Origin of the sequence: Agromyces mariniharenae (genome assembly GCF_008122505.1) — a bacterium.
In the GTDB taxonomy this organism is placed as follows: domain Bacteria; phylum Actinomycetota; class Actinomycetes; order Actinomycetales; family Microbacteriaceae; genus Agromyces; species Agromyces mariniharenae.
The window spans coordinates 1,366,231-1,480,106 of record NZ_VSSB01000001.1 but is presented as its reverse complement, the minus strand read 5'-3'; the positions used below and the strand labels follow the sequence as shown (position 1 = coordinate 1,480,106).

Annotated in this window: 100 protein-coding genes and 2 tRNA genes (1 of these 102 running past the window's edge); 51 read left to right on the top strand and 51 right to left on the bottom strand. The window is 71.3% G+C overall.

Annotation, left to right across the window (positions count from 1 at the left end):
• On the bottom strand, positions 1 to 270 hold the 5' portion of the coding sequence (locus FYC51_RS06720) for a TetR/AcrR family transcriptional regulator (RefSeq protein WP_148732837.1). Its footprint begins 342 nt before the window's first position; 270 of the gene's 612 nt are visible here — the first part of the coding sequence; its start codon is at positions 268 to 270; its stop codon lies off the left edge, out of view.
• A gap of 96 nt (positions 271 to 366) precedes the next feature.
• On the opposite strand from FYC51_RS06720, the gene FYC51_RS06715 reads away from it, so the two are divergent.
• Together FYC51_RS06715 and FYC51_RS06710 are read left to right on the top strand one after the other, a co-directional pair.
• Positions 367 to 864 carry a pyridoxamine 5'-phosphate oxidase family protein gene (locus tag FYC51_RS06715; protein WP_238476352.1) on the top strand — a complete coding sequence of 166 codons (498 nt, stop codon included), beginning with the start codon at positions 367 to 369 and terminating at the stop codon, positions 862 to 864.
• A 33-nt stretch (positions 865 to 897) separates the two neighbouring features.
• Positions 898 to 1,491, top strand: a complete 594-nt coding sequence (locus FYC51_RS06710; RefSeq protein ID WP_148732835.1) for a hypothetical protein — start codon at positions 898 to 900, stop codon at positions 1,489 to 1,491.
• Between the two features lie 12 nt (positions 1,492 to 1,503).
• Here the strand turns inward: FYC51_RS06710 and FYC51_RS06705 are convergent, their stop codons facing one another.
• The 7 genes from FYC51_RS06705 to FYC51_RS06675 all read right to left on the bottom strand — a co-directional run bounded on the left by FYC51_RS06705 (position 1,504) and on the right by FYC51_RS06675 (position 11,578).
• Complete coding sequence (locus tag FYC51_RS06705) at positions 1,504 to 2,934, bottom strand: rhamnulokinase (protein WP_148732834.1); 1,431 nt, start codon at positions 2,932 to 2,934, stop codon at positions 1,504 to 1,506.
• Positions 2,935 to 3,049: 115 nt separating this feature from the next.
• Positions 3,050 to 5,086: a bifunctional aldolase/short-chain dehydrogenase gene (locus FYC51_RS06700; RefSeq protein ID WP_148732833.1), complete on the bottom strand. Its 2,037-nt coding sequence runs from the start codon at positions 5,084 to 5,086 to the stop codon at positions 3,050 to 3,052.
• On the bottom strand, positions 5,083 to 6,024 hold the full coding sequence (locus FYC51_RS06695; protein WP_148732832.1) for an alpha/beta hydrolase: 942 nt from the start codon (positions 6,022 to 6,024) through the stop codon (positions 5,083 to 5,085). The genes FYC51_RS06700 and FYC51_RS06695 overlap by 4 nt, the downstream gene beginning before the upstream one ends.
• A gap of 4 nt (positions 6,025 to 6,028) precedes the next feature.
• Entirely contained in the window at positions 6,029 to 7,195 is a 1,167-nt protein-coding gene (rhaI, locus tag FYC51_RS06690) for an L-rhamnose isomerase (RefSeq protein WP_148732831.1), read from the bottom strand.
• A 36-nt stretch (positions 7,196 to 7,231) separates the two neighbouring features.
• Positions 7,232 to 7,612: an L-rhamnose mutarotase gene (locus FYC51_RS06685; RefSeq protein WP_148732830.1), complete on the bottom strand. Its 381-nt coding sequence runs from the start codon at positions 7,610 to 7,612 to the stop codon at positions 7,232 to 7,234.
• 194 nt (positions 7,613 to 7,806) lie between these two features.
• On the bottom strand, positions 7,807 to 10,473 hold the full coding sequence (locus FYC51_RS06680; protein WP_148732829.1) for a family 78 glycoside hydrolase catalytic domain: 2,667 nt from the start codon (positions 10,471 to 10,473) through the stop codon (positions 7,807 to 7,809).
• A 73-nt stretch (positions 10,474 to 10,546) separates the two neighbouring features.
• On the bottom strand, positions 10,547 to 11,578 hold the full coding sequence (locus FYC51_RS06675; RefSeq protein ID WP_148732828.1) for a LacI family DNA-binding transcriptional regulator: 1,032 nt from the start codon (positions 11,576 to 11,578) through the stop codon (positions 10,547 to 10,549).
• Between the two features lie 239 nt (positions 11,579 to 11,817).
• Here FYC51_RS06675 and FYC51_RS06670 point away from each other — a divergent pair, with 239 nt between their 5' ends.
• The 5 genes from FYC51_RS06670 (at position 11,818) to FYC51_RS06650 (ending at position 18,229) form a co-directional block, all read left to right on the top strand.
• Positions 11,818 to 13,140 carry an ABC transporter substrate-binding protein gene (locus FYC51_RS06670; RefSeq protein WP_148732827.1) on the top strand — a complete coding sequence of 441 codons (1,323 nt, stop codon included), beginning with the start codon at positions 11,818 to 11,820 and terminating at the stop codon, positions 13,138 to 13,140.
• A gap of 149 nt (positions 13,141 to 13,289) precedes the next feature.
• Positions 13,290 to 14,144 carry a carbohydrate ABC transporter permease gene (locus FYC51_RS06665; protein WP_238476247.1) on the top strand — a complete coding sequence of 285 codons (855 nt, stop codon included), beginning with the start codon at positions 13,290 to 13,292 and terminating at the stop codon, positions 14,142 to 14,144.
• Complete coding sequence (locus tag FYC51_RS06660; RefSeq protein WP_148732825.1) at positions 14,141 to 14,971, top strand: carbohydrate ABC transporter permease; 831 nt, start codon at positions 14,141 to 14,143, stop codon at positions 14,969 to 14,971. Before FYC51_RS06665 ends, FYC51_RS06660 begins: the two co-directional genes overlap by 4 nt.
• The gene (locus tag FYC51_RS06655) at positions 14,968 to 17,118 is read left to right on the top strand and encodes an alpha-L-rhamnosidase-related protein (RefSeq protein WP_148732824.1); all 2,151 of its coding nucleotides are present in this window, start codon (positions 14,968 to 14,970) and stop codon (positions 17,116 to 17,118) included. Before FYC51_RS06660 ends, FYC51_RS06655 begins: the two co-directional genes overlap by 4 nt.
• A gap of 97 nt (positions 17,119 to 17,215) precedes the next feature.
• Entirely contained in the window at positions 17,216 to 18,229 is a 1,014-nt protein-coding gene (locus tag FYC51_RS06650; protein ID WP_148732823.1) for a LacI family DNA-binding transcriptional regulator, read from the top strand.
• A 280-nt stretch (positions 18,230 to 18,509) separates the two neighbouring features.
• Here FYC51_RS06650 and FYC51_RS06645 read toward each other — a convergent pair whose 3' ends face one another.
• The gene (locus FYC51_RS06645; RefSeq protein ID WP_148732822.1) at positions 18,510 to 19,766 is read right to left on the bottom strand and encodes an FAD-binding protein; all 1,257 of its coding nucleotides are present in this window, start codon (positions 19,764 to 19,766) and stop codon (positions 18,510 to 18,512) included.
• Positions 19,767 to 19,983: 217 nt separating this feature from the next.
• A complete protein-coding gene (locus tag FYC51_RS06640) occupies positions 19,984 to 21,624 on the bottom strand; it encodes a M20/M25/M40 family metallo-hydrolase (RefSeq protein WP_222863213.1) in 1,641 nt (546 codons plus the stop codon).
• Between the two features lie 154 nt (positions 21,625 to 21,778).
• Here FYC51_RS06640 and FYC51_RS06635 point away from each other — a divergent pair, with 154 nt between their 5' ends.
• Positions 21,779 to 23,026: an RNA polymerase sigma factor gene (locus FYC51_RS06635; RefSeq protein WP_148732820.1), complete on the top strand. Its 1,248-nt coding sequence runs from the start codon at positions 21,779 to 21,781 to the stop codon at positions 23,024 to 23,026.
• On the opposite strand, the gene FYC51_RS06630 is transcribed toward FYC51_RS06635, so the two are convergent.
• A complete protein-coding gene (locus FYC51_RS06630) occupies positions 22,976 to 24,484 on the bottom strand; it encodes an MFS transporter (protein WP_148732819.1) in 1,509 nt (502 codons plus the stop codon). The two genes, FYC51_RS06635 and FYC51_RS06630, sit on opposite strands and share 51 nt — an antisense overlap.
• Positions 24,485 to 24,489: 5 nt before the next feature.
• Positions 24,490 to 24,912 carry a MarR family winged helix-turn-helix transcriptional regulator gene (locus FYC51_RS06625; RefSeq protein WP_148732818.1) on the bottom strand — a complete coding sequence of 141 codons (423 nt, stop codon included), beginning with the start codon at positions 24,910 to 24,912 and terminating at the stop codon, positions 24,490 to 24,492.
• 113 nt (positions 24,913 to 25,025) lie between these two features.
• Between FYC51_RS06625 and FYC51_RS06620 the strand changes: the two genes are divergently transcribed.
• From FYC51_RS06620 to FYC51_RS06610, 3 genes are read left to right on the top strand one after another with little or no spacing between them, the layout of a single operon-like run.
• Positions 25,026 to 26,855, top strand: coding sequence for a circularly permuted type 2 ATP-grasp protein (locus FYC51_RS06620; RefSeq protein ID WP_148732817.1), 1,830 nt, complete (start codon positions 25,026 to 25,028; stop codon positions 26,853 to 26,855).
• Entirely contained in the window at positions 26,849 to 27,778 is a 930-nt protein-coding gene (locus FYC51_RS06615) for an alpha-E domain-containing protein (RefSeq protein ID WP_148732816.1), read from the top strand. The genes FYC51_RS06620 and FYC51_RS06615 overlap by 7 nt, the downstream gene beginning before the upstream one ends.
• The gene (locus FYC51_RS06610; protein WP_148732815.1) at positions 27,775 to 28,620 is read left to right on the top strand and encodes a transglutaminase family protein; all 846 of its coding nucleotides are present in this window, start codon (positions 27,775 to 27,777) and stop codon (positions 28,618 to 28,620) included. Before FYC51_RS06615 ends, FYC51_RS06610 begins: the two co-directional genes overlap by 4 nt.
• Before the next feature lie 77 nt (positions 28,621 to 28,697).
• On the opposite strand, the gene FYC51_RS06605 is transcribed toward FYC51_RS06610, so the two are convergent.
• Entirely contained in the window at positions 28,698 to 32,522 is a 3,825-nt protein-coding gene (locus FYC51_RS06605; RefSeq protein WP_222863212.1) for an NPCBM/NEW2 domain-containing protein, read from the bottom strand.
• Between the two features lie 203 nt (positions 32,523 to 32,725).
• Between FYC51_RS06605 and FYC51_RS06600 the strand changes: the two genes are divergently transcribed.
• Positions 32,726 to 33,574 (top strand): alpha/beta fold hydrolase, encoded by an 849-nt coding sequence (locus FYC51_RS06600; protein WP_148732814.1) that lies wholly within the window; start codon positions 32,726 to 32,728, stop codon positions 33,572 to 33,574.
• A gap of 12 nt (positions 33,575 to 33,586) precedes the next feature.
• Here the strand turns inward: FYC51_RS06600 and FYC51_RS06595 are convergent, their stop codons facing one another.
• The gene (locus tag FYC51_RS06595) at positions 33,587 to 34,228 is read right to left on the bottom strand and encodes a histidine phosphatase family protein (RefSeq protein ID WP_148732813.1); all 642 of its coding nucleotides are present in this window, start codon (positions 34,226 to 34,228) and stop codon (positions 33,587 to 33,589) included.
• Positions 34,229 to 34,327: 99 nt separating this feature from the next.
• On the opposite strand from FYC51_RS06595, the gene FYC51_RS06590 reads away from it, so the two are divergent.
• Positions 34,328 to 35,377 (top strand): lipoate-protein ligase LplAB, encoded by a 1,050-nt coding sequence (locus FYC51_RS06590; RefSeq protein WP_148732812.1) that lies wholly within the window; start codon positions 34,328 to 34,330, stop codon positions 35,375 to 35,377.
• Between the two features lie 138 nt (positions 35,378 to 35,515).
• The gene (locus FYC51_RS06585; protein ID WP_148732811.1) at positions 35,516 to 35,839 is read left to right on the top strand and encodes a hypothetical protein; all 324 of its coding nucleotides are present in this window, start codon (positions 35,516 to 35,518) and stop codon (positions 35,837 to 35,839) included.
• A gap of 9 nt (positions 35,840 to 35,848) precedes the next feature.
• Here FYC51_RS06585 and FYC51_RS06580 read toward each other — a convergent pair whose 3' ends face one another.
• Together FYC51_RS06580 and FYC51_RS06575 are read right to left on the bottom strand one after the other, a co-directional pair.
• Positions 35,849 to 36,328: a flavodoxin family protein gene (locus FYC51_RS06580; RefSeq protein WP_238476246.1), complete on the bottom strand. Its 480-nt coding sequence runs from the start codon at positions 36,326 to 36,328 to the stop codon at positions 35,849 to 35,851.
• A 74-nt stretch (positions 36,329 to 36,402) separates the two neighbouring features.
• Positions 36,403 to 37,005, bottom strand: coding sequence for a TetR/AcrR family transcriptional regulator (locus FYC51_RS06575; protein ID WP_148732810.1), 603 nt, complete (start codon positions 37,003 to 37,005; stop codon positions 36,403 to 36,405).
• A 91-nt stretch (positions 37,006 to 37,096) separates the two neighbouring features.
• On the opposite strand from FYC51_RS06575, the gene FYC51_RS06570 reads away from it, so the two are divergent.
• The 3 genes from FYC51_RS06570 (at position 37,097) to FYC51_RS06560 (ending at position 41,297) form a co-directional block, all read left to right on the top strand.
• A complete protein-coding gene (locus FYC51_RS06570; protein WP_238476245.1) occupies positions 37,097 to 38,593 on the top strand; it encodes an APC family permease in 1,497 nt (498 codons plus the stop codon).
• Positions 38,590 to 40,314 (top strand): amidohydrolase, encoded by a 1,725-nt coding sequence (locus FYC51_RS06565; protein WP_222863211.1) that lies wholly within the window; start codon positions 38,590 to 38,592, stop codon positions 40,312 to 40,314. Before FYC51_RS06570 ends, FYC51_RS06565 begins: the two co-directional genes overlap by 4 nt.
• 89 nt (positions 40,315 to 40,403) lie before the next feature.
• Positions 40,404 to 41,297 carry a DNA-methyltransferase gene (locus FYC51_RS06560; RefSeq protein WP_420797218.1) on the top strand — a complete coding sequence of 298 codons (894 nt, stop codon included), beginning with the start codon at positions 40,404 to 40,406 and terminating at the stop codon, positions 41,295 to 41,297.
• Positions 41,298 to 41,302: 5 nt separating this feature from the next.
• Here the strand turns inward: FYC51_RS06560 and FYC51_RS06555 are convergent, their stop codons facing one another.
• The 5 genes from FYC51_RS06555 to FYC51_RS06535 form a co-directional block, all read right to left on the bottom strand.
• Positions 41,303 to 42,328: a LacI family DNA-binding transcriptional regulator gene (locus FYC51_RS06555; protein ID WP_148732808.1), complete on the bottom strand. Its 1,026-nt coding sequence runs from the start codon at positions 42,326 to 42,328 to the stop codon at positions 41,303 to 41,305.
• A gap of 80 nt (positions 42,329 to 42,408) precedes the next feature.
• On the bottom strand, positions 42,409 to 43,881 hold the full coding sequence (locus tag FYC51_RS06550; RefSeq protein WP_148732807.1) for a GH1 family beta-glucosidase: 1,473 nt from the start codon (positions 43,879 to 43,881) through the stop codon (positions 42,409 to 42,411).
• Positions 43,878 to 44,789, bottom strand: coding sequence for a carbohydrate ABC transporter permease (locus tag FYC51_RS06545; RefSeq protein ID WP_148732806.1), 912 nt, complete (start codon positions 44,787 to 44,789; stop codon positions 43,878 to 43,880). The genes FYC51_RS06550 and FYC51_RS06545 overlap by 4 nt, the downstream gene beginning before the upstream one ends.
• The gene (locus tag FYC51_RS06540; protein ID WP_187432519.1) at positions 44,786 to 45,922 is read right to left on the bottom strand and encodes a carbohydrate ABC transporter permease; all 1,137 of its coding nucleotides are present in this window, start codon (positions 45,920 to 45,922) and stop codon (positions 44,786 to 44,788) included. The genes FYC51_RS06545 and FYC51_RS06540 overlap by 4 nt, the downstream gene beginning before the upstream one ends.
• 84 nt (positions 45,923 to 46,006) lie before the next feature.
• Positions 46,007 to 47,287, bottom strand: coding sequence for an ABC transporter substrate-binding protein (locus tag FYC51_RS06535; RefSeq protein WP_420797217.1), 1,281 nt, complete (start codon positions 47,285 to 47,287; stop codon positions 46,007 to 46,009).
• 295 nt (positions 47,288 to 47,582) lie between these two features.
• On the opposite strand from FYC51_RS06535, the gene FYC51_RS06530 reads away from it, so the two are divergent.
• The 3 genes from FYC51_RS06530 (at position 47,583) to FYC51_RS06520 (ending at position 51,852) form a co-directional block, all read left to right on the top strand.
• Positions 47,583 to 48,395 (top strand): M15 family metallopeptidase, encoded by an 813-nt coding sequence (locus FYC51_RS06530; RefSeq protein ID WP_238476243.1) that lies wholly within the window; start codon positions 47,583 to 47,585, stop codon positions 48,393 to 48,395.
• A 4-nt stretch (positions 48,396 to 48,399) separates the two neighbouring features.
• Entirely contained in the window at positions 48,400 to 49,848 is a 1,449-nt protein-coding gene (locus FYC51_RS06525) for an MFS transporter (RefSeq protein ID WP_148732804.1), read from the top strand.
• A gap of 600 nt (positions 49,849 to 50,448) precedes the next feature.
• Positions 50,449 to 51,852: an amidase domain-containing protein gene (locus tag FYC51_RS06520; RefSeq protein WP_148732803.1), complete on the top strand. Its 1,404-nt coding sequence runs from the start codon at positions 50,449 to 50,451 to the stop codon at positions 51,850 to 51,852.
• A 146-nt stretch (positions 51,853 to 51,998) separates the two neighbouring features.
• Here FYC51_RS06520 and treZ read toward each other — a convergent pair whose 3' ends face one another.
• The 12 genes from treZ to FYC51_RS06460 all read right to left on the bottom strand — a co-directional run bounded on the left by treZ (position 51,999) and on the right by FYC51_RS06460 (position 73,098).
• Positions 51,999 to 53,849, bottom strand: coding sequence for a malto-oligosyltrehalose trehalohydrolase (gene treZ, locus FYC51_RS06515; RefSeq protein ID WP_148732802.1), 1,851 nt, complete (start codon positions 53,847 to 53,849; stop codon positions 51,999 to 52,001).
• Positions 53,846 to 56,326 carry a malto-oligosyltrehalose synthase gene (locus FYC51_RS06510; RefSeq protein WP_148732801.1) on the bottom strand — a complete coding sequence of 827 codons (2,481 nt, stop codon included), beginning with the start codon at positions 56,324 to 56,326 and terminating at the stop codon, positions 53,846 to 53,848. Before FYC51_RS06510 ends, treZ begins: the two co-directional genes overlap by 4 nt.
• A 3-nt stretch (positions 56,327 to 56,329) precedes the next feature.
• On the bottom strand, positions 56,330 to 58,561 hold the full coding sequence (gene glgX / locus FYC51_RS06505) for a glycogen debranching protein GlgX (RefSeq protein ID WP_148732800.1): 2,232 nt from the start codon (positions 58,559 to 58,561) through the stop codon (positions 56,330 to 56,332).
• A 75-nt stretch (positions 58,562 to 58,636) separates the two neighbouring features.
• A complete protein-coding gene (pgm, locus tag FYC51_RS06500; RefSeq protein WP_148732799.1) occupies positions 58,637 to 60,262 on the bottom strand; it encodes a phosphoglucomutase (alpha-D-glucose-1,6-bisphosphate-dependent) in 1,626 nt (541 codons plus the stop codon).
• 87 nt (positions 60,263 to 60,349) lie between these two features.
• On the bottom strand, positions 60,350 to 61,570 hold the full coding sequence (locus FYC51_RS06495) for a nitrate/nitrite transporter (RefSeq protein ID WP_148732798.1): 1,221 nt from the start codon (positions 61,568 to 61,570) through the stop codon (positions 60,350 to 60,352).
• Complete coding sequence (gene narI, locus FYC51_RS06490) at positions 61,567 to 62,394, bottom strand: respiratory nitrate reductase subunit gamma (RefSeq protein WP_148732797.1); 828 nt, start codon at positions 62,392 to 62,394, stop codon at positions 61,567 to 61,569. Before narI ends, FYC51_RS06495 begins: the two co-directional genes overlap by 4 nt.
• On the bottom strand, positions 62,391 to 63,017 hold the full coding sequence (narJ, locus tag FYC51_RS06485) for a nitrate reductase molybdenum cofactor assembly chaperone (protein ID WP_148732796.1): 627 nt from the start codon (positions 63,015 to 63,017) through the stop codon (positions 62,391 to 62,393). The genes narI and narJ overlap by 4 nt, the downstream gene beginning before the upstream one ends.
• Positions 63,014 to 64,765, bottom strand: a complete 1,752-nt coding sequence (gene narH, locus FYC51_RS06480; protein WP_148732795.1) for a nitrate reductase subunit beta — start codon at positions 64,763 to 64,765, stop codon at positions 63,014 to 63,016. The genes narJ and narH overlap by 4 nt, the downstream gene beginning before the upstream one ends.
• 74 nt (positions 64,766 to 64,839) lie before the next feature.
• Positions 64,840 to 68,559, bottom strand: a complete 3,720-nt coding sequence (locus FYC51_RS06475) for a nitrate reductase subunit alpha (protein WP_148732794.1) — start codon at positions 68,557 to 68,559, stop codon at positions 64,840 to 64,842.
• A gap of 89 nt (positions 68,560 to 68,648) precedes the next feature.
• Entirely contained in the window at positions 68,649 to 69,974 is a 1,326-nt protein-coding gene (locus FYC51_RS06470; protein ID WP_222863209.1) for an FAD-binding oxidoreductase, read from the bottom strand.
• Positions 69,975 to 70,108: 134 nt separating this feature from the next.
• A complete protein-coding gene (locus FYC51_RS06465) occupies positions 70,109 to 71,719 on the bottom strand; it encodes an HD domain-containing phosphohydrolase (protein WP_148732792.1) in 1,611 nt (536 codons plus the stop codon).
• Positions 71,720 to 71,796: 77 nt separating this feature from the next.
• Positions 71,797 to 73,098, bottom strand: coding sequence for a DUF445 domain-containing protein (locus FYC51_RS06460; protein ID WP_148732791.1), 1,302 nt, complete (start codon positions 73,096 to 73,098; stop codon positions 71,797 to 71,799).
• 79 nt (positions 73,099 to 73,177) lie between these two features.
• Between FYC51_RS06460 and pheA the strand changes: the two genes are divergently transcribed.
• From pheA to FYC51_RS06445, 3 genes are all read left to right on the top strand, one after another.
• Positions 73,178 to 74,131, top strand: coding sequence for a prephenate dehydratase (pheA, locus tag FYC51_RS06455; protein WP_148732790.1), 954 nt, complete (start codon positions 73,178 to 73,180; stop codon positions 74,129 to 74,131).
• A 101-nt stretch (positions 74,132 to 74,232) separates the two neighbouring features.
• Positions 74,233 to 74,814, top strand: a complete 582-nt coding sequence (locus FYC51_RS06450) for a hypothetical protein (RefSeq protein WP_148732789.1) — start codon at positions 74,233 to 74,235, stop codon at positions 74,812 to 74,814.
• Positions 74,811 to 75,122: a hypothetical protein gene (locus tag FYC51_RS06445; RefSeq protein WP_148732788.1), complete on the top strand. Its 312-nt coding sequence runs from the start codon at positions 74,811 to 74,813 to the stop codon at positions 75,120 to 75,122. The genes FYC51_RS06450 and FYC51_RS06445 overlap by 4 nt, the downstream gene beginning before the upstream one ends.
• Positions 75,123 to 75,178: 56 nt before the next feature.
• Here the strand turns inward: FYC51_RS06445 and FYC51_RS06440 are convergent, their stop codons facing one another.
• The gene (locus tag FYC51_RS06440) at positions 75,179 to 76,198 is read right to left on the bottom strand and encodes a diacylglycerol/lipid kinase family protein (protein ID WP_238476242.1); all 1,020 of its coding nucleotides are present in this window, start codon (positions 76,196 to 76,198) and stop codon (positions 75,179 to 75,181) included.
• Positions 76,199 to 76,319: 121 nt separating this feature from the next.
• On the opposite strand from FYC51_RS06440, the gene serS reads away from it, so the two are divergent.
• The 6 genes from serS (at position 76,320) to FYC51_RS06410 (ending at position 81,691) form a co-directional block, all read left to right on the top strand.
• Complete coding sequence (serS, locus tag FYC51_RS06435) at positions 76,320 to 77,588, top strand: serine--tRNA ligase (protein WP_148732787.1); 1,269 nt, start codon at positions 76,320 to 76,322, stop codon at positions 77,586 to 77,588.
• Positions 77,589 to 77,590: 2 nt separating this feature from the next.
• Positions 77,591 to 78,415, top strand: a complete 825-nt coding sequence (locus FYC51_RS06430; protein WP_148732786.1) for an HAD family hydrolase — start codon at positions 77,591 to 77,593, stop codon at positions 78,413 to 78,415.
• Positions 78,416 to 78,534: 119 nt separating this feature from the next.
• Positions 78,535 to 79,755, top strand: coding sequence for an LCP family protein (locus tag FYC51_RS06425; protein WP_187432518.1), 1,221 nt, complete (start codon positions 78,535 to 78,537; stop codon positions 79,753 to 79,755).
• A 186-nt stretch (positions 79,756 to 79,941) separates the two neighbouring features.
• Positions 79,942 to 80,026: transfer RNA gene (locus tag FYC51_RS06420), tRNA-Ser, on the top strand.
• A gap of 37 nt (positions 80,027 to 80,063) precedes the next feature.
• Entirely contained in the window at positions 80,064 to 81,368 is a 1,305-nt protein-coding gene (locus FYC51_RS06415) for an LCP family protein (RefSeq protein WP_238476241.1), read from the top strand.
• 234 nt (positions 81,369 to 81,602) lie between these two features.
• Positions 81,603 to 81,691 (top strand) — tRNA-Ser (locus FYC51_RS06410).
• A 22-nt stretch (positions 81,692 to 81,713) separates the two neighbouring features.
• Here the strand turns inward: FYC51_RS06410 and FYC51_RS06405 are convergent.
• Positions 81,714 to 82,310, bottom strand: a complete 597-nt coding sequence (locus tag FYC51_RS06405; protein ID WP_148732783.1) for a hypothetical protein — start codon at positions 82,308 to 82,310, stop codon at positions 81,714 to 81,716.
• A 342-nt stretch (positions 82,311 to 82,652) separates the two neighbouring features.
• Between FYC51_RS06405 and FYC51_RS06400 the strand changes: the two genes are divergently transcribed.
• The 8 genes from FYC51_RS06400 to FYC51_RS06365 all read left to right on the top strand — a co-directional run bounded on the left by FYC51_RS06400 (position 82,653) and on the right by FYC51_RS06365 (position 88,871).
• The gene (locus FYC51_RS06400) at positions 82,653 to 83,342 is read left to right on the top strand and encodes a hypothetical protein (protein ID WP_148732782.1); all 690 of its coding nucleotides are present in this window, start codon (positions 82,653 to 82,655) and stop codon (positions 83,340 to 83,342) included.
• A gap of 425 nt (positions 83,343 to 83,767) precedes the next feature.
• Positions 83,768 to 84,124 carry a DUF2750 domain-containing protein gene (locus FYC51_RS06395; RefSeq protein WP_238476240.1) on the top strand — a complete coding sequence of 119 codons (357 nt, stop codon included), beginning with the start codon at positions 83,768 to 83,770 and terminating at the stop codon, positions 84,122 to 84,124.
• A gap of 172 nt (positions 84,125 to 84,296) precedes the next feature.
• Complete coding sequence (locus tag FYC51_RS06390) at positions 84,297 to 85,136, top strand: helix-turn-helix domain-containing protein (protein WP_222863208.1); 840 nt, start codon at positions 84,297 to 84,299, stop codon at positions 85,134 to 85,136.
• Between the two features lie 63 nt (positions 85,137 to 85,199).
• The gene (locus FYC51_RS06385) at positions 85,200 to 85,790 is read left to right on the top strand and encodes a dihydrofolate reductase family protein (RefSeq protein ID WP_148732779.1); all 591 of its coding nucleotides are present in this window, start codon (positions 85,200 to 85,202) and stop codon (positions 85,788 to 85,790) included.
• A gap of 49 nt (positions 85,791 to 85,839) precedes the next feature.
• Entirely contained in the window at positions 85,840 to 86,175 is a 336-nt protein-coding gene (locus FYC51_RS06380; protein ID WP_148732778.1) for a hypothetical protein, read from the top strand.
• 53 nt (positions 86,176 to 86,228) lie between these two features.
• The gene (locus FYC51_RS06375; RefSeq protein ID WP_148732777.1) at positions 86,229 to 86,867 is read left to right on the top strand and encodes a DUF1345 domain-containing protein; all 639 of its coding nucleotides are present in this window, start codon (positions 86,229 to 86,231) and stop codon (positions 86,865 to 86,867) included.
• 162 nt (positions 86,868 to 87,029) lie between these two features.
• On the top strand, positions 87,030 to 87,968 hold the full coding sequence (locus FYC51_RS06370) for an SDR family oxidoreductase (RefSeq protein ID WP_148732776.1): 939 nt from the start codon (positions 87,030 to 87,032) through the stop codon (positions 87,966 to 87,968).
• A gap of 57 nt (positions 87,969 to 88,025) precedes the next feature.
• The gene (locus tag FYC51_RS06365) at positions 88,026 to 88,871 is read left to right on the top strand and encodes a helix-turn-helix transcriptional regulator (protein WP_148732775.1); all 846 of its coding nucleotides are present in this window, start codon (positions 88,026 to 88,028) and stop codon (positions 88,869 to 88,871) included.
• Positions 88,872 to 88,881: 10 nt separating this feature from the next.
• On the opposite strand, the gene FYC51_RS06360 is transcribed toward FYC51_RS06365, so the two are convergent.
• The gene (locus FYC51_RS06360; RefSeq protein WP_148732774.1) at positions 88,882 to 89,343 is read right to left on the bottom strand and encodes a methyltransferase family protein; all 462 of its coding nucleotides are present in this window, start codon (positions 89,341 to 89,343) and stop codon (positions 88,882 to 88,884) included.
• Positions 89,344 to 89,581: 238 nt separating this feature from the next.
• Here FYC51_RS06360 and FYC51_RS06355 point away from each other — a divergent pair, with 238 nt between their 5' ends.
• The gene (locus tag FYC51_RS06355) at positions 89,582 to 90,688 is read left to right on the top strand and encodes a ThuA domain-containing protein (RefSeq protein WP_148732773.1); all 1,107 of its coding nucleotides are present in this window, start codon (positions 89,582 to 89,584) and stop codon (positions 90,686 to 90,688) included.
• A 92-nt stretch (positions 90,689 to 90,780) separates the two neighbouring features.
• Here the strand turns inward: FYC51_RS06355 and FYC51_RS06350 are convergent, their stop codons facing one another.
• Positions 90,781 to 91,119 (bottom strand): branched-chain amino acid transporter permease, encoded by a 339-nt coding sequence (locus FYC51_RS06350; protein ID WP_148732772.1) that lies wholly within the window; start codon positions 91,117 to 91,119, stop codon positions 90,781 to 90,783.
• Complete coding sequence (locus tag FYC51_RS06345; RefSeq protein ID WP_274379479.1) at positions 91,112 to 91,921, bottom strand: AzlC family ABC transporter permease; 810 nt, start codon at positions 91,919 to 91,921, stop codon at positions 91,112 to 91,114. The genes FYC51_RS06350 and FYC51_RS06345 overlap by 8 nt, the downstream gene beginning before the upstream one ends.
• Before the next feature lie 80 nt (positions 91,922 to 92,001).
• Here FYC51_RS06345 and FYC51_RS06340 point away from each other — a divergent pair, with 80 nt between their 5' ends.
• Entirely contained in the window at positions 92,002 to 92,460 is a 459-nt protein-coding gene (locus FYC51_RS06340) for an Lrp/AsnC family transcriptional regulator (RefSeq protein WP_148732771.1), read from the top strand.
• Here the strand turns inward: FYC51_RS06340 and FYC51_RS06335 are convergent.
• Positions 92,457 to 93,188: a TetR/AcrR family transcriptional regulator gene (locus tag FYC51_RS06335; RefSeq protein WP_238476239.1), complete on the bottom strand. Its 732-nt coding sequence runs from the start codon at positions 93,186 to 93,188 to the stop codon at positions 92,457 to 92,459. The genes FYC51_RS06340 and FYC51_RS06335 overlap by 4 nt on opposite strands.
• A gap of 191 nt (positions 93,189 to 93,379) precedes the next feature.
• Between FYC51_RS06335 and FYC51_RS06330 the strand changes: the two genes are divergently transcribed.
• The 5 genes from FYC51_RS06330 (at position 93,380) to FYC51_RS06310 (ending at position 100,296) form a co-directional block, all read left to right on the top strand.
• Positions 93,380 to 95,035: an amidohydrolase gene (locus FYC51_RS06330; protein WP_148732769.1), complete on the top strand. Its 1,656-nt coding sequence runs from the start codon at positions 93,380 to 93,382 to the stop codon at positions 95,033 to 95,035.
• A gap of 15 nt (positions 95,036 to 95,050) precedes the next feature.
• Entirely contained in the window at positions 95,051 to 96,703 is a 1,653-nt protein-coding gene (locus FYC51_RS06325) for an ABC transporter substrate-binding protein (protein WP_148732768.1), read from the top strand.
• Positions 96,704 to 96,767: 64 nt separating this feature from the next.
• Complete coding sequence (locus FYC51_RS06320; protein ID WP_238476350.1) at positions 96,768 to 97,706, top strand: ABC transporter permease; 939 nt, start codon at positions 96,768 to 96,770, stop codon at positions 97,704 to 97,706.
• Complete coding sequence (locus tag FYC51_RS06315) at positions 97,703 to 98,560, top strand: ABC transporter permease (protein ID WP_148732766.1); 858 nt, start codon at positions 97,703 to 97,705, stop codon at positions 98,558 to 98,560. Before FYC51_RS06320 ends, FYC51_RS06315 begins: the two co-directional genes overlap by 4 nt.
• Entirely contained in the window at positions 98,557 to 100,296 is a 1,740-nt protein-coding gene (locus tag FYC51_RS06310) for a dipeptide ABC transporter ATP-binding protein (protein WP_148732765.1), read from the top strand. Before FYC51_RS06315 ends, FYC51_RS06310 begins: the two co-directional genes overlap by 4 nt.
• A 3-nt stretch (positions 100,297 to 100,299) precedes the next feature.
• Here FYC51_RS06310 and FYC51_RS06305 read toward each other — a convergent pair whose 3' ends face one another.
• On the bottom strand, positions 100,300 to 100,662 hold the full coding sequence (locus tag FYC51_RS06305; RefSeq protein WP_148732764.1) for a hypothetical protein: 363 nt from the start codon (positions 100,660 to 100,662) through the stop codon (positions 100,300 to 100,302).
• Positions 100,663 to 100,807: 145 nt separating this feature from the next.
• Between FYC51_RS06305 and FYC51_RS06300 the strand changes: the two genes are divergently transcribed.
• Positions 100,808 to 101,239, top strand: coding sequence for a hypothetical protein (locus FYC51_RS06300; RefSeq protein ID WP_148732763.1), 432 nt, complete (start codon positions 100,808 to 100,810; stop codon positions 101,237 to 101,239).
• Positions 101,240 to 101,317: 78 nt separating this feature from the next.
• Here the strand turns inward: FYC51_RS06300 and ku are convergent, their stop codons facing one another.
• Positions 101,318 to 102,268, bottom strand: a complete 951-nt coding sequence (ku, locus tag FYC51_RS06295; RefSeq protein ID WP_148732762.1) for a non-homologous end joining protein Ku — start codon at positions 102,266 to 102,268, stop codon at positions 101,318 to 101,320.
• Between the two features lie 82 nt (positions 102,269 to 102,350).
• Here ku and FYC51_RS06290 point away from each other — a divergent pair, with 82 nt between their 5' ends.
• Positions 102,351 to 104,900, top strand: coding sequence for an ATP-dependent DNA ligase (locus FYC51_RS06290; protein WP_274379478.1), 2,550 nt, complete (start codon positions 102,351 to 102,353; stop codon positions 104,898 to 104,900).
• Between the two features lie 33 nt (positions 104,901 to 104,933).
• Positions 104,934 to 105,275: a DUF7882 family protein gene (locus tag FYC51_RS06285; protein WP_148732761.1), complete on the top strand. Its 342-nt coding sequence runs from the start codon at positions 104,934 to 104,936 to the stop codon at positions 105,273 to 105,275.
• A 75-nt stretch (positions 105,276 to 105,350) separates the two neighbouring features.
• Here the strand turns inward: FYC51_RS06285 and FYC51_RS06280 are convergent, their stop codons facing one another.
• The 3 genes from FYC51_RS06280 to FYC51_RS06270 are packed head-to-tail and all read right to left on the bottom strand — an operon-like array spanning position 105,351 to position 107,522.
• Positions 105,351 to 106,328, bottom strand: coding sequence for a DNA topoisomerase IB (locus FYC51_RS06280; protein WP_148732760.1), 978 nt, complete (start codon positions 106,326 to 106,328; stop codon positions 105,351 to 105,353).
• 7 nt (positions 106,329 to 106,335) lie between these two features.
• Positions 106,336 to 106,602 carry a DUF7218 family protein gene (locus FYC51_RS06275; protein WP_148732759.1) on the bottom strand — a complete coding sequence of 89 codons (267 nt, stop codon included), beginning with the start codon at positions 106,600 to 106,602 and terminating at the stop codon, positions 106,336 to 106,338.
• A 38-nt stretch (positions 106,603 to 106,640) separates the two neighbouring features.
• The gene (locus FYC51_RS06270) at positions 106,641 to 107,522 is read right to left on the bottom strand and encodes an SDR family oxidoreductase (protein ID WP_187432517.1); all 882 of its coding nucleotides are present in this window, start codon (positions 107,520 to 107,522) and stop codon (positions 106,641 to 106,643) included.
• A 267-nt stretch (positions 107,523 to 107,789) separates the two neighbouring features.
• Here FYC51_RS06270 and FYC51_RS19165 point away from each other — a divergent pair, with 267 nt between their 5' ends.
• Both FYC51_RS19165 and FYC51_RS06265 read left to right on the top strand, forming a co-directional pair.
• On the top strand, positions 107,790 to 107,954 hold the full coding sequence (locus FYC51_RS19165) for a hypothetical protein (protein ID WP_187432516.1): 165 nt from the start codon (positions 107,790 to 107,792) through the stop codon (positions 107,952 to 107,954).
• 143 nt (positions 107,955 to 108,097) lie between these two features.
• Complete coding sequence (locus FYC51_RS06265; protein WP_238476238.1) at positions 108,098 to 108,490, top strand: DUF7882 family protein; 393 nt, start codon at positions 108,098 to 108,100, stop codon at positions 108,488 to 108,490.
• Between the two features lie 46 nt (positions 108,491 to 108,536).
• Here FYC51_RS06265 and FYC51_RS06260 read toward each other — a convergent pair whose 3' ends face one another.
• Positions 108,537 to 109,022 carry an SRPBCC family protein gene (locus FYC51_RS06260; RefSeq protein ID WP_148732757.1) on the bottom strand — a complete coding sequence of 162 codons (486 nt, stop codon included), beginning with the start codon at positions 109,020 to 109,022 and terminating at the stop codon, positions 108,537 to 108,539.
• Positions 109,023 to 109,155: 133 nt separating this feature from the next.
• On the opposite strand from FYC51_RS06260, the gene FYC51_RS06255 reads away from it, so the two are divergent.
• Complete coding sequence (locus FYC51_RS06255) at positions 109,156 to 109,371, top strand: hypothetical protein (RefSeq protein WP_148732756.1); 216 nt, start codon at positions 109,156 to 109,158, stop codon at positions 109,369 to 109,371.
• 47 nt (positions 109,372 to 109,418) lie between these two features.
• Here FYC51_RS06255 and FYC51_RS06250 read toward each other — a convergent pair whose 3' ends face one another.
• The 6 genes from FYC51_RS06250 to FYC51_RS06225 all read right to left on the bottom strand — a co-directional run bounded on the left by FYC51_RS06250 (position 109,419) and on the right by FYC51_RS06225 (position 112,722).
• Positions 109,419 to 109,742 (bottom strand): DUF7882 family protein, encoded by a 324-nt coding sequence (locus tag FYC51_RS06250; protein ID WP_148732755.1) that lies wholly within the window; start codon positions 109,740 to 109,742, stop codon positions 109,419 to 109,421.
• Between the two features lie 138 nt (positions 109,743 to 109,880).
• Positions 109,881 to 110,153, bottom strand: a complete 273-nt coding sequence (locus tag FYC51_RS06245) for a hypothetical protein (RefSeq protein WP_148732754.1) — start codon at positions 110,151 to 110,153, stop codon at positions 109,881 to 109,883.
• A 116-nt stretch (positions 110,154 to 110,269) separates the two neighbouring features.
• On the bottom strand, positions 110,270 to 110,620 hold the full coding sequence (locus FYC51_RS06240) for a PRC-barrel domain containing protein (RefSeq protein ID WP_148732753.1): 351 nt from the start codon (positions 110,618 to 110,620) through the stop codon (positions 110,270 to 110,272).
• The gene (locus FYC51_RS06235; RefSeq protein ID WP_148732752.1) at positions 110,607 to 111,023 is read right to left on the bottom strand and encodes a hypothetical protein; all 417 of its coding nucleotides are present in this window, start codon (positions 111,021 to 111,023) and stop codon (positions 110,607 to 110,609) included. The genes FYC51_RS06240 and FYC51_RS06235 overlap by 14 nt, the downstream gene beginning before the upstream one ends.
• A complete protein-coding gene (locus tag FYC51_RS06230; protein ID WP_148732751.1) occupies positions 111,020 to 112,249 on the bottom strand; it encodes an Nramp family divalent metal transporter in 1,230 nt (409 codons plus the stop codon). The genes FYC51_RS06235 and FYC51_RS06230 overlap by 4 nt, the downstream gene beginning before the upstream one ends.
• The gene (locus tag FYC51_RS06225) at positions 112,246 to 112,722 is read right to left on the bottom strand and encodes a hypothetical protein (protein WP_148732750.1); all 477 of its coding nucleotides are present in this window, start codon (positions 112,720 to 112,722) and stop codon (positions 112,246 to 112,248) included. Before FYC51_RS06225 ends, FYC51_RS06230 begins: the two co-directional genes overlap by 4 nt.
• A 102-nt stretch (positions 112,723 to 112,824) precedes the next feature.
• On the opposite strand from FYC51_RS06225, the gene FYC51_RS06220 reads away from it, so the two are divergent.
• Positions 112,825 to 113,832, top strand: coding sequence for a LacI family DNA-binding transcriptional regulator (locus FYC51_RS06220; protein WP_148732749.1), 1,008 nt, complete (start codon positions 112,825 to 112,827; stop codon positions 113,830 to 113,832).
• Positions 113,833 to 113,876: the final 44 nt, after the last annotated feature.

Below are 113,876 nucleotides of genomic sequence, written 5' to 3'. Positions count from 1 at the left end.
GATGAGGCGCTCGCGACCGGGCAGGTGCGCGGCGCGTTCCTGGGCGCTGCCCAGCTCCTCCATGAGCAGGTCGAGGCCCTCGAGCGCGAGGGCTCGGATCATCCCCTCGCGGCTGCCGAAGAAGTGGGTCGGCGCCGCATGCGAGAGCCCGGCGCGGCGTGCGACCTCGCGGAGCCCGACGTTGCTCACGCCCTGCTCCCGGGCGAGCTCCTCCAGGGCTCGAAGCAGCGCCGAACGTCCCGATGCCCCGGTGGTCGCCGTATCCGTCATCCGATGTCCTCTCGCGAAGCCCTTGACATTGTCAAGTTGAGCGTCGTACTCTACTTGACATCGTAAAGCCTTGACAATGTAAAGCGGGTGATCGGAATGGTCGACATCACGAGCGAGGCCGTCTGGGACGCCATCGCCGGTGAGAACTTCATGGTGATCGGCATGGTCTCGGCGCGCGGCGAGGCGCGCACGGCCGGCGTCATGCACCACGTGCACGAGGGGCGGCTGTGGTTCACGACGAACGACCGCGAGTGGAAGGCGCGGCACATCGCCGCGAATCCGTCGGTGTCGGTGACCGTGCCGATCGCGAAGCGGGTCCCGTTCATGCCGTGGATCAAGATCCCGGCGGCGACCATCACGTTCTGCGGCGACGCCGAGACCGTGCCCGCCGCCGACCTGCCGCCCGACGTGAGCGAGGCGCTCCTGCACGGGCTCGAGGTGACCGACGGCGGCGAGCGGGGAGCCCTCGTCGGGGTCGGGGTGCGTCCGCGCGGCGACTTCGTGACCTACGGCGTGGGCGTCTCGGTGCTCGGGATGCGCGACACCGAGCAGGCGCGCGGGCGAGCGCCCGCCGCGGCATCCGTCATGGCCTGATCGGCGGGTGGGCCTGGTGCTACCGTGGCCGCCATGGACGAGGCCGCAGCAGCCGACGACCGAGGCGAACGCGCGCGAGCGCGTCGCGGGCGCGGGCCGGGCGGTCCACCGGGCCTTCCGCCGGATCGCCCCGACCGGCCGACCGAGGAGCGGGCCGAGGCGCTGAAGGAGCGCGTCTACGCGACCTTCACCGGCCTCGCGATCGTGCTCGTGCAGATCAACAACGTCGAGCACATCACGGCGACCCGCGCGACGCTCACCCTGCTCGTCGGCATCGTCGCGATCTCGGCGGCGGGCTTCGTGGCCGAGGTCATCGCGCACCTCGCCGTGCACCAGGCGTTCCCCGATGGCGGCCAGCTCGGCCGCATGGCCCGCGTCTCGGGGTCGGCGATCGCGTCGGCGGGCGTGCCGCTCATCCTGCTCGTGCTCGCGGTGCTCGGGGTGTTCCAGCTCGAGGGGGCGCTGCGCGCGGCCTCCATCGTCTACCTCGTGACGCTCGGCCTCATCGGCTGGTTCGCCGTGCGCCGCACGCACGTCTCGTGGTGGAAGCAGGTCGTCGCGCTCGGGATCCTGCTCGCGCTCGGTGCCGGCGTGATCGGGCTGCAGCAGCTCGCGCACGGGCACTGATCGCGGCACCGATCAGCGAGCCGACGGCTCGTAGCGGACGGGCTGGAACGACGCGGCCACGAGCGCCCGCAGCGACTCGAGGTCGGCCCCGGCGAAGCCGGCCGCCCGGGCCTGCACGAGCACGTTGCCGATGGCGGTCGCCTCGACCGGCCCCGCGAGCACGGGGATGCCCGCCCGGTCGGCCGTGCGCCGGCAGAGCAGCTCGTTGAGCGCGCCGCCGCCCACGACGTGGATCGTCTCGACGTCGACGCCCGAGAGGATCGACGCCGTACGCACCGCCCCCGCGAACGCCTCGGCGAGGCTCTCGATGATCGAGCGGGCGAACTCCGCTCGGCTCTGCGGCGCGGGCACGCCGCGATCGGCGCACCACTCCGCGATCCGCCCGGGCAGGTCGCCCGGGGCGAGGAACGACGAGTCGTTCGCGTCGAACACGGCGACCTCGGTCGTGACCGCGGCCGCCTGCGCGAGCAGCTCGGGCAGGTCGATCGTCGATCCGTCACGCTCCCACCAGCGCACCGACTCCGACAGCAGCCAGAGCCCCATCACGTTGTGCAGGAAGCGGACGCGTCCGTCGACGCCGCCCTCGTTCGTGAAGTTGGCCTCGCGCGCGGCATCCGTCGTCACCGGCTGCTCGAGCTCGACGCCGACGAGGCCCCACGTGCCGCACGAGATGTACGCGGCCGACTCGGGGTGCATCGGCACGGCGACGACCGCCGAGGCGGTGTCGTGCGACCCGACCGCGACCACCTCGACGCCCGCGGGGGCGCCCAGGTCGGCCGCCACGCCGGGCCGCAGGTCGCCGAGCGACGCGCCCGGCGAGACGAGGCGGGGCAGCACGGATGCCTCGAGCCCGAGCCGCTCCATGAGCTCGTAGTCCCACTCGCCCGTCTCCACCCCGACGAGGCCGGTCGTCGACGCATTCGTCAGCTCGGCGACCCGCGTGCCCGTGAGCTGGAAGCCGACCAGGTCGGGGATCAGGAGCATCGAGTCGGCGAGGCCGAGCAGTCCGCCCGACTGCTCGGCCGCGAGCTGGTACACGGAGTTGAACGGCAGGAACTGCAGGCCGTTCCGGCGGTAGAGCTCGTCGAACGGCACGACCGCGTGGACCCGCTCGACCGCGCGCTCGTTGCGCTCGTCGCGGTAGTGGAACGGCTCGCCGAGCAGCCGGTCGCCGCGGAGCAGGCCGTAGTCGACCGCCCAGGAGTCGACGCCGATCGAGGCGACGCCGGGCTCGCGGCGGAACGCGTCGGCGAGCCCGCGCGTGAGGTCGCGGTAGAGGCCGGTGAGGTCCCAGTGCAGGCCCGACGCGAGCCGCACGGGCCCGTTCGGGAACCGGGCGACCTGGTCGAGCTCGAGCCGGCCGGCCGCGGCGTCGACGTGGCCGACGATGACGCGTCCGCTCGTCGCGCCGAGGTCGACCGCGGCGACCGACCCGCCGGTCATCGGGTCACCCCGGTCGTCGAGTAGCGCCGCCGAAGGCGACGCGTATCGAGACGCGGTGCCTGGGTCTCGATACGCGTCCGGCTGCGCCGGGCGCTACTCGACCACCGGTGGCCGGTCATCGCAGGAAGGCCGCGGCCACACCCGCGTCGACCGGGATGTGCAGGCCGGTGGTGTGGCTCAGCTCGGGGCCGGTGAGCACGAAGACCGCGTTCGCGACGTGCTCGGGGAGCACCTCGCGCTTGAGGATCGTGCGCTGGGCGTAGAACTTGCCGAGGTCCTCCTCCTCGATGCCGTAGGTCTTCGCGCGGTTCGCGCCCCAACCCGAGGCGAAGATGCCCGAGCCGCGCACGACGCCGTCGGGGTTGATGCCGTTGACCTTGATGCCGTACTCGCCCAGCTCGACCGCGAGCAGTCGCACCTGGTGGGCCTGGTCGGCCTTCGTCGCCGAGTAGGCGATGTTGTTCGGGCCGGCGAACACCGAGTTCTTGGACGAGATGTAGATGATGTCGCCGCCGAGGCCCTGCTCGATGAGCACCTTCGCCGCGGCCTTCGACACGAGGAACGAGCCCTTGGCCATGACGTCGTGCTGCAGGTCCCAGTCCGCCTCGGTGGTCTCGAGGAGCGGCTTCGACAGCGACAGTCCGGCGTTGTTCACCACGAGGTCGAGGCCGCCGAAGGCGAGCACCGCGTCGTCGATCGCGCGCTGGATCGCCGCGGCATCCGTCACGTTCGCCTGCACGCCGATCGCGACGTCGCTGTTGCCGAGCTCCGCCGCTGCGGCCTGCGCCTTCTCGAGGTCGAGGTCGGCGATCACGACGCAGGCGCCCTCCGCGGCGAGGCGGGTCGCGATGGCCTTGCCGATGCCGGATGCCGCGCCGGTCACGAGCGCGACGCGGGTCGCGTGCGTCTTGGGCTTCGGCATGCGCGCGAGCTTGGCCTCCTCGAGCGCCCAGTACTCGATACGGAACTTCTCCTCGTCGGAGATCGGCGCGTACGTCGACAGCGCCTCGGCGCCGCGCATCACGTTGATGGCGTTCACGTAGAACTCGCCCGCGACGCGCGCGGTCTGCTTGTTCGCGCCGTACGAGAACATACCGACGCCCGGCACGAGCACGATCGCCGGGTCGGCGCCGCGGATCGCGGGGGAGTCGGGCGTCGCGTACGCGTCGTAGTAGGCCTGGTAGTCGGCGCGGTACTGCTCGTGCAGCTCCTTCAGGCGCGCGATCGAATCCTCGATCGACGCGTCGGCCGGCAGGTCGAGCACGAGCGGCTTGACCTTGGTGCGCAGGAAGTGGTCAGGGCAGCTCGTGCCGAGCGCGGCGAGTGGGGCGAGCTGCTCGCGGCTGAGGAACTCGAGCACCACGTCGGCGTCCGTGAAGTGGCCGACCTGCGGCCGGTCGTACGACGCGAGCCCGCGGATCGTCGGCGCGAGCGCGGCGGCCTTCGCGCGACGCTCGGCCTCGGGCAGCGGCTCGTAGCCGGGCACGACGGCGCCGAACGGGTCGGCCTTGCCGTGCTCGGCGATGTACGCGGCGGCCGTGTCGATGATCCAGAGCGAGTTCGTCTCGGACTCCTCGGACGTGTCGCCCCACGCGGTGATGCCGTGGCCGCCGAGGACGCAGCCGACCGCCTGCGGGTTCTGCGCCTTGATCTCGGCGATGTCGAGGCCGAGCTGGAAGCCCGGGCGACGCCACGGCACCCACACCACCCTGTTGCCGAAGATCCTACTCGTGAGCTCCTCGCCGTCGGCCGCCGTCGCGATCGCGATGCCCGAGTCGGGGTGCAGGTGGTCGACGTGCGCCGCGTCGACGAGGCCGTGCATGGCCGTGTCGATCGACGGCGCCGCGCCGCCCTTGCCGTGCAGCGTGTAGTCGAACGCGGCGACCATCTCGTCCTCGCGCTCGACGCCCGGGTACACCTCGACGAGGTCGCGCAGCCGGTCGAGGCGCAGCACCGCGAGACCCGACTCCTGCAGGGTGCCGAGGTCGCCGCCCGAGCCCTTCACCCAGAGCAGCTCGACGGGCTCGCCCGTGACCGGATCGGTCTCGGTGCCCTTCGCCGACGTGTTCCCGCCGGCGTAGTTCGTGTTCTTCGGGTCGGCGCCGAGGCGGTTCGACCGCGCGATGAGGTCGGCAGCTGCCTGGTTCGTCATGGGGTGATTCCTTCGGTGAGTCGGAGGGTGGTCCGGTGGTGGGTCGCGAGCCACGCGATCCAGCGCACCACGCGCTCGATCGAGGCGGATGCCGCGGGCTCGTCGGGTCGGTTCAGGTGGCCGTGCTGCGTGCCGGGCTCGACGACGAGGTCGACCGGGACGCCCGCCTCCGCGAGCGTCGCGGCGAACGCCTCGCCCGAGACGCGGAGCTCGTCGGCCTCGTCGTTGACCATGAGCACCGGCGGGAAGCCGGCGAGGTCGGATGCCGCGGCGCGGCCGGGCACGGCGGGCAGCGGCGCGTCGTCGACGGGGCCACCGAGGTAGGCCTCGTACATCGCGCGCACGGCGGCGGGGAAGAAGCGGTCGGCGGCCGGGTTCGCGTCGAGGAGCGTGCGCAGCGCCGGGTCGGGCGCGGCCTGCACGGCGTGCAGGGTGGGGTAGGCGAGGAAGACGCCGGACGGCATCGTCCGTCGAGTAGGCCGCGAAGCAGCCGTATCGAGACGTGGCTCCGGGTCTCGATACGCGTCGCCTTCGGCGGCGCCACTCGACCACCGGTGGGGATCCAGCATCCGCAGCACCGCCCCCGTCACGAGGTTGGCGCCCGCGCTCGCGCCGCCGATCGTGAGCTGCGACGCGTCGAGGCCCAGCTCATCGGCGTGGTCGAGCGTCCACGTCCAGGCCGCGAGCACGTCATCGGAGCCGGCCGGATAGCGTCCGGAGCCGTCGCCGACCAGGCGGTAGTCGATCGAGACGACCGTGATGCCGCGAGCGGCGAGGGCGAACGCGACCCAGTCCGCCTCGGGCATGTCGAGGTCGCCGGCGACGAAGCCGCCGCCGTGCGCCCAGACGAGCCCGGGCACCGGACGGAGCGCCGCGGCATCCGCCGGGTACACCCGCACCAGCCCGTCGGCCGCACCGTACGGCGGCTGCTGGGTCATGAGGCTAGGCACCCCACCCGGCCTGCACGCCGCCGACGCGGTCGGCGGCGATCTGCTGCAGGTAGCCGGATGCCGCGAACGCCTGCATCGGGTCGGCGGGCAGGCCGCGGGACTCGCGCCACTCGGCGAGGGCCGGACGAACGTCGGTGTAGAACGCGTCCATGAAGATGCGGTTCGCCTCGAGCACATCGCCCGACAGCTGCGCGGCGCGCAGCGCCTCGGTGTCGACGAGCAGCGCCCGTGCGGTCATCTCCTGCACGTTGAGCACCGAGCGGATCTGGCCGGGGATCTTGTCCTCGACGTTGTGGCACTGGTCGAGCATGAACGCGACGTCGGGGTGGTTGAAGCCGCCGCCGCGGATCACCTCGAAGATGATGCGGAACAGCTGGAACGGGTCGGCCGCGCCCACGATGAGGTCGTCGTCGGCGTAGAAGCGCGAGTTGAAGTCGAACGAGCCGAGCTTGCCGAGGCGCAGCAGCTGCATGACGATGAACTCGATGTTCGTGCCGGGCGCGTGGTGGCCGGTGTCGAGGCAGACCATGGCCTTGTCGCCGAGCGCGGCGACCTGGGCGTAGCTCGTTCCCCAGTCGGGGACGTCGGTGTGGTAGAACGCCGGCTCGAAGAACTTGTACTCGAGCACGAGGCGCTGGTCGTCGCCGAGCCGCGCGTAGATCTCCTGCAGCGACTCGTGCAGGCGGTCCTGGCGGCCGCGCAGGTCGGCCTGACCCGGGTAGTTCGAGCCCTCGGCGAGCCAGATCTTCAGGTCGCGGCTGCCGGTCGCGTGCATGATGTCGATGCACTCGAAGTGGTGGTCGATGGCCTTGCGGCGCACGGCGGCATCCTCGTGCGTGAGGGCGCCGAACTTGTAGTCGTCGTCCTGGAACGTGTTCGAGTTGATGGTGCCGAGCGAGACGCCGAGGTCCTCCGCGTGCGTCCGCAGGTCGTCGTAGGAGTCGACCTTGTCCCACGGGATGTGCAGCGCGACGGTCGGCGCGAGCGCCGTGTACCGGTGCACCTGCGCGGCGTCCGCGATCTTCTCGTACGGGTCGCGGGGCGTGCCCGGGGTCGCGAAGACCTTGAAGCGGGTGCCCGAGTTGCCGAACGCCCACGAGGGGAGCTCGATCGACTGGAGCTCGAGTTCGGACAGGATGGCGGCGGGAAGGGTGCTCACTGGTCGCTGCTTTCTGTGCTGGTGGTCGGTGGGAGCTCAGCGCTCGGCGTCGGCGTCGGCGTCGAGCGCGGCGAGCTGGTCCTCGAGGTGGAAGACCTCGGGAAGTCGTGGGGCGCCCTGGTCGGGGCGGCCGTCGAGGGCGACGAAGAACGGCGCCATCTCGGCCTCCCAGGCGGCGGTGCGCGGGTCGGCCTCGAGCGCGGCCTGGGATGCCGCGTCGTCGTGAGTCTCGTAGTAGCCGATGAGCAGGCCGTCCTCGCGGAGGAAGAGCGAGTAGTTGCGGCGACCCGACGCCTCGATGGCACGGAGCATGTCGGGCCAGACGGCGGCGTGGCGCTCGCGGTACTCGTCGAGCCGGGCGGCGTCGACCTGCAGCTGGAAGCAGACCCGTTCAGCTGCTCGGGGTGCTGTGCTCATCGTCGAGCTCTCCCTCTCGTGGTCGTGCCGGGCCGGTCGGTGATCGATCCGTGTGAATCGTTTCAAGCGTAGGCGTTCGAGCGGTGGTGCGCAAGTGCGGAATGCGTTTTCCATCCTACCGCCGGCTCGACGCGCCGGCGAGTCCCCGCGCGGCCCGGGACCGGCCGAGTCGGCGGCGGCCCCGGGCCATGGCGTCACCGCGTCGGTGCGACGAGCGCGGCCGGGTCGGCGACCCGCACGGCCGTGGCGACGATCCGGTGCGAACCGGGGCCGAGCGGTGCGCCGGCGTGCGGCACGCCGTCGACCTCGACGGTCGATCCGTCGGTCAGCGGCAGGTCGAGCACCGCGTCGGCGCCGAACGGCACGACGAGCTCGAGCTCGAGGTCGGCGCCGGCGAGGTGCCAGTCGACGGATGCCGCGCCGAGCCGCGTCTCGACCGCGGCGCGTGCCCACGGGATCGCCCTCGACGGCCGAGGGGCGACCACGATCCGCCGGTAGCCCGGTCGTTCGACCGTCGGCGCGAGCCCGCCGACGTAGCGGTAGATCCAGTCGACGACCGCGCCGTAGGCGTAGTGGTTGAACGACAGCATGCCCGAGCTGTCGCCCGTGGCCATCTCACCCGAGTGGATCGAGCCGTCGGGCGCGAGCGCGTCCCACCGCTCCCACACGGTCGTCGCGCCCATCTCCACCTGGTAGAGCCACGACGGCGGCTCGAGGCGCAGCAGCATGAGGAACGCCTCATCGACGTGCCCGCTGCGCACGAGCGCGAAGAGCACGAGCGGCGTGCCGAGGAAGCCCGTGGCGATGCGGCCGCGCTCCGAGCGCACGTTGCGCGCGAGGCCCTCGGCGATGCGCTCGCGCTCGGTATCCGGTGCGATCTCGAACTCGAGGGCGACCGCGGCGCCGGTCTGCGTCTCCACGGCCTCTTCTCCCCAGCGCTCCCAGGTGTCGCGCGCGACGCGTCGTGCGAGCCGGTCGGCGGCCTCGGCGCGAGCGGGCTCGCCGACGAGCCGCTCGGCCTCCGCCAGCAGGTGCGCGCTGTGCGCGAAGAAGGCGTTCGCCACGTAGTCCGACGAGACCTTCGCCTTCCACGGCTCGTCGCCGGGGGCGTCGGGATCGAGCCAGTCGCCGAACTGGAACTCGGTCGGCAGCAGGCCGTCGCCCGCGCGCCGCTCCAGGCTCGCGACCCAGCGGCGCATGCTGACGAGCTGCCGCACGAGCACCTCGTCGCTGCCGTACGACTCGTAGACCGCCCACGGCACGATCGTCGCGGCATCCGCCCAGCCGGCGCGGCCCATGGTGATCCAGTTCCCACCCGCGATCGCGTCGTCCTGGAGGATGTTCGGCACGACGGCGGCGACCGCCCCATCCGCGTCCTGGTCGAGTTCGAGGTCGCGCAGCCATGACATCCAGAACGCCTCGACGTCGAAGAGCGTCGACGCGGTGGGTGCGAAGGCCTGCGCGTCGCCCGTCCAGCCGAGGCGCTCGTCGCGCTGGGGGCAGTCGGTCGGCAGCGACACGAAGTTGTCGCGCTGCGACCAGGCGACGTTCGAATGCAGGCGGTCGAGCCGGGGGTCGGCGCTCTCGAAGGAGGATCGCAACCGGTCGGCGCTCGAGACCGCGACGGCCGTGGCCGAGACGACCTCGCCGCCGGTCACCTCGGCGTACTGGAAGCCGTGGAAGGTGAAGGTCGGCTCGAGCGTGGTCTCGCCGTCGTGGTCGAGCACGTAGCCGTCGGCGGCCCGTGCGGTGCGCAGCGACTTCGTATGGATGGAGCCGTCGGGCTCGAGCACCTCGGCGTGCCGCACCTCGATGCGGTCGCCCGCGCGGCCCCGGACGACGAGCCGCAGCCAGCCCGCGATGTTCTGGCCGGCGTCGAGGAACACGTGGCCGTCGCGCGGCTGCAGGGCGACGTCCCACTCGCCGATCGTGCGGACGCCGGTGGTGATCCGCGGTTCGACGACGGCGGTGTCGATCGCGACGGCACGTGCAGCGGCCCAGCCCGAGTCGTCGAAGCCGGGCGCATCCCAGCCCGTGGGCTCGTCGCGGAGATCGATCTCCACGCCGTCGTAGAGGCTCGCCGAGCGGATGCCGCCCACCGAGGTCGTCCACTCGGGCGACGTCGCGACGCGTACGTTCGAGCCGTCGGCGCACTCGATGTCGAGCTGCGCGAGCGCGGCGAGCTCCGTGCCGTACTGCTCCGTCCCGTCGTCCCATCCGAGCCGTCCGCGGTACCAGCCGTCGCCGAGGAGCACGCCGAGGGCGTTCTCACCCGGGTGCAGCAGGTCCGTCACGTCCCACGTGCCGAGCACCACGCGATCCTGGTACGCCGTCCAGCCGGGGGTGAGGTGCTCCTCCGTCGCGCGGCGGCCGTTGATCCGCAACTCGCCGATTCCCCAGAACGTCGCACGGAGCCGCGCACGCACGGGCGCCGCGGGCAGCGCGACCGCGGTGCGGAGCAACATGACCGGGCCCTCGGTCGGCTGCGAGCCGCCGATCGGGCGCGCCTCGAGCGAGGCCGGGTCGACGGATGCCTCGACGACGAGGTCGTCGCTCCAGTCCGACCATCCGGCCGCGGTGGCGATGCGCACCGCGTAACGGCGCTCCTCGCCCGGTTCGAGGTCGGGACCCGGCGCGACGACGCCGATCGCGGCATCGGATGCGACCGGTTCGGCCTCCCCGGACCGCACGCCGTCCCAGCGCACCTGGTATCCGAGCTGGGCGGATGCCGCATCGGCCCGCCAGCTCAGGCGCAGGCCGGTGCGCGGCACGCCGAGCAGGCCATCGGGGTACTGGGACCGCAGCGCGATGACGTGCGCGCCGGGGTCGGCCGTCGTGGGGGCAGGGAGTTGCGTGGACATCCGCGTCCTTCCGTGGTGGTGCCCGGCACGAGCGGATCGAGGTCGTGCCGGCGGTTCGTGTGGTTCGGTTCGTTCAGCCGGTCGGTTCCGCCGGTGCGGGTCGGGTCGAGTTGCGCACCTTGAGCGACGGCTCGACGGAGAAGTGGATCGGCTCGGTCCGGCCCTCGATGCGCTCGAGCAGCAGGCGGATCGCCCGCTCGCCCATCGCCTCGCCGGCCTGGTTCACGCTGGTGAGCGAGATGGCCGGGTAGCTCGCGATGTCGACGTCGTCGTAGCCGACCACGGAGACCTCGGCGGAGGAGAGTCCGTGCTCGCTCAGCGCTCGGAGCGCGCCGAACGCCAGCTCGTCGTTGCCGACGAAGATCGCAGTGGGCACGCGCTCGTCGAGCAGGGCCAGCGTGTCGAGGCGGGCGGCCTCCTCGTCGAGCCCGGTCCGCACGACGCGGATGTCGTCGGCGAAGCCGGCCGCGCGCATGTGCGCGAGGTACTGCTCGAGGCGGATCGCGTGCGGATTGCCGGACCCCGGTCGCGTGACCTCTTCGCTGCGGGTGAGGTGCACGATGCGGCGGTGTCCGAGCTCGAAGAGGTGCTCCATGACGAGCCGCGTGCCCTCGGCGTCGTCACCCGTCACGGTGTCGTAGGCCGTCGACCGGTCGTGGCGGCCGAGCATGACCACGGGCACGCGGCCGGCGAGGCGTTCGAGCCAGTCGGGGGAGACGAGCGGCGAGATCGCGACGATGCCGTCGACCTGGCGGTCGGCCAGGGCGCCGATCGCGCGCACGCCCTCCTCGCCGTCGACGTCGGCCGGCGCGATGATGAGCTGGTAGTCGGTGCCCGCCAGCGCCGCATTGGCGCCGGCGACGATCTTCGTGAAGAACGGGTTGCCGATGTGCGGCATCTCGATGCCGAGGGTGAAGCTCGATCCGCGCATGGCCCGGGCGGCGACCCGCGGGCGGTAGTCGAGGGCCTCGATCGCGGCCGTGACACGTTCCCGCATGGCGGGGCTCACGCCGTAGGCGTTGCGGATGACCTTGGAGACCGCAGCGCGCGAGACGCCGGCCTCGCGGGCCACGTCCTCGATGGTCGCTGCTCTCGTCTGTGCCACGGTCTCCCCCTCTCGCCTTCGATGGTCGGGCGTGCCGACTGGGTGTCACGATACACCGAGCCGTCGAGCGGAATAGACCGATCTACGTCAGGGCGTGGGTTCGATCGTAAATCGTTTCAAGGAATTTGTGTAGATCGGTTGACAAACTTTCTTCGACGCTCGTAACGTGGGCCACGCCACAGCACCGAGACCATTCGGAGCACTCAACAGCGCAGTTGCTTTACATGGAGGTAAAGAACATGGTCCCCCGTACCCCGCGACGCTCGCTCGTCGCAATCGGCGCAGGCGGTCTCGCCCTGTCGCTCGCGCTCGCCGGATGCACTGCCGGCGGGTCCGACTCCGACGGAGGTGCGACCTCCCTGACGTTCCTCGTCGACAACGGCGAGGCGACCGTCGCCACCGCCCAGGCGCTCGTCGACGCGTTCGTGGCGGAGAATCCCGACATCAGCATCGAGGTGGAGACGCGTCCGCAGGGCGCCGACGGCGACAACGTCGTGAAGACGCGCCTCGCCACCGGGGAGATGGACGACATCTTCCAGTACAACTCCGGTTCGCTGATGCAGGCGCTGAGCCCCGACGACACCCTCGTCAACCTCGCCGACGAGGACTACGTCGGCAAGTTCGACGACCGGTTCGTACAGAGCGTCTCCACGGACGACGGCCTCTACGGCGTCCCGATGGGGCAGTCGATGGCCGGCGCCGTCATCTACAACAAGGACATCTACGAGCAGCTCGGCCTCGAGATCCCGACGACCTGGGACGAGTTCATCGCGAACAGCGAGGCGATCAAGCAGGCCGGCGTCGCGGCTCCGATCGTGCAGACGTACGGCGACACCTGGACCTCGCAGCTCTTCGTGCTCGGCGACTTCAACAACGTGCTGGCCGAGAACCCCGACTGGGCCGAGGAGTACACGAACAACGAGGCCAAGTACGTCGACGAGCCGGCGCTGGCCGGATTCGAGCACCTCCAGGAGGCGTTCGAGAAGGGCCTCTTCAACGAGGACTTCGCATCGGCGAAGTACGCGGACGGCGTCACCATGGTCGCGACCGGAGCCGGCGCGCAGTACCCGATCCTCACCTTCGCGGCCGGGCAGCTCATGACGACCAACCCCGAGGCGGCCGACGTGGTCGGCACCTTCCCGCTGCCGGGCCCCGACGCCTCGACCAATGGCCTCACGGTGTGGATGCCGACCAACACGGTCTACATCCCCAAGTCGACCGAGGGCGACAAGCTCGAGGCCGCCAAGAAGTTCCTCGCGTTCCTCACGACGCCCGAGAGCTGCGACATCCAGTCGGAGGCGAACGCCCCCCAGGGTCCGTTCGTGGTCGACGGCTGCGAGCTGCCCGACGACGTGCCGGCCATGGTCTCCGACCTGCAGCAGTACTTCGACGACGGCAAGACGAACCTCGCGCTCGAGTTCCTCTCGCCCATCAAGGGCCCGGCGCTCGAGCAGATCACGGTCGCCGTGGGCTCGGGCATCACGTCCGCGGCAGACGGCGCCGCCCAGTACGACGAGGATGTGAAGAAGCAGGCCCAGCAGCTCGGCATCGAGGGCTGGTAAGCCGCACTGATCGCCTGCGGGGTCGGGTCGCCAGGCCCGACCCCGCAGCCACACCCGGGAGATCCACCATGACCACCGCGACGGCCCAAGGCCGCACCTCGACGTCGCCGGAAGCGATCAGGAACGACGGGCCGACGAAGCGTCGGCCGATGAAGAGCCCGTACCCGACGTGGTTCTTCATCCCTGCCGGCGTGTTCTACCTCGTCCTCTTCCTCGTCCCCACCATCGCGTCGTTCTACTTCTCGCTCACCCGCTGGACGCTGTTCAGCGTCGAGTTCATCGGCTTCGACAACTTCGTGCGGTTCTTCCAGGAGCCGCAGCTCGTCCAGGGCTTCATCAACACCTTCATCTACGCGTTCCTGACCTCGGGTGCCAAGGTCGTGCTCGGGCTCCTGCTCGGCGTGTTCCTCAGCTCGCAGATCATCGCGCGCGGCTTCCTCCGGTCAGTCGTCTTCTTCCCGGTGCTCGTGAGCGTCATCGGCGTCGGCATCCTGTTCAAGGTGCTGATGGACCCGTTCGACGGCCCGATCAACGAGGGGCTCGCCGCGATCGGCATCGACGGACCAGGCTGGTACACCGATCCGTCGCTCGCGCTCGTCTCCGTCGCGATCGTCGACATCTGGGCGGGCGTCGGGCTCGCCACCCTCATCTACATCGCCGGCATGGTGGCCATCCCGCAGGAGTACTTCGAGGCGTCGAAGGTCGACGGCGCGAGCGCGTGGAGCACCTTCCGGCACATCACGCTGCCGCTCCTGCGGCCGGCGACGGTGACCGTGGTGCTGCTCTCGCTCATCGGCGGCCTTCGCCGGTTCGACCTGATCTGGACGATGACCGGGGGCGGTCCGGGGTTCTCGAGCGACGTCCTCGCGTCGGTCGTCTACAAGCAGTACCAGGCCGGATTCTTCGGCCTCTCCACCGCGGGCAACGTCGTGCTCTTCGTCGTCGTCGCGGCGATCATCTTCCCGCTGTCATGGTGGCTCAACCGCAAGGAGGACGAGCGATGAGGAACACCGTCTGGAGGTGGGGCGCCGGGAGCGTCGCCATCCTCGTCACGGTCGTCGTCTTCGTCGTGCCGTTCGCGTTCATCGTGTTCACCGCGGGCAAGACCCAGGCCGAGGCCGCCGCACTCCAGTTCACGTGGCCGACCGAATGGGTCATCTGGGACAACATCGTCACCGTGCTGCAGAATCGCGACTTCCTGCTGGTGCGCGCGTTCGTCAACAGCACCGTCCTCACGGTCTCCGCGGTCGCGATCATGGTCGTCCTCGGCGCGATGGTCGGCTACGTGCTGCAGCGGCGCAAGTCCAGGTGGAACCCCGTCGTCAACGCCTTCGTGCTCGCCGGGCTCATCATCCCGCCGGCGGTCGTCCCCACGATCTGGGTGCTGCAGGGCATCGAGCTCTTCAAGTCGATCCCCGGACTCATCGCGGTCCACGTCGCCTTCGGGCTGTCGTTCTGCATCCTGCTGTTCCGGGCGTTCGTGGCGACCATCCCGCGCGAGCTCGACGAGGCCGCGATCATCGACGGTGCAGGGCCGATCAAGCTGTTCTTCCGCGTGGTCTTCCCGCTGCTGCGATCGGTGATCGTCACGGTCATCGTCGTGCAGTCGGTGGCGGTGTTCAACGACTTCGCCTACGCCCTGTACTTCGCGCCCGGCGATGAGAACGCGACGGTGCAGCTGACGACGTTCAACTACATCTCGCAGGCCGTGACCGCCGACAACCTGCTCTTCGCGAACGTGCTGATCATCACCATCCCGCCGCTGATCATGTACGTCTTCTTCCAGCGGCAGATCGTCGCCGGCATGACCTCCGGCGCCGTGAAGGGGTGAACGCCGACCCCGAGCCGCCGCGCACCGCCGACGGTGTGCGGCGGTGGGTGCGGGACCGCTCGCCCCAGCCCTTCGCCGACGACGACGTGGTGCCGCCGGCGGGCGGCACCGCCTGGCTCTACGGGCCGGGCCAGTACGAGCTCGCCCTGCTGGCCCGCCTCGTCGACGAGGGCTTCGCCGCGAACCGGCACGTGCACTACCCGCGCAACCACGGGCGGGTCGCCGAACGGGTCGCGTTCACGGCGACGGCGACGGATGCCGCGACGGCCCGCCTGCGCATCGCGGGCTCGCTCGTCGCCGCGGCGCTCGACGGGCAGGTCGTCGAGGCGTCGGTGGTCGCGCCCGACGAGGACGGCGGCGGATCGGTCGTCGAGCTCGCCCTGCCGCGCCCCGGCACCGATGTGCGGATCGACGTCGCGGCGGCCGGCGGCCGGGCGCCTGCGATCGCGGTCGACCCCGGCGCACCGCTCCGGGGCTGGAGCGCGAGCGTCGACGACGGCCCGCGGGAGGAGGTCCGCCCGAGGCCCGGCGGCGAGGTGCCGCCGCACGAGGCCCCGGTGGGCACGGTCGAGGTCGTCGCCCGCGGCATCCGTGACGGGCTGCACGGCGAGGGTGCGCTCTACGACGTGGGCGCGCCCGTGCTCGGACGGCCCGTGCTGCCGCCGGGGCCGCGGCCGGTCGTGTCCAGCGGTGAGAGCATCGCGGAGGCGCTGGCCGACCCCGAGTCGCACGAGACCCGTCACGACGTGGTCGAGCTGCTCGACGGCGGGTGGACCACGCGGCATCCGCTGGGCTTCAGGTACCTCGTCGTGCGATCGGATGCCCCGCCCGAGTCGGTCGCGGTGCACGCCTCGGTGCCCGTGGTCGAGCGGCCCGGCGCGTTCGCCTGCTCCGACGAGGAGCTCACGCGCATCTGGGCGGCCGCCCAGTACACCTTGCGCCTCTGCATGCAGGGCCTCATGATCGACGGCATCAAGCGCGACCGCATGCCGTGGGCCGGCGACCAGGCGCTGAGCACGCTCGCCAACGCGTTCGCCCTCGGCGAGGGCGGCGTCGTGGCCGACGGCCTGGTCGCGCTCGGCCGGCCCGAGCACGGCTACGTCAACGGCATCGCCGACTACTCGCTCTGGCAGGTCGTGAACGCCGACCTGCGCCTGCGCTGCTTCGGCGACGAGGCGTTCGCACAGGCGGAGGCGGATCGGCTCGACCGCTTCGTCGCCGACCTCGCCGAGCACGCGGGCCACGACGGCGTGTTCCGGCCGGCCGCGCAGCGGGGCGGGTTCGTCGATTCGGGGCCGGGTTCCGTCTTCCTCGACTGGGGGCTCGCGCTCGAGCACGGTCGCGACCCGGTCGCCCTGCAGATGCTCTGGTACTGGGCGCTGCGCAGCGCTGAGCGAGTGCTCCGGCGCACGGGGCATCCGGGTGCCGATCGCTGGCGCGCCCTCGCCGACGCGCTCGAGGCGACGCTGCGGGAGCGCGCGTGGCTCGGCCGCGACGGACGATGGGCCGACTACCTCGACGCGCGCGAGTCGCGCCGCCCGGCGCGGTACGCGAACTTCCTGGCGGTGCTCGCGGGCATGCACGACGGCGTCGACGTGCCTCCCGGCGTCACGGACGCCATCCGCGTCGGCGTCGCCGGAACGCCGTTCATGACGGCGTTCCGGCTGCGCGCCCTGCTCGCCGCCGGCGAGGCGCCGGCGGTGCTCGAGCAGGTGCGCGCCACGTGGGGCGCGATGCTCGAGCGCGGACCCGGCACGTTCTGGGAGGAGGCGACGATCGACGACGAGCCGCTCGCGATGTACGGGCGCCCGTTCGGACGCAGCCTGTGCCACGCGTGGGCGTCGGGCCCGGCCGCCATCCTCCCCGAGGCGGTGCTCGGCCTGCGGCCGCTCGGCGACGGCTGGTCCCGGTTCGCCGTGCAGCCCGAGCTCGGCGACCTCCCGTGGGCGTCGGCCGTGGTGCCCGCCCCGAGCGGCGACATCGTCGTCGTGGCCGATGCGTCGACGGTGACCGTGCAGGTGCCCGCAGGCACCGTGCTCGTGCGCGAGGGCCATTCCGTCCCCGGTCCGGCCACCGTCGAGTGGGTGCGGCCGCCTTCCGCCGTCCTCGGCGGGGGAACCTCCGGCGCCGCGCAATCCGGGAGATGATGCGAACGTTTCATTCGGATCGGCTCGTCGGGGGTGGACGGGCTGCGATCATGGCTTGGGCGGGTCCGCGCGTGCGAGCCGCCAGGGGAGGCAGCAGATGGCAGTGAGTGTCCGCGACGTGGCGGCCGCGGCATCCGTGTCGGTGGGCACGGTCTCGAACGTGCTCAACCGGCCCGAGAAGGTCGCGCCCGACACCGTCGCGCGCGTCATGGCGGCGATCGACGAGCTCGGGTTCGTGCGCAACGACGCTGCACGGCAGCTGCGGGCGGGGCGCAGCCGCAGCATCGGGCTCGTGGTGCTCGACGTGCGCAACCCGTTCTTCACCGACGTCGCGCGCGGCGCCGAGGACCGGGCGGCCGAGGACAGCATGACCATCCTGCTCGGCAACAGCGACGAGAACGTCGACCGCGAGCGCGCGTACCTCGACCTCTTCGAGGAGCAGCGCGTGCACGGCGTGCTCATCTCGCCGCTCGGCGACGACGAGACGCGGCTGCAGCGACTGCGCGGCCGGGACACGCCCGTCGTGCTCGTCGACCGCGTCTCCGAGGACCGCACCCTCTCGTCCGTTTCGGTCGACGATGTCGTGGGCGGTGAGCTCGCCGTACGCCACCTCATCGAGACCGGGCGCCGGCGCATCGCGTTCGTCGGCGGGCCGATCACCATCCGCCAGGTGGCCGACCGACTCGAGGGCGCGCGTCGCGCGGTCGAGGCCGAGCCCGACGCGACGCTCGAGGTGATCGAGACCGAGTCGCTCACCGTGCTCGAGGGCCGAGCGGCCGGCGAGGCGATCCGCGAGCGGCCGGCCGGCGAGCGCCCCGACGCGGTCTTCGCGGCGAACGACCTGCTCGCCATGGGCGTGCTGCAGGCGCTCAACATGCTCGGCTCGGTGCGCGTGCCCGACGACGTCGCCCTCATCGGCTACGACGACATCGACTTCGCGTCGGCCGCCGTGGTGCCGCTGTCGTCGATCCGGCAGCCCGCGTCCCTCATCGGCTACACGGCCGTCGACCTGCTGCTCAAGGAGGCGGCGAGGGGCGAGGGGTTCACCGCGGAGCAGGTGGTGTTCCAGCCCGAGCTCGTGGTGCGCGACTCGACGCGGGTGCGCGCGTAGCCGACGTCCGCGTCGTCTGCGGTCGTCCGGCGGATCCCGACGAGGATCCATCGACGGGCGTGTCGCTCTGCGACTCCTGAAAGCAAGGACGGGCGGCCCGTCCGTGCTCCTGGAAGCAAGGACGGCGTGCACGGCGCCAGGATGTCCTTGCTTTCAGGAGCCCAAGACGTCCTTGCATCCAGGAGTCGCGGGTTGTTCAGCCGTCGTCGAGGTCCTCAAGGCGTCGTGACGCTCAGGAGTCGCGGTTCGCCTCGAGGGCGTCCGGGGCGCGGATGCCGCGTCAGCGCGCCTCCCGCACCCCCACGCGCTCGAGGTGGGCGTTCGTGAACACGCCCTCGGGATCGAGCCGCTCGAACAGCGCGCGTGCGTCGGCGAGCCGGGGGACCGTGCGCTCGAGGTCCTCGCGGTCGAGCGTGTGCACCTTGCCCCAGTGCGGGCGCACGGCGAAGTCCGCCAGCGCCGACTCGATCTCGGGCAGCACGCCGAGCACCGCCGCGGGCTGGTTGGCCCACGTGAAGTGGATCGCGAACAGGCCGCGCTCGTAGGCGCCGCTCAGCCACAGGTCGTCGGGTGCCGCCGTGCGCAGCTCGCTCACGAGCAGGTGCGGCGCGATGCGGTCGGCGAGCGTGCGCACGGCGCGCAGCGCGTCGGGCGCGTCGGCCGGCGCCACGAAGTACTCGCTCTGGATCTCGTCGCCGTTCGACGGCGTCGCGTCGAGGCGGAAGTGCGGCAGGCGCTCGAGCCACGGGCCGGGCACCCCGCCCTGCTCCGTCAGGTTGTCGGCGATCGCGTCGCCGATCGAGTTCGCCGAGGTCAGCAGCCGGCGAGCGCCGAGCACGTCGTCGACCACCGGGGCGTCGTCGCGGTCCAGGCGCGTCTTGACCCACAGCTGGCCGGCTGCATCACCGCCCCACCGAGTGAAGAGGCTCACGCTGTAGCCGGCGCCGGTCATCGCGGGGAGGTCCTCGAGCGCGGCATCCCAGCGCAGGTCGGTGTACACGTCCTGGCGCACGCGGTACGCGGGCTGCACGGCGAGCGTCAGCCGGACGATGATCCCGTAGGCGCCGAGCCCGACCGCCCGGCCCGCGAAGTCGGCCTCGCCGATCGCGACCCTGACGCGCTCGCCGGTCGCGTCGACGTACTCGATCGCGCGGATCGCCGTCGTGAGCACGCCGTTCCGGTCGCCCGAGCCGTGCGTGCCGGTGGCCGTGGCGCCGCCGACCGAGATGTGCGGCAGCGAGCCGAGGTTGTGCAGCGCCCAGCCGCGCTCGTGCAGCCAGCGGGCGAGGATGCCGTACCGCGTGCCCGCGCCCACCTCGACGGTGCGCGCCTCCTCGTCGAGCACGAACTCCGGGGCGATGCCGGTGACCGACACGAGCGTGCCGTCGGTGTCGGGGAGGTCGTTGAACGAGTGCCGGGTGCCGAGCGCTCGGATCCGCCCGCCCGCCCGCACGAGCGCCTGCACGTCCTCGATCGTGCCGGCCTGAACGATGGGCGCACGGTAGGCGTAGGTCCCCGCCCAGTTGCGTTCCGTCATGTGTCGCTCCTCCTCGTCACGCGGCGGTCGCCGGCCTGTGGGCCCGCGGCACATGCGTGCCAGCGTAACGCCGCGGATGCCGCGAGCGGCCGTGTGCGTCGCCGCATCACGCGCCGCGCCCGCGTGGCATCCGGGCTGCGCGGCATCGAGCACCGCTGCGGCACGGATCGGCCTCCCGCGCGCGGGGCGCGGGAGGCCGACCGATGGTGGGAGGGGATCAGCGCCGGAAGTGCGCGCCCATCCGCTCGCCGTGCTCCATCGCGGTCGGCGAGGCCTTCGCCGTGCCGCTCACCGAGCTCGTCGACATCGCGAACGTGAGGATCGCGTGCGCCGTGGCGTCCGCCATCTCCTCGAGTCCGGTCTGGTTGACGTTGGTGATCGTGCCGTTCCACTCGAGCGCGCCGTCGTAGGCGTCGTTCAGTGCCTCGTAGAGCTCGGCGTCGGCGCCGTCATCGATCGGGTCCATGCTGTCGCAGGCCTGGTGGTAGCACGGGTCGTACGACACCGGTGCGCCCTCGAAGGTCGAGAGACCGCCGTACAGGGCCACCTCGTCGGCCTCCTTGGCGTCCTCGGCCCCGGTGAACAGGCCGCCGGCCGGGATGCCGCGGGTGATGAACGCGTCGTAGTCCGAGCGACCGTCGAAGGCCGTCGGCTCCGAGGCGAGCTCCTGCGAGGCGAAGTACTCCTCGAAGACCCGCTCGATGTTGCCGCTGCCGGTCGGGCCCTTGATCCCGAACGCGTCGCCACTGCCGTCGTAGACGAAGCGCCCGTAGTTCGGCGAACCGATCATGTCGAAGTTGAGGTACAGCTGGATCTGCTGCGCCTGCTTCTTGCTCAGCGAGTCGACGTAGAACTGCGAGCCGACGAGGCCGGCCTCCTCGGCGCCCCACCACGCGAAGCGCACGGTGTTGCGCGGCGCGATGTCGAGCTCCGCCATCTGCAGCGCGGTCTCGAGCAGGGTGGCCGAACCCGATCCGTTGTCGTTGATGCCGGGGCCGTCTGGGACGGAGTCGAGGTGGGCGCCGGCCATCACCACGCGGTCGTCGCGACCGGTCGGCGTCTCGGCGATGAGGTTGGCGGTCGGCACGTCGAGCTCGATCTCCGTCTCGGTCTCGAGGTGGATGACCACCTCGCCCTGCTCGAGCAGCGCCGCGAGGTCGTTGCCGATGGCGAACGACGTGCCGATCACCGGCAGGTCGTCGCTGAACTGGTCGCCGAGCGTCGGGTTGAGCGTCTCCTGGCGCCCCTCCTGGCCCTCGTTGAAGATGATGACGCCCGCGGCACCGGCCTCGGCCGCGTTGTGCGCCTTCACCGAGAAGTCGCACGTGCCGCGCTGGACCAGTGCGATATTGCCGATGGTGAAGCCCGCGAAGTCCTCGGGCTCGCAGCCGCTGTTCGACGTGCTGGCGGCCGCACCGGGCGGCAGCACGAGGTCGACGGCTTCGAGCGGGGCGGTCACGTTGCCGCTGCCGGAGTACTCGGCCGTGAAGAAGTCCTCACCCTGCACGTAGTCGGTGGGATTCGGCGAGACCTGCTGGAACACGGGGTCGGACAGCTCGCGGAACGAGTTGAATTCGAAGGGCTGGACGGTCACCTCGTAGCCGACGGCCTCGAGCTGGGTCTGGATGAACTCGATGGACTCGTCGTAACCGGGGGTGCCGCTCGCCCGCGTGCCGCCGTTGGCGTCGGCGATCTGCTGGAGGCCTTCGAGCTGCTGCATGATCTCGTCGGCGTTCACGGCGTTGCGCAGCGCGCTCGTGTCGGTCGGCACGGCTGCGTACGCGGTGCCGGTTGCGGCGAGGGTGATGGCGGCCGTGGCCGACGCGATCCCCACCGCGACTCTGGTGTGCTTCTTCACGGGTTCTCCCTGCTTCGTTGCAGTACCGGGACGTGGGTGCGTTCCGGGCGGCCGGCGGAATCGTGGTACGCCGACCCGTCTACCCTGAGCATGTGTCGCCGTGCGAGTCAAGGGGGTCGCCACATCGCGGCCCGATCTCGGGCAGTCTGGGCTGATGGATTCGACGAGGGTCGAGGCGGCCATCACAAGGGTCCACCGGGAGGAGTGGGCGCGCGTCGTGGCGTCGCTGGCTCGCCGGTTCGGTGATCTCGACCTGGCCGAGGAGATGGCCGCCGAGGCCTTCGCGACCGCGGTCGAGCGGTGGCCGCGCGACGGCGTGCCGCCGAATCCCGGCGCCTGGATCACCACGACGGCCAACCACAAGGCGATCGATCGGCTGCGACGGGAGGCGCGCCGAGCCTCGAAGCAGCAGGAGGCGCTCCTGCTCCGCGACGACAGCCCGCCCGAGCCGGTCGGCGCGGTCGAGGACGACCGGCTCCGTCTGCTCTTCACCTGCTGCCACCCCTCGCTGTCGATGGAGGCACGCGTGGCGCTGACGCTGCGCATGGTCGGCGGCCTCACCGTGCCCGAGATCGCCCACGCGTTCCTGGTGCAGGAGACCACCATGGGCCAGCGCATCACCCGCGCGAAGGGCAAGATCACGGCCGCCCGGATCCCGTACCGGGTGCCCGAGGCCGAGGACCTGCCGGCCCGGGTCGCGAGCGTCCTGGCCGTGCTCTACCTCGTCTTCAACGAGGGATACCTCGCCTCGGGCGAGGCGTCCGATCCCGTGCGTCAGGACCTCACGTCCGAGGCCATCCGGATGACACGGCTGGTCCGTTCCCTGCTGCCCGACGACGGCGAGGTCGCCGGACTCCTCGCGGTCATGCTGCTCACCGAAGCGAGGGCCGCGGCGCGGGTCTCGGCGTCGGGCGAACTCGTAACGCTGGACGAGCAGGACCGAAGCACGTGGAACCGGGCCATGCTCGCCGAGGGCCTCGCCATCGTGCGCGAGCGCCTCGCCGTCGTCGCTCGGGGCGACGCGGTGCCCGGCCGCTACCAGGTGCTCGCCGCGATCAGCGCGGTGCACACGTCGGTGCCCGATGCGCGCGACACCGACTGGTCGCAGGTCGTCGCCCTCTACGACCAGCTGGCCGCGCTCGACCCGAGCCCGATCGTGACCCTGAACCGGGCGATCGCGGTCGCCGAGCTCGACGGCCCCGCGGCCGGCCTCGACGCGATCGATCGCCTCGGCGGGCCCCTCGACGGGTACCACGCCTTCCATGCAGCGCGCGGCGACCTGCTGCGGCGTCTCGAACGCACGGCCGACGCCCGCGCGGCCTACGACCGGGCGATCGAGCTGGCCGGCAACTCAGCCGAGCGGGCGTACCTCATCCGGCGCCGCGGACAGCTCGCGGAGTAGGGCCGGCGGATGCCGCGGGGCGGCGACGTGCCGCGACGGGTCGTGCTGCGACGACGCGTGGTTCGACGCCTCGCGCTCGGCGTGCGGATGCCGCGGCAGCGCGATCGGCGACGTGAGCGCCACCTGCTCGGAGAAGTCCTCGGGCACGGGCCGCGGCTCGGCGCGCACGACGTGCACGGGCCGCGTCGGGACGACCGCGATGGCCGCCGTCGGGGCATCCGCGAACTGCAGCACGGGCCGCCACCTGACCTGCGGATGCCGCGCCAGGTGCATGCCGCGGGCGAACACGAGCCAGCCCACGCCGATGAGCGCGGCGACGCCCGCGGCGATCGCGGCCACGCCGAGCGCCCAGCGCGGACCCCACTCCGCGGCGACGGCGCCCACGATGGGTGCGCCCACGGGCGTGCCGCCCACGAGGATCGCCATGTACAACGCCATGACCCGCCCACGGAGGTCGGGCTCGGTGGTCGTCTGCACGTAGCCGTTCGCGGTCGTGAGGATGGTCACCGCGCCGAAGCCGATGAGGATGGTCGAGGCGGCGAACGTCCAGAACGTGGGCATGAGCGCCGCGACCAGTGCGGCGACGCCGAAGAACCCCGACGCGAGGATGATCACGCGCATTCGCGCTCGCTCGCGCCGGGCGGCGAGCAGCGCTCCCGTGAGCGAGCCGATCGCGATGATCGAGTTGAGGAGGCCGTACTCGCCGGCGCCGCGCCCGAACTCGACCGCCATGGTCGACGAGAAGATCGGGAAGTTCATGCCGAACGCGCCGATGATGAAGACGATCACGAACACGATCACGAGGTCGGGACGGCCGGCGACGTAGCGGAACCCGGCGACGAACTGGCCAGGAGAGCTCGCCCGCGGCATCCGTCGCAGCTTCATGTCGCGCAGCAGCCGGAGTGCGACGAGCACCGCGAGGAACGTCGCGGCGTTGATGACGAAGACCCAGCCCGAGCCGACGAGCACGATGAGCAGGCCCGCGACGGCCGGGCCGATCATGCGCGCCGCGTTGAACGACGCCGAGTTGAGCGCGACCGCGTTGGACATGTCGGAGCCCGAGACGAGGTCGGCGACGAAGGTCTGGCGCGCCGGGGTGTCGACCGCGTTGACGATGCCGAGCGCGAGGGCGAAGCCGTAGAGGTGCCAGAGCTCCGCGTGGCCGAGGATGAGCAGGAGCCCGAGCGCCAGGCCGAGGAGCATGAGGCAGCTCTGGGTGACCATGAGGATCCTGCGCCGCTCGAACCGGTCGGCGATGAGGCCGGTGATGGGCACGAGCAGGAGCTGCGGGGCGAACTGCAGTGCCATGGTGATGCCCACGGCGAGCGCGTCGTTCGCGGTGAGCTCGGTGAGGACCACCCAGTTCTGGGCGGTGGCCTGCATCCAGGCGCCGATGTTGGAGACGAGTGCGCCGACGAACCAGATTCGGTAGTCGGCGCTGGCGAGGGATCGGAACATGGCACTCACAGGGTGGCGAGTCCTCCCATCAGCTCTGCGGCACGGGCGAGCACCTCGCGGTCCTCCCGGGAGAGTTCGCGGAGGCGGGTGGTGAGCCACGCGTCGCGCTTGGAGATGGTCTCCTTCACGACGACGCGGCCCGCCTCGGTGAGGGCGATGTTGACCTTGCGACGGTCGACGTCGTCGGCCACCCGGGTCAGGTGGCCGCCCTCCTCGAGGCAGTTGACGGTGCGGTTCATGGACGGCGCCGAGACGCGCTCGCGCTCGGCCAGCTGGCCGAGCGTCTGGGTGCCGTTGCGGTACAGGTTGCCGAGCACCGCGATCTGGCCGTCGGAGAGGGCCTCGTCGGACTTCTCGGCGCGGATCCTCCGGCTCAGCCGGAAGGTCGCCAGGCGCAGCTCGCTGCTCTGCTCTGCGATCGTGGCCATGGATCCTTAGCCTAGCTCATTAGCCTTGCTAATCAAAGTCGGCGGGCGAGCGGATGCCGCGCCCGTCGCGTGTCGGAAACATCCCGGTAATCGTCTGGTGGAAGCCTTCCGTCATGGGAACGCTCTTCGACGGCTACACCGCGACCCGCGCGGAACGGGCCCGGAAGCGCGCGACGCAGCCGTGGGACGAGATGTTCCCCGCCGAGGCGGCCGACGTGCGCGAGCCCTACCGCGAGCTCTACCCGGCGCTCGCCGCCATGACGCAGGAGGAGCTCCGCGGCCGCACCGAGGCCCTCGCGACCTCCTACCTCGCGCAGGGTGTCACGTTCGACTTCGCGGGCGAGGAGCGGCCCTTCCCGCTCGACGCCGTGCCGCGCGTCATCGCGGCATCCGACTGGAACATGGTCGAGGCCGGCGTCGCCCAGCGGGTGCGCGCGCTCGAGCGGTTCCTCGCCGACGTGTACGGACCGCAGCTCGCGGTGCGCGACGGCGTGATCCCGGCCGCGCTCATCAGCTCGTCGACGCACTACCACCGGCAGGCGGCCGGCATCGAGAGCGCCAACGGCGTGCGCATCCAGGTCTCGGGCATCGACGTCATCCGCGACGAACAGGGCGCGTGGCGGGTGCTCGAGGACAACGTCCGCGTGCCGAGCGGCGTGAGCTACGTCATCTCGAACCGAAGGGTCATGGCGCAGACGCTGCCCGAGCTGTTCACGTCGATGCGCGTGCGACCGGTCGGCGACTACCCGAACCGGCTGCTGCAGGCGCTGCGCGCGAGCGCGCCCGAGGGCGTCGACGACCCGACCGTGGTCGTGCTCACGCCGGGCGTCTACAACTCGGCGTACTACGAGCACACGCTGCTCGCGCGGCTCATGGGCGTCGAGCTCGTCGAGGGACGCGACCTGTTCTGCTCGGGCGGGCGTGTCTGGATGCGGACGACGGCCGGCCCGACGCGCGTCGACGTGATCTACCGCCGGGTCGACGACGAGTTCCTCGACCCGCAGCAGTTCCGTCCCGACTCGGTGCTCGGTGCGCCGGGCCTCATGCTCGCGGCGCGCCTCGGCCACGTGACCATCGCGAACGCCGTGGGCAACGGCGTCGCCGACGACAAACTCGTCTACACCTACGTGCCCGACCTCATCCGCTACTTCCTCGGCGAGGATCCCATCCTCCCGAACGTCGACACCTGGCGGCTCGAGGAGCCCGAGGCGCTCGCCGAGGTGCTCGACCGCCTCGACGAACTCGTCGTGAAGCCCGTCGACGGCTCGGGCGGCAAGGGCCTCGTCGTCGGTCCGGATGCCTCGCGCGACGAGCTCTCAGACCTGCGCGCCCGGCTCCTCGCCGACCCCCGCGGCTGGATCGCGCAGCCCGTCGTGCAGCTCTCGACGATCCCGACCCTCGTGGAGGACGGCATGCGCCCGCGGCACGCCGACCTGCGCCCGTTCGCGGTGAACGACGGCGAGGACGTGTGGGTGCTGCCAGGCGGCCTCACCCGCGTCGCGCTGCCCGAGGGGCAGCTCGTCGTGAACTCGAGCCAGGGCGGCGGCTCCAAGGACACGTGGGTGCTCGACGACACCACGATCACCGGTCCGATCGCGGGGCTCGTGCCGGCACGGCATTCGCCCGGCTCGGTCGTCGCCGACCAGGCGACGGCGACCGCCGCTCGGCCGCCGACCGGGTCGACGCCCGTCGTCGAGGCCGAGCGGGCCGCCCCGCACCGCAGTCATCGCCCCGAGGCATCCCCGCAGGACGAGGACGCCCCGGTGCGCCAACAGCAGCAACAGCAACAACAGCAACAGTCCGGTGGTCGAGTAGCGCCGACGCGCAGCGGCGACGCGTATCGAGACCCGGTGACGCGCGCTGGGTCGCCGCGTCTCGATACGCGTCCGGCTGCGCCGGGCGCTACTCGACGAGCGGAAGGGACGGAGGTGCCCCGATGCTGAGCCGCATCGCCGAATCCCTCTTCTGGATCGGCCGCTACATCGAGCGCAGCGACGGCACCGCGCGCATCCTCGACGTGCACCTGCAGCTGCTCCTCGAGGACCCGTGGATCGACGAGGACACCGCCTGCCGTTCCCTGCTCTCGGTCATGGGCTCCGAGGCCGAGCCGGGCGCGAGCCTCACGCGCGACGACGTCATCACGCTCCTCGCGGTCGACCGCACGCACCCCGCCTCGATCGCGCACTCCATCGCCGCCGCCCGCGAGAACGCCCGCCGGGCCCGCGAGATCGTCTCGACCGAGCTGTGGGAGGCCCTCAACCAGACGAACGCACGGATGCCGCGACGCGTCGCCCACGACAAGACGCACGAGTTCTTCCGCTGGGTCCGCGACCGTTCGGCGCTCGCGATCGGCGTCGTCGACTCCGCGACGAGCCGCGACGAGGCGTGGCAGTTCTTCTCGCTCGGACGCTCGATCGAGCGCGCCGACATGACCGCGCGCCTGCTCGCGACCCGATCGCTGACCGAGGCGAGCGGCCCGAGCTGGACCACGATCCTCCGCAGCTGCGGCGGCTACGAGGCGTACCTCCGGAGCTACCGCGGGGTGCCGTCGACGCAGTCGGCGGCGGAGTTCCTGCTGCTCGACCGGCTGTTCCCGCGCTCGATCATCTCGAGCGTCATCCGCGCCGAGGATTCGCTCCGCGAGATCGACCCGAGGGCAGGCCGCGTCGGCGTCACCGACCAGGCCCGGCGCCTGCTCGGCCAGATCCGGTCGGAGTTCGAGTACCGCCCGATCGCCGAGATCCTCACCGACCTGCCGGGCAACATGGAGCACGTGCAGGAGGTCGTCTCGGGCGCGAGCGAGGCGATCCGGCAGCGGTACTTCCCCGCGAGCGTCGCGCCGGTCTGGATCGGGGAGGTCTCGTGAGCCGCATCCGCATCGTGCACCGCACGGGCTTCACCTACGAGGAGCCGGCGACCGCGTCGTACAACGAGGCGCGCATGCTGCCGCACTCGGGCGGCGAGCAGTTCGTGCTGCAGGCGGGCCTCGACATCCGCCCCGGCGCGACGCAGCACTCCTACCTCGACTACTGGGGCACGCGCGTGTCGACGTTCGAGGTGCTCACGCCGCACCGCGAGCTGTCGGTCACCGCCACGAGCCTCGTCGAGGTGCGACCGTCGCCGGTGCCGCGGTCGGAGCTGTCGTGGGACGAGCTCGAGGTCGCGGCCGGATCGACCGTCGGGCTCGTCGAGGCGTCGTCGTTCTCGGATGCCACGGCCCCGCCGCCCGAGGTCGTCGAGCTCGCGCGCGACATCCGGGCGGAGGGCGCGCCCGTCGGCGAGACCGCGCTCGAGATCAGCCGCGCCGTCGGCGGCGCGATGGAGTACATGCGCGGCGTCACGGGCGTGCACTCCACCGGAGCCGAGGCGTGGGCCGAGCGCAAGGGCGTGTGCCAGGACATCGCGCACGTCGCGCTCGGCGCGCTCCGGTCGGTCGGCATCCCGGCCCGCTACGTCTCGGGCTACCTGCACCCCGACCCCGACGCCGACCTCGGGCAGACCGTGGTCGGCGAGTCGCACGCCTGGGTCGAGTGGTTCGCGGGGGAGTGGCGTGGCTACGACCCCACCAACCTCAAGGAGGTCGGCGAGCTGCACGTGCTCGTCGGCCGCGGCCGCGACTACAGCGACGTCACGCCGTTGCGGGGCGTGTACGCCGGCCCCGGGGCATCCGAGCTGTTCGTCTCGGTCGAGGTCACCCGCGTCGCCTGACCGCGAGCGCGACCCCGGGCAGACGGAGGGCCCGCCCCGCCGACGGCGGGACGGGCCCTGCGATCACCGGCGTCGGGTCACTCGCACGTGAACCGGGCGTCGCCCCAGATGCCGTGCGCGCCGTTGATGCTGCCGGGCGCCTCGACCACGAGGTCGACGTACTGCACGCCCGTCAGGTCGACGTTCACCGACTCCGGCGCGAACCCGGGAGTGAAGGTGCGCGACTGGTACCGGTTCGCCCCGTCGGCGTCGACCTTGAAGATCACGTTCCCGCCGAAGCCGGACTCGAGCCCGACCTGCGCCGTGAACGCCTGGCACTCGCCGCCGACGTAGTAGGTGATCTTCGATGCCGCGTGCACGCCCAGGCCCTTCGCGTACACCGGCGACTGGCCGGTGGCCGGGTCGGTGTAGTTGACCTTCAGCGGCAGGTCGGGCGAGTTCGCCGCGTCCTTGTTCGCGACGTCCTTGCCGATGACGCCCCAGCCGTTCGTTGCGCTGATCCACGGCAGGTCGGACGCCCAGGCGGACGCCGTCGGCGCGGGCGGCAGCGGCTGCGACACGACCTGCCAGTCGAAGAACTTCGCCCGGCCCTCGGTGGGCAGCGTCACCGACGCGAGCTCCTTCGACGGGATGAGCCGCACGAGGTTCGAGAACGCCTGGTAGTCGTACTGCGAGTACTCGTAGACGTTCGGGTTCGAGGCGCTGTTCCGTCCCTTCGAGCTGACCGCGACCTTCGCCCCGCCGAGGTTCGACGCGAACACCCAGTTCGGGAAGAACACGGGCTGCTTCGTCACGGTCCCGTCGGCGTAGGTGAGCGTGAGCTCGGGACTCACCCCGCCGCCCGCCGCCGCCGAGCCGAGGATCGCGAGGTGCGTGCCCTGGCCGCGCACGGCGATCGTCTGGGCGCCGAGCGCCACGGAGTTCGGCGCTCCGACCGGCTCGGGCCAGCGGTAGGAGACGGCGGTGTCGCCCGACCCGACCGTCACGGTGCCGCCCGGAACCACGCCCGCCTGCTCGAGCGCGGCCTTCGAGAAGGATGCCCCGCCGCCGTCGAAGTCGCCCGCGCCGGCGGTGGCGACATCCGTGATCGACACCGTGTCGAACGCGCCCTGCAGCGAGCCGAAGGCGACGTAGAGCTGGTTCGTGCCCGACACCTCGCGCTGCTGCCTCGAGCCCGACGTGTAGCCCGCGACCACGGTGACCGTCTGGGCATCGGCGGCCGCGGCATCCGTCACATCGAACACGAACTCGGCCGTGACGGACTCGCCCTTCTTCACTGTGGCGGCACGATCGCCCGCCGCCGAGACCAGGGTCCAGCCCTCGGGCGCGACCGGCGTCAGTACGACATCGTCCTTCGCCTTCGTGCCGGTGTTCGTGAAGGTCGCGGTGACCGTGGTCTGCTCCCCCTGGAACACGCGGTCTGCGAGCGCGACCTCGACGGATGCCGCGGCGGCGTCGGCGTCCTGGCCGCCCACCGCGCTCGTGTCGGTGAGCACCAGGCGTGCGGATGCCTCGGACCCGATCGAGCCCGTCGCGACGACGACCACGCCGCCGGTCGCGTCGGGGAGCCAGGCCCATCCGGCGTCGCCGTCGAGCGAGTTCGCGTCGTCGACGCGCTGGAGGGTCGTCGAGCCGAGCTTCACGGTGTTCGGCTCGGAGCCGGTGTGCACTTCCACCCGGTAGGCCCGGGCGTCGGCCTTGCCGTCGTAGTCGCCGTCGCGCTCGCCGATGCCGATCTTCACGGTGCCGGTCTTCCCGGCCTTCGGCGCCTCGACCGTGAACTCCTGCCGGCTCGACTCGCCGTCGGCGTAGCCGCGGGTGACCTCGTCGTCCTCGTAGAGCGTGAACGCCGAGTCGCCCTGCGGGTACACCGAGAGCGTGACGGGGGAGTCCTCGGGCACGAGTGACGCGTTGCGCGCGACGATGCCCTGGGGCACTACCGCGCCCGCGCGCACGAACACCGGGAGGCGGTCGAGCGGCGCGGGGTGTCCGTTCAGCACGGTGCCGCCCTCGTGCACCTGTCCGGTCCAGAAGTCGACCCACTGGTCTCCCGCGGGCAGGTAGATGCCGTTGCGCACGTCGGTGTCGCTGAAGACCGGCGCCACGAGGAAGTCCTCACCCAGCAGGAACTCGTTGTTCGCCTCGACGCTGTAGGCGCCGGGATCGGTCGGGTACTCGAGCGCAACCGATCGCATCATCGGCAGGCCCGTGCGGTGCGACTCCTCGGCGAGCGTGTAGATGTAGGGCATGAGCCGCTGCCGCAGCTGCAGGTAGGAGCGATTGATCTCGGTCGCCTCGTCGCCGTAGAGCCACGGCCGCTTGTCGGTGCGCGCCCAGCCGCTCATCGAGTACAGCGCCGGCGCGAACGCCTTCCACTGCAGGTCGCGGACGTAGCTCTCGGCGGAGCCGCCGAAGATGCCGTCGACGTCGCCGGTCGTGAACGGGAGCCCCGAGTTGCCGGCGCCCGTCAGCGCGGAGACCTGCCACCGCACGGCGTCGAGGTTGCCCGTGTGGTCGCCCGTCCACTGCATGCCGCAGCGCTGGGATCCCGCCCAGCCCTCGACCATGAGCGACGTGCCGCGCGCGTCGGAGTACTGCTCGATGCCGTCGTGGGCGGCCTCGCAGCCGGTGAGGGCCTGGCGGTAGCCGGAGCCGACCCAGGCGACGTCGAGCTTGCGCAGGCGGACGCCCGCCTCGCCGACCTCGTACTCCTGGTTCGTGAGCGAGCGCTGCGTCCAGAGGCCGACCTTCAGGCCGGTCTGCTCCTCGATCGAGTCCACGGTGGCGGGGAGCTCCTGGTACTCGCAGCCGTAGCCGTCGTTCACGAGCATCCAGCCGGCGGGCATGTCGTGCTCGACGAACTGCTTCGCGACGTTCAGCGACTGCGGCGTGCGCTGCTTCGTGTTCTCGGGGTCGCCGAAGCCCGAGGAGCTGTAGGTCGGGCTCGAGCGGTTGTAGCAGTCGGCGTCGCCGTACTCGAGGGCGTAGACCGGCGGCATCATGGGCCGACCCGTGAGCTGGGTGTAGGACTCGAGCGCCTGGCCGTAGTCGCCCACGAAGTAGTACGCGTCGAACCGCCGCTCCTCGTGCGTCGTCGTGCCCGTGGCGAAGTCGTAGCTGCCCCTGGCGAAGGTGTTGCGGAGCACGCCGTACCCGTTCGACGACATGTAGTACGGCACGGCGTTCGGGTAGCCGTCGTCATCCCAGTCGAAGTTGCGGGCGATGTTGATCGTGGCGCCCGTGTGCACCGAGCGTCCGTTCTGCATGCCGCCGCCGAGGAACTGCTCGCCGTCGCCGAGCGCGAGGTGCTGGGTCGCCGATGCCGCGCCGAACGTGATCGGGGCCGACTCGGCGAAGACGACCGAGCCGTCGGGTCGCACCGCACGGAACGCGCCGGTCGCCCGGTCGACCTCGACGGCGACCGCCTCCGTTGCGATCCGGATCGTGTCGCCCTCGGCGACGGTCACGTCGGTGCCGTCGAACGTGTCTCGCCCGACGACGATGTCCGCGGTGCGCGCGGGGTCGTCCTGCGGGGTGTTCGCCGGGTCGGTGAACGCGCCGCTCGGATCGGCCTCGATCCGGAACGTCCCGCCCTCGAGGAACGTCACGCGCGCCGCTCCGTGCTCGGCCGACAGCGTCACCTGACCGCCGTCCTGCGTCACCGCGGTGATGGCGCCGAGCGTGGCGCCCGCGGCATCCACGGGCACCTCGGGGTTCACCTTCTCGACCGGGATCGGGGTCGGCGCGGCGGTGGCCACCGCCGGCGCGGCAGTGGTCGTGCTCGTCTCGCTCGCCGCGAACGCCGGTGCGACGCCGACGCCGGTGGCCGCCAGGAGGGCGGCGAGGCCGATCCCGCAGGTCCTCGCGACGAGGCCCCTGCGGGGTGTCCGGTGATGGATCATCTTCTCTCACTTTCCACGTTGAACTGATCGAATGTGATTTGAAACCCAGCAAAACAGTCACATAGAATCAGTTTGGTTTCACCGCAGTCAAGGAATTCCGCGGATCTCGATGAGCGAATCCGTGCGAGCCCCGCGGTGTCTGCGGCGCGCCCGCGCACGTGCCCGCAGCGTCTCAGGCGTGCCGCGCCTGACATGATGTCGGCATGCCGACGTTCACCGACGCGCACGGGGTCCGGATCCACTACGAGTCCTGGCGGGTGCCCGAGGCCAACGCCGTGATCCAGCTCGCGCACGGGATCGGCGAGCACATCGGCCGCTACGGCGCGCTGATCCAGGCGCTGAACGCGGCGGGGTACTCGGTGTGGGCCGACGACCACCGCGGCCACGGGCAGACCGGCTTCGAGCAGCACGGCGGCGACCTGAGGCGCATGGGGCGGCCCGGGCCCGGCGGCATGGGCGCCGCGATCGCCGGCGTCGAGCGCTTCGGCGAGGTGATCCGCGACGCCGAGGGCGGCGACGTCCCGCTCGTGCTGCTCGGCCACTCGTGGGGATCGTTCATGTCGCAGCACGTGGTGAACCGGCATCCCGACCGCTACGACGCGGTCGTGCTCAGTGGCACCGCGTGGCTGCAGCTCGGGTTCACCAACACCGGCGACCTGAACAAGAGGTTCGCTCGTCCGGGCGGCACCCCGGTCGAGTGGCTGAGCCGCGACCCGCAGGTCGCACAGGACTTCATGCGCGACCCCTACACGACCCACCGCACGCTGCAGCAGCTCTTCGGGTGGCCGCAGTCGTTCTCGCTCATCACCCGGCCGTCGAAGCGGATCCCGAGCGAGCTGCCGCTGCTCGTCCTGGTCGGCTCCGACGACCCCGTGGCCGGGGAGCGCAGCGCGAAGGCCCTCCTGAAGGACTTCGTGCGGCGGGCGCAGCTCGTCGACGCGACGCTCATCGTCTACGAGGGCGCACGGCACGAGGTGTTCAACGAGATCAACCGCGAGGAGGTCCGCGAGGACCTCATCCGCTGGCTCGACGAGCGGTTCGCGGTCGACTGAACCCGACGCTCGTCAGTGCGCCTGCGCGGGCGGCACGTCGAACCCGAGCAGGCGAATGCGCGGGTGGTGCGTCGCCCGCGACTCGGTGGCCCACGGATACTCGATCGTCGTCAGGTGGCAGTTGCCGAGCACGGGCAGCAAGTCGCGGTATCCGTCGGGGTCCATGCCCGCGAGCTCGCAGAACAGCAGCCGGATGAGGGTCGCGTGGCCGACGATGAGCACCCGGCCGTCGGGGAACTCGCGGTGGAGGTCGTCGAACACGGGGAGCGCACGCGCGATGCCCGCACGTCCGCTCTCGCCGCCGGGCAGGGGATTCGTCGCGGGCGCCGTGCGGAACGCCGCCCAGTCCTCGGGGTGCCGTTCGGCGATCTCGTCGGGCGTGAGGCCCTCGGCCACGCCGAAGTCGATCTCGACGAGCCGCTCGTCGATGCGCAGCTCCAGGCCGGTCGTCTCGACCGCCGGGGCCGCGGATCGCTTCGCCCGGCTGAGCGGCGAGGCGACGATCGCATCGAGCTGCGCGTCGGCCGCCCAGGCGCCGAGCGCGGCGGCCTGCCCGAGCCCGTGGCGCGTCAGCGCGACATCCGAGTTGCCCGCGTAGCGATGCTCGGCGTGCCACACGGTCTCGCCGTGCCGGGCGAGGAAGAACGTGGTCATGGCGGCACGCTAGCAGTGCCGGACCCGGCCCGCGTGGGCCGCTCTCGCCGTGGGCGAAACCCGCTCGACGAACCCCGCGGCATCCGTAGGCTGTAGCCCATGCACGGTGAGTACAAGGTGCCCGGTGGCAAGCTCGTGGTCGTCGACTTCGACGTCGTCGACGGCGTCATCCGCAATCCCCGCGTGGCGGGCGACTTCTTCCTCGAGCCCGACGAGGCGCTCGCCGACATCGACGCGGCGCTCGAGGGGCTGCCCGCGGCATCCGATGCCAAGCAGCTCTCGGCCGCGATCACCGCGGGCCTTCGTCCCGGCGCGGTGATGCTCGGCTTCTCGGCCGACGCGGTCGCCGTGGCGGTGCGTCGTGCGATGACGGATGCCACGAGCTGGGCGAACTACGAGTGGGAGATCGTGCACGAGCCCGCCGTGCCGCCGCGGCTGCACCTCGCCCTCGACGAGGTGCTGGCGACGCGCGTCGGCGAGGGCCGCCGCAAGCCGACGCTGCGCTTCTGGGAGTGGGACGAGTCGGCCGTGGTGATCGGCAGCTTCCAGTCGGTGAGGAACGAGGTCGACCCCGAGGGCGCCGAGCGCTACGGCTTCGACGTCGTGCGCCGCATCTCGGGGGGCGGCGCCATGATGATGGAGCGCGGCAACGTCGTGACGTACTCGCTCTACGTGCCCTCGGAGCTCGTGCAGGGGATGAGCTTCGCCGACTCCTACGCGTTCCTCGACGACTGGGTGCTGCAGGGCCTGCGCGCGATCGGCATCGAGGCGACGTACCAGCCGCTCAACGACATCGCGAGCCCGCTCGGCAAGATCGGCGGCGCCGCGCAGAAGCGCCTCGGCTCGGGCGGCGTGCTGCATCACGTGACCATGGCGTACGACCTCGACAACGAGAAGATGCTCGAGGTGCTGCGCATCGGCCGCGAGAAGATCAGCGACAAGGGCATCGCGTCGGCGGCCAAGCGCGTCGACCCGCTGCGCTCGCAGACGGGCCTCAGCCGCGGCGCGATCATCGAGAGCCTGAAGCAGACGTTCACCGACCTCTATGGCGCGACGCGCGGGCAGGTCGCCGACGACGAGCGCGCCGAGGCCGAGGCCCTCGTCGAGTCGAAGTTCTCGACGCGGGAGTGGCTCTACCGGGTTCCCTGACCCGGCATCTGCTCCTCATCGTTTCTCAGGAGCCGGACCCCGGATTCGAGCCGTTCTCAGGAGGATTCGGAGCGTCGGCGGCCCCGCGGGTGCGGAACTCCTGAAGAGTGCTCAGCGAACGCCCGCTAGAATCGCCGGGTGGATTGGTGGATCTGGGTCGGCATCGCCCTGCTCGTCGTGGCCTTCGGCGTGCTCGCCGTGCGGCTCGGCTGGATCGACCTCTCCGACAAGACCCGCCGCGGCGGTGGCGGTGGCGGTGGCATCATGATGATCGGCGACGAGGTGTTCGCACCGCGCAAGCACGAGGCCGCGGTCGAGCTCGATCGCCAGAGCCGGCTCCCCGCGCCCGCGCCCCTGCCGGGCGACGGCGACAAGGGTATCGCGTTCGCCGCGAACGACGCCGACGACGACGATCCCGACCGGTTCCGCGGTCGCATCCGCCTCGACATCGACCACCGCTGAGCCGGCGACTCAACCTGCGAAGGCCGCCGCGAGCTCACGCCCCCAGCGCTCGGCCCGCGCCGTCTCGCCGTCGGCGAGCGGACCCGAGTAGCCGTGCACGCCGAACGTCTCGGGCTTCGCGATGGGCTGCATCCCGCGGCGCACGAGGTGCTTGATCGCCTTCTTCGCGGCCGAGCCGGGGAGTCGCGGTGACACCGTGCGAGTGTCGAACGTCGCGACGCGCGGCGGCTGCGTCGGCGTGGCGAGCCCGTCGAGCCACTCGCGGATGCCGCGGATCGGGACCTCCTCGGCCCCCTGCTCCTTCGCCGACTTGCGGGTCGCGGGCGTCGACATCGTGAACGCATGGGTCGGACCCCCGACCACGACCAGGTCGACGTCGTCGGGGATGCGGTCGGGCGCGGCATCCGTGCCCAGTACTTCGACGTCGCCGCCGATGCCCGTCGCGATCGCGCGACCGATGGCCTCGGTGTTGCCGAAGATGGATTCCACCACGATGAGCGTGCGCACAGCGACCACCCCCGCTCCGCAACCTACGCCGAGCGCGGCCCGATGGGAAGGTCCGATCAGCTGCTCGTCGGGCAGCCGAGGTCGCCCGCGACCGCGCGCATGGCCGCGGCTGCGGCGTCGACCGTCATGAGCGCGTTGCCGCCCACGATGTGCAGCCCGTACGCGTCCTCGAGGGCGACGAAGGTCATCGCGAGCTCGTCGTCCTCGAGGCGCGGTGAGAAGACGCCCGCCTCGCGGCCGGCCGCGAGGATCCCGCGGTACGTCGCGAGCTGCCGCAGGTACATGGTCTGCACGAGTTCGTCGTGCAGTGCGGAGTTGCCGGCGAGCACGTCGAACTCGTAGAGCAGGCTCATGAGCGCGTCGTCGGGTCCGCTCGGAAGTCCCGCGTCGATCGCGGCGCCCAGCCGATCGCGGGGATCGTCGATCGTGGCGACGAGCCGGTCGCGGTCGTCGCAGAACCGCTCGACGCCGGCCGAGTGCGCCTCGACGAGGAGCGCGTCGAGGTCCTCGTAGTAGTAGAGGATCGCGCCCCGCGTGAGCCCGGCCTGCTCCGCGACATCCGTGAGCGAGAGCGACCGCAGTCCGTGCGCGCGTCCTGCCGCGTACGTCGCCTCGATGAGGGCCGCGCGCCGCGCCTCCTGCCGCTTCGGTCGAGCCATGCGGTTGACACTACTGGACGCTCGTGCCAGACTCGGCGCATTCTTTGACGCAAGTGTCAAAGAATCCCCGATCACCTGGAAGAGGCCGATGATGTCCCCTCAGACCCCACCCGGCGCGGCGGCCGCCGCCCTCGACACCGCTGCCACCACCACGCACGGCGCGCACCTCTCGCGATCGCTCGGCGTGGGCGGCAACGTCCTCATCACGCTCTCGGGCATCTCGCCCGCCTCCAGCGTGTTCATCCTCGGCGGCGCCGCGCTCGCCGGCTACGGCACCGGCGTGTTCTGGGGCTTCCTGCTCGCCGGCGTCATCAGCGTCCTCATCGCGTTCTGCTACGCCGAGCTCGCGTCGCGGCATCCGATCGCCGGCGGCGACTACTCGCTCGTCAGCCGGGTGCTCGGACCCGCGGCCGGCGCGGCCGTGTTCTTCATCGGCCTCGTGAGCCTGCCGCTCATCGTCGCGATCTTCGCGCTCGGGGTCGCCGACTACCTCGGCGTCGCCATCGCGGGACTCGACCCGCTGGGGACGGCCCTCATCGTCATCGCGCTGGCCGTCGTGACCGCGTGCTTCAACATCCGCACGAACGCCTGGGTCACGGGCGCCTTCCTCTTCGTCGAGATCGCCGCGCTGGCCCTGCTCGCGCTGCTCGGCTTCGTGCACGTCGAGCGGCCGATCACCGAGCTGCTCGACCCGCAGGCGCTCGATGCCGCGACGGGTGGACTCGCGCCGCTCGGCATCGCCGGCCTCGTGCTCGCGGTCACGCAGGGGATCTTCTCGTACAACGGCTACGGCGGTGCGGTGTACTTCGCCGAGGAGACGAAGGACGCGCGCCGCGCCATCGCGAAGGCCGTGCTCTGGAGCGCGGGCATCACGGTGCTCGCCGAGCTCGTGCCGCTCACGGCGATCCTCATGGGCGCCGACTCGCTCGAGGACCTCTTCGGCGCCGCCCTGCCGGTCGAGTCGTTCCTCTCGGCGAGTGCGGGTGAAGCGGTCTCGGTCGTCGTGCTCATCGCGATCGCACTCGCCATCGTCAACGCGATCATCGCGATCGCCCTGCAGTCGGGCCGCCTCCTGTTCGCGGCGGCCCGCGACCGGGCGATGCCCGACGCGATCGCGCGTCCGCTCGCGGTGGTGTCGGCGCGCACGAAGATGCCCGTCGCCGCCACGATCGTCATGGGCGTGCTCGCGCTCGCCGCGTGCTTCATCCCGTTCGACGTGCTGCTCAACGCCACGGGCTCGACGCTCGCGTTCAGCTACGGGTTCATCGCGCTCGCCGCGTTCGCCGTGCGGCGCACGAGGGCGACGGAGGCCGCGGCATCCGCGGACGCGGTCAGCCCGACCGCCGCGGCATCCGCAGCTGCGAACGGCTACCGGATGCCGCTCTGGCCCCTGCCGCCGGCGATCGCCCTGCTCGCGATCGGGGCCATCTTCGTGATCGGCATCCTCGACCCCGCCCAGTGGCTGAGCCTCGGCATCGCGTTCGGCATCGTCGGCGCCGGATTCGCGTACTACGCGCTGTACCTGCGCCGCAGCCCCGCCGCGCTTCACCTGCTGCACGGCGACGACGACGAGGAGTTCTCTGCATGATGCTCGACACGCTGATCACCGACGCCCGCGTGCGCACGTTCGATCCCGCGGCGCCCTGGGCCGAGGCCGTCGGCATCGTCGACGACCGCATCGCCTACGTCGGGCCGTCGGCGGATGCCCCGAACGCGCGCCGCCGCATCGAGGCCGACGGCCGGCTGGTGACTCCCGGCATCATCGACAGCCACAACCACCTGCTGCTGGGCTTCGACGAGGACGCCGTGTCGCTCGAGGGCGCCCACGACCTCGCCGAGGTGCGCCGCCGCATCGCCGGGTTCGCGGCCCGGCGGCCCGACCTCGACTGGATCTGCGCCGAGAACGCCGTCTACTCGATCGTCGACGGCCGGCGTCCGAACGCGGCCGACCTCGACGGGCTCGACGCGCCCGGGCGACCGATCTTCGTCACGACGTACGACCAGCACTCGGTCTGGCTCAACCGGGCCGCCCTGCGGGCGCTCGGCGTGGCCGACGGCGGCGACCTCGCCTGGGGACGTGCCGAGCGCGACCCCGTCACGGGCGAGCCGACGGGCTGGGTGACCGACTTCTACACGAGTGCCATGACCGTCGCCGGGCTCGCGGCGCTCCAGCGCGACATCCCGATGTACTCGCCCGAGCGCCGCTACCGCAAGCTGCGCTCGAGCATGCGCATGGCGACCGCGCTCGGCATCACGACCGTCGTCGAGCCGCAGGTGCCGCTGGCCGAGCTGCCGCTCTTCGAGCGCGCGCTCGCCGAGGGCGCCCTCACGTCGCGGGTGATCACCGCGCTGTTCCATCCGGTGGGGGCGGATGCCGCGTTCCGCCGCCGGCTGCGCGACGCGGTCGACCGGGCGAACGAGGCTCCGGATGCCGCGGGGCTGCTGCGCCTCGGCCCGCTGAAGCTCTACGCCGACGACGTGATCGAGCCGCACACCGCCCTCATGCTCGAGGACTACGCGAACCGTCCCGGCGTGCGCGGACGACCGAGCTACCCCGACCGCGAGCTCGTCGGCGTCATCGGCGAGCTCGACCGGATGGGCTTCCAGACCCACACCCACGCGACGGGGGACGGCGGCATCCGCCTCGCCCTCGACGCGATCGAGCACGCCGCACGCGTCAACGGCACGCGCGACCGCCGGCACGGCATCGTGCACGTCGAGTGCCTGCACCCCGACGACCTTCCGCGGTTCCGCGCGCTCGGCGTGACCGCCGCGATGCAGCCTCGGCACTGCTCGCCCGACCTCGTGGCCGGCACGTGGATGGAGAACGTCGGCGAGGAGCGCTGGAGCCGGGCATGGCGATTCGACAGCCTGCTGCGCTCGGGCGCGACCGTCGCGTTCTCGAGCGACTGGCAGGTGGGCGAGATGGACCCGCTCGTCGGCCTCTACTCGGCGGCGACCCGCGCAGGGCTCGACGGGAGCGACGCGTGGACCGCCGACGAGCGCGTCGGCCTCGATCGTGCGCTCGAGGCGTACACCCTGCACGGCGCACGGGCGTGGCACCTGGAGGCGTCGCGTGGGTGGCTCGGGCCCGGAATGGACGCCGACCTCGTGGTGTGGTCGGACGACCTCTCCCGGCACGAGCACGATCCCGCGGGGCTGCTCGGGGAGCACGCCGAGGTCACCGTCGTGGGCGGTCGAGTCGTGCACTCGGCGGGCGCGGTCGCGGAGGCGGTCGGGGCGCCCGCGGCCGAGGATCCGGTGGCGGTCGGGGGCGGTGCCGCGGACGCGAGGGTGCACGTGCACTGAGGGGGCCGGCTCAGGGGTCTCGATACGCGTCCGACTCCGTCGGGCGCTACTCGACCACCGGAGGCGGGGTCGCTGGCAGACTGGTGGCCGTGGCATCCGACGACCCAGACCGCATCATCCACGCGGACAACCTCGCGGTGCTGCCGTCGCTGCCCGACGGGTACTTCACGCTCGTCTACCTCGATCCGCCCTTCAACACCGGCCGGTCGCAGGCGCGGCAGTCCACCCGCCACGTGCGGGTGACGGGGTCGGATGCCGCGCCGCCCGCGGCATCCGGAACCATCACCGGCTTCGCCGGCAAGCGGTACGAGCGCATCCGCGGCGACCTGCTGCGCTACGACGACCGGTTCGACGACTACTGGGGGTTCCTCGAGCCGCGGCTCGCCGAGGCGTGGCGGCTGCTCGCCGACGACGGCACGCTCTACCTGCACCTCGACTACCGCGAGGCGCACTACGCGAAGGTGCTGCTCGACGCGCTGTTCGGACGGGAGTGCTTCCTCAACGAGATCGTGTGGGCGTACGACTACGGCGCCAAGGCGAAGCGCCGCTGGCCGACGAAGCACGACACGATCCTGGTGTACGTGAAGGACCCCGACCGCTACTGGTTCGACTCGACCGCGGTCGACCGCGAGCCGTACATGGCGCCGGGGCTCGTGACGCCCGAGAAGGCCGAGCTCGGCAAGCTGCCCACCGACGTGTGGTGGCACACGATCGTGTCGCCGACCGGCAGGGAGAAGACGGGCTACCCGACGCAGAAGCCCGAGGGGATCCTGCGGCGCATCGTGCAGGCCTCGACTCGCGAGGGCGACTGGGTGCTCGACTTCTTCGCCGGATCGGGCACGACGGGCGCGGTCGCCGCGACCCTCGGCCGACGCTTCGTGCTCGTCGACGAGAACCCCGAGGCGATCGACGTCATGCGCGCGCGCTTCGCGGGCATCGCGGGCGTGCGCTTCGAGGTGGGCGTGCCCGCCTCGGCCGGCTGAGCGAGCTACGCGGACGCGCGCTTCACGAGGTGCGTCGGCATGATGTTGCGGTGCGGCACGTCGGGGTCGCCCGCGAGGTGCCGCAGCAGCAGGTCGGCCATCTCGAAGCCCATCTGCTCCGACGGCTGGTGCACGGTCGTCAGAGGCATCGGGCCCGAGAGCGCCGCCGGGCTGTCGTCGAAGCCGACCACCGCGATGTCGTCGGGCACCGAGCGGCCGCGCTCGGCGATTGCGGCGAACGCGCCCGTCGCCATGAGGTCGCTCGCGACGAAGAGGCCGTCGAGGTCGGGGAACCGATCGAGCAGGCGACGGGTCGCCTCCATCGCGCCGGCCGCGGTGAAGTCGGCCACCTCGTACGCATCCGACGGCATGCCCGCGGCATCCATCGCCCGACGGTAGCCCTCGAGCCGGTCGACGCCTGCGGGCATGTCGAGCGGACCCGAGACCGTGCCGATGCGTCGCCGGCCGATGTCGACGAGGTGCGACGTGCCGGTCGCCCCGCCCTCGACGTTGTCGACGTCGACGAAGATGTGGTCGCCCGCCTGCGACGGGCGTCCGCCGAACACGAGGGGCAGCGCCAGCCCGGCCTCCCGCTGCAGGTCGTCGCCCTCGTGGTGGGAGATGACGAGCGCGCCGTCGACGACGCCTGAGCGCAGGTAGCGCAGCGTCTTGTGGCTCGGATCCGTCGACGCGACGAGCAGGTTGAGCAGGAACTCGCTCTCGTCGAGCCGCCGCGTGATGCCCTGCACGATCGCCGCGAAGTACGGGTCGCCGAAGAACATGGTGGTGTCCTCGGGCACGATCAGCGCGATCGCCCCCGACGTGCGGCTCGCGAGCGAGCGCGCAGCCCGGTTGGGCACGTAGTTGAGCTTCGCGATCGCCGCGTTCACGGCGGTGACGACGTCGGGGCTGACCTTGGGGGAGCCGTTCACGACCCGGCTGACGGTCGCACGGGAGACATTGGCCTCGCGCGCGACCTCTTCGAGGGTCGGCGCGGTGGGTCGCGTCTTGATGCCACCACCCCCCTGCATGTCACTCAGTCTATTTCCGTGGTGCGGCTTCCGCGCCGGGCTTGCGACGCGGGTCGCAGTCGATTCGGGCGGATGCCGCGTCAGCGACCCGGCAGCGCCCGGTCGCGGATGATCGCCGAGTACGCCAGCCCGCTGTCCTTCACCGTGCGCACCTGCGTGTCGTAGTCGACCCGCACCAGCCCGAATCGCTTGTCGTAGCCCCAGGCCCACTCGAAGTTGTCGAGCAGCGACCAGTAGAAGTAGCCGTGCACGGGGGCGCCCTCCTCGATCGCGTCGAGGATCGCCCCGAGGTGGCCGCGCAGGAACTCCGCGCGCTCCTCGTCGTGCACCGCGCCGTCGGCCGCGACGACGTCGTCGTAGGCGGCGCCGTTCTCGGTGACGTAGAGCTTCACGCCCGCGGCATCCGCGTACTCGCGATGCACGCGCACGAGCAGCTCGCGCAGGCCGTCGGGCTCGACCTCCCAGTCCATCGCCGTGGTCGGCAGGCCCTGGGGGTGCCAGTGCACGCCGTCGGCGGCCGGGAACGGCGAGCGGGTCGGCCGGTCGGTCGGCGCGCTGCCCTGCAGCTCGATGGGTGCGGGACGGGCGCTGACGTGCTCGCCGTGGTAGTAGTTCACGCCCAGCGTGTCGATCGGCGTCGAGATGACCTCGAGGTCGCCCGGACGCACGACGGCGTCGAGTCCGAGCGGGCCGACGTCGGCGAGCAGGTCGTCGGCGTACGCCCCGCGGAAGATCGGGTCGAGGAAGAAGCGGTTGAACTGCCCGTCGATGCGCCGGGCCGCGTCGACGTCGCCGGCATCCGACGGGTCCACCGGATGCACCGGGGCGAGGTTGAGCGTGATGCCGAGCTCGAGGCCGGGGTCGCGCTCGCGCAGCGCCTGCACCGCGAGCCCGTGGGCGAGCAGCAGGTGGTGGCCCGCCGCGAGGCCGGCCGCGACATCCTGCCGGCCCGGTGCGTGCGCGCCGCCCGTGTAGCTGAGGAACGACGAGCACCAGGGCTCGTTGAGCGTGGTCCACACGTCGACCCGGTCGCCGAGTGCGTCGTGCATCGAGAGCGCGTAGTCGCGGAACAGCTCCGCGGTGTCGCGGTTCGCCCAGCCGCCGCGCTCCTCGAGCGCCTGCGGAAGGTCCCAGTGGTAGAGCGTGAGCCACGGCTTGATGCCCGCGCCGAGCAGCTCGTCGACGAGGCGCGAGTAGAAGTCGACGCCAGTCGGGTTCACCGGTCCGCCGTCGGGCCGCACCCGCGCCCACGAGGTCGAGAACCGGTACGTCTGCAGGCCGAGGTCCCGCATCAGGGCGACGTCCTGCGGCATCCGGTGGTAGTGGTCGCACGCGACGTCGCCGGTGTCGCCGTCGATCACGGCACCCGGCACGCGGCAGAACGCGTCCCAGATCGACGCCGTGCGACCGCCCTCGAAGGCGGCGCCCTCGATCTGGAAGGCCGCGGTCGCGGCGCCGAACAGGAAGTCGGCCGGGAAGGGTCGTGCGGGGGCGATGGTGGAGGTGGCCAGGTCGGTCACGTGGGTGCGGTCCTCTCGGAGGTCGATGGTCATCCCTTCACGGCTCCCGCCATGATGCCGCTCACGAGCTGCTTGCCCGCGAACACGAACAGGATGAGGAGGGGGATGGTCGACAGCAGCACGCCGGCGAGCACGATCGAGTAGTCGACGAAGTAGTTCGACTGCAGGAGCGAGAGCGCGACGGGCAGGGTCGGGTCGTTGCGGTCGAGCACGATGAACGGCCAGAAGAAGTTGTTCCAGGCCGAGACGAACGTGAACAGCCCGAGCATCGCGGCGGCGGGCCGCGCGGCGGGCAGGCCCACCGTGAGGAACGTGCGGAACGAGCTCGCGCCGTCGACGCGCGCCGCCTCGATGAGCTCGTCGGGCACCGCCTGCTGCAGGTACTGGGTCATCCAGAACACGCCGAACGCACTGGTCAGCGCCGGGATGATGATCGCCCCGATGTTCCCCGTCCAACCGAGGTCGCTGAACAGGATGTACAGCGGCACGACGCCGAGCTGCGTCGGCACGGCCATCGTGGCGACCACGAAGACGAGCAGCCACTTCGAGCCGCGGAAGCGGAGCTTCGCGAACGCCCAGCCGGCGAGCGTCGAGAAGAAGACGACGGATGCCGCGATGAGCGCCGAGCTGTAGACGGAGTTCCACAGCGCGCGCCAGAAGTTCACGGCCGGGTCGTTGATGACGGATGCCGCGTTCTCGAGGAAGTTGCCCCCGGGCAGCCACGACATGTTCGGATCGCGGATCGTCGAGGCATCCCCGGAGCCGATCAGGAACGACCAGTAGAAGGGGAAGATCGCTGCGCCGAGCACGATCACGAGGCTCGTGTAGACGAACCAGCCGGGGCGGGAGCCCTGCACCCGGCGGGGACGGCGACGCCGGGTCGAGGCGTTCGGGATGCCCTCCTCGACGACGGCGAGGGGTGCGGGGTTCAGGACGCTCATCGTGCGGCCTCCGGGGTGTCGGTGGTGGGAGCCGGGGCATCCGCGAGCGTGCCCGAGGAGGTGGCGCGGCGCAGGTCGCGCCGGGCCGCGCGGGCGGCGGCGCGCTGCTCGCGGCGGCCGAGGCTGCCACGAGCGCCCTCGTCGCGCACCACCCGCTGCGTGACGAGCAGGTTGATGATGCCGATGGCCAGGATGATGAGGAACAGGATCCACGCGAGGGCTGCGGCGCGGCCGAAGTTCCACTGGCCCCAGCCGATGTCGTAGAGGTACAGCGTGATGGTCAGCCACTGCGAGTCGGCGCCGCCCGTGCCGTACTGGTCGTACATGCGCGGCTCGTCGAAGATCTGCAGGCCGCCGATGGTCGACGTGATGATCACGAAGATGAGCGTGGGGCGCAGGCTCGGAACGGTGATCGCGAAGAACTGGCGCAGCTTCGAGGCGCCGTCGATCGCCGCGGCCTCGTAGTAATCGCGCGGGATCGCCTGCATCGCCGCGAGCAGGATGAGGGTGTTGTAACCCGTCCAGCGGAAGTTCACCATCGTCGCGATGGCGACGTGGCTGGCGAAGGCGTCGCTGTGCCACATGATCGGCGGGATCCCGAGGTCGGCGAGGGTCGTGTTCACGAGGCCGTACTTGTCGCCGAACATGTTGCTGAAGATGAGGGCCACTGCGACGGGTGCCATGACGTAGGGGAGGAGCACGCCCATGCGCCAGAACGTCTTCGCGCGGATGTTCTGGTCGAGCATGGCGGCGATGAAGATCGCGAGGATCAGCTGCGGCACGCTCGAGAGCAGGAAGATGCTGAACGTGTTGCGCAGGGCGATCCAGAACTTCGGCTGCGTGAGCACGTAGACGTACTGCTCGAAGCCGATGAACTCGCCGGAGTTCCGCACCAGGTCCCAGTCCATGAAGGAGATGACCGCGGTGTACGCGATGGGGAACAGGCCGACGACGATGAAGAGGATGAAGAACGGCGAGACGTAGAGGTACGGCGACAGCTTCAGGTCCCACCGGCTGAGCCGGTGCCCGAACGCGATGCGTCGCGGTTCGCGTCGGGGCCGATCGGGCCGAGCCGGGTCGGGGCGGCTCGGGGAGGACGGCGGGGCCGTCGCGTTCGTTGCAGTCGTGGTCACGGTCGTTCCTTGCGTTCCGGTCGGGTGCGAGGGGCGTGGCGGGCCGGGACGTGCCCGACCCGCCACGCGAGGCGTCGCCTCAGGTCAGCCGATGGCCTCGACCTCGGAGACCCACTGGTCCCACGAAGCCTGCTTGTCCTGCGTGCCGTCCTCGACGCGGGTCAGCGCCTTCTGCATCGCATCGTTGATCTGGAAGTAGAACTCGCCCTTGAACGGCGCGACCGAGACCGCCTTCGCGCGGTCGGTGAAGATCTCGCCGACCGGCGCGTTGTTGAAGTACTCGTTCACGAAGCCGGTGAGGGCCTCGTCGGTGTAGGCGTCGTTCTGGCTCGGGAAGGTGCCCGCGTTGACGAACGCCTTGATCTGCTGCTCGGGAGCGGTCAGCCAGTCGGCCAGCTTCTGGGCCTCCTCGACGTGCGCGCCGTTGGCGGGGACGGTCAGGTACGAGCCGCCCCAGTTGCCGCCGCCGTTCGGGAAGACGTTCGCGACGTCCCAGCCGGTGACGCCCTCCGCGTTGCCCGAGATGACGCCGAGCATCCAGCCCGGGCAGAGCATGGTCGCGTAGGCGCCGTTCGAGAGCCCGGCGAACCAGTCGTCGCTCCACTGGCCGAGGTGGGCCGACTGCGCGGCGCTCGCGTCGAGCACCTGGTTGTAGATGTCCTCGACCTCGGCGTTGTCGGTCGCGATGATGTCGCCCGAGTCGGGGTCCTCGTAGGCGGCCTCGACCTGGTTCACCATGCCCTGGTAGGTGCCGCCGGCCGAGTCGAACCAGGCCTTGCCCGTGGCGGCGGTGTACTGCGCGCCGACCTCGAAGTACTTGGCCCAGTCGCCCTCGAGGAGCGCGGCGACCGACTCGCGGTCGGTGGGGAGGCCGGCCGCGGCGAACAGGTCGGAGCGGTAGCAGACGCCCTCGGGGCCGATGTCGGTGCCGTAGCCGATCAGGCGGCCGTCGGCGTCGGTGGCGGCGTCGACCTTCCAGTCGAGCCAGCGGTCGGCCGTGCCGGAGGGGACCTCGGCGAGCAGGTCGGAGTACTGCATGACCTCGGGCAGCCAGTCGACCTCGATCGCCTCGACGTCGGCGAGGCCCTTCTTGCCGAGCTTCTGGAAGTAGTTCGCGCGAGCGTCGTTCGACGTCGCCGCCTTGTTCTGCACGACGGTGACGTTCGGGTTCTCGTCCATGTACTCCTGGAGGAGCTCGTCGGTGTACCCGAAGTCGTTGAACGTCGCGACGGTCAACTCGACCTTGCCGCCGTCGTCCGAACCGGAGTCGGACGCCGGTGCGCAGCCGGCGGCGATGAGGGCGATCGAGGCGGCGCCTGCGGCGGCCGCGATCACCGTGGTGCGTCGTGAAAGCTTCACGGTCACTCCCTTGTGTGCGTGTGGATGGTGGGATCGGAATGGTCACGTGAGGACGCACTCCCACCCGGGTGAGAGCGCTCTCACGATGCAAGGCATGATGCTACGAGAGCGCTCTCACGAATGTCAAGAGAGCGCTCTCACGAATTCGTTTCGTTACCGAGCCGTGATGTATTCCGCCGCGGGGATGCGCTGCACCGGCACGTCCTGGGGGTCGTGCGCGACGTTGCGAACGGGACGTTCGGTCCGGCCGATCACGGACGCCGACTCAGGTTGCGCGGCATCCGCGGCGTAGACTCGTCGGGTGTCTTCGAGCCAGCGGCAAGGACCGTCCGATCGGGTGCGCCAGCGCCGTCGGCTGGTCATCGCGGGATCGCTGAGCCTCGTCCTGCTCGCCATCGCGGTGATGGTCATCGGCTACGTCACCGGCCTCCCGTCGTCGGGCGACGACTCGTCGACGGCCGCCGAGGAGACGGAGACGCCGACGCCCCGGCCCTCGCCCGGTGAGGCGCCCGCTCCCGCGAGCATCGACACGTTCAACCGGGCCGCCAACTCGATCGACGACCCGAACAGCCTCTGGATCGTGGTCAACAAGCTGAGGCCGATCAACCCCCAGGACTTCGAGCCGCCCGACCTGGTCGAGGTCCCGGTCGAGTACACGAACGAGCCCGAGCTGCGGCAGATCGCATCGGACGCCGTCGTCGCCATGTTCGATGCGGCCAGGGCCGAGGCCGGCCTCGAGCTCGCGTCGAACAGCGCCTATCGGTCGTTCTCCTCGCAGGAGAACGTCTACGACGGTGACGACGCCACGACCGCCCGGCCCGGGTTCAGCGAGCACCAGACGGGGTTCGCGATCGACATCGGCCCGCTCTCGGGCGAGTGCTCGCTCGACGTCTGCTTCGCCGACACGCCCGAGGGCGCCTGGCTGCGCGACAACGCCCACCGATTCGGGTTCATCCTGCGCTACCCGGCCGACAAGACCCCGGTCACGGGCTACAGCTTCGAGCCGTGGCACTTCCGCTTCGTGGGCCCCGAGCTCGCCGCCGAGATGCGCGAGACCGGCGTGACCACGCTCGAGGAGTTCTTCGGCCTCCCGCCGGCGCCCGACTACGGATGATCCGATGACGGCTCGTACCGACGCGACGACGACCCAGGGCACGCGGATGCCGCGGCGCGGCCTCGGCCTCACGGTGCTCATCGTCAACCAGCTGCTCGCCGGCGTCGGCGTGGCGACGGGCATGGCCCTCGCCGCGATCCTCACCGCCGACCTCACGGGCACGCTCGCCATGGGCGGGCTCGCGCAGTCGTCGAGTGTGCTCGGCGCGGCCATCGTGGCGATTCCGCTCGCCAAGCTCGCCGTGCGCTCGGGCCGCCACGTCGCGCTCGCCACCGGCTATGCGCTCGCGTGCGTCGGCGCCCTGCTCGTGATCGTCGCGGCCGCGAGTGCGTGGGCGCCCCTCGTGTTCCTCGGCCTCGCGGCGTTCGGCGCGGGCGCGGCGGCCGGCCTGCAGGCGCGGTTCGCGGCGACCGAGGTGGCCGCGCCGGGCTTCGAGGCCCGTTCCATGTCGCTCGTGCTGTGGGCCACCACGATCGGCTCGGTCGCCGGCCCGCTGCTCTCGCAGACCGGCGACGCCGTGGGGCAGGCCATCGGGCTGCCGCCGCTCGTGGGTCCGTTCGTGTTCTCGGCGGTGGCGTTCGCGATTTCCACGCTGCTCGTCGGCACGCTGCTGCGCATCCCGAAGGCGGGGCACCTCGCCGTCGACACCGAGGCGACGGCGGATGCCGCGACGGCTCCGGATGCGGTCGAATCCGCTCCGGCCGCGGGGGTCGCGAGCCGCTCCGCGCGCGAGTCCGCGGTCGCGCCGGCCGCCGTCGATGCCGCCGCGGTCGACCCGGCCGCCACGCCCGAGGCCGCTGCGGCATCCGCCGAGGTCGAGGCATCCGTCACGAGCGCTGCGCCGGCACGCCGCGTCGGCTCGTGGCACGCGCTGCGCATCGCGGTGCGGGAGCCGCGTGCGCTCGTGGCGATCCTCGCGATCGTCTGCTCGCAGACCGTCATGATCTGCGTGATGGTCATGACGCCCGTGCACATGACCGAGCACGGGCTGTCGTTGTCGCTGGTGGGCGTGGTGATCAGCATCCACATCCTCGGCATGTACGGGGCGAGCCCGATCATGGGCTGGCTGTCCGATCGCATCGGCTCGATCCGCGTCATCGGCATCGGTGCGGCGATCCTCGTGACGGCCACGATGATCGGCATCCTCGCGCCGGCCGACGACGTGCTGCTGCTCCCGCTCGCGCTCGGCCTGCTCGGCCTCGGCTGGTCGGCGAGCCTCATCGGCGGCTCGACGCTGCTCACGACCACCGTCGACGAGCGCATCCGGGTGCCGCTGCAGGGTGCGACGGATGCCGCGATGAACGTCGCCGCGGCCGGCGCCGCCGCGATCTCGGGCGTCGTGCTCGGCGCCGGCGGGTTCGCGGCCGTCAACGTGGTGGCGATCTTCGTGCTCGTGCCGCTCGCGATCGCCGCGCTGCGCCTGCGCATGATCGGCCGCCAGGCGCCCGCCTGAGCGGACCCGCGCGCCTGGGCGGCCCCGCCCGTCTGAGCGCACCTGCCTGCCGAGCGGAAGACACCCGCCCGTCGGACCCGCCCGTCGGACCCGCCCGTCGGACCCGCCCGTCGGACCCGCCCGTCGGACTCGCCCGTCGGACCCGCCCGTCGGACCCGAACGTCGGACTCGCCCGTCGGACCCGCCCGCCGGACCCGAACGTCGGACCCGCCCGTCGGCGGGAATCCCGGCTGTGCGCGGGAATCCCGTTCGGGCGGGATTCCAGCACGCGAACGGGATTCCGGCAGGCGAGGGGACGCCGTCGGCGACGCCGTGCGGGCGCAACGCTGCGCGCCGCGGGCTTGCGGCTCCGTTCGAGGACCGATGCGCACGCATCGAATCCCAGCGACCGTTCAGGTGAGCGGGCGTAGGGTCGCTGGGTCCCAAGCGAGGATTGCTCGCCGATGTGGACGCGGCGCCGTGGCCGCAGGCGGCGCCCAATGCCAAGTCGTGGTCGTGATCGCGCTCTCACGCTTCTCCCAGTAAGCGAGCGGGTCCTTCACATGCACGCGTGATGGGGTGCCGTGTCCCCCTTAATGCCGACACCCCCGGATCCTCGCCGTGCCAAAGACCCCCGATACCCCTGAGCTTCCCGTGCGCTTCCGCACCACCTTCCGAGTTCCGTCCTCCCCGTACGACGTCACGGCCGCTGCCGTCGACCCGACCGAGACCGTGACGGGCGAGCTCGGCGCGGATTGGCAGCCGGGTGCGGCATCCGAGTTCGATGCGATCCCCGCGCCCGAAGAACCCGCCATCGAGTCCGATGAGGCTGGTGCGGTGTTCGCCGCCCTCGACGCCTCCGAGTCGGACGCGACCGAGCCGACGACGGCGCTCGAGCCCGAGGCGTCCGATGAGCCCGAGCCGACGGCGACCCCCCAGCCGCGCCCGAAGGGCCCGCGGCACCGCGCCGAGCGCGTGCGCAACCGCCGAGCGCCGGGCGCCGCGTTCCGCCGGACCGTCGCCCTCGGCTGCGCCTCGGCGATCATGGGCGTGACCGCGCTCGGCGCCGTCGCGGCGGCCGCGAACGACGGCACCTCGGTCGGCACCGTGGTCTCGGCGAATGCGGTCGACCGTGCGACCCCGACCGACACGATCGCCGCCGAGCCTGCCTCCGAGGTCGACGAGGGTCCGGCCGTGACGGGCGAGCTCTCGGTCACGTCGGCGCCGTTCACCGGCGGCACCCAGGTGACGGTCACGGGCGAGGAGCTCGACCAGGTCGCCGCCGTCAGCGTCGGCGACGCCGCCGCGACGATCGTGTCGGCCGACGAGGGTCAGGTCACCTTCGCGGTGCCGGCCGTCGCCGACACCGCGACGGGCTCGATCGCCGAGGTGCACTTCGCGGATGCCGCGGGCCAGCCGATCGACGTCGAGATGCCGACCGCCGTGGTCGCTGCCGGCACGTCGGTGGTGCAGCCGCTCGAGGGCGAGCTCACCGGCCGGCCCGAGGCTGCGGTGCCCACCACGCCCAGGACGCTGACCCTCACCTACACGAGCGATCCCGGCATCGACGCGCAGGTCGCCTACGTGCTCACCTATTGGAGCAGTTACAACTCGGCCCAGTACCCGGTGATCGACGGTTACGACTGCGCGAACTTCGCCAGCCAGTCCCTCATCGCGCGCGGCTGGGCGATGGACGGCGGCTGGTACCTCGACGGCGGCACCGGCGCGATGTCGCCGAGCTGGGCCAGCTCCACCGCCCTGCGCGATTACCTCCGCACCCGCACCGACCGCGCGATCGAGCTCGACGACTCGCAGCGCTCGCAGGTCAAGGTGGGCGACATCGCCCAGTTCGACTGGGATGGCTCGGGCGACCGCGACCACACCGCCGTCGTGACCCGCGTCGAGCACTCCGACGCCGGCACGAAGGTCTGGGTCGGCGGCCACACGAAGGACGCCGACTTCTGGGACGTCGACACCGCCCTCGCCACGGGCGGCGGCTCGGTGAGCTACTTCTCGATCCGGTAACCGGCCACGGCGGTTTCTCCGCCTGTCGTCACGAATCCAGGAAGAACGCGGCGACACGCCGCCGCGCGGTCGTCGACACGCCGACGGCCCGGCAGGAGTTCCTGCATTCGGGCCAGCGGGGTCTCGAGGAGCGTCGGCGCGGTGAGCTACTCCTCGATGCGGGAACCGGTCTCGACGGTTTCCACCACGACGACCGACCGCGCGGGCAGCACGCGCGCGTCGGCTGCCTCTGGAACGGGATCCCCGGCGAGCACGCCCGAGTGCAGCAGCACGCGTCCGGCGAGTGTCGTCGCCGCACCGGCCGGTCCGAGGTTCACCGCGATGACGACGGCGCCGCGGTGCACGAGCACGGTCCGGGCGTCCTCGTCGATCTCGACGCGGGTCAGCGTCATCCTGGGGTCGGTGAGCTCGGGTCGCGAGCGACGCAGCGCGATGAGGGACCGATACCAGCGCAGCATCCGCGTATGCCGGGATTCGGGGATGCGCGGTCCGGCCACGAATCCGAAATCCCCTGACTCGGGCAGTTCGGGGTCGACCGCGTCGGGATACGGCTCGGCCCAGTCGAGCTTCGAGCGCCGGAACGTCTCAGGGTCCTGCGGGTCGGGCACGACCGCAGGGTCCCAGCCCATGCGCTCGAACTCCGCGATGCGTCCCTCGGCGGTCGCCCGGCCGAGCTCGGGCTCGGGGTGCGACGTGAAGAACTGCCACGGCGTCGATGCCGCCCACTCCTCGCCCATGAACAGCATCGGCGTGAACGGCGAGAGCAGCGTGAGCGCTGCCGCGATCGCGAGCCCGCCGTCGTCGACGGATGCCGCGAGCCGATCGCCCGCGGCCCGGTTGCCGACCTGGTCGTGGTCCTGGTCGAACACCACGAGCCGCCACGCGGGCGTGCGCTCCTCGTCGATGCCCCGCCCGTGCACGCGCCCCCGGAACGTCGACATCGTCCGCGCGTGGAAGAACCCGCGCTCGAACACCTCGCGCAGCGCTGCGAGCGGCGCGAAGTCCTCGTAGTAGCCGACCGTCTCGCCCGAGACGGCCACGTGCACGGCGTGGTGGAAGTCGTCGCTCCACTGCGCCGTGATCCCGTTGCCGTGCGCCTCGCGCGGCCGGATCATGCGCGGATCGTTGAGGTCGCTCTCGGCGATGAGGGTCAGCGGCCGGCGCACGTGCGCCGAGAGCGCGTCGACCCGCTCCGCGAGTTCCTCGAGCAGGTGCACGGCACGGTGGTCGACGAGCGCGTGCACGGCGTCGAGCCGCAACCCGTCGACATGGTACTCGTCGAGCCACATCAGCGCGTTCCCGATGATGTGCTCGCGCACGTGATCGGAGTCGGGGCCGTCGAGGTTGAGCGACGCGCCCCACGTGTTCGCGCGCCCCTCGTGCAGGTAGGGGCCGAACTCGGGCAGGTAGTTGCCGCTCGGGCCGAGGTGGTTGTAGACCACGTCCTGGATCACCGCGAGCCCGCGTGCGTGGCAGGCGTCGACGAAGCGCTGGTAGGCCGCCGGTCCGCCGTACGACGCCTGCACCGCGTACCAGAGCACGCCGTCGTAGCCCCAGTTCCACTCGCCGTTGAACGCGTTGACCGGCAGCACCTCGACGAAGTCGACCCCGAGGTCGACGAGGTGGTCGAGCCTCCCGATCGCGGCGTCGAGGGTGCCCTCGGGCGTGAACGTGCCGATGTGGAGCTCGTAGACCACGCCGCCGGCGAGCCGGCGCCCGGTCCACGCCTGGTCGTGCCATTCGTGGGCGCCGGAATCGAACACCCGGGAGAGCGCGTGCACCCCGTCGGGCTGCCACCGCGACCGCGGGTCGGCGCGCGGCGTCTCGGCGTCGTCGATGAGGTAGCCGTAGTCACGGCCCGACGCGGTGGCGCTCCACCAGCCGTCGGGCTCCGCGGTCATCGGATGCCGCGCCCCGTCGAGCTGCAGCGTCATCCGCTCGGCCCGGGGCGCCCACACGCGGAACTCGGTCGGGCCGTTCGCGTCGGACGCGCTCATGCGGTGCCTCCTTCGTCGGCGAGCAGCGCCACCGGATAGCGATCGAGCAGCTCGGCGAGCCGTAGCTCGCCGCCGGCGTGCCGTCGCCGCGTGATCACGTCGACGAAGGGCGCGCTGCCGAGGTCGACCACGGTGTCGCCCCAGCCGCCGCGGGCGGCGAGGCCCACCGGCAGCCGGGTCGCGAGCGTGATCGCGCCGCCGCGGTCGAACGCCACGAGGTGCTCCGCCGCCGGTCCGGATGCCGCGAGCGGCGTGTAGTCGCCGAACAGGTCGGGCCGGTCGCGGCGCAGGCGAAGGGCACGGTTCGTGACGAGGAGCTTCGCCGCGCCGCCCGCGCCGACCTGGGGGAGGGCTCCGGCGTCGAGCATCGCGAGGATGCGCCGGCGCAGGTCGAAGTCCACCGGCCGGCGGTTGTCGGGGTCGACGAGCGACTGCTCCCAGAGCTCGCTGCCCTGGTAGACGTCGGGCACGCCTGGCGCGGTCAGCTGGATGAGCTTCGCCGACAGCGAGTTCGACCAGCCCGGCCGCTCGAGGAGCTCGACGGCCCGCCCGACGAGGTTCGCCACGCGCTCGTCGTCGAACACGGCGTCCACGAGCGCGTGCATGCGCGCCTCGAACGCGGCGTCGGGCTCGTACCACGTGGTGGAGTTCCCGGCCTCGCGTGCGGCCTTCTCGGCGTAGGCGTGCAGTCGCTCGCGGCTCGCGGGCCACGCGCCCACGATCGCCTGCCAGAGCAGGTGCTCGAGGGGTCCGTCGCCGAGGGGCGCCAGCTCGCGCAGCTCGTCGAGGATCGCGGTCCACTCGCCGGGAAGCTCGGCGATCACGTCGATCCGGGCCCGCACGTCCTCGCCGCGCTTGGTGTCGTGGGTCGACAGCGTGGTCATCGACCGCGGCATCCGCTCGTGCCGATCGCGCGCCCGGGCGTGGAACTCGTCGAGGTCGGTCGCGAACTCGGCCGGGTCGCCGCCCACCTCGGTGAGGCTCGTGAGCCGGGTGTACCGGTAGAACGCCGTGTCCTCGACGCCCTTGGCCATGACCATGCCGCTCGTCTGCTGGAATCGCAGGGCGGCCGGATGCCCCGGATCCGACAGGATCGGCAGCAGGCGCTCCACGACCGGGCCGAGCTCGGGCCGGTGCCGCACGGTGCGCTCGGCGGCCTCGTGCAGGTGCTCGACGCCGAACGGCAGGTACGAGCGGTACACGGGGAACCACGCGAGCAGCTCGGCGACCGCGTCGGCGATTTCGGTCCCCGAGCTCGTCGAAGGGACCGGCGCGGGCATCGCAACGCCGCGTGCGGCGCTCGCTTCGACGGGCTCAGCGAGCGCTTCGACGGGCTCAGCGAGCGCTTCGACGGGCTCAGCGAGCGCTTCGACGGGCTCAGCGCGCGTGGCGACGGGGGCAGCGAGCGTGGCGTCGATGAGCGTGCGGTCGAGCCGCAGCACCTCCGACCGCAGGATCCCGTCGGCGATCGCGCGCTTCGTGCCGTGGATCATGACGGCCCAGTCGACGGGATCCCCGCCGCGCAGTCGCGTGTCGAGCTCGGTGAGCGGCGCCTCGCCCGCGGGATCGACGAGCACGCGGTCGACGTCGGCGAGCGCGTCGTACCCGGTCGTGCCGTCGGTCGGCCAGCCCGGCGGGATCCGCTCGGGCCCCTCGAGGATCTTCTCGACGAGCACGTACGCGCCCGAGGTGCGCTCGGCGAGCCGCTCGAGGTAGGCGCCCGGATCGAGCAGCCCGTCGGGGTGATCGACGCGCAGGCCGTCGACGAGCCCGGCATCAAGCAAGCGCAGCACCTCGACGTGGCTCTCGTCGAAGACCCACGGCACCTCGACGCGGATCGCCGCGAGCGTGTTCACGGCGAAGAAGCGCCGGTAGTTCAGGTCGAAGTCGGCGCGCCGCCAGTCGACGAGCTCGTAGTGCTGGCGATCGTGCACGGCCACCGGGTCGTCGCCGGGTTCTGCGGTGCCGGATGCCACGGGGAACCGGTGGTCCCAGTAGCGCAGTTCGAAGCCGTCGCCATCGGGCACCGCCACGAGGCGCAGCGCGTCGACGTCGCCGGCGCCGCCGAGCACCGGGATCCGCAGTCGCCCGCCCCCGAAGTCCCAGTCGATGTCGAACGCCTGCGCGTACCGCGACCCGCGGCCGTTCGCGAGCACGTCCCACCACCACGCCATCGCCGCGGGCGTCGCGACGCCGACGTGGTTCGGCACGAGGTCGGCGAGCACGCCCATGCCGTGCTCGTGGGCGGCGGCCGACGCGCGCTCGAGCGCTTCGGGGCCGCCGCGCGCGGCGTCGACGCGGGAGTGGTCGACCACGTCGTAGCCGTGGTCGGACCCGGCCTCGGACTCCAGCAGCGGCGAGAGGTACAGCCAGTCGGCGCCGAGGTCGTGGAGGTAGTCGACGATGCCGGCGACGGCGTCGAGGTCGAACGACGGGCGCACCTGCAGGCGGTAGGTCGAGACGGGCGTCCGAGGCATCCGCTATCCCTTCGACGGCTTGGTCACGGTCGATCCGTTGATGGGCGGCGCGGGGGAGTGGCCGGCCTGCTGCGTGCGCACCGAGAGCGACGCGGCGACCGAGTGGTCGGGCTCGGCCTCGGGCTCGCTGTGCGCGCGCAGCACGAGCATCGACCGGCCCTCGAGCGTGAATACCGCGCCGGCGCCCCTCGCCTCCGCGTCGGCGGCGCGACCCGCGGTGTCGATCACCACGTCCCACTGCTGGTGGGTGCGCAGCGGCACCGTGAAGTCGACGGGGTCGGGTGCCGCGTTGTAGAAGAGCAGGAAGTCCACGTCGGTGATCGGCTCGCCCCGCGCATCCCGCTGGCGGATGCCGCCGCCGTTCAGGTAGACGCCGACGGAACGCCCGAGCGGGGCATCCCAGTCCTTCGCCCGCATCTGCGTGCCCGAGGGGCGCAGCCACACGATGTCGGGGAGCGGGGCGCCCTCGCCGCCTTCGTCGCTCTCGACCGGACGGCCATCGAAGAACCGGCTCCGTCGGAACGTCGGATGGTCCTTCCGCAGTCGGGCGACCGCGGCGGTGAACTCGATGAGCGGGTGGTCGGCCTCGTCCCAGTGGATCCAGGTCAGCTCGCTGTCCTGCGCGTAGGTGTTGTTGTTGCCGAGCTGCGTGCGGCCGAGCTCGTCGCCGTGCAGCAGCATCGGCACGCCCTGCGAGAGCAGCATCGTGGCGATGAAGTTCCGCTGCTGCCGGGCACGCAGCGCGAGCACCTCGGGGTCGTCGGTCTCGCCCTCGACGCCGCCGTTCCACGAGCGGTTGTGCGACTCCCCGTCGCGGTTGTCCTCGCCGTTCGCGTCGTTGTGCTTCTCGTCGTACGACACCAGGTCGCGCAGCGTGAATCCGTCGTGCGCGGTCACGAAGTTGATCGACGCGACGGGCCGGCGGCCGCTGTTCTCGTAGAGGTCGGCCGAGCCCGTGATGCGCGAGGCGAACTCGCCGAGGGTCGAGGGCTCGCCGCGCCAGAAGTCGCGCACGGTGTCGCGGTACTGGCCGTTCCACTCGGTCCACTGCGGCGGGAAGTTGCCCACCTGGTAGCCGCCGGGCCCGACGTCCCACGGCTCGGCGATGAGCTTCACCTGCGAGACGACCGGATCCTGCTGCACGAGCTCGAAGAAGCTCGACAGGCGGTCGACGTCGTAGAACTCGCGCGCGAGCGTCGCCGCGAGGTCGAAGCGGAAGCCGTCGACCCGCATCTCGAGCACCCAGTAGCGCAGGCTGTCCATGATGAGCTGCAGGGCGTGCGGATGCCGCACGTTGAGCGAGTTCCCCGTGCCCGTGTAGTCGGTGTAGTAGCGCTTGTCGTCGTCCTCGAGGCGGTAGTACGCGGGGTTGTCGATGCCGCGGAACGAGATCGTCGGGCCGAGGTGGTTGCCCTCGGCCGTGTGGTTGTAGACGACGTCGAGGATGACCTCGATGCCCGCCTCGTGCAGCGTGCGCACCATGCTCTTGAACTCCTGCGCCTGCTGGCCGAGCTCGCCCGTGGACGCGTACTCGTTGTGCGGCGCGAAGTAGCCGATGGTGTTGTAACCCCAGTAGTTGCGCAGCCCCTTGTCGAGCAGCACCGCGTCGTGCACGAACTGGTGCACCGGCATGAGCTCGATGGCGGTGATCCCGAGCTTCAGGAGATGCTCGATGACGGCCGGATGCGCCACGCCGGCGTACGTGCCACGCTGCTCCTCGGGCACGTCGGGGTGCAGCTCGGTGAGGCCCTTCACGTGCGCCTCGTAGATGATCGTCTGCGAGTACGGCGTGTTGGGACGGCGGTCGCCCGCCCAGTCGAAGAACGGGTTGATCACCACCGCATGCGCAACGTGCTCCGCGGAGTCGTCGTCGTTGCGCGAGTCGGGGTCGCCGAAGTCGTAGCCGAAGAGCGACTGGTCCCAGTCGAACCGGCCGGCGACCGCCTTCGCGTACGGGTCGAGCAGCACCTTGTTCGGGTTCGTGCGCAGTCCCTGCTCGGGGTCGTGCGGTCCGTGCACGCGGTAGCCGTAGCGCTGCCCGGGTTGCACCTGCGGTAGGTAGGCGTGCCAGACGAACGCATCGACGTCCTGCAGCTCGACGCGGGTCTCGGTGCCGTCGGCGTCGAACAGGCAGAGCTCGACGCGGTCGGCGGTCTCGCTGAAGATCGCGAAGTTCGTGCCGCTGCCGTCGAAGGTCGCGCCGAGCGGATAGGCGGTGCCGGGCCAGGCTTCCATGGGACTCCTCTGGAGGTCGGTCGCGTGCATCGTCGCACCCGGATCGGGGTGGGGAATCGTTGCGGATCGAGGCGGTCAGCCGAGGGCCGCGTCGACCACGCGCTTGGCCTCCTCCTGCACGACCGCGAGGTGCTCGGGTCCCTTGAACGACTCGGCGTAGATCTTGTAGACGTCCTCGGTGCCGCTCGGCCGCGCCGCGAACCACGCGTCGGCGGTCTGCACCTTCACGCCGCCGATCGCCGCGTCGTTGCCGGGCGCGTGCGAGAGCTTCGCGGTGATGGGCTCGCCGGCCAGCTCGGTCGCCGCGATCGCGTCGCCGTCGAGCCTGCCGAGCGCGGCCTTCTGCGCGGGGGTGGCCGCGGCATCAGTGCGCTGGTACGCCGGATCGCCGAACCGCTCGACGAGCTCTGCGTAGAGCTGCGACGGCGACTTGCCCGTGACCGCGCGGATCTCGGACGCGAGCAGGCACAGCAGGATGCCGTCCTTGTCGGTCGTCCAGACGGTGCCGTCCTTGCGGAGGAACGAGGCGCCCGCGCTCTCCTCGCCGCCGAACGCGACGGATCCGTCGATCAGGCCCGGGACGAACCACTTGAAGCCGACCGGCACCTCCCAGAGGCGGCGGCCGAGCGACTCGGCGACGCGGTCGATCATCGAGCTCGACACGAGGGTCTTGCCGATCGCGGCATCCGACCGCCACTCTGGGCGATGGGTGTAGAGGTACTCGATCGCGACGGCGAGGTAGTGGTTGGGGTTCATGAGGCCGTCGTCGGGCGTGACGATGCCGTGCCGGTCGGCGTCGGCGTCGTTGCCCGTGAGGATGTCGTAGCCCTCGGCGTTCGCGAGCACCGAGGCCATGGCCGACGGGCTCGACGGGTCCATGCGGATCTTGCCGTCCCAGTCGAGCGTCATGAACGACCAGGCCGGATCGACGCGCTCGTTGACGACCGTGAGGTCGATGCCGTACGTGTCGCGGATCGCGGCCCAGTAGTGCACGGATGCCCCGCCCAGCGGGTCGGCGCCGATGCGGATGCCCGACTCGCGGATGGCGTCGAAGTCGATGATGCTGCCGAGGTCGTCGACGTAGTTCGAGCGGAAGTCGAACATCTCGACGGCGCTCGGCTCGGCCTGGTTCACCTCGCGGCAGTCGTCGGCGAGGAGCTCGTTCGCGCGGTTCGCGATCCAGCTCGTGGCGTCGGAGTCGGCCGGGCCGCCGTGCGGCGGGTTGTACTTGAAGCCGCCGTCTTGGGGCGGGTTGTGCGACGGCGTGATCACGATGCCGTCGGCCTCGCCCTCGGCGCGCTTCGCCGGGTCGTTGTTCCACGTGAGGATGGCGTGCGAGAGCGCCGGCGTCGGCACGTAGTCGTCGTACTGGTCGGTGAGCACCCGCACGTTGTTGGCCACGAGCACGTCGAGCGCCGTGGTCTGCGCGGGGGCGCTCAGTGCATGCGTGTCGGCGCCGATGAACAGCGGCCCGGTGACGCCCTGCGCGGTGCGGTACTCGACGATCGCCTGCGTGATCGCGAGGATGTGCCGCTCGTTGAAGCTGCGGTTGAACGACGAGCCGCGGTGGCCCGACGTGCCGAACACGACGCGTTGCTCGGGGATCGAGACGTCGGGCTCGAGGTCGTAGTAGGCCCTGACGAGAGCCTCGACGTCGATGAGATCGGATTCGGTCGCCGGGGTTCCCGCTCGCTCGTGCATCCTCACAGTCTGCCGCGCATGCCCGGCGGGCGACACCCCCTCGGGACGGGCTGCCGTCCGATCGCGCCCCCGTGGTAGTGGACCCGCTCAGGCCGCGCGCGACCGATCGCGCCGCGCGAGGAACACCGTGAACACGAGCGCGACGAGCGCCGTCGCGCACAGCAGCAGCAGGCCGATCGTGTAGGTGTGCGTGGCCGCGTCGTAGGTCGCGCCCATGACGAGCGGCGGGAAGAACCCGCCGAGGCCGCCGGCCGCGCCGACGATGCCGGTGACCGTGCCGACGCGCTCCGCGGGTGCGCGCTGGGCGACCCACGTGAACACCGCACCCGTGCCGAGGCCGAGGAACACGGCCATGACCACGAACGTCGTGCCCGCGAGCAGCTCGGGCGGCGGCTTCAGCGAGATGATGATCGCCATCACGGCCGCGCCCGCGAGCGAGATCATGAGGACCCTCGCCGGGCCGATCTTGTCGGACAGCCAGCCGCCGACCGGGCGGGCGACGACGGCCGCGATCGCGAACCCGGCGGTGCGGGCACCGGCATCGGCGAGTCCGAAGCCGTAGACCTCCTTGAGGTACGTCGGCAGGTAGGTCGAGAACGCCACGAAGCCGCCGAACGTGACCGCGTAGAGGAACGCCATCTGCCAGGTCACGGCCAGCCGGCCCGCGGCCGCGAGCTTCGGCACGACCCGGTCGCGGTTCGGCGCCCACCGTGGCGAGTCGCGCATGAGCATCCACACGACGATCGCCACGATGACGAGCGCGATCGCGAGGATCACGTGCGTGGCCACGTACCCGAACGAGGCCACCATCCGCGGCGTGAAGAACGACGACAGCGCCGTGCCGCCCATGCCGGCGCCGAACAGGCCGGTCGCGAAGCCGCGCCGCGACGGCTCGTACCACGCGTTCACGAAGGGGATGCCGACGGCGAACGTCGTGCCCGCGATGCCGAGCACGAACCCGAAGGCGAGCAGCAGGGGATACGAGCCGATCTCGCCGGCGAACATCACCAGCAGCACGGGCACCGCCGAGACCCCGGTGAGGATCGTGAACATGATCCGGCCGCCGAACCGGTCGGTGAGCGCGCCGGTGAAGATTCGCCCGATCGACCCGACGAGCACCGGCGTCGCGATGAGCAGCGACGTCTGGGTGGGGTCGAGGTCGAGGTCGTCGGCGTACTGCACGGCCAGCGGCGCGATGATGTTCCACGCCCAGAACGTGATCGCGAACGCGAGCAGCGCGAGGCCGAGGTTGAGCCCGCGGCCGGGCAGCTCGGCGGTCGTCGCGGGCGCGGCGGCCGGCTCGGTCATCTGGTGCCCCTTCCTGCGCGGTCCTTCGGAGTGCGGGTGGTCGTGCGGCCGGTGGCGCGCGTGGTCGCACGGCCACCGCGGTCGGCGTCGCGGTCGGGTGTGCCGACCGGGGCCCAGCCGCGCCGGATGCCGCCGGCCGTGCTCGGGCGCCCGTCGCGCGACCGGTACACGATGTACGGGCGGAACAGGTAGTGCACGGGGGCCGTGAACGCGTGCACGAGCCGGGTGAACGGCCAGATGATGAACAGCGCCATGCCGATGAGCGTGTGGACCTGGAACGCGAGCGACGCCTCCGACATCGCCTGGATGTCGGGCTGGAACACGAACAACGACCGGAACCAGGGCGACACGGTGTCGCGGTACGTGACCTCCTCGTGCGGCCCGAACACGCTGATGACCGTGGTCGCGAGGCCCGCGACGATGGCCGCGACGAGCACGACGTACATCGTCTTGTCGTTCTTCGTCGTCGCCATGAACACGGGCCCCGTGGTGCGCCGGCGGTAGATCAGGATGCCGACGCCGACGAGCGTCGCGAACCCGGCGATCGTTCCGAGGCCGAGCGCCATCACGTGGTAGAGGTCCTCAGAGACGCCGACCGCCTCGGTCCACGCCTTGGGGATGAGCAGGCCGACCACATGCCCGATCACCACGACGAGGATGCCGAAGTGGAACAGCGGCGACCCGATCCGCAGCAGCCGCGACTCGTAGAGCTGCGATGACCGCGTGGTCCAGCCGAACTGGTCGTAGCGATAGCGCCAGATGAGTCCGCCGACGAGCACCGCGACCATGACGTAGGGCAGGATTCCCCAGAGCAGCACGCTCATGTCGCGCCGCCGATCGGCTCGAGGGGCAGCAGCCGCGGGTCGTGCGGCTCGAGCCCGACCGACTCGGTCGGCGGACCGGCCGCCGCCATGGCCATCGCCTGCTGCCGGTCCTCGGGCGACCGCCCGGGCAGCGTCGCGCAGACCGCTGCGACCACGCCGGCGTATGGCGAATCCCGCTCGGCGAGGGCGAGGCGGATGAGCTCGAGACTCGCCCGGTACTCCTGCATGAGCTCGGCGCCGGCGTCGGGGCGATGCTGTGCGAACTCGAGCACGAGCGGCAGGTAGTCGGGCAGCTCGCCCGTGTCGCCGAGCTCGCCGCCGGCCTCGCGGTAGCGGCGCTTGAACTCGCCGAGCGCCATGCCGCGGCGGCGGGTGTCGCCGTCGGTCCAGTACGAGAGGTAGAGCGCGTGGCGCTTCGACATGTCGAACGTGTCGACGTAGATGCGGCGCACCTCCGCCGGGGGCGTCGTCGCCCACCAGTCGAGCAGCGGGGCGAACGACGCGGCCGCCGGCCGAGCCGCCTCGCCGAGCGCGCGGCGCACGACCGCGGCGAGCCCGAGCACCGTCTCGTCGGGGTAGCTCAGGCACACGGATGCCGCCTGGTACACGATCCGGCGGTTCATCGCGCACCCCCGCCCCGGTCGTCGGGCGGCGAGTCGCCCGGGCCCGCCGCCGGGCCGGGCCCCGCGCCGCCGGATGCCGCGCCGCCGCCCGCGTCGCGGTCGGGGAACAGCCCCGCCGGCGTGCCGTTGCCGTCCCAGTTCAGCAGGTTGACCCGGCCCCGCAGTGTCTCGTCGCCCGCGGTGCCGCCCGAGGTCTGCCGGTCGCGCAGCGCGAGGAACGTCTCGACCGCGACCGGCGCGGGTCGGCCGCTCGCCTCGCCGAACGGGCCGGATCCCGCGACCTCGTATGGGCCGCCGTCGAAGTCGAGCGAGCAGCCCAGCTCCTCGAGCTCGTGCGCCTGCTCGTAGTGCGCGGTCGGGATGACGTAGCGCTCCTCGTACTTCGCGATCGCGAGCAGCCGGTACAGCTCGTACAGCATCGACCCGGTCGTGCCGACCGCCGCCGCGATCGACTCGTCGCGCTCGCGGTCGAGCGTGATGTCGCGCAGGTACGCCCGCATCGCGGCGAGCTTGCGCAGCACCCCCGTGACGAGGTCGGTGTCGCCCGCGGTGAAGAGCTCCGCGAGGTACTCGACTGGGATCCGCAGCGCCTCGATCGCCCCGAACAGCGTGCCGGCCGACTCGGCGTCGTGGCCCTGGTCGCGCAGCAGGTCGACGATGGGCGACAGCGGAGGGATGTACCAGACCATCGGCATCGTGCGGTACTCGGGGTGCAGCGGCAGCGCGACCCGGTACTTCTTCGCGAGCGCGTAGACGGGGGAGCGGCGGGCCGCGTCCATCCAGTCGTCGGCGATGCCCTGCTCACGCGCCACGGCGATGACCTCGGGGTCGTCGGGGTCGAGCATGAGGTCGAGCTGCGCCTCGTAGAGGTCCTTCTCGTCGGGCGTCGAGGCGGCCTCGGTGACCCGGTCGGCGTCGTAGAGGAACAGGCCCAGGTAACGGAGCCGTCCGACGCACGTCTCCGAGCACACCGTCGGGATGCCGACCTCGAGACGGGGGTAGCAGAGGGTGCACTTCTCGGCCTTGCCGGTCTTGTGGTTGAAGTAGATCTTCTTGTAGGGGCATCCGGTGATGCACTGCCGCCAGCCGCGGCAGCGGTCCTGGTCGACGAGGACGATGCCGTCCTCCTCGCGCTTGTAGATCGCGCCCGACGGGCACGACGCCACGCACGAGGGGTTGAGGCAGTGCTCGCAGATGCGCGGCAGGTAGAACATGAACGTCTGCTCGAACTGGAACCTGATCGCGTCCTCGCTCTCGCGACGGACCTTCTCGACGATCGGGTCGAGGTGCCCCAGCTCGCTCGCCCCGCCCAGGTCGTCGTCCCAGTTCGCCGACCACGTGATCTTCGTGTCCTCGCCGGTGATGAGCGACTTCGGCCGCGCGACCGGGAAGTCGTCGCCGAGCGGCGCGTCGATCAGGGTCTGGTAGTCGTACGTCCACGGCTCGTAGTAGTCCTCGAGCTTGGGCTGCACGGGCGACGAGAAGATCGTGAGCAGGCGCTTCAGCCGGCTGCCCGTGCGCAGCTTCAGGCGGCCGCGACCGTTCAGCGCCCAGCCGCCGCGCCACTGCTCCTGGTCCTCGTAGCGGCGGGGGTAGCCCTGTCCGGGCCGGGTCTCGACGTTGTTGAACCACACGTACTCGGTGCCGGCCCGGTTGGTCCACGCCTGCTTGCACGTGACCGAACAGGTGTGGCATCCGATGCACTTGTCGAGGTTCATCACCATGCCCATCTGGGCCATCACGCGCATCAGTGCCACCCCCGGCGCTTCCCACGAGGGGCCATACTGCGCTCACGAACTGCATCCATCAGCAGGTCACCTCCCTAGTACGTCACTTCTTGGCTGCGGCGCCGGATGGTCGCCACCGCGTCGCGCTGGTTCCCCGTCGGGCCGAGGTAGTTGAACGTGTACGAGAGCTGCGCGTACCCGCCGATGAGGTGCGTCGGCTTCACGAGCAGCCGGGTCACCGAGTTGTGGATGCCGCCCCGCCGGCCGGTCGCCTCGGACTTGGGCACGTCGATCGTGCGCTCCTGCGCGTGGTGCACGTAGACGACGCCCTCCGGCATCCGGTGCGAGACGATCGCGCGGGCGACGAGCACGCCGTTGGAGTTGACGCACTCGACCCAGTCGTTGTCGGCGGCGCCGATCGCCGCGGCATCCGCGGGGCTCATCCACACCGTCGGCCCGCCGCGCGAGAGCGAGAGCATGAAGAGGTTGTCCTGGTACTCCGAGTGGATCGACCACTTCGAGTGCGGGGTGAGGTAGCGCACGACCACCTGCTGCCCGCCGTCGGAACCCAGCTTCGGCTCGCCGAGCAGTCGGTGCAGGTCGAGCGGCGGCCGGTAGATCGGCATCGCCTCGCCGACGTCGCGCATCCAGTCGTGGTCGAGGTAGAAGTGCATGCGGCCCGTGAGCGTGTGGAACGGCTTCAGCCGCTCGATGTTCACGGTGAACGGCGCGTACCGGCGGCCGCCGGTCTCGGAGCCCGACCATTCGGGCGAGGTGATCACCGGCACGGGCGCGGCCTGCGTCATCGCGAACGTGATCCGCTTCTCCTCCGATCCCTCGGCGAGGTCGGCGAGCGGCTTGCCGACCCGTTTCTCGAGGGTGCGGAAGCCCTGCACCGCGAGCTCGCCGTTCGTCGTGCCCGAGAACGAGAGGATCGCCTCGGCCAGCCGTACGTCGGTGTCGATCGCGGGGCGCCCCGCGGCCGGGCCGTCGGGCAGCACGCCGTGCGCCTTCGCCAGCCGGTCCACCTCGTGCGACACGTCGTAGGTGACGTTCTTGATCGTGAAGCCGAGCTTCTCGGCGAGCGGCCCCACGGTCGCGAGCTTGTCGGCGATCGCGGTGTAGTCGCGCTCGACGACGGCGAACACCGGCATCGTCCTGCCGGGCAGCGGCGCGACGTCGCCGCGGGCCCAGTCGCGCACGATCCCGCCGGGCTGCGCGGTCTCGCCGGCCGTGTCGTGCTGCATCGGGACGGAGACGAGGTCCTTGCGCGTCCCGAGGTGGGTCTCGGCCATCCGCGAGAGCTCGCGCGCGATCGCGTGGAACAGGTCGAAGTCGCTCTTCGCCTCCCACGGCGGGTCGATCGCCGGGGTGAAGGCGTGCACGAACGGGTGCATGTCGGTCGACGAGAGGTCGTGCTTCTCGTACCAGGTCGCCGCGGGGAAGACCACGTCCGACAGCAGCGTGGTGGACGTCATCCGGAAGTCGGCCGACACGAGCAGGTCGAGCTTGCCCTCGGGGATCTCGTCGCGCCACGCGATCTCGCGCGGCAGCATGGCCGCCTCGTCCGATGCCATGACGTTGCTGTGCGTGCCGAGCAGGTGCTTCAGGAAGTACTCGTTGCCCTTCGCCGACGAGCCCATGAGGTTCGACCGCCACAGCGTGAGCAGGCGCGGCCAGTTCTCGGGGGCGTCCACGTCGGAGATGGCGGTGCGCAGCGACCCGTCGGCCAGGGCCCCGGCCACGTACGACGCTGGGTCGGATGCCGCGCCGGCGGCGACGGCCGCCGCCGCCTGGTCGGCGACGTCGAGTGGGTTGCGGTCGAACTGCGGGTAGAACGGCATCCAACCGAGCCGGGCCGACTGCGCGATCGTGTCTGCGGTGTGCATGCCGGCGAGGTGTCCCTCGGCGAGCGGGGAGGCGAGCGCGTCGGCCGAGTAGCCGTCGAAGCGCCACTGGTCGGTGTGCAGGTACCAGTAGGCGGTGCCGATCATGGTGCGCGGCGGCCGCGACCAGTCGAGCGCGTTCGCGAGCGAGAGCCACCCGGTGATCGGCCGGCACTTCTCCTGCCCGACGTAGTGCGCCCAGCCGCCGCCGTTGCGCCCCATCGAGCCCGTCAGGATCAGCAGGGCGAGGATCGACCGGTAGGTGGCGTCGCCGTGGAACCACTGGCAGATGCCCGCACCCATGATGATCATCGAGCGGCCGCCCGAGTCGATCGCGTTCTGCGAGAACTCGCGCGCGATGCGGATGCAGGCCTCGGCCGGCACGCCCGTGATGTCCTCCTGCCAGGAGGGCGTGTACGGGGTCTCCCGATCGTCGTAGCCGCTCGGCCACTCGCCGGGCAGGCCCTCGCGCCCGACGCCGTACTGCGCGAGCAGCAGGTCGAAGACCGTCGTGACGAGCGCGTCGCCGACGCGTGTGGCCGGGACGCCGCGGCGGAGCACGCCGCCTGAGCCGTCGGGCGCGTCGAACCGGGGGAGCAGCACCTCGACGTCCTCGGCGGCGACACGTGCGTCGCGCACCGAGAGCGCGGGCTGGGTCAGCTCGAGGTCGAGGTTCCACCGACCCTCGCCCGACTCGGCGTACCGGAATCCCATGGAGCCGTTCGGCACCACCGGCTCGCCCGTCGCCGCCTCGAGCACGACGGTCTTCCACGCCTCCTCGGGCGCAGTTTCGGGCGCAGCGGATGCCGCGTCGAGGTCGGCCGCGGTGAGGAACTTGCCGGGCACCAGCCCGCCGTCGCCGTGCTCGACGAGCGTGACGAGGTGCGGGAGGTCGGTGTACTTCCGCGAGTAGTCGACGAAGAACGGCACGCGCCGGTCGACGTAGTGCTCCTTCAGCAGCACGTGCCCCATCGCCATCGCGAGCGCGGCGTCGGTGCCGGCCTGGCACGGCAGCCACTCGTCGGCGAACCTCGTGTTGTCGGCGTAGTCGGGGCTGACGGTGACGACCTTCGTGCCGCGGTAGCGCACCTCGGCCATCCAGTGCGCGTCGGGCGTGCGGGTGACCGGCACGTTCGAGCCCCACATCATGAGGTACGTGGCATCCCACCAGTCGCCCGACTCCGGGACATCCGTCTGGTCGCCGAAGACCTGCGGGCTCGCCACCGGCAGGTCGGCGTACCAGTCGTAGAAGGACGTCATCACGCCGCCGACGAGCTGCGTGAACCGGGTGCCGACGCAGTGCGAGACCATCGACATCGCGGGGATCGGGCTGAAGCCCGCGACCCGGTCGGGCCCGTACTCCTTGATCGTGTGCACGTACCCGGCGGCGACGAGCTCGACGGCCTCGGCCCAGGTGGCGCGCACGAGTCCGCCCTTGCCGCGCGCCTGCTGGTAGCGGCGGCGCGTCTCGCGGTTCGTCGACACCTCGCCGAACGCCAGCACCGGGTCGCCGAGTCGCGCCTTCGCCTCCCGGTACGCCTCGAGCAGCACGCCCCGCACGTACGGGTACCGAACCCGCGTGGGCGAGTACGTGTACCAGGAGAAGGCGGCTCCGCGGGGGCATCCGCGCGGCTCGTACTCGGGACGGTCGGGCCCGACGCTCGGGTAGTCGGTCTGCTGGGCCTCCCACGTGATGATGCCGTCCTTGACGTACACCTTCCACGAGCACGAACCCGTGCAGTTGACGCCGTGGGTCGAGCGGACCACCTTGTCGTGGCTCCAGCGATCTCGGTAGAACGCGTCGCCCTGGCGGCCTCCCTGCAGGAACGCCGCGCGATGGTCGGGCGTCTCGTCCCAGCGCGTGAAGAACCGTCCGACCGCGAGCAACGCGTCGGACGCCGGACCATCCACACCGATGGACGGGGTCATGGATCGGACCATACCGAGGTGCGGGCGTCTTCGCCAGAGCACGCTCGGCGTGCGCGGACCTCGTATCGGATCCGATTCGAGTCGGGTGCTCAGGGGCGGGCCGCGGCGACCTCGAACACCCCCTCGGGGTCGTAGGCGCGCCGGATCCGCCGGACGCGCTCCTCGTGCTCGCCGAGGGTCAGACCGTCCACGGCGCCCTCCTCCTCTCCCAGCCCGGCGAAGTTCAGGTACATCCCGCGGGAGGCCGGCTCGAGCGCGTTCCAGAGCCCTCGCGCCCACGCGATCGAGCCGTCGTCCAAGCCGGGTTCGCTCCAGATCGCGTCCACGCTCACGTTGAACCGCGTGCCGCGATGCGCGAAGGCCGTCTCGTCGGCGCCGACCCGGTCGATCGCGCCACCCAGGGTCCGCACGATCACCGCCGAGCGGGGGTCGGGCCGCCGAGCGGCGTGCGCGACCACGAGGTCGACGGTCTCGTCGTCCAGTTCGTCGATGAAGTGCGACTTCCAGTAGTAGCGGCCACCGTCGGGGAGCGCGAAGTCGAATGCGCTCTGCGCCTCGACCCAGGTACTCGTGCCGCTGAGGTCGAGGATCGGCGCGCCCAGGTGCGCGAACGGTTCCAGCACCGGCGCGGCGTCGGCGGGCTCGCCGATGTACGTGCCGAGGGCGAGGACGACCGGAACGCCGACGATCTCGTCGGGCAGGCCCGGGAACGGCGGGAGCGCCCACAGTGCGAACTGGGGAGCGATGGTGGGCGGCGCCTCCGAGGCCAGCCTCCGCCAGGCGCGGAAGACGGCCCCGGCGTCCTCGGCCGGATACGCGAAGGCGGCCGCGGCGACGTCGGGACCGAGCGGATGCAGCGCGAACGTGAACTCGGTGACGACGCCGAGTCCGCGGCCCGCCCCGCGCAGCGCCCAGTAGAGGTCGGCGTTCTCGTCGGCGCTCGCCGTGCGCACCGCGCCGTCCGCCGTCACCACGGTCATCGAGACGACGTTGTCGCAGCTCAGGCCGTGCGTGCGCTGCAGCAGGCCGAGCCCGCCGCCGAGCGTGAGCCCGGCGACGCCGGTCTCGGAGACCTCGCCGCCGGGCGTCGCGAGCCCGAACGACTGCGTCGCGGCATCCACGTCGGCCCATCGTGCACCGCCCTGCACCCGTGCCGTGCGCGCGACCGGATCGACGATCACGTCCCGCATCCGCGAGAGGTCGATCACCATCCCGTCGTCGCAGACGGCGCTGCCGGCGACCTGGTGCCCGCCGCCGCGGATCGACACGACCGGACGGTGGGTCCGGGCCACGTCGACGCACGCGACCACGTCGTCGAGGTCGGCGCACCGGATCACGACCTCGGGATGCCGGTCGATCAGGCCGTTCCAGACCATCCTGGCGGCGTCGTACTCCGGGTGGTCCCGGTCGATCACCGCTCCTCGCACTCGTGCGCGCAGTTCACCGACCAGCGATGCTCGCGCGACCTCCGGCAGTGCCATGATCGGCCTCGATTCCCCGCCACGGGAGCAGCGGATGCGCTCAGGCTAGGACCGGCGATCGAGCCGGTTCATGGGGTGAACTCCCCATCTCCGTCGCGCACCCTCGAAGGAGGCTCGTCGGCGAGCAGGCCGTGCCGCATCGCGAAGACGGAGAGCGTCGCCCGGTTGCGTGCGCCGGTCTTCGTGTAGATGTGCTCGAGGTGGTTGCCGATCGTCTTCGGCGAGACGTGCAGGAGGGCGGCGATCTCCGCCGTCGAGCGGCCCCGGGCGGCGAGGCCGAGCACCTCCACCTCGCGTTCGGTGAGGCCCGACGGCCACTCCCGCCGACGGTGACGGCGGTGCCCCGCGGCGACGAGGACCGCTTCGACGGCCTCGGCGTCGAGCCGACCCTCGCCGACCTCGCGACGCAGCACCTCGGGGAGCTCGGCAGCGGGGATGGCCGGACGATGCGGTCGAGGCTGGGCCTTCGAGGCGTACAGGTCCGCGGCCGCCAGCAGTCGAGCGGCCGGCGGGATCTCGGGAGCCGAGATCCCGCGCGGATAACCCGAGCCGTCGAGGCGCTCGTGATGCAGGCAGGCGAGGCGTCCGTGCGCGCGCAGGCTCGGGAAGGGCTCGAGGATCGCCTCCGTGAGGTAGGGGTGGAGCCGCATCTGCTGCGTCTGCGCCGGCGTGAACGGACCCTGCGACTCCCAGACGGCGGCCGGAACCCCCAGCCTGCCCAGGTCGTGCAGCAGCGCGGCCCGACGCGCGTCCACCCGCTCCGTCGCGCCGAGGCCGACGTCGTCCGCCGCGGCGCCGACGAGCGCCGCCGTGGCCGACTGGTGGCCGAGCGAGCTCGGTGACTTGAGGTCGACGTAGTCCGCGAGCACGAGGAGCGCCCGGTCGAGCGCCTCATCGTCGAGCAGGTCGTCGAGGCTCGGGCACACCCGCATCGCCGCGTCGAACGCCTCGACGGCGTCGAGGGTGCCGAAGATCTCGTCGGCCTCGTCGCAGAACGCGTCGACGAGGTCGGGGTCGAACTGCGTGCCGCGACGGGCGCGCGCCACGGCGACGGCGGCATCCGCCCCGCCGGCACGGTGGATCGCCATCACGATGTCGCCGAGGTTCGCCGCCCGCGCCGAGAAGGTCGCCTCGGCGCCACGCAGGCCGCGGGGTTCGCCGGCGCCGTCCCAGCGCTCGAACACCTGGTCGAGGCCGGTGCAGAGCCGCACCGGCACGTCGAGCGCCTCGGCGAGTGCCGCCGCGGCGTGGCGATGGTTCTCGAACATCGCCTCGGTGTCCCGAACGCCCTCGACGGGGAAGGCGGCGATCGTGCGCCGCCGCTGCGGCCAGGGCTGGCCCGCACCGACCTGCCGGGCGATGAACTCCTGCTCCGCCCGCTCGTCGCCGAGGTCGACCGTCCGGATCTCGGCCTTCACCCGGTGGTCGTCGCCGAACCAGCGCGCCTGCTCGAGCGAGTCGACGTGGCATCCCGCCCACGACAGCATCGAGGTGTGGTACACCTCGCGCCGCTCGTCGGCGTCGAGTCCCGCGCGCTCGGCGAGGACCAGGGAGATGAAGGTCTGGCCGAGGGTGTGGCCCATGGGCTGCCCCATGCACAGGTCGATCCCGCGGGACAGCGCCGCGAGCAGCTCGTGCCGGTGCACGTGCGGCGCTCCGACGGTGTCGGCCGTGGCCATGGGCCGATTCTCCCGCACCCGACGAGGGCTCGCACGGTTCTCCGGACCGTTCCCCGACCAGGGCGCCCGTTCGCGCCTCAGACCAGCGACTGCACCCCCGTCGCGATCGCGTAGATCGTGACCCCGGCGAGCGCGCCCACGACCGTGCCGTTGATGCGGATGTACTGCAGGTCACGGCCGACCTGCAGCTCCAGCTTCTCGGTGGTCTCGCGCGGATCCCACCGCTCGACCGTCTCGGTGATCACGCCGGCGATCTCGTGACGGTAGTTGCGCACGACGTAGGCCGCGGCATCCGCCACCCACTCGTCGACCTTGGCGGCGAGCTCCTCGTCGGTCGCGAGGCGCGCGCCCACCTCGATGACGGCCGCGCGGAAGCCCTTGCGCAGCTCGCTGTCGGGATCGGCCAGGGCCTGGTCGAGCGTCGCCTTCACGCTCGCCCACGCCTCGCCCGCGAACTCGCGCACGCGCGGGCTGTCGAGCAGGTCGGCCTTGAGCCGCTCGACCCGGTCGATCATGGCGGGGTCGTGCTGCAGGTCGTCGGTGAGCTCGGCCAGCCAGCGGTCGATGGCGCCGCGAAGCGGATGCCGCGGGTCGGCCCGCACCGTGCGCACGAACGCCAGCACCTCCCGATGCGCCCGGTCGTCGACGAGACGGTCGACGAAGCCCGGCATCCACTTCGGCAGCCGGTCGGACACCATGGAGCCGAACGCCTCGGGGTGCGAGAAGAGCCACGCCTCGGCCTTCTCGAGCACGGCGTCGATCGCCGCGCGCTGCTGGTCGGCGGCGACGAGCCGGGCGCCGAGCCGCCCCATCGCCGGCCCCCACTCGGGTTCGAACAGGTGCTTCCGGGCGAGCTGCTCGATGACGTCCTCGACGTCGTCGTCGCCGAGGAGCGTGAGCACGCCACGGGCCGCGACCGACGCCTCGGAGGTGAGGAGATCGGCGTTCTCGGGCACGCCGAGCCACTCGCCGAGCCGCCGCGCGATCCCGACCGAGCGCAGCTTGCCGACGACGACCTCCTCCGACAGGAACTCCTGCTCGACGAACGCGCCGAGCGTCGCGCCGATCTCGTCCTTGCGCGTCGGGATGATCGCCGTGTGCGGGATCTTCAGCCCGAGCGGATACCGGAAGAGCGCGGTCACCGCGAACCAGTCCGCGATCGCGCCGACCATGGCGCCCTCGGCGGCCGCGCGCACGAAGCCGAGCCACGGCACCTCGTCCTGCAGCGCGAACGACACCGCGAACACGACCGCGGCCACGAGCAGGAGGCTCGTCGCCACCCGCTTCATGCGCCTGAGCGCCGCGAGCCGCTCGGCATCCGTGGGCAGCGCCCGTGGGGTGGGCGCCGGCGCGGCCTCGCGTTCCCCGATGGTCGTCATGCGCGACCTCCTCGCCTCGGATGTCCGTCGGTTTCGACCGTAGCGCGTGCCCCCGAGGCCGCTGGATAGGCTTGCGTCCATGACGGACGCCGCCCACACGCCCCCTGAGGAGACCTACTCCTACCTCGGGCCGGCCGGCACGTTCACCGAGGCCGCGCTGAAGCAGGTGCCCGATGCCGCGGGCAAGCACTGGCGCTCGGTCAACAACGTGGGGGAGGCGCTCGCCGACGTCACGAGCGGGCGGTCGGTCGCGGCGATGATCGCGATCGAGAACTCCGTCGAGGGCGGCGTCTCCGCCACCCAGGATGCGCTGGCGACCGTCCCGGGCCTGCGCATCATCGGCGAGTACCTCGTGCCCGTGAACTTCGTGCTCGTGGCCCGGCCGGGCACCGCGCTCGGCGACGTCCGCATCGTGAACGCCCACCCCGTGGCCTACGCGCAGTCCCGCGGCTGGCTCGAGCGCGAGCTGCCCGACCACGGGCACATCCCGGCGACGAGCAACGTGCAGGCCGCGGCATCCCTGTTCGAGGGCAGCCAGGCGGATGCCGCGGTGGCCCCGCCCGGCATCACCGAGCACCTCGACCTCGAGGTGCTCGCCCGCGACATCGGCGACAACCCGAACGCGGTCACCAGGTTCGTGCTCGTCTCGCGCTCGCGAATCCTCGCGGAGCCGACGGGGGCCGACAAGACGAGCCTCATCGTCGAGCTGCCCGACGACGAGCCCGGCTCACTGCTCGCGATGCTCGAGCAGTTCTCGACCCGCGGCGTGAACCTCTCGCTGCTCGAGTCGCGTCCGATCGGCGACGCCCTCGGCCGCTACCGGTTCGTCGTCGACCTCGACGGCCACATCGCCGACGAGCGCGTCGCCGACGCCCTGCTCGGCCTGCGCCGCACGAGCCCGAACGTCATCTTCCTCGGCTCCTATCCGCGCGCCGATCGCCGTGAGGTGTCGTACCACTCGAGGTACGACGACGAGATCTTCATCGAGGCGCGCGACTGGCTGCGCGGGCTGCTCAGCGGCGAGCCCGACTGACGCGCCGCTGACCCCACGTTCGCGTGCCACTCGACCGGCCGACCGGCCGCGGCGGCCCCGTTGCGCGGTACTGTGGCGATGATCGCCTTCGGAGGGAGCGCATGACCGAGACGCGGCCGCAGCAGGGGATCGATCCGCGGTTCGACCCCAGGTTCCAGCGCGGCTACGAGGGCGACGCCGACGCGTCGGTCGCGCCGCCCCTCGATGCGGAGCCCGAAGCGGATGCCGCGGCGCCCGTCGTGGAGCGGTCGACGCCGGGCGGCTCCCCGGCACCCGCCGCCGCGTGGACCCCGGCCCCCGCCGCGTCCGTCTCGCCCGATCGCGCTCGCACGCCGGCGCCGGCGCCGGCGCCGGCGGAGTCCGCGTCGCCCGCGGATCCCGAGGACGACGTCCTCTTCCCGCCCGAGTTCGCGGAGGCCGACGACGGGCCGTCGCCCGCCGAGCCGTGGTTCCTCGCCGCATGGGGCGTCGCCGTCATCGCGATCGTCGTGGGCGGCGCGTTCTGGTGGGCGGGCCTGATGGCCGACAACCCGTTCTCGGGCGTGAACCAGTCCGACCGCTGGCTCCAGTACGTCGGCTGGGTCGTGGCGCCGTCGCTCATCCAGGGCGGCCTGCTCGGGCTCGTCGCGATGTTCGTCTGGACGGGCATCCGCTGGGCCCGTCGTCACTCGGGGTCCTCGTGATCGCGCGGCTCCTGCGGAACCCCGCGGCGATCGCGCTGGCGGTCATCGTCCTCGCCGCGGCCGCGCTCACCATCTGGGCGATCGGCGTCGTGGTGGAGGATACCGGGGAGATCTTCCTCAACCCCGACCCGAGCGACGCGGCGATCGCGCAGTACCGCATCATCCAGATCGCCAACGCGATCCCGCAGCCGGCGACGCTCGTGGGCGTGGTGGCGCTGCTGGGCTTCATCATCGTGGGCGCCGTGACGAACCGCGTGATCGAGGCCGAGCACGACCGGCGCCGGGCGTCCGGGTCCGACGACCGCTAGCGTGACCTCGACCCGCCGCGCCGATCCGTGGGGCGGAGCCGTCCGCCGCGGGCTCGTCAGTCCTCGACGCGCACGATGAGGGCGGCGGGGTCCACGCGGAAGCGCGCGGCGACCACGGTGCCGAATTCGTCGCCGTCGATCTCGAACTCCTCGGCATCCGCCTCGATCTCGATGTCGACCGACCGCCCGCGCGAGTAGACGATCTCGCGACGGCGGCTGCCGCCGGTGAGGTCGAGGAACTGCCGCCCGAGCGCGCTCCTGCGCAGCACGCGGTTCTCCCAGGTGACGCGCCGCCACACGAGCAGCCACCCCATGAGGTTGCGCGGCTGCAGCACCACGACGTCGAGCTTGCCGTCGTCGAGCTCCGCATCGGGGATGAGCTCGATGTTGCCCGGAAGGTAGCCGAGGTTCGCCACGAGGATGCTCGACACCCGCGAGCGGTGCAGGCGACCGGCATCCGTGCGGTGCACGACCCGGAACGGCTTCGAGGCCGGGATGGCCCGCAGGCCCGCGTCGACGTAGGCCAGCCAGCCGACCCGCTTCTTGAGGTCGGGGTTGGTGTTCGAGATCATGGCCGCGTCGATGCCGATGCCCGACATCACGAGGGAGGCATGCGTCTCGTTCGTGCCGTCGGCGCGGGTGATGTCGGCCACGAGCACGTCGATGGCACGGTCGACGCCGGCGAAGGCGAGCACCACCGCGTCGTCGTGGTCGTTGACGGGGACGCCGAGGTTTCGGGCGAAGAGGTTGCCCGTGCCGAGCGGCACCAGCCCGAGCGGCACGCCGGTGCCGCGCACGGCGGCTGCCACCGAGCGCACGGTGCCGTCGCCGCCCGCCGCGATCACGAGATCGACGCCCGCCGCGATCGCCTCGCGGGCCATGCCCTTGCCCGGGTCGTCGATGGTCGTCTCGAGCCACAGCGACGGCGCGTAGTGCTGCCGCTCCTCGGCCGATTTCACGGCCGCGCGCAGCAGGTCGATCCCGCTCTTCGTCGGGTTGAAGATCACGGCCGCGCGCAGCTGCCCGCCGGCCCCGTCGACGCCGGCGGCCGCCACGTGATGCGCATCCCCGGTCACGCTGCAACCGTATCGCTTCGAGCCGAGCGGATGCCCCACGCCCTCATCGGCCGTCCAGCCCAGTTCAGGGGTGCCGCCCGGGGCCCGGAGCCGTCGGTGGCCCGGGGCTAGACTGGCTCGCGTGATCGACCCCGTGCTGCTCCGCGAGAACCCCGAGCTGATCAAGCGATCGCAGGAGTCGCGCGGCGAGTCATCCGCCTTCGTCGACGACGCGCTCGTCGCCGATTCCGCGCGCCGCACGGCCATCTCCGAGTTCGAGACCCTCCGAGCCGAGCAGAACGCCTTCGGCAAGCAGGTCGCGAAGGCGCCCAAGGAGGAGAAGGCCGCGCTCGTCGCCCAGGCCCAGGAGCTCGCCGCGAAGGTGAAGGACGCGAACCAGCGCGCCAGCGAGGCCGAGTCCGCGTTCACGTCGGCGATGCAGCGCATCGGCAACGTCGTCATCGACGGCGTCCCGGCCGGCGGCGAAGACGACTTCATCGTCCTGCGCGAGGTCGGCGAGATCCCCGCGTTCGACTTCGAGCCCCGCGACCACGTCGAGATCGGCGAGCTCCTCGACGCGATCGACATGTCGCGCGGCGCGAAGGTCTCGGGTGCGCGCTTCCACTTCCTGAAGGGCGTCGGCGCACGGCTCGAGCTGGCCCTCATGAACATGGGCCTCGACCGGGCCATCGCCAACGGGTTCACCCCGCTCATCACGCCCACGCTCGTGCGTCCCGAGATCATGCAGGGCACCGGCTTCCTCGGCGCGCACGCCGAGGAGGTCTACCACCTGCCCGCCGACGACCTCTACCTCGTCGGCACGAGCGAGGTCGCGCTCGCCGGATACCACTCTGACGAGATCATCGACCTCTCCGACGGCCCGCTCCGCTACGCGGGCTGGTCGACCTGCTATCGCCGCGAGGCCGGCAGCCACGGCAAGGACACCCGCGGCATCATCCGCGTGCACCAGTTCGACAAGCTCGAGATGTTCAGCTACGTCGACCCGGCCGACGCCGAGGCCGAGCACGAGCGGCTGCTCGGCTGGCAGGAGGACATGCTCCAGTCGCTCGGCCTCACCTATCGCGTCATCGACGTGGCGGCCGGCGACCTCGGTTCGAGCGCCGCGCGCAAGTTCGACGTCGAGGCCTGGGTGCCCACGCAGCAGGCCTACCGCGAGCTCACGTCGACCTCCAACTGCACGACGTTCCAGGCCCGCCGCCTCGACATCCGCCACCGCACCGAGAGCGGGAAGACGGCGCCGGTCGCGACGCTCAACGGCACGCTCGCCACGACGCGCTGGATCGTCGCCATCCTCGAGACGCACCAGCAGGCCGACGGCTCGGTGGTGGTGCCCGAGGCGCTGCGAGGGTACCTCGGCGGCCTCGAGGTGCTGGAGCCCAAGCGCGCATGAGCATGCCGGCCCCCCGACCCGCAGAAGCCGCGGAGCCGTGGCTCGTCGCGCTCGACGTCGACGGCACGATCCTGCACGAAGACGAGTCGATCGACGAGCGGGTCGCCGACGCGATCCTCGCCGCGCGTGAGCGCGGCCACGAGGTGACGCTCGCCACCGGGCGGTCATGGGCGACGACGCTGCCCGTGCTCGAGCGCCTCGGCCTCAGCCCCGAGTTCGTGGTGTGCGCGAACGGCGCCATCACGATGCGGCGCGACGACGCGGCATCCGGCGGCTACTCGCGTGCGCACGTCGAGACGTTCGACCCCACCGCGGTGCTCGCCCGCATCCGCTCGTTCCTCCCGAGCGGGCGGTTCATGGTCGAGCTGCCCGACGGCTACCGCCTCTACACGCAGGGCATGACCGACTGGAATCTCGAGAACGCCCACGAGGTGTCCTTCGACGAGCTGCTCGACCAGCGCGCCACGCGCGTCGTCGTGGTGTCGCCCGACCACGAGCTCGAGGAGTTCCTGCGCATCGTCGAGGAGATGGGCCTGCACCAGGTGAGCTACGCGATCGGCTGGACCGCGTGGCTCGACATCGCCCCCGACGGCGTGAGCAAGGCGACCGCGCTCGAGCGCGTGCGCGGCTGGCTCGACCTTCCGCTCGACCGCGTGATCGCCGTCGGCGACGGCCGCAACGACATCGAGATGTTCTCGTGGGCCGGCGCCTCCGGTCGCGCGGTGGCCATGGGCCAGGCGCCCGCCGAGGTGCGCGCGGCCGCCGGCGAGACCGCCGAGGACGTGGACCACGCCGGCCTCGCGGCGGTGCTCGACTCGCTTCCCTGACCCGCATCCCGCCCGTTCGGGGTCTCGCCGGTTATCATCAGCGAGTCGGGAGGGGCGCGATGAGCGGTCGGTCTGCACCGGAGGGGCCCGTCGAGCCTGCCGTCCCGAGACACGGCCGGATGCCCCGGCACGGCGCCTGGCAGACCTACGGCAAGATCGCGGCGGCCGTCGTCGCCGTGCTCGCCGTCAGCGCGACCGCCGTCGTGGGCTACGCCGCGGTGGACCTCCTCGCGACCGCCGCAGTGAAGCCGCCCGTGAAGCTCGAGAGCGAGACGATCCTCGAGAACGTACCCGACATCGGGGCGATGGAGGGCGGGCTGAACTTCCTGCTCGTCGGCAGCGACAAGCGGCCCGAGGACGGCGCCTTCGGCGATCCCGAGGAGGAGTCGGCCGTGCTCAACGACGTGACGATGCTCCTGCACATCTCGCAGGACCACAGCCACGTCGAGGTCGTCAGCTTCCCGCGCGACCTGCTGATCGACGTGCCCGAGTGCATCGACCCGAACGACCCCGAGGGCGAACGGCTGCCCGAGCTCTACGGGGCGAAGATGAACGAGGTGCTCTCGTGGGGCGGCTTCGGGTGCGTCGCCGCCACGATCGAGCAGCTCACGGGCGTGCAGATCCCGGTCGGCGGCATCGTCGAGTTCTACGGCGTCGCGGCGCTCTCGACCGCGATCGGCGGCGTCGACGTCTGCGTCGTCGACCGGATCGACGACGACTACACCGGCCTGCACCTCGACCCGGGTACGCATTCCCTGCAGGGCATGGACGCGCTCGCGTTCCTCCGCACGCGCCACGGCGTCGGCGACGGCAGCGACCTCGGCCGCATCTCGAACCAGCAGACCTTCCTCGCGTCGCTCATGCGCACCATGCAGGGTTCGGGAACGCTCGGCGACCCGGTGAAGCTCTACTCGATCGCGAAGGCCGTGCTCTCGAACATGACGCTGTCGACCGCGTTGCAGAACCCGGCGCAGCTCATGTCGATCGCGCGGACGCTGCAGGACATCGACCTCTCGAAGATCGCGTTCGTGCAGTACCCGACCGTCTACACCGAGGGGTTCTCCGCGGTCGTGCCCGCCGAGTCGGCGCAGGTGCTGAACGCCGCACTCGTCGCCGACCACCCGGTCGCCCTCGACCCCAACGCGACGACCGACGCCGATTTCGGCACCGTGACCGACCCGAACGCCCCCGCGCAGCCCGAGGCGCCCGCCCCCGAGGCGCCGGCGACGGATGCCCCGGCCACGGCCGCGCCGACGACGCCCCCGGCCGACGCGCTGCCGCCCGACGTGACCGGGCAGACCGCCGCCGACGTGCGCTGCTCGAGCGCGAACTCCGGCTGACGACGACGTGCGGCATCCGCTGCGCGTCGCGCCGTCGTGCGGGAACGTGCGGCTCGCGGCATCCGTCGGAGCACCCGAATCAGCGCCTTCTCAGGCTGGGATGAAAGGCTCGTGCGAATGCGCTTCGGCTAGAATCGGGGCCTGCCTGTGCGACGCGGCCCCTCATGGGGCTTCGGCGCGCCGGTTGGAGGGCTGTCCGAGCGGCCGATGGAGCTGGTCTTGAAAACCAGTGGGCAGCAATGCCTCGTGGGTTCGAATCCCACGCCCTCCGCGCGCACGACCACGGATCACGACAGGAGAGGCATCGGGTGAATCAGGACCTGCGTCACAGTTCACGTCGCGCTGCGAAGACCTCGTCGGTCGCACGTCACGGACGGCTCAAGGCCCACAGCGCGTGGAAGACGGTGGCGAAGGTCGCGGCATCCGTCGTCGCGGTCACCCTGATCTCCGGTTCCGCCGTCGCCGCGTACGCGGCCTGGGACCTCGCCAGCACCGTGAAGCCCACGGTCACCCTCGAGAGCGAGAAGGTGCTCGAGGGCGTGCCCGACGTGGGCGCGATGGAGGGCGGCGTCAACCTGCTGCTCATCGGCAGCGACAGCCGCGCCGGCCAGGGCGACGGCTTCGGCGATCCCGATGAGGAGACCGCGGTCCTCAACGACGTGACGATCCTGATGCACATCTCGCAGGACCACACCAACGCGTCGGTCGTCAGCTTCCCCCGCGACATGCTCGTCGACGTCCCCGCCTGCCAGGACCCGAACGACCCGTCGAGCACGCTCGACGAGCTCTACGGCGTGAAGATCAACTCCGTGCTCTCGCACGGCGGCATGAACTGCGTCGTCGAGACCGTGCAGTCGCTCACCGGCGTGACGATCCCGTTCGCGGGCATCGTGCAGTTCATGGGCGTGGCCGGCCTCTCCGAGGCCGTCGGCGGCGTCGACGTCTGCGTCGCCGAGCCGATCGAGGACGAGTACACCGGCACCTTCCTCGACGCGGGCAACCACACCCTGAGCGGCGTCGCCGCGCTGCAGTTCCTCCGCACACGCCACGGCGTCGGTGACGGCAGCGACCTCGGCCGCATCTCGAACCAGCAGGTCTTCATGTCGTCGCTCGCCCGCAAGCTGCAGGCCGACGGCACCCTGAGCGACCCGGTGAAGCTGTACTCGATCGCCAAGGCGGCGCTCGCCAACATGCAGCTCTCGTCGAGCCTCGCCGACCCGACCCGCATGATCTCGATCGCCAAGGCGCTGAAGGACACCGACCTCGGCTCGATCGCGTTCATCCAGTACCCGACCGCATACTCCGAGGGCTACAGCGCCGTCGTGCCGACCGACTCCGCCGAGATGGTCAACCTGGCGCTCCAGGAGGACCGACCGGTGACGTTCAACTACGACAACGAGTCGTCGTCGTTCGCGTCGGCCGGCGACCCCAACGCCGCCCCGCCCGCCGAGGTCCCGGCCGAAGAGGTGCCCGCCGAGGAGGCTCCTGCCGAGGGGGTCCCCGCCGACCCGGCCGCGCCGGCGCCGACGGTCGAGGCGCTGCCCTCGGACGTCTCGGGCCAGACCGCGGCCGAGACCCGTTGCTCGGCGGGCCGCTCGCTCGACGACCAGTAGCGGATCGCCCTGCGCCGTCCGCTCGGCGATGCCCGGTCCGGGCCTCCGGCCTCGCGGGCTCTCCGGATCTCGCAGGCTCCTCGCCGAGGTGACGCGAAACGCCCTTCCCATGCTTCGGGAAGGGCGTATCGCGTCACTTCGCCGGATGCCGGTGCGGGGGCCGGCGCTCGAATCGTCGTTCGCGGCATCCGCGGGTTATGATGGCTGTCGCGTGTGCGCGCAAGTGCATCGCGAGGAGACGTCGCATAGTCCGGTCGAGTGCACCACCCTGCTAAGGTGGAGTCCCCGTAAGGGGACCGCGGGTTCAAATCCCGCCGTCTCCGCTCAGTCGGGTTGAGTTACTTCTCAGCACGCGAACTTCGAGCTCGGTTCTCTATTGGCGGTCGGGGCTGGATCTACACGACTGAACTCGCCGTAGTACTTCGGCGAATCCGGGTCGCCTGCGATGAACTGCAGATACAACGAACCACCCGGGCTCTCGACCGTCTGCCACTGCAGATTGAGCGTCTGGCCGTTCGCGCAGGTGAGCACGACTTCCTCGAACGGGGATGGCCTCCATGTGCCCTCGCCGGACAAAGACGCCGGAAGGTCGGGGGCGTCATCCATCCAGTCAATGCTCCACGCGGCCACCGACGGTACCCCATCCACCGACGCAGACCCATCCGTCCTGAGCACGATCGTGGCTGTTCCGCTACGAGATTCGCCGGTCCAGGTCCCGGCCAGTTCTTCCGGGGAAACCGATGCCGGCGTCCGCCAGCTCGTCATGACCCATGCGGACACCCCAAGGGCAACGAGCAGACCAGCACCGACCGAGATCCCGACGGTCTTGATCACTGCCGTGGCACCGTGCCGGCGTGCTCGCCCGATCGTCCAGAAGATCAGGAATATCAGCGTCCCCACCACCACGATGAAGTACAGCAGGAGCAGCGGGGCAAGTGGCACTCACGAAGAGTACAGCCCAGTAGCAACACCACCCATCGCACCCGCTCCGAGTGATCCACGTCGCTCTGAACAGCCTCGCTTGCTTCGTCCCCTCCCTGAATGAGTGTTCCGAATGGCTGGATCTATGGACGAAGGCGTCCACCGTCGCGTTGCGCTATAGGCTCGCGAGGTGAAGATCGAACGACCTCGGCCCGTCGAGCTTGAGTCGGTCTTCGTGACCGTGTGGTCCACGGGCGGCATTTACGATCTTGGAGGCCATTCCGTCACCATCGGGCGTGTCAATGGTGACGGATTCTGCAGGCCTGGTGGACGGTGTTGACGGCCGAGCGACTGAGGTTCCTCGTGCTCGGCAGCGGTGACCGGCCGGAGCCATCTTCGCGCTTCGAGGTTGATTCGAACGAGCTGTTCGCCCGTACGCGCAGAAACTGGTACCTCGTCGCGTGTCTCTTCTGGATCGCGTTCTTCCTGCTCGCGGGTGCGGTCTTCTCTTGGTTCGCTGGTTCTGACGGCAATGTGGTCGTCTGGCTTGGCATCCCGGGTCCTGGTCTCCTGATGGTGGCAGTGGGGATTGGTGGCGCCGTTGTTCTCTCGGTCGTTCCCAACCTCAATCGACGCGCTGCGATGGTCGCCAACCGCAGCGATGTGGACCTCTACGGCCTCGGGCCGAGCCCGTTCACGCGCACGTTCGTGGGCGTCGCGGACGGCTGCATCCTCGTCATCGATCGGCGGGGAGAACTCCTTGAGAGTTGGCGGAAGGAGTCTCTTGACGCGGTCGCGCTTCGACAGTTCGGAAGCGCCGTCAGTATGGTGCTCTTCAGCAATGACCGCTGCTTCGAGCTCTCCATCCCATCGAAGCTGGGCGGCCCCGCAGCGCCGGTGTGGTCAGCGGGAGGCGCGCTCGGACAGTCCGAGCTCTGCAAGACGATTGGGCAAAGCCTCCGTCGTCACGGCTACCCGTTCACGATTGCCGGGCGTCCAACACGAGCCGACGATCCGCGGCACCGAGGAGGCGGTGGTTCGCGGACGTCGTAGTGCATCCACGCGTGGACACCGATTGGACACAACCGTAGCCAACGGTGACCGTTCGAACGTGATCTATTCGCCGCATTTCTGCGCCTGCCAGCTGTTCGTCGACGCACTTCCTCGTCGGAGAACGTGCGTGGGAGGCGGAGCAGACGATCGTCGACTTCCAGCAGTGGCTGGATCGGAGTCCCAGTCGGTCGAGTTCATGAACGAACTGGTGACGGTGGAGGAGATCGCTGCGATCATGAGGGCGGTCCCTCAGTGGACGCATCTTGCCCGTCATGAATGCGTATCGCTGAGGTGGGCGGCAAACCAGCCAAGGGCCTCGTCACGGTCGGCGGGTATCGGATCGGCTATCGCGCCATTACGGGGGACTCTTCTGGCGTGGCGTGCTGTTGGGCTGCGGTCGGTATCAGCGACGATGTCATGTGTCCGTGAGCGCAGCCCAAGCCGACGCCTTCTACCGAGAGGTACTCACGTCACGAACGGTGTGGACCGTTCGTGACGCAGACGGCTTCCCGGCACCGATGACTCCAACGGGCCAACGAGCGCAACCGTTCTGGTCGAAACAATCACGTGCCCAGCGAATCGTCGACGCTGTCCCGGCCTACGCGGAGATGGAAATCGTCGAAATCCCTCTCGTGGATTGGCGGGAACGCTGGCTTCCCGGCCTCGAGCGCGATGGCCTTCTCGTCGGAATCAACTGGAGCGGCCGCAATGCGACTGGATACGACCGCTCACCGGCAGACGTCCTTCGCATCCTCGACACCCGCGATTCGATGGGTGGCTGAGCGTCCAATTTGCTCTGGTACAGACGCTGGTTCTGCAACGGCAGAAGGAGCGGAACGGGCTTTCGGATGGTGACACCGGCCCGCTTGGGACGGTCCAGAGCGAGGTGATCTCGATCCTGGAACTGGTCATCGGGATCCCTCGAATCTGCACGCACAGCGCGATGATGTCAGCGTGGAGTATGTGTCCAGGGTGCCCGGTCCGCCGCTGGACGGGCTGATCGACGACCTCTACTACCTGGAGGGCGTCCCACCCTACTCACGGTTGCTCCTGCCGGCGGCGCCCGCGCCCTTGCTCATTGTCAACCTCGCGGCGCCGTTCCGCATCCGCGCAGGCACCGACGCAGAAGCCGTGGAGCACCCCGACGGCTGCGCGGTCGCCACGCCCACCCGTGCGTGGGAGTTCGGCTACCCGACCCCGACCCGGTCCGTGGGCGTCCACTTCAAGCCGTGGGGACTGGCACCGTTCCTTCCGATGCCCGCGGCCGAGTTGTGCGACCGGCCGGCGACGGTGGAGCAGATCTGGGGCCGGCCCGCTGTCGCTGAGCTGCGACACCGACTGAACTCTGCGGACACGCCGCTCGGAATGCTGATGTTGCTCGAGGAGGAACTGGGGCGGCGGCGGCGCGCGATCAATGGCCTGGACATCGTCCGCCACATGAGCAGTGCCATCGCGGAGACCGGCGGAACTGTGCCGGTCAGCGACCTCGGCCTGGCAGCCCGCGCCAGCAGCACGTACGTGGCGAAGCGGTTCAAGGAGGTCATCGGCGTCACGCCGAAGCGTCTGGCGCGCAGCTACCGATTCACCTTCACCGTGTTGGCGATCGACGTGGCCGCACCGATCGACTGGGGCGACGTCGCAGCCCGCGCGGGCTACTTCGACCAGGCCCACTTCGTCCATGAGTTCCGGGAGTTCACCGGGCTCACGCCGACCCGGTATGTCGAAGTCCGGCAACGCTTCCTGCGCGAACATCCCGACCACGCGCTGGAAGGCTGGCCGCTGCCAGCCGATTGAATTCTTACAAGAGCGACCACTCACGACACACCAGACTTGGGAATCCGGACAGAGGAGAAGCCCATGGGGAAAGTGGTCATGAATGCGTCGGTCTCGGTGGATGGCTTCATCGCGGCTGAGAACGACGATCCCGGTCCACTGTTCGAATGGTTGGTCAGCGGTGACGTGCCGTTGGACGACAGCGGCGTACTGAACGTGTCGCAAGCGTCCTACGACCACATCCGGCCGTACTGGGACCAGATCGTCGTGACGATCGCCGGCCGCCACGTCTTCGACATCACGGACGGCTGGGACGGGACGCCTCCGAGCGGCGTCGACCACGTCGTCGTCGTGACGCACCGGCCGGCCCCCGAGGGCTGGGATCTCGACGCGCCGTTCCACTTCGTCGACGGGATCGAGGCGGCTGTGACCACGGCGAAGGAGCTTGCGGGTGACGGCATCGTCGAGGTCGCCGCCGGCGACGTCGGTGGCCAGGCACTTGCCGCAGGTCTGGTCGACGAGGTGCGCATGGACGTCGCACCCGTCGTGCTCGGGTCCGGCAAGCGCTACTTCGGCTCCGTCGACTCTCAGCATTTGCTGGAAGACCCGGACGTGGTCGTCCAGGGCAACCGGGTGCTCCACCTGCGCTATCGGGTGCGCCGTCGACCGGTCTGAGAGCGTCCGGGATTTCGGCCATGACACACGTGGCGAACATCATGGAGGGATGGAATCGACCGGGAGCACGCCCTACGGAGCGATCGTGTCGGAGCCGGGCGGTGCCCGGATCATGGGCCGGGGGATGCCGGAGATCCTGATCCCATGGGATGAGCTCGTCGACGTCTCGGTGTCGGCGTACGACGCCGGTCAGGACGTCGAGCGCGTGCTGTCGTTCGGCCACGCATCCGGACACGTCGTCGAGGTCTGGCATCGAGCGGACGGTTGGGAACGCGCGATCTCGGACCTCGGCACCTACATGTCCCTCGTCGTGGACGACCCCGTGGCCCGCTGCCGCACCATCACGCCCGACGACGAACCGGTGATCCTCGCACGAGCTCGGTGACTCGAGCCGCGTCGGCAGTGACGCGGCATCCGGGATCGTGGAAGCATTGGGCCGTGAGTCGCTCATCGCCGCCACCGACCCTCGTCCGCGCGATCGTCGCGATCATCGCCGGCGCCGTCGCCGCTGCGGCGACCGCTCCCTTCCTGGGGTACGTGGCCGGGTTCCTCGTCGGATGGTCGGTGCTCGCCTTGACCAGCGTGGTGTGGGTGGTCGTCATGGTCTGGCCGATGGATGCGTCGCGGACCCGCGAGCACGCCAGGAGGGAGGACCCGGGGCGGCGCCTCGCGCGACTCATCGCCCTCGTGGGGTCGCTCGTCGGGCTCGGCGCGGTCGCCGTCGTGCTGCTGCAGACGCAGAACAGGTCGGAGGCCGAGGCGTTCCTGCTCGCCGGGATCGCTGTCGTGAGCGTCGTCTCGTCGTGGGCGTTGGTGCAGGTGGACTACATGCTGCGGATCGCCGCCCGGTACTACGCCGATCCGGTCGGCGGGATCGACTTCAACCAGGACGAGGATCCGCAGTACACGGACTTCGTCTACTTCGCCGTCGGGCTCGGCATGACCTACCAGGTCGCGGACACGAACGTGCGGACCAACGAGATACGACGGATCGTGATCGCACAGACCCTGCTGGCCTACCTGTTCGGGTCAGTGATCCTCGCCAGCATCATCAACCTCGTCGCGGGCATCGTGTGAGCCGTCCCCCCGGCTGAGGATGCGCCTCGAACTGCGGGGCGTCCGCAGGGAGGGATCGGCGGTCCTCGGGTGAGCGCGCCCTGAACCACGGGAGCGATACCTCCGAGCATGGGAAGCACGCGGTTCACGCGTCTCGACTCGACAGGCCCGAGGAGGCTCCCCATGCCGAAGAACATCGACATTCCGGTTCCCGACCAGCGCGGACGGCTGGCGATCGTCACGGGCGCCACCGATGGCATCGGGCTGCAGATCGCGGCGCGGCTCGCCCGTGCCGGTGCCGACGTCGTCATGCCGTCGCGGAATGCGGCCAAGGGGCGGGACGCGGCCGAGCGCATCCGGGCGCAGGTTCCGGGCGCACGTCTCGACGTCCGCCCGATGGACCTCGCGTCGCTCGCCTCGGTCGCGTCGTTCGCCGACGGGCTGCTCGACGATGGCCGTCCCGTCGGGATCCTCATCAACAACGCCGGCGTCATGAACCCGCCGTCGCGGCAGCTGACCGAGGACGGCTTCGAGCTCCAGTTCGCGACCAACCACCTCGGGCATGTCGCCCTGACCGCTCGCCTGCTGCCGCTCCTGCAGGCCGGGAGTGCGCACGTGACGAGTCAGGTGAGCGTCGCCGCCGACCAGCACGCGGTCAACTGGGGCGACCTGGACTGGGCGACCGGGTACGAGCCGATGCGGGCGTACAGCTCGTCGAAGATCGCGCTCGGCCTGTTCGCCATGGAGCTCGACCGTCGCAGCTCGGACGAGGGCTGGGGCATCCGGAGCAACCTGTCGCACCCCGGCGTGACGCCGACGAACCTCCTCGCCGCGCAGCCGCGGATGGGGCGCCAGGAGGACACCACCGCGGTGCGATTCATCCGGGCGCTCTCCCGTCGTGGCATCCTCTTCGGCACCCCCGAGACGGCTGCGCTGACGGCGGTCCACGCGGCGACGAGCACGGATGCCGCGGGCGGCCGCCTGTACGGACCGAGCGGGTTCCAGCACCTGCGCGGCGTCCCGGCAGAGCAGCGGCTCTACTCGCGGCTCGAGAGCCCGGCGGATGCCCGCCGCATCTGGGAGCTGTCGGAGCGTCTCGTCGGCGTGGACCTGGTCGTCTGACGGGAGGGGGATCGCCGATCCCTTGCTCCACCTCCGAGGAGCACGAAGACTTGCCGTATGGACCGGGCACAACTGGCCGACTTCCTCCGCCGCCGACGTGAGGCGTTGCAGCCGGAGGACGTCGGGCTGAGCCGTGGGCCTCGCCGACGCACCGCGGGCCTGCGCCGCGAGGAGGTCGCCGCGCTCTGCGACATGTCGGTCGACTACTACAGCCGACTCGAGCAGCAGCGGGGGCCGCAGCCGTCCGAGCAGATGGTCGCGGCGATCGCACGCGGCCTCCGCCTGACCCTCGACGAACGCGACCACCTGTTCCGACTCGCCGGCCACACCGCGCCCGCACGCGTGCAGCGCACCGACCACGTCTCGCCGGGGATGCTCCGCATCCTCGACCGGCTCGCCGACACGCCGGCCCAGGTCATGACCGAGCTCGGCGAGACGCTGGCGCAGACTCCCGTGGCCCGGGCGCTGTTCGGCGACGAGACCCGGTTCGAGGGCGAGCTGCGCAGCGTCGGATACCGGTGGTTCATGTACCCGCCGGCCCGCGACGTCTACCCCGTCGAAGACCACCCGATGCACTCCCGCGCGTTCACCGCGGACATCCGCGCGGTCTACGCCAAGCACGGCCCCGGATCGAGGGCGGCTCGGATGGTCGACGCCCTGCTCGCCGGCAGCCCTGAGTTCGCGGCGCTCTGGGAGGCCCACGAGGTGCGCAACACGCACATGCTCGAGAAGCGCCTGCAGCATCCCGAGGTGGGTGTCCTCGACCTCGCGTGCCAGGTGCTCGTGGATCCCGATCAGGGACAGACGCTGCTCGTCCTCACCGCCCAGCCCGGCACCGACAGCTACGACCGCCTGCGCCTGCTCGCGGTCATCGGGACCCAGCGCATCGCGGTGACGGAGTGAACGGCGGTCGCTAGAGCCAGCGACGCACCCGCGATCGGTAGTCGTCGTACTCGGCGCCGAACTTCGCGCTGAGGTAGCGCTCCTCGGGCGCGATGGCGCCCCACCACAGCGCCGCGACCCCGACCGGCGTCAGCACGAGCGCCCAGAACGACGGCCACAGCAGTGCCAGGGCGACGTCGAGCGCGATGAGGCCCACGTAGAGCGGGTTGCGGCTCACCGCGAACGGGCCCTGGTCGAGGATCGTGGTCGTCGAGTCGCCCGGCAGGAGCGCCGTCCGATGCCGGGCCATGAGCCAGATCGCCCACCCGTTCCAGATCGCGAAGGCCACGATGAGCACGACCGCGATCGAACGGGAGAGCGTGGCCGGAAGCGGGATGGGATCGCCTGCGATCGCCGTGATGCCCCACCCGATGAGCAGCGGCACGCCGAGCGCGATGGGCGGCCAGATCCGGTAGGCGGGCGCGTCGGCCATGCCCGCAGTGTAGTCCCGCGTCGGCGAGCATGGCCGAGCCGAGCAGGGCGTCGCCGGGCCGGGGAATCATTCCTGCCTTTCGAGGATGCTCGGCGAAAGCCGACGGGAAAGCGGTTGACATCCGTCACCGCGCGGCAATAGGGTGTGCCTGTAAATATGTCGTCTGAGGCAACATATTCACCGCGCACGCCGGTGCAGGCGGCTTCCGCACGGTCCACTCGAAGGGGAGAAACGACTGATGAAGCAACACGTCCAACGGGCGATCACCGGGCTCTGCGCCGTCGGGGTCACGCTCGGCCTCGGCATCGCCGCGGCGCCCGCGAACGCCGCTGACGAGGAGTACCAGGTGCTCGTCGTGGGGGAGACCCTCGGCTTCCGCCACTCGCACATCGACGACACCACCAACGCGATCATCGCGCTCGGCGAGGAGCACGGGTTCGGCGTCGACGTCTGGGATCCGCCGCAGGGCAGCTCGCCCGGCCAGCCGGCCCTCACGCTCCCGAGCTCGCCGTTCACGACGGCCGCCGACCTGTCGAAGTACGCGACCATCATCTTCGCCTCGCCCGTCGACGCGACGAACAACCTCGACCCGAACCGGCCCCGCCTGCTCAACGACACCGAGCTCGCGGCGTTCCAGGGCTACATCCGCGGGGGCGGCGGCTACGTCGGACTCCACGCGGCGACCGACTCGATGCACACCGTGCCCTGGTACAGCGAGCTGACCGGCGGCAGCGCGCGCTTCCGCAACCACCCCGCCCAGCAGACGGCGACGATGCGCGTCGAGAGCCCGGGGCATCCGTCGACCACCATGCTGCCCGCCGCGTGGCAGCGCTTCGACGAGTGGTACAACTTCACGGCGAACCCGCGCGAGTCGGTGCACGTGCTCATCACGCTCGACGAGTCGACGTACAACCCGGGCAGCGGCGCGATGGGCGCCGACCACCCGCTCGCCTGGTGCCAGAACTTCGAGGGCGGCCGCTCCTGGTACGAGGGCGCAGGGCACACGGATGCCTCGTGGAGCGACCCGCTCTTCCTCGAGCACGTGCTCGGCGGCATCGAGTGGACCGCAGGCAAGGTCACCGGCGGAGGTGACTGCGTGACGTTCAACGAGGTCGACGGCATCGTGACCGACCTCGCGGGCGACTCGAAGAAGAACGAGCAGCTGGCCGGCGACGTCACCGCGTACCTCGACACCGCCGAGGCCGCCGCCGACGCGGGCGACCACTCGGGTGCGCTCCTCGTGCTCCAGCAGGCGTGGGCGAAGGCGCACGGCATCCAGGACGACGTGCTCGTCGCGAAGATCGCCGATCTCATCGAATGGCAGGAGGCCCTCGCGGCCGCCTAGTCGCGAACAGGCCCGGAGGGCCCTCGGCGCATCGCCGGGGGCTCTCCGTCATGCCGCGGCATCCGCTCAGGACCTCATGCCGCGGCATCCGCTCAGGACAGGTTGACCAGCGCGACGAACGTCGCCGTGCCGAGCCCGACGCTGAGGAGCGTGCGGCGCCCGAACGCCAGGTGCACGACGACGGTCACGGCGACGGCGATCGCGCCCTCGAGCAGGACGCCGTGCCCGTCGCCGTTCCCGGCGAGGATCGTGCCACGCAACGTCGAGGCGGCGAGGATCGCGAGGATCCCGGCCGGCATCCAGACCGAGAGCGTGCGCACGAGTTCGGACTCGCGCAGCGGTTTGAGCGCGGCGAACGGCAGGGCGCGCAGGGCGAGCGTGATGGCGAAGACCGTCGCGAGCACGGCCACGAGGTACCAGGTCTCAGGCACGGGTCCTCCGGATGCCGGCACGGGAGCGGGCGGCGGAACGGGAGCCCGAGCCGAGGCGAGCGCCGGCGCGCACGCGCATCCGCTGCACCGTGTACCGCACGAGCAGCGCCCCCAGGAAGAAGAGCAAGGCGACGAACAGCGCCGACTCGGGCGTGAGGAGCACGGCTGCCGTGAAGGAGAGGCCCGCGAGCACGAGCGAGGGCACCTGCTCGCGCTTCCGGCAGGCGTCGAGCGTGAGCGTCACGAACAGCGCGCAGAGGGCGAACTCGAGTCCCTCGATCGGCGCGGGCAGCATGGAGGCCACGAGCACGCCGACGAGGCCGCCGCCCACCCAGTAGCTCTGGAACGCGAGCTGCATCGAGAGGAGCCGCGGCGCGCTCCACCGGTCTGTCGACGCGGCCGTGACCGCGTACGCCTCGTCGATCAGCGCGTACACCGAGTAGGCGCGGGCGAACGGGTTGCGCACCACGCCGATCGGGAACGAGAACGCGTAGAACACGTGCCGGAAGTTGACGAGGAACGTGGTGAGCGCGATCGTGACGAGCGGCGCGGCGACCACGATCATGCCGACGAGGAGCAGCTCGAGCGAGCCGGCGAAGGCCGCGAGCGAGAGCGCCGGCGCCACCCACCAGGGGAGTCCGGCCTGCACGACGAGCAGGCCGAACGCGATGCCGAGCGGGAACATCCCGAGGCCGGCCGAGAGCGACGCCCGGATCCCGGCGGCGACCTCGGAGCGGGTCGAGGGCGTCGCAGCCGTCGCCTCGGGGGCGGTCGCGGGCACTCGGTGGGTCAGCTCGGTCACGACCCCAACGATTCCACGACAGTCGGGGCATCCGATTGCGAAGTGTGCCGAGCGAGGCGCCGAGCGAGCAATAATGAGGTATGGATGCGACGGACCGAGCAATCATCGACGTGCTGCGCCAGGACGGGCGCATCTCGAATGTCGCCCTCGCCGACCGGGTGAACCTCACGCCGGGGCCGTGCCTGCGACGGGTGCAGAAGCTCGAGGCCGACGGCGTCATCGTCGGCTACCGCGCGGAGGTCGATCCCGCGGCGGTCGGCCAGGGGTTCGAGATCCTCCTCGACGTGGAGCTCACGAACTTCGATCGCGGCAGCGTCGACCGGTTCGAGGGCACGATGGCGGGGTACGACGAGGTGCTCGAGCTGTACCGCATGTTCGGGGCGCCCGACTACTTCATCCGCGTGGCGGTGGCCGATCTCCCGGCCTACGAGGCGTTCCTCACCGATCGGGTGATGACGATCCCCGGGGTGCTCAAGGTCTCGTCGCGGTTCCCGATGAAGCGCATCAAGTCGTTGCGCGGGGCATCCGACGCGTCCTAGTCGACCGGGTCGGCTCCGCTCGCCGGCCGAGCGGATGCCGCGGCCGTGCGCTCGGCCGACTGGATGACCGCCTCGACGCCGAGCCGGAACAGGTCGCGGTCCTGCAGGTCGGCCAGCAGCGTGCTCACCGACGTGATGAGGGGATGGGTGCGCGGATCCGCGAGGAGCGGTCCGTCGATCCATGGGCTGTCCTCGGCGTCGACGCTGCCGCGTTCGCTGCGAGCACGGGCGATGCCGGCCGCGCTCGAGAGCGTGTGCGAGGCGAGCAGGGCGTAGTGGCGCACCAGGTCTTCGCCGTGGAGGCCGGCGCGTGAGAACGCGTCGAGCATGAGTTCGACGGCGTCGAGCTCGCCGGGCCCGTGGGTCGTGAGCACGGTCGCCTCGACGCCGATCGCCGGGTAGCGTGCGAAGAGGTCGAGCGTGACGTCGGAGAGCTGGCGGACGCGGGCACGCCAGTCCTCGGGATCCGCCGTGACCGACGCGACGCACCGGCCGATGAGCTCGTCGAGGAGCGCCTCCATGAGCTGCTCCTTGCTCCGGAAGTGGCGGTAGATCGCGGTGGGGTCGGCGCCGAGCCGCGCGCCCAGGTCGCGCACCGAGATGGAGGTCGTGCCGGGCACCGCGGCCAGCTCGAGGCCTGCGGCGATGATCGTGTCGCGATCGAGCCGGGCCCTGCTCGCCGAGCCGGCGCGCGACGCCTTCGCGCGCCCCTGGCTCGTCGTCGTCATGCTGCTCCTGCCCGTCGGTCGGTCCTTCATGGTGCCACGCCCGCGACCCCCGTGTCAGCACACGTGCGGGCGTGGCAGGGTCCCAGTGTAACGAATCGGCCAACAGCGCTGTCAACGATGTTGACATCGGCGTTGCGACGTGGCTACGCTCGCCGGATCCCACCCGTTCGACGAGGAAGCGAGGGGCGCTGTTGCCTGCAGACGTACTGTTCACCGGCGGAGCCGTGTTCACCGGAACCGGGGAGCCCCTGCGCGGGCATGCCGTGGTCGTGACGGGTGACCGGATCACCGCCGTCGTGCCCGAGTCCGAGGCATCCGCCCTCATCGGCGAGGGCACTCGCGTCGTCGACCTCGGCGGCGCCCTGCTCAGCCCGGGCTTCCAGGACGCGCACGTGCACCCGTTGAGCGCGGGCGTCGAGCTGCTCATGTGCAACCTCACCGAGGCGACGGATGCCGCGGACGCCGTCGCCCTCGTGAAGGCCTACGCCGACGCGAACCCCGACGAGGCCTGGATCCAGGGCGGCGGCTGGTCGATGGACCACTTCCCGGGCGGAGCGCCGGTGCGCACGCTACTCGACGCGGTCGTGCCCGACCGCCCCGTCGTACTCATGAGCCGCGATCACCACTCGACGTGGGCGAACACCGCGGCGATCACCGCCGCCGGCGTCGACGCCACGACGCCGGATCCCGCCGACGGGCGCATCGAGCGCGAGGCCGACGGCACGCCCGCCGGCACGTTCCACGAGGGGGCGAGCGACCTGTTCGGCCACGTGCGCCCGGCGATCGGCGCCGACCTCGCCTACGCCGGACTGCTCCGCGCGCAGGACGAGCTCATCGCGCTCGGCATCACCGGATGGCAGGACGCGTGGATCGGCTCCGGCCTCGGCGGCGTGCAGGACGTGGCATCCGTCTACCGCCGTGCGCTGCTCGACGGCACGCTGCGCGCGCACGTCGTGGGCGCCCAGTGGTGGGAGCGCGCCGGCGGGCTGGAGCAGGTCGAGGAGATGGCGGCGCGGCGGGCCGAGTTCGCGGCCCTCGACGGCGGACGCTTCACGCTCGGCACCACGAAGATCATGGTCGACGGCGTCGCCGAGAACCAGACCGCGGCGATGCTCACCCCGTACCGCGACGTGCACGGACACGACACGACCAACAGCGGGCTCTCGTTCATCGACCCAGAGCGGCTGCGGGAGATCGTGACCCAGCTCGACCGGGCCGGCTTCCAGGTGCACTTCCATGCGCTCGGCGACCGGGCCGTGCGCGAGGCGCTCGACGCGGTCGAGGCGGCCCGCCTCGCCAACGGCCCCACCGACGGTCGCCACCACCTCGCGCACCTGCAGGTCGTGGAGGAGACCGAGACGGCCCGCTTCGCCGACCTCGACGCGGTCGCGAACATCCAGGCCCTCTGGGCCACCCACGAGGACCAGATCGACGAGCTCACGCTGCCGTTCCTGCAGGACGGCGCCGAGGCGCGCCAGTACCCGTTCGGCGACCTCGTGCGGAACGGGGCACGCCTCGCGGCCGGGAGCGACTGGCCCGTCTCGAGCGCCGACCCGATGGACGCGATCCACATCGCGGTCACGCGGGTCGCGCCCGGCAGCGACGACGAGCCGCTCGGCGGGGCCCACCAGCGCCTCGACCTCGCGACGGCGATGGCCGCCTACACCTCGGGCACCGCCTGGGTGAACCACCGCGACCACGACACCGGCCACGTGCGCGAGGGGTACCTCGCCAACCTCGTCGTGCTCGATCCCGACCCGTTCTCCCTCCCCGCCGACGAGATCCACCGATCCACCGTGGAGTCCACGTGGATCGAGGGCGAGCTCGTCTACTCCCGCACCACCTGACCCCTGAGGAGCATCATGACCACGCCACGCCTCCCCGCCCGGCGCCGGTTCCGCCGCACCACCGCGATCATCGCCGGCGGCCTCGGCGCCGCCCTCGCCCTCGCCGGCTGCACGCCAGAGCCCTCGCCCGACACCGACGTCGAGTGGGAGCTCACCGCGACGACCGACGCGCCGTCGGGCGACATCGACTCGTACTCGTGGGTGAGCTACGCCGAGCCGTTCTCGCTCGACTACGCCTACGCGTTCGACTACTCCGACAACCAGGTGCTCGCCAACGTCTGCGAGTCGCTGCTGCGGCTGAACCCCGACTACACCCTGTCGCCGGGTCTCGCCGAGTCGTTCGAGCACCCGACGCCGACGACGTGGGTCTACACGATCCGCGAGGGCGTCACCTTCCACGACGGCACGCCGCTCACGGCGGCCGACGTGGTCGCGTCGATGAGCCGCCACGTCGACCCCGCGGTGGGCTCCTCGTGGTACTCCGTGTACCAGAACGTGGTCTCGATCGAGCAGACCGGCGACCGCCAGGTCACGGTGACCGAGGCGCTGCCCGACTCGCAGTTCAACCTCGCCATGGGCGGCTCGGCCGGCGTGGTCGAGTCCGCCGCGACCCTCGAGGCTTCGGGCGCCGACTACGGCAACTCCAGCGGCGGCGTGAACTGCACCGGCCCGTTCTCGCTCGAGGAGTGGAGGTCGGGCGAGTCCATCACGCTGGCCCGCTACGACGAGTACTGGGACGACTCGCTGCGCGCGAAGGCGGGCGAGGTCGAGTTCATCTTCATGAACGACGCCACCGCCCGCGTCAACGCGCTGAAGTCGGGCGAGGTCGACGGCGGCTGGATGATCCCCTTCGACGCGATCGGCCAGCTCGAGGCATCCGGGGTCGGTGACATGCTTTTCGGCCTCAGCACCGCGGTCTCGAGCCTCATCGTCTCGAACCTCGACGGCCCGCTCGGCGACCTGCGCGTGCGCACGGCCCTGCTCATGGCCCTCGACCGCGAGGGCATCGTGGATGCCGCGGCGAAGGGCTACGGCGACGTGACGAACGCGCTCACGACCGAGTCGGTCTGGGTCGGCGCGAGCGACGCCGCGCTCGATTCGGCGTTCGAGGGCCTCGACGAGTACCCGTACGACCTCGAGGAGGCCAAGCGCCTCGTCGAGGAGGCCGGCGCGACCGGCGAGGAGATCACCTTCGCGACCGCGCCGATCGGCAGCGACTTCAACGTCATCGCCCAGGCGACGGCGGCCGCCGCCGAGTCGATCGGCCTGAAGGCCACGATCGAGACGGTGACGCCGAACGCCTACACGGCGCTCTTCTCCGACCCGAGCGCACGCGAGGGCATCGACCTCTTCTACACGGTCTGGTACCTCTCGAGCCCCGACCCGCTCGAGATGTACAGCGTGCTGCGCACGGGCGAGTTCAGCAACTACGGCGATTGGAGCGACCCCGAGTTCGACCAGGTCGTCAACGAGGCGATCGCCATCGACGACCCGGCTGCGCGCTCCGAGAAGACCGCAGAGGCGCAGCGCATCGCGAACGAGCAGCTGCCGTGGCTGCCGCTCTTCACCGGCCCCATGCCCGTGTTCATGGGCGAGCGGATCACGGGCGTCTCGCCGTCGATCGCGTTCCTCTACCACCCGTGGGCGGCCACCATTGGCGCTCGCTGACCAGGCCGGGCGCAGCGTCGCCCGATCCGGCGGGGCGTGGGCCGGTGCGGCCACGCTCCGCCGGGTGGCCGGCAAGCTCGGCGCCCTCGCCCTCACGCTGTTCCTCGCGTCGCTGCTCGTGTTCTTCTCCCGGTTCCTGGTTCCCGGCGACCCCGTGAGCTTCCTCCTGCGTGGACGCAAGCCGAGTCCCGAGGCCGTGGCGCAGGTCACCGAGCAGTACGGACTCGACCTGCCGCCGTGGCAGCAGTACCTGAACTGGGTCACCGGCATGCTGCAGGGCGACTTCGGGCGGTCGCTGCAGTACCGGCAGGATGTCGCGACGGTCATCGGCGAACGGCTGCCGGTGACCCTCGGGCTCGTGCTCATGGCCGGGCTCATGATCGCCGTCGTCGGGATCGCGGCCGGCGTGGTCGCCGCGCTCAACCGCGGACGCGTGCTGGACCGCGCCGTGCTCATCGGGCTCACGACGCTCGGCGCGATCCCGTCGTTCGTCGGGGCCATCGTGCTCATCGCGGTCTTCGCGGTGCAGCTCGGCTGGTTCCCATCGTTCGGCTCGGGAGAGGGCGGCCTCGACACCGCGTACCACCTCGTGCTGCCGTCGATCGCCCTCGCGATCGTGTTCGTCGTGCTCGTCGGCAAGGTCACCCGCTCGTCGATGGTCGACCAGCTCGACCGCGAGCACGTCGAGGTGGCGACGAGCCGCGGCCTGAAGCGCGCGACCGTCGTGCGCCGCCACGTGCTCCGCAACGCGATCGGCCCGATCCTCACCGTGAGCGGCCTGCTCGTCGCCGGCCTGCTCGTCGCGAGCTCGATCGTCGAGGCGGCCTTCGGGCTCGCCGGCGTCGGCTCGCTGCTCGTGCAGTCGGTCGACCGGCTCGACTTCCCGGTCGTGCAGGCGATCGTCCTCCTGGTCGTCGCGGCGTTCGTGGTCGTGAACGCGATCGTCGACCTCCTCGAACCCTGGATCGACCCGCGATCCGCAGCAGGAGCTGGTGCCCGATGACCACCCCCACCCTCGCCGTCGAGGTGCTGCGCGCCCCGCGCGCCCGACGCGCGAACGCCACCCTCCTCGTGAGCGTCGGCATCGTCGCCGCGATGACGCTCGCCGCGATCCTCGCCCCCTTCATCGCGCCCTACCCGCCCGACCAGGTCGACCTCGGCGCCGTGCACGCCGGCCCGAGCGCCGTGCACTGGCTCGGCACCGACGCCCTCGGCCGCGACCTGCTGAGCCGCCTGATCTTCGGCGCCCGCACCGCGCTGCTCGGTCCGCTCCTCGTCGTGCTGACCTCGACCGTGCTCGGCATCCTGCTCGGCCTCCTCGCCGGATGGCGCGGCGGCTGGCTCGACGCGGTGCTCGGCCGGATCTTCGACGTCGTGTTCGCGTTCCCCTCGCTGCTCATCGCGATCATGGCGGTCGCGCTGTTCGGCAAGGGGCTCGTCGCCCCCGTCATCGCCATGAGCATCGCGTACATGCCGTTCGTGGCCCGGCTCACCCGCTCGCTCGTGACCGCCGAGCGCAGTCGTCCATATGTCGCGGCGTACCGCGTGCAGGGCTTCGGCGGCGGCTGGATCGCGTTCCGTCGCGTGCTCCCGAACGTCACCCCGATCGTCGGCGCGCAGTCGACCCTCAACTTCGGCTACGTGCTCGCCGAGCTTGCCGCCCTCTCGTTCCTCGGGCTCGGCGTGCAGGCGCCGACGGCCGACTGGGGCGCCATGATCAACGAGGCCCAGGCGGGCCTCATCGGCGGCTACTTCCTGCCCGCCCTCGTGCCGGCCGTCGCCGTGGTGGTCGTCGTGGTCGCAGTGAACGTGATCGGCGAGGAACTGTCCGACCGCATCGGAGGTGCCCCCGCATGACGCTCCTCGACATCGACCGACTCACGCTCGACCTGCCCGACGGCACGCGCCTGCTCGACGGCATCTCGCTGAGCGTCGCCCCGGGCGAGACCGTCGGCCTCGTCGGCGAATCGGGCTCGGGCAAGTCGCTCACCGCGCGCTCGGTGCTCGGCCTGTTCCCCGATCGGGCGTCGACGGGCGGATCCGTGCGGCTCGAGGATCGCGAGGTGCTCGGCGCGTCCACACGAGACCTGCTCGACCTGCGCCGTCGCAGCGCCGCGATGGTGTTCCAGGACCCGCGCGCCGGCATCAACCCCATGCGCACGATCGGCGACCACCTCACCGAGGCCACGCGCATCGCCGACCGACGACCGGCCGCCGAGGCGCGCGCCCGCGCGGTCGAGCTGCTCGGCGCCGTGCGGATGCCGCGCCCCGAGGAGCACCTGTCGCAGCATCCGCACGAGCTGTCGGGCGGCATGCTCCAGCGGGTCATGATCGCCGGCGCCCTCATGAGCTCACCGTCGCTCCTCATCTGCGACGAGCCGACGACCGCGCTCGACGTCACGACGCAGGCCGAGATCATCGCGGTGCTCGCCGAGCAGCGGGCGAGCCGCGGCATGGGCATGCTCTTCATCACGCACGACCTGACCCTCGCCGCCTCGCTCTGCGACCGCATCGTGGTCATGAGCAAGGGCAGGGTCGAGGAGCGCGGCGACGCCCGGAGCGTGCTGCGCGATCCGCAGGCGGAGTACACGAAGCGGCTCGTCGCGGCGACGCCGACCATCGCCCTCCGTGGGTCGAGCAGCGGCGAAGCCGCGTCTCGAGACCCAGAGCCCGCGACGCCGACGGATGCCGCGACAGCGACGGATGCCGCGGCCGGCACGTCGCCCGCCGCCGACGCCGCGCCCGCGGCATCCGCTGCCCCCGAGCCGATGCTCGTCGTGACCTCGCTCGCGAAGACCTACCATCCGCGGGGACGCGCGCCGGTGCACGCCGTCGCGGATGCGTCGATCTCGATCCCGCGCGGCGGGGCGCTCGGCGTGGTGGGGGAGTCGGGCTCGGGCAAGTCGACGCTCGCGCGCATGATCGTCGGCCTCGAGCAGGCCGACGCCGGCGACATCCTGGTCGACGGACGCGAGCGCACCGCCGCGCCGCGCACGCGGGCCGAGCGACTGGCGCACGCCCGATCGGTGCAGATGGTGTTCCAGGACCCGTACCTCTCACTCGACCCGAGGGTCACCGCGGGCCGCGCAATCGAGGACGCGCTCAAGCTGCACGCTCGACTGTCGACCGCCGACGCCCGTGCCCGGGTGCTCGACCTGCTCGAGCAGGTCGGCCTCGACGCCCGTCACGCGAATGCCCGGCCGAAGACCCTGTCGGGCGGCCAGCGCCAGCGGGTCGCGATCGCCCGCGCGCTCGCCATCGAGCCCGACCTGCTCGTGATGGACGAGGCGACGAGCGCGCTCGACGTCTCGGTGCAGGCGCAGGTGCTCGATCTCGTCGCGCGCATCCGCCGGGCGCGCGGCCTCACCGTGCTGTTCATCAGCCACGACCTCGCGGTCGTTCGGCGGGTGTGCGACGAGACCGTGGTGATGCAGCGCGGCGAGATCGTCGAGCGCGGGCGCACGTCCGAGCTGCTCGACGCACCGCGGCATCCGTACACCCGGCTGCTGCTCGACTCGGTGCCGCGGCCCGCGTGGGACGAGCCGGCCGTCGCCGGGGCCGAGGCGGCAGCCGACGAACGCGTGCTCGCCTGACCGCTACTCGAGGTTGTCGACGGGCGTCGTGTCGTCGAGCGGGTCGCCCTCGCTCGCGCTCGTGACCTCGGAGCCGTCGCGGCCCGAGCGAGCGAGCGGCCCGTCCTCGACCTCCTCGCGCTCGAGGTCGACGTCGCCGGCGTCGTCGGGGCCGCCCGTGCCCGGCACTGCGCGGATCCGACCGGCGTCGAGATCGTCGTCGAGCCCGTCGGGGAGCGGATCGCGCTGCTTCGCGGCGGTCTCCTGCTCGCTTGCGGGGCTGTAGCTCACGTCCTTGCGCGTCTGTCCGGTGTCGTCCAGTGCCCCCCGGTCGCCGGGGCCGGCGTCGGGATTGCGACCGGAACCGGTCTCGTCTGCCGTGCTCATGCCGCGAGCGTAGGTCGACGGATGCCGCGCCGGCAGGCCCTTGACAGGTGCTCGCGGCACGCCTCCATGCCGACGCATGCAACCCGTCGGCTGTCGGAGGGTCGTCGCTAGGCTGGACGACACCACGATCAGGGGGATTGCAACCATGCAACGAATCATGACGTCCGCAGCGCTGGTCTTCGCCGGCGCGCTGCTGCTGGCCGGCTGCACCGCCGGTGGAGGCGGCTCCACGACCGCCGCCGCCGACGACCCGTGCCAGGCGGTCGGCTCGGAGGTCCGCGACATCTCGAACGGCGCGCAGAACGTGCTCGCCGCCGGCGGCGACCCGAGCGAGATGCAGGAGTCGCTCGACGGCTACAGCGAGCGGGTCACCGCGCTCGACGAGGAGTACGGCGCCGACACCGGCACCTCCGAGGCGCTGGGCGTGCTCGGCGAGCAGATCGACGCCGCGTCCGAGTTCGCGTCGACGCTCCCGGCCGACCCCGACGCCGAGGTCGACGCGGAGGCGGTGGCCGAGCAGCAGGGCGCGATCTCCGAGGCGGCGACCGAGGTCACCAACTCCTGCGACGCGGGCTGACACCCGCCCCACGCGCACGGCGCGCGGCATCCGCTCATCGGATGCCGCGCGCCGTCGTCGTTGGGCCAGGCCGCGACGTCAGGACGCCGCGGCCTTCTTCGCCGGAGCCTTCTTGGCCGGGGCCTTCTTCTTCGCGCCGTCGCCCGACGACTTGGAGCCGCCCGACGCGGACTTCGACGCCGACTTGGCGCCCGAGCCGCTCTTCGAGCCCGACGAGCCGCCCGACGTCGCGGCATCCGCACCGCCCCGCTTCGACGCGATGGACTGGCGCAGCGCCTCCATGAGGTCGATGACCTCGCCGCCGGCCTCCTCCTCGGGCTGCTCGCCGAAGGTCGCGGCCGTGTCGATCGCGTCGCCCTGCTCGAGCTTCGCCGTGATGAGCGTGCGCAGCTCCTGCTGGTACTCGTCGACGAACTGCGCCGGCTCGAAGTCGGCGACCAGGCTCTCGACGAGCTGCTTCGACAGTTGGAGCTCCTGTGAGGAGATCTTCACCGGCTCGTCGAGCGACGGGAAGGCGGCCTCGCGCACCTCGTCGCTCCAGAGCAGCGTCTGCACCATGAGCACGTCGCCGTAGACGCGCAGCGCGGCCAGCCGGGTCTTCTGCCGCAGCGCCATGCGCACGATCGCGGTGCGGTCGGTCGACTCCAGCGTGCGCCGCAGCAGCACGTACGCCTTGTTCGACGCGGAGTCGGGCTCGAGGTAGTAGCTCTTGTCGAACATGATCGGGTCGATCTGCTCGGTCGGCACGAACTCGACGACCTCGATCTCGCGGCTGCGCTCGGCGGGCAGCGACTTGAGGTCCTCATCGGTGATGATCACCGTGCGCTCGCCGTCGTCGTAGGCCTTGTCGATGTTCTTGTAGTCGACGGGCTTGCCGTCGATCTCGCAGATGCGTTGGTAGCGGATGCGCCCGCCGTCCGCGTCGTGCACCTGGTGCAGTGACACGTCGTGGTCCTCGGTGGCGCTGTACAACTTGACGGGCACATTGACCAGGCCGAATGTGACCGCCCCCTTCCAGACGGCTCGCATGCCTCAAGTACACACCCCCGCCCCGCGCGGGCGGAACCCCCTGCCCTCGCGGTGACTCGCCGCAGTGCGCGAGGATGGACGCGTGGCCGAGGGCACGCGCCAGCTCGTGGAGGTCGACGGTCGGAGGCTCCGGCTGACGAACCTCGACAAGGTCATGTATCCCGAGACGGGCATGACCAAGGGCGAGGTGATCTCCTACTACGCGGAGGTCGCCCCCGTCATGGTGCCGCTCACGGCCGGGCGGCCGGTGACGCGCAAGCGCTGGGTGCAGGGCGTCGGCACCCCGGATGCCCCGGGCCAGGTCTTCTTCGAGAAGAACCTCGCCGAGCATGCGCCCGACTGGGTGCGTCGCGGGGTCATCCAGCACTCCGACGGGCCCAAGACCTACCCGATCGCCGACAACCGGGCGACGCTCGTCTGGCTCGCGCAGCAGGCGTCGCTCGAGGTGCACGTGCCGCAGTGGCGCTTCCGCCCCGACGGCGAACGCGGCAACCCAGACCGCATGGTGTTCGACCTGGATCCCGGCCCGGGCATGGGCCTCGCCGAGTGCGCCGAGGTGGCCCGGCTCGTGCGGGCGATCCTCGACGGGATGTCGCTCGAGGCCTACCCCGTGACGAGCGGCAGCAAGGGCATCCACCTCTACGCCCCGCTCGACGGCGCGCAGAGCTCGGAGCAGATCTCGGCCGTCGCGCACGAGCTGGCCCGCGCCCTCGAGGCCGACCATCCCGAGCTCATCGTGTCGAGCATGCGCAAGACGCTGCGCGAGCGACGGGTGCTCATCGACTGGAGCCAGAACAACCGGAACAAGACGACGATCGCGCCGTATTCGCTGCGCGGACGGTTCCGCCCGACCGTGGCCGCGCCGCGCACGTGGGAGGAGCTCGCGGACCCCGACCTGCGCCACCTCGAGGCGCACGAGGTGCTGGAGCGCGTCGCCGCGGGTATCGATCCGACCGCGCCGCTCGCGGCATCGGGCGGCGGCGCGCATGGCCCGCTCGCCACCTACCTCTCGATGCGCGAGGTCGGGGCGACGCCCGAGCCGATGCCCTCTTCGGCGTGGGGCGCGCCGAGTGAGGGCCTCCCGCGGTTCGTGATCCAGGAGCACCACGCCCGGCGACTGCACTACGACCTGCGGCTCGAGCGCGACGGCGTGCTGAAGAGCTGGGCCGTCCCGAGGGGTATTCCCGAGGGGACCGACCGCAACAACCTCGCCGTGCAGACCGAGGACCACCCGATGGAGTACCTCGTGTTCGAGGGCACGATCCCGACCGGGCAGTACGGCGCCGGGGGCATGACCGTCTGGGACACCGGCACGTACGAGACCGAGAAGTGGCGCGACGAGGAGGTCATCTTCACGCTCACGGGGCGGCCCGGCGGGCCGCTCGGCGAGGTGCGGCTCGCGCTCATCCGCACCGAGGGCGAGGGCGAGAAGTCGCAGTGGCTGCTGCACCGTATGAAGGACCAGCGCGCCGGGCACTGGAGCCCGTCGTCGAAGGCGCGGCACGCGAGCTCGGTCGCAGCGGATGCCACGGACGAAGCGGACGACCCTCCGGGGGTCGACGAGCGTGCGAGCACTCCGGTGATCGAGGAGCACCCGGCGAAGCCGAACGCGTCTCGAAACCCCCTCGCGCGAACGGGTGAGCCTGCTCCTCGCCCCACCGACGGCGTCGAGCCCATCCTGGTCCGCCCGATGCTCGCCACCTCGGGCACGCTCGGCCGCCTGGCGGGGGAGGAGTGGGCCCTCGAGTGGAAGTGGGACGGCATCCGCGTGCTCGCCCGCGCCGACGGCGGCGGCGTGCGACTGCTCAGCCGTCGCGGGAACGACGTCACCGCCACCTACCCCGAGCTCGCGGGGCTGCCGAGGGTGCTGCGCGGCGACGCGCTGGTCGACGGGGAGATCGTCGCGCTCGACGAGCACGGACGCCCCAGCTTCGAGCGGATCCAGCAGCGGATGAACCTGACCCGTCCGCGCGAGATCGAACGGGTCGCGGCATCCGTGCCGGTGCGGCTGCTGCTCTTCGACGTGCTCGAGATCGCCGGCTCGCCCGTGACCCAGCTGCCGTACCGCCGACGGCGTGAGCTGCTCGAGCGGCTGCTTCGACCGCGCGCCGGCGTGCCCGTCGAGGTGCCGGCCGCCGCGACGGGCGAACCCGCCGAGGCGTTCGAGGAGAGCCGCCGACTCGGCCTCGAAGGCCTCGTGGCCAAGCGACCCGACTCGCCGTACCGGCCCGGCGTGCGGTCGGAGGACTGGCAGAAGCTGAAGCTCACGCGCACGCAGGAGGTCGTGATCGGCGGCTACCGCAAGGGCAGCGGCACGCGGACGGGGCACATCCGCTCGCTGCTCGTGGGCATCCCGGGCGACCACGGGCTCGAGTACGCGGGACGGGTCGGCAGCGGCTTCCGCGAAGTGGAGCTCGATCGGCTCCTGCAGCGGCTCGGCGAGCTCGAGCAGCCCGCGCCGCCGTTCCTGGCGGTGCCGGCCATCGACGCGAAGGACGCGGTGTGGGTGCGTCCCGAGCTCGTCGGCGAGATCGAGTTCGGCGAATGGACCCGCACGGGCGTCGCTCGGCACCCGAGGTGGCGCGGCCTCCGCAGCGACAAATCCCCCGATGAGGTCGTGAGGGAAGCGTAATCCGATGGCCCCTCAACGGGGTAGGCTTCGTCGGTGGGCACACTCTACTACGGCGATTCCGGCACCCCCATCGGCATCGAGGACCGCGCGCTGGCGCACCTGAAGTTCGCGATCACGACCAAGCTCCGCCGCGGCGAGAGCTTCACCCTGTCGTGGAAGCATCCCGACGATCAGCCGCGCGGTCGCAGCACCCTCTGGGTGCACCCGACCATCCCCCTGCGCTTCGTGTTCGACGAGCCCGAGACCCCCGAGCTGAGCCGGGAGTGGGTCGAGGACCTGATGCGCTCGGCCAACAGCACGGGCGGCATCCTGCTCGTCGAGGAGCACGTCGACGTGGAGCCCGAGCCCGACCTTCCGCCCGTCATCGCGGCCTGACCGGCCGGGCGGCGGCGTCCGGCGCCGGGCTCCTGTCCCGCCCCGGAGAGCGACCGTCCGAGTTCGGTCGCGCCCTCACGCCTCGTCGACGAGCAGCGCCAGCAGTGCCGTCTCGCGCCCACCACGCAGGCTGATCGTTCGCCCGTGCTCGTATGCGTCCACCACGCGCGGGTCGACGTAGCTCGCCTTCGCGATCGTCGGGGTGTTCCCCAGCACCGTGCTCGCGAACTCGACGGCGTCGCGCACGGCCGTCGCTCGCGCCCGGGCCGTGCCCGCGACGCCGAGCTCGGCGAGCCGGTCAGCCGCAGCGATCGTGCCGCGCAGCGTCCGGAAGTCCTTCGCGGTGAAGTCGCCGCCCGTACGCTCGCGGATGTCGTCGTTCACGTCGGACGCGATCGCGGCGCGCATCCGCCGGCCGTCGAGCCAGGCGTAGAGCCGCGACGCGGGCGAGCGCTCGGCCGAGCGCTCCACGAACGTCGCGAGCGCGGCATCCGTCACCCGGATGTCCTGCGCGACGCCGCCCTTCGCGCGGAACCGGAACCTCACGGTGCCTGCGTCGTCATCGTCGAGCCGCGCGTTGCGCACGAGCAGCGTGGTGAGCCCGCGGCTGCGGAAGCCCGCGAGCGACTCCTCCGATCCGATGCGGATGGCGCCAAGGTCGAGCGTGCGGAACGCGGCGGCGAGCACGCGGTCGCGCGGCAGCTCGGCGAGCGCGAGGTCGCGCCGCACGGTGCGCCGGGCCGCCGGCAGGACCTCGGCCAGCGCCGTCATCCGCAGGAACTTCTCCGCGTCCTGCTGCTCGCGCCAGACCGGGTGATAGAGGTACTGGCGTCGGCCCGCCGCGTCGACGCCCACCGCGAGGATGTGCGCGTTCGGGGCATCCGAGATCCACACGTCCTCCCACGCGGGCGGCACGGCCAGGTCGGCGATGCGAGCGCGCTCGGCGCGTCCGGCCGCACCGCCGTCGGCGTGCACGTAGGCGAACCCGCGGCCGCGCCGCAGCCGGGTGAACCCGGGTGACACGTAGGGCTCGACCCGCCTGAGGCGCGGCATCCGCGGCTCAGTGGTTGCGCAGTGCCGAGATCAGCTCGGACTTGCGCTTGCCGCTGTACCCGGTGAGGCCGAGCTCCTTCGCGCGCTTGCGCAGCTGCTCGACGGTCCAGTCCTCGTAGTCGCCGGCCTTGCCGCCCTTGCGGCCGACCGCGCTGCGACCCCGGTTCGCCGCCGCATTCGAGATGCGCGCGGCCTTCTCCTTCGACGCGCCGTCGTCACGGAGCTCCTCGTAGAGCTCCGGGTCCTTCAGCGATGAGTTCCTGCGACCCGGCATGCGGTCCTCCTTCCTCCTTCTGCGGTCGAGGCACTCGGTCAGAGCGCCCGGCCGCCCGTCACCGGCAGCACGGCGCCCGACACGTACGACGCGTCGTCCGATGCGAGGTACACGTAGGCGCCCGCGAGCTCCGCCGGCTGGCCCGCTCGTCCGAGCGGGGTGTTGTGCCCGAACTCGGGCAGCTTGTCGGGCCATCCCGTCGCGGGGATGAGCGGTGTCCAGATCGGCCCGGGGGCCACGGCGTTCACGCGGATGCCGCGAGGCCCGAGCTCCTCGGCCAGCGCCTTCGTGAACGCGACGAGCGCCGCCTTCGTCATGGCGTAGTCCACGAGCGCGCTCGACGGGTCGAAGCCCTGGATCGACGTGGTGGTGATGATGCTCGAGCCGGCGTCCATGAGCGGCACCGCGGCGCGCGCGAGGAACACGGGGGCGAACAGGTTGACCCGCACCACGGCCTCGAAGTCCGCGGTCGGGATCTCGTCGATGCCGCCCCGGTTCCGCTGGTGCGCCGCGTTCAGCACGAGGAGGTCGAGTCCGCCGAACGCCTGTTCCGTGTGCGCGACCAGGTCCTTGCAGTGCTGCTCGCTGCGCAGGTCACCGGGGAGCAGCAGCGGGTCGCTGCCGGCATCGGTGATCCAGTGCGCGGTCTCCTCCGCGTCGTGCTGCTCGCTCGGCAGGTAGGCGATGGCGACCCGGGCGCCTTCGCGTGCGAAGGCGATGGCGACCGCGCGGCCGATGCCGGAGTCGCCGCCGGTGATGAGCGCGCGTCGGCCGACCAGGCGGCCGCTGCCGCGGTAGCTCTGCTCGCCGTGGTCGGGCTGCGGCGTCATCCGTTCGGTGAGCCCGGGCGGAGCCTGCTCCTGCTTCGGGAACGGATCGGTCGTGTGCTTGGTCGTCGGATCGATCAGTTGCTCGTTCATGACCATGAAGCCCCCTTCGGTCAGGCCTGCCACGCTACGCGGCGCCGACCGAGGCCGCGCGGGGTTGACATCGGGACCCCGGAATCATGGGGATCGCGCCCGCGGATCTAGCACTCCCCTCGAACGGGGGTCAACCCCTAGGCCGGGGTCGCCGCTGACCCCTACCGTCGGAGACACGGACGTACCTGCGTCCGGATGCCCCGCCCGCACCCGTCGGGCGGATCCGCCTCGTCGAACACGGGTGCGGATCACCGTGAAGGAGAGATCATGAACATCCTCGTCGCCGTCATCGCCATCGCCGCCATCATCCTGCTCATCACGGGTGGTGTGGTGCCCACGCTGAACTTCCTGCTGTGGGTCGGAATCGCGCTGCTGATCATCGCGGCCATCGTGTTCCTCGTGCGCTTCATCGGCGGGAACCGGACGGTCTGACCCTGGGATCCCCCCACGGGAACGGGCGACCCCCGTCGCACGCTCCCACCTTCAGACGGCCCCTCGGCACCTCGCGCCGAGGGGCCGTTCTCGTGTCGGAAACACATGGGTCGCGATCCTCGGCGGCGACGTATGCTGTTGCCGTGGGAACGCTGTACTACGGGGATTCAGGCACCCCCATCGGCATCGAGGACCGGGCGCTGGCGCACCTGAAGATCGCCATCACCACCAAGCTCCGCCGAGGCGAGAGCTTCACCCTGTCGTGGCGTCACACCGACGACCAGCCGCGCGGGCGCAGCACGCTGTGGCTGCATCCGTCGATCCCGCTGCGGTTCGTGTTCGACGAACCCGAGGCGCCCGAGCTGAGCCGCGGTTGGATCGAGGACCTCATGCGCTCGGCCAACAGCACGGGCGGCATCCAGCTCGTGCCCGAGCACCTCGACACCGACCCCATCCCCACGTCGGCCGACCAGCCGGTGCAGGTGGGCGTCGACGTGCAGGAGGTCGAGACCGGCACGGAGACGCAGCCCGCCTGACGACGAACGAGGCGCAGCCCACTGGGCTGCGCCTCGTCGTGCCGTGCTACAGGAGGTCGTCGCGCGACGTCTCCACGCCGCCGTGCACCTCGCCCCGCCAGCCGCCCGTGGGGGCGTCGCGGTGCTCGACGAAGTCCTTGAACCGCTTGAGGTCGCGCTTCACCTGCATGTCGTCGAGCTGCAGTGCCGCGCCGACCTTCTCGACGAAGTCCGCGGGCTCCCACTCGATCTCGGCGTCGACCTTCGTGCGGTCGGCGCCCTCGGGCGTGAAGCGCACGCGTCCACGGTGGAGCACCTCGCCGATGCTCGCCCACGCCACGACGCGGTCGGGCTCCTGCTCGACGATCCTGGCGTCGAACTCGCGGCGCACGCCGCCGACCTTCGCAACCCAGTGGGTCAGCGTGTCGTCGAGCTGCGTGACCTCCTCGACGCCGCCGAGGAACTCGGGGAACGCCTCGAACTGGGTCCACTGGTCGTAGGCCACCCGCACGGGCACGTCGACCTCGACCGACGCGTTCAGGGTCGTGCTCATGATCTCCTCCGTTCCGGGCATGTCGTGATGCCCGGGTGCCACCGTAGGCAGACCGGCTCGAACGGTTCGAGGGGCTTGCAGCGCCCCGGTCGTGCTGCTAAACGGGAAGTGGGGATCGGGACGAGGAGGAGTCATGAGCACCACGCATGACACGGACCGCGGAGCGATCGAGCGCTGGTGGCCGCACCTCTCCATCGAGGGGAAGCACCGCCTGCTCGCGGAGCTCACAGCGCCGATCGATGCCGAGACGGCTGCGGAGATCGAGTCGATCACGGGCGAGCCCGCACCCGACCGGCTCACGCCGGCCGAGCAGCGCTTCGTGCTCACGCAGATCGAGCCGGTCGACTGAGCGTCGCGGCATCCGCCCGCTCGTCGAGTCGACGACGACGGATGCCGCTACTCGGCCTCCATCGGGTCGTCCTCTGCGGGCTCGGGCACGTACTGCAGGCCCGCGGTGCTGTTCGCCGACAGGAGCATCTGCTCGATCCAGAACCGGTTGAGCTTGGGCGCGCGGTTCCCGCTGAAGATGAACTGCAGCGGGATGGACTCGTGCAACCACATCGTCGTGCGCCCGCTGCCGTTCTCCACCCCGTGCTCCCACGTCATGGCGAAGCTCTCGGAGCGGCGCAGCTTGTTCAGGATGGCGACGCGCAGATGGGCGAGGGTGCGATCGTCGATCTCGATCTCGCGTGTCGAGGAGTTGTAGATGAGCTTGCCCATGCGGCGACTCTAGTCGCCGTCGACGGCGAGGGAAACGTCGGGCCTGAGGGGGCGCGCCACCGGATCGTTCGTGCTATGCGGGCGCGACCGAAGCGGGCATGACGGCCAGGATCCGACACGCGATGGGAGGAGCGATCGTCAGATCACGTGTCCGTCGGGATCGAGCGGATCGCCGTTCTCCCGGCCCGGCTTGCGCGGGTCCAGCGGATCCATCGCGCGCTGCAGCTCGTCGAGGTCGGTGATGCCGGTGTCGTCGTAGCGACCCGACGGCGGGAGGTCGCGGACGCGTCCGAGCACGCCGGGCGGGAGGTCGGATGCGTCGGGTTGGTCAGTGGTGGGTGCTGCTTCGGGGGCGTCGGGTCCGCCCGCCTCCGTCGTCGGTGCGGCGACCCGACCGATCGACTGGTCCATGGTGTTGCTCCTTCCAGTGCACGCGGATGCTTCGCGGCATCCGTGTCGTCTTCACGCTACGCCGCGCGGAATCCGGCGGCGAGCCCTTGACGACACCAGTCTGCCCGGTTACGGCGTCAGCTGGACCGGGGCGCGCGCGGGAGCATGGCATCGCGCGCCGCGTAGCCCCGCCGGAAGACGACCCGACCCTCGTCGACCCGCTCGACGTCGTCCCACGCCACGAGGAACGTGCCGCGGTGCAGCCAGCGCTGGAACCGGGCGATGAGGTTGGGGCCGTTCTCGTCGCGTCGCTCGTACCCCCACGTCGAGAACCGGCTGTGCGGGCTCACGAGCACGCCCGTGACGACCGTCGCCGCGAGCAGCTGGCCGGGCGCGCCCGAGATCTCGAGCCGCACGTCGATGACGGCGCCGAGCCGCCGGCCGCCGGCCTCGACGGCGTCGGATCCGAGCAGGTCACTCAGGAGCATGGCGTCCTCCGGGGATGCGCCCGATGATGTGGCGGCTCACCCAGCGTTCGGCCCAGCCGGCCTGGAGCGAGTCGCCCGCCACGCCCAGGTGGATGACGGTGCCGACCTCGGCCACGAGGCGCCAGGGGATGCTCACCCGTCTCGCGGCCGGCGCGTGACCGCCGAACAGGCGCATCATGAGCTGCGGCCCGGTGAGGATCGCCGACACGGTCGGCGGCGGCGAGCCGGGCTCGATGCGCGCGCCGAGCTCGATCCCGTCGAGCTCGAGATCGTCGGCCGTGGTCACGGGCACCTCGTCCCGGTCGAGCACTTGCCGGTCGAGCACGTGCAGGTGGGCGTCGAGCACGCGGCCCGCCGGCAGCGGCGCGGCATCCGTCTCGAACGCCTTCGAGTCATGGTTCATGCGCCGGCTCCCGTCACGATGAGCAGGGGGATGGCCGCGAGCGCCGCGGCCAGGATGATCACCAGGTAGACCTGGCCGACGAAGTTCATGACGCGGCCGTTCACGCGGTCGCCCATGTACTCGCGGTCGTTCGCGATGATGAGGATCGGAAGGTACGTGAGCGGCAGCGCGACCGCCGAGAAGACGACCGAGTACTCGGTCACGAGGATCGGGTCGACGCCGGTGGCGAGGATCCCGACGGCGATGAGCAGGCCGATGATCATCGCCAGGTGGAAGCGCGCGGCCTTCGCGGGCTTGCGGAACTTGCCCCACGACCAGCCGAAGTACTGCGCCAGCGTGTACCCGCTCGAGAGCGTGGTCTCGAGGGCCGCGCCGAACGTCGCGGCGAGGATGCCCACGATCGCGAACGCCAGCGCGAGCTTGCCGCCCGCCTCGGCGACGGGCAGCACGACCTGGCTGAGGCTCGTCACGTCGATCGCCCGGGGCAGCAGCACCACGGCGGCGCAGCCGGCGATCGCGATCGACAGCAGGCCACCGAGGGGGAAGCCCACGAGCACGTTGAGCCGCGACTTCGCGAGGTCCTTCTCCGTCCAGCGCTCCTCGATCGCGCCCGAGGAGAAGAAGAACACCTCGTAGGGCGTCATCGCCGCGCCGAACAGGGCGATCGCGTAGAACCAGTAGGTCGCGACCGGCTCGTCGGACGGCGGTCCGGGCTGCAGCGCCTGCCCGGCGAGCTGCCCCCAGTCGGGCGACAGCATGAACAGCGCGACGGCGAACACGATCAGGGTGAGCCCCAGCATGCCCGTCACGTTCTCCAGCAGCTCGAACCGCGCCCGCCAGATCACGATCCACACGCCGAACGCGGCGACTGGGATCCACCACATCGGGTCCACGCTCGTGGCCAGCTGGAGCGCGAGGGCGACGCCGCCGATCTCCGCGGTGACGGTGAGCAGGTTGATGAGGAAGGATGCCGCGAGGTTCGCGAGCCCCGCCCGGGGACCGAGCCGCTCGCGGATGATCTCGAAGGTCGCCCGACCGCTCACCGCGGCGACGCGACCCGACATCTGCGCGTAGATGCAGATGCCGACGACGCCGACGAGCACCACCCATGCGAGCCCGAGCCCGAATCGCGATCCGACCACCGCGTTGGTGACCAGGTCCCCGATGTCGACGAACCCGCCGATCGCGGTGAGGATGCCGAGCGCGACGGCGAAGATCTTCTTCATCCGTCGCTCCCGGCCGCGTCTCCGGTGGCGTCGACGGTCGGTTCGAGGGCCGTGAGCCCGTCGGCGGCGGCGTCGAGCTGCGGCACGACGGCCTCGAGCGATCCGACACCGGAAGCCAGCGCGTCGCGGGCGGCGTTCACCGCGTCGAGCGCCGCGTCGAGGGCGTCGAGCACCTCGGTGCGGGTCTCGGCCTCGGCGGGCGCCGCGGCATCCGTCTCGGCGACCTGGTCGGTCGCATCGACGAGCTCGCGGCGCGCGTCGCCGAGCGTCGCGAGGGCGGTCGTGGGGAAGGTGCGGCCGTCGAGCTCCTGGTCGACCACGAGCCGGGCGGTCTCGATCGCGGCGACCCCCTGGCCGACGGCGGCCTCGAAGGTCGCGTCGGGGCTCGCGCAGCCGGCCAGCAGCACCACGGCCAGCACGAGGGCGCCGGATGCCGCGACGCGCGCCGCGTGTGGTCGACCGGACGCCTGCATGCTCCCGATGCTGGCCCCGGCATGCCGTACCGGCAAGGGCTTGACGCGGATGCTCGCAACGGATCGTCGAGTTCTTGCGTTCCCTGCCGTAGCATGTCGCTCATGTCGAGGAGGCTGGCGGACGTCGCGCGCAAGGTGGGCGTGAGCGAGGCGACCGTGAGTCGCGTGCTCAACGGCAAGCCGGGCGTCTCGGCCTCGACGCGCGAGGCCGTGCTCACCGCGCTCGACGTACTCGGCTACGAGCGGCCGACGAAGCTGCGGGGCGAGCGCGCCCGGCTCGTCGGCCTCGTGATGCCCGAGCTGCAGAACCCGATCTTCCCCGCGCTCGCCGAGGCGATCGGCGGCGGGCTCGCCCAGAACGGGTACACGCCCGTCCTGTGCATCCAGACCGCCGGCGGCATCTCGGAGTCCGACTACGTCGAGCTGCTGCTGCACCAGCAGGTGTCGGGTGTGATCTTCGCCGGCGGCGCCTACTCGCAGGCCGACGTCAACCACGACCACTACGCGCGGCTGGTCGAGCTGAAGCTCCCCACGGTGCTCGTGAACGCGCCGATCGACGACCTCGGCTTCGCGACGGTGTCGTGCGACGACGCGACGTCGATGGAGCAGGCGTTCGGGCACCTGGTGCAGCTCGGCCACGAGCGCATCGGCATCCTGCTCGGGCCGAGCGACCACATCCCGTCGCGGCGCAAGCACGCCGCGGCCCTGCGCATGGCCGAGCGGCACGGCGTCGAGCTCGGCGAGGACCGCGTGGTGCACTCGCTGTACTCCCTCGAGTCGGGGCAGACCGCGGCGACCAAGCTCCTCGCCGCCGGGGTCACGGGCATCATCTGCGCGAGCGACCCGATGGCGCTCGGCGCGATCCGCGCGGTGCGTCGCGCCGGCCTGCGCGTGCCCGAGGACGTGTCGGTCATCGGCTACGACGACTCGGCGCTCATGAACTGCACGGAGCCGCCGCTCACGACCGTGCGCCAGCCGATCGAGGCGATGGGCCGCATGGTGATCGAGCTGCTCATGCGCCAGATGTCGAGCGAGGGCGCGATCGGCGACGAGGTGTTCTTCGCGCCCGAGCTCGTGGTGCGCGCCTCCACAGCGCCCGCGCCCCGCTGACCGTTCCTCGCCCGCAGACCGTTCCTCGCCCGCAGACCGTTCCT

Coding starts and splice junctions, on each gene's coding strand:
- FYC51_RS06600 (WP_148732814.1), top strand. CDS start 32,726: ATGCCGACGTTCACCGACGCGCACGGGGTCCGGATCCACTACGAGTCC.
- FYC51_RS06550 (WP_148732807.1), bottom strand. CDS start 43,881: ATGACCATCGACCTCCGAGAGGACCGCACCCACGTGACCGACCTGGCC.
- FYC51_RS06230 (WP_148732751.1), bottom strand. CDS start 112,249: ATGAAGAAGATCTTCGCCGTCGCGCTCGGCATCCTCACCGCGATCGGC.
- FYC51_RS06340 (WP_148732771.1), top strand. CDS start 92,002: ATGGATGCGACGGACCGAGCAATCATCGACGTGCTGCGCCAGGACGGG.
- FYC51_RS06280 (WP_148732760.1), bottom strand. CDS start 106,328: ATGCCGCGCCTCAGGCGGGTCGAGCCCTACGTGTCACCCGGGTTCACC.
- FYC51_RS06715 (WP_238476352.1), top strand. CDS start 367: ATGGTCGACATCACGAGCGAGGCCGTCTGGGACGCCATCGCCGGTGAG.
- FYC51_RS06510 (WP_148732801.1), bottom strand. CDS start 56,326: ATGCCTCGGACGCCCGTCTCGACCTACCGCCTGCAGGTGCGCCCGTCG.
- FYC51_RS06380 (WP_148732778.1), top strand. CDS start 85,840: ATGGAATCGACCGGGAGCACGCCCTACGGAGCGATCGTGTCGGAGCCG.
- FYC51_RS06315 (WP_148732766.1), top strand. CDS start 97,703: ATGACCACCCCCACCCTCGCCGTCGAGGTGCTGCGCGCCCCGCGCGCC.
- FYC51_RS06235 (WP_148732752.1), bottom strand. CDS start 111,023: ATGAACCATGACTCGAAGGCGTTCGAGACGGATGCCGCGCCGCTGCCG.
- FYC51_RS06325 (WP_148732768.1), top strand. CDS start 95,051: ATGACCACGCCACGCCTCCCCGCCCGGCGCCGGTTCCGCCGCACCACC.
- FYC51_RS06605 (WP_222863212.1), bottom strand. CDS start 32,522: ATGATCCATCACCGGACACCCCGCAGGGGCCTCGTCGCGAGGACCTGC.
- FYC51_RS06615 (WP_148732816.1), top strand. CDS start 26,849: ATGCTGAGCCGCATCGCCGAATCCCTCTTCTGGATCGGCCGCTACATC.
- pgm (WP_148732799.1), bottom strand. CDS start 60,262: ATGCACGAGCGAGCGGGAACCCCGGCGACCGAATCCGATCTCATCGAC.
- FYC51_RS06660 (WP_148732825.1), top strand. CDS start 14,141: ATGAGGAACACCGTCTGGAGGTGGGGCGCCGGGAGCGTCGCCATCCTC.
- FYC51_RS06630 (WP_148732819.1), bottom strand. CDS start 24,484: ATGTTCCGATCCCTCGCCAGCGCCGACTACCGAATCTGGTTCGTCGGC.
- FYC51_RS06495 (WP_148732798.1), bottom strand. CDS start 61,570: ATGACCGAGCCGGCCGCCGCGCCCGCGACGACCGCCGAGCTGCCCGGC.
- FYC51_RS06255 (WP_148732756.1), top strand. CDS start 109,156: ATGAGCACCACGCATGACACGGACCGCGGAGCGATCGAGCGCTGGTGG.
- FYC51_RS06595 (WP_148732813.1), bottom strand. CDS start 34,228: ATGACCACGTTCTTCCTCGCCCGGCACGGCGAGACCGTGTGGCACGCC.
- FYC51_RS06465 (WP_148732792.1), bottom strand. CDS start 71,719: ATGGCCACGGCCGACACCGTCGGAGCGCCGCACGTGCACCGGCACGAG.
- FYC51_RS06220 (WP_148732749.1), top strand. CDS start 112,825: ATGTCGAGGAGGCTGGCGGACGTCGCGCGCAAGGTGGGCGTGAGCGAG.
- FYC51_RS06310 (WP_148732765.1), top strand. CDS start 98,557: ATGACGCTCCTCGACATCGACCGACTCACGCTCGACCTGCCCGACGGC.
- FYC51_RS06365 (WP_148732775.1), top strand. CDS start 88,026: ATGGACCGGGCACAACTGGCCGACTTCCTCCGCCGCCGACGTGAGGCG.
- FYC51_RS06700 (WP_148732833.1), bottom strand. CDS start 5,086: ATGACGAACCAGGCAGCTGCCGACCTCATCGCGCGGTCGAACCGCCTC.
- FYC51_RS06695 (WP_148732832.1), bottom strand. CDS start 6,024: ATGACCCAGCAGCCGCCGTACGGTGCGGCCGACGGGCTGGTGCGGGTG.
- FYC51_RS19165 (WP_187432516.1), top strand. CDS start 107,790: ATGAACATCCTCGTCGCCGTCATCGCCATCGCCGCCATCATCCTGCTC.
- FYC51_RS06355 (WP_148732773.1), top strand. CDS start 89,582: ATGAAGCAACACGTCCAACGGGCGATCACCGGGCTCTGCGCCGTCGGG.
- FYC51_RS06685 (WP_148732830.1), bottom strand. CDS start 7,612: ATGAGCACAGCACCCCGAGCAGCTGAACGGGTCTGCTTCCAGCTGCAG.
- FYC51_RS06570 (WP_238476245.1), top strand. CDS start 37,097: ATGTCCCCTCAGACCCCACCCGGCGCGGCGGCCGCCGCCCTCGACACC.
- FYC51_RS06525 (WP_148732804.1), top strand. CDS start 48,400: ATGACGGCTCGTACCGACGCGACGACGACCCAGGGCACGCGGATGCCG.
- pheA (WP_148732790.1), top strand. CDS start 73,178: ATGACGGACGCCGCCCACACGCCCCCTGAGGAGACCTACTCCTACCTC.
- FYC51_RS06450 (WP_148732789.1), top strand. CDS start 74,233: ATGACCGAGACGCGGCCGCAGCAGGGGATCGATCCGCGGTTCGACCCC.
- FYC51_RS06665 (WP_238476247.1), top strand. CDS start 13,290: ATGAAGAGCCCGTACCCGACGTGGTTCTTCATCCCTGCCGGCGTGTTC.
- FYC51_RS06360 (WP_148732774.1), bottom strand. CDS start 89,343: ATGGCCGACGCGCCCGCCTACCGGATCTGGCCGCCCATCGCGCTCGGC.
- narH (WP_148732795.1), bottom strand. CDS start 64,765: ATGCGCGTGATGGCCCAGATGGGCATGGTGATGAACCTCGACAAGTGC.
- FYC51_RS06710 (WP_148732835.1), top strand. CDS start 898: ATGGACGAGGCCGCAGCAGCCGACGACCGAGGCGAACGCGCGCGAGCG.
- FYC51_RS06635 (WP_148732820.1), top strand. CDS start 21,779: ATGGATTCGACGAGGGTCGAGGCGGCCATCACAAGGGTCCACCGGGAG.
- FYC51_RS06300 (WP_148732763.1), top strand. CDS start 100,808: ATGCAACGAATCATGACGTCCGCAGCGCTGGTCTTCGCCGGCGCGCTG.
- glgX (WP_148732800.1), bottom strand. CDS start 58,561: ATGGAAGCCTGGCCCGGCACCGCCTATCCGCTCGGCGCGACCTTCGAC.
- narI (WP_148732797.1), bottom strand. CDS start 62,394: ATGAGCGTGCTGCTCTGGGGAATCCTGCCCTACGTCATGGTCGCGGTG.
- FYC51_RS06705 (WP_148732834.1), bottom strand. CDS start 2,934: ATGACCGGCGGGTCGGTCGCCGCGGTCGACCTCGGCGCGACGAGCGGA.
- FYC51_RS06240 (WP_148732753.1), bottom strand. CDS start 110,620: ATGCTCCTGAGTGACCTGCTCGGATCCGACGCCGTCGAGGCCGGCGGC.
- FYC51_RS06425 (WP_187432518.1), top strand. CDS start 78,535: ATGCCCCGGCACGGCGCCTGGCAGACCTACGGCAAGATCGCGGCGGCC.
- FYC51_RS06650 (WP_148732823.1), top strand. CDS start 17,216: ATGGCAGTGAGTGTCCGCGACGTGGCGGCCGCGGCATCCGTGTCGGTG.
- FYC51_RS06575 (WP_148732810.1), bottom strand. CDS start 37,005: ATGGCTCGACCGAAGCGGCAGGAGGCGCGGCGCGCGGCCCTCATCGAG.
- FYC51_RS06620 (WP_148732817.1), top strand. CDS start 25,026: ATGGGAACGCTCTTCGACGGCTACACCGCGACCCGCGCGGAACGGGCC.
- FYC51_RS06260 (WP_148732757.1), bottom strand. CDS start 109,022: ATGAGCACGACCCTGAACGCGTCGGTCGAGGTCGACGTGCCCGTGCGG.
- FYC51_RS06270 (WP_187432517.1), bottom strand. CDS start 107,522: ATGAACGAGCAACTGATCGATCCGACGACCAAGCACACGACCGATCCG.
- FYC51_RS06370 (WP_148732776.1), top strand. CDS start 87,030: ATGCCGAAGAACATCGACATTCCGGTTCCCGACCAGCGCGGACGGCTG.
- ku (WP_148732762.1), bottom strand. CDS start 102,268: ATGCGAGCCGTCTGGAAGGGGGCGGTCACATTCGGCCTGGTCAATGTG.
- FYC51_RS06680 (WP_148732829.1), bottom strand. CDS start 10,473: ATGTCCACGCAACTCCCTGCCCCCACGACGGCCGACCCCGGCGCGCAC.
- FYC51_RS06645 (WP_148732822.1), bottom strand. CDS start 19,766: ATGACGGAACGCAACTGGGCGGGGACCTACGCCTACCGTGCGCCCATC.
- FYC51_RS06245 (WP_148732754.1), bottom strand. CDS start 110,153: ATGGACCAGTCGATCGGTCGGGTCGCCGCACCGACGACGGAGGCGGGC.
- treZ (WP_148732802.1), bottom strand. CDS start 53,849: ATGAGCGCGTCCGACGCGAACGGCCCGACCGAGTTCCGCGTGTGGGCG.
- FYC51_RS06305 (WP_148732764.1), bottom strand. CDS start 100,662: ATGAGCACGGCAGACGAGACCGGTTCCGGTCGCAATCCCGACGCCGGC.
- FYC51_RS06670 (WP_148732827.1), top strand. CDS start 11,818: ATGGTCCCCCGTACCCCGCGACGCTCGCTCGTCGCAATCGGCGCAGGC.
- FYC51_RS06275 (WP_148732759.1), bottom strand. CDS start 106,602: ATGCCGGGTCGCAGGAACTCATCGCTGAAGGACCCGGAGCTCTACGAG.
- FYC51_RS06225 (WP_148732750.1), bottom strand. CDS start 112,722: ATGCAGGCGTCCGGTCGACCACACGCGGCGCGCGTCGCGGCATCCGGC.
- FYC51_RS06545 (WP_148732806.1), bottom strand. CDS start 44,789: ATGAGCGTCCTGAACCCCGCACCCCTCGCCGTCGTCGAGGAGGGCATC.
- FYC51_RS06625 (WP_148732818.1), bottom strand. CDS start 24,912: ATGGCCACGATCGCAGAGCAGAGCAGCGAGCTGCGCCTGGCGACCTTC.
- FYC51_RS06475 (WP_148732794.1), bottom strand. CDS start 68,559: ATGACCCCGTCCATCGGTGTGGATGGTCCGGCGTCCGACGCGTTGCTC.
- FYC51_RS06250 (WP_148732755.1), bottom strand. CDS start 109,742: ATGGGCAAGCTCATCTACAACTCCTCGACACGCGAGATCGAGATCGAC.
- FYC51_RS06335 (WP_238476239.1), bottom strand. CDS start 93,188: ATGACGACGACGAGCCAGGGGCGCGCGAAGGCGTCGCGCGCCGGCTCG.
- narJ (WP_148732796.1), bottom strand. CDS start 63,017: ATGAACCGCCGGATCGTGTACCAGGCGGCATCCGTGTGCCTGAGCTAC.
- FYC51_RS06460 (WP_148732791.1), bottom strand. CDS start 73,098: ATGACGACCATCGGGGAACGCGAGGCCGCGCCGGCGCCCACCCCACGG.
- FYC51_RS06385 (WP_148732779.1), top strand. CDS start 85,200: ATGGGGAAAGTGGTCATGAATGCGTCGGTCTCGGTGGATGGCTTCATC.
- FYC51_RS06565 (WP_222863211.1), top strand. CDS start 38,590: ATGATGCTCGACACGCTGATCACCGACGCCCGCGTGCGCACGTTCGAT.
- FYC51_RS06590 (WP_148732812.1), top strand. CDS start 34,328: ATGCACGGTGAGTACAAGGTGCCCGGTGGCAAGCTCGTGGTCGTCGAC.
- FYC51_RS06430 (WP_148732786.1), top strand. CDS start 77,591: ATGCCGGCCCCCCGACCCGCAGAAGCCGCGGAGCCGTGGCTCGTCGCG.
- FYC51_RS06555 (WP_148732808.1), bottom strand. CDS start 42,328: ATGCAGGGGGGTGGTGGCATCAAGACGCGACCCACCGCGCCGACCCTC.